At 37.9% G+C, this 115,343-nt stretch carries 97 protein-coding genes and 27 pseudogenes (1 of these 124 cut by a window edge); 59 read left to right on the top strand and 65 right to left on the bottom strand.

What is annotated here, in order from left to right:
* The first annotated feature begins 523 nt into the window (after positions 1 to 523).
* The 5 genes from AAZO_RS17440 (at position 524) to AAZO_RS17420 (ending at position 5,298) form a co-directional block, all read left to right on the top strand.
* Positions 524 to 1,024: a DUF2231 domain-containing protein gene (locus AAZO_RS17440; RefSeq protein ID WP_013192240.1), complete on the top strand. Its 501-nt coding sequence runs from the start codon at positions 524 to 526 to the stop codon at positions 1,022 to 1,024.
* Positions 1,021 to 1,635, top strand: a complete 615-nt coding sequence (locus AAZO_RS17435; RefSeq protein ID WP_013192239.1) for a DUF2231 domain-containing protein — start codon at positions 1,021 to 1,023, stop codon at positions 1,633 to 1,635. Before AAZO_RS17440 ends, AAZO_RS17435 begins: the two co-directional genes overlap by 4 nt.
* Before the next feature lie 85 nt (positions 1,636 to 1,720).
* A complete protein-coding gene (locus tag AAZO_RS17430; RefSeq protein ID WP_013192238.1) occupies positions 1,721 to 2,647 on the top strand; it encodes a cytochrome c oxidase subunit II in 927 nt (308 codons plus the stop codon).
* A gap of 189 nt (positions 2,648 to 2,836) precedes the next feature.
* The gene (gene ctaD / locus AAZO_RS17425) at positions 2,837 to 4,504 is read left to right on the top strand and encodes a cytochrome c oxidase subunit I (RefSeq protein ID WP_013192237.1); all 1,668 of its coding nucleotides are present in this window, start codon (positions 2,837 to 2,839) and stop codon (positions 4,502 to 4,504) included.
* A 191-nt stretch (positions 4,505 to 4,695) separates the two neighbouring features.
* Positions 4,696 to 5,298: a cytochrome c oxidase subunit 3 gene (locus AAZO_RS17420; protein ID WP_013192236.1), complete on the top strand. Its 603-nt coding sequence runs from the start codon at positions 4,696 to 4,698 to the stop codon at positions 5,296 to 5,298.
* A gap of 112 nt (positions 5,299 to 5,410) precedes the next feature.
* Here AAZO_RS17420 and AAZO_RS34130 read toward each other — a convergent pair whose 3' ends face one another.
* Both AAZO_RS34130 and AAZO_RS17410 read right to left on the bottom strand, forming a co-directional pair.
* On the bottom strand, positions 5,411 to 5,539 hold the full coding sequence (locus tag AAZO_RS34130; RefSeq protein ID WP_228371270.1) for a chemotaxis protein CheB: 129 nt from the start codon (positions 5,537 to 5,539) through the stop codon (positions 5,411 to 5,413).
* A gap of 1,452 nt (positions 5,540 to 6,991) precedes the next feature.
* Positions 6,992 to 7,477 carry an allophycocyanin subunit alpha-B gene (locus AAZO_RS17410; RefSeq protein WP_013192234.1) on the bottom strand — a complete coding sequence of 162 codons (486 nt, stop codon included), beginning with the start codon at positions 7,475 to 7,477 and terminating at the stop codon, positions 6,992 to 6,994.
* Between the two features lie 183 nt (positions 7,478 to 7,660).
* Between AAZO_RS17410 and rlmD the strand changes: the two genes are divergently transcribed.
* Positions 7,661 to 9,028 (top strand): 23S rRNA (uracil(1939)-C(5))-methyltransferase RlmD, encoded by a 1,368-nt coding sequence (rlmD, locus tag AAZO_RS17405; RefSeq protein WP_013192233.1) that lies wholly within the window; start codon positions 7,661 to 7,663, stop codon positions 9,026 to 9,028.
* 427 nt (positions 9,029 to 9,455) lie between these two features.
* The gene (locus AAZO_RS17400) at positions 9,456 to 9,905 is read left to right on the top strand and encodes an ATP-binding protein (protein ID WP_013192232.1); all 450 of its coding nucleotides are present in this window, start codon (positions 9,456 to 9,458) and stop codon (positions 9,903 to 9,905) included.
* A 33-nt stretch (positions 9,906 to 9,938) separates the two neighbouring features.
* On the opposite strand, the gene AAZO_RS17395 is transcribed toward AAZO_RS17400, so the two are convergent.
* Entirely contained in the window at positions 9,939 to 10,199 is a 261-nt protein-coding gene (locus tag AAZO_RS17395) for a DUF6439 family protein (protein ID WP_013192231.1), read from the bottom strand.
* A gap of 303 nt (positions 10,200 to 10,502) precedes the next feature.
* Between AAZO_RS17395 and AAZO_RS39095 the strand changes: the two genes are divergently transcribed.
* The 7 genes from AAZO_RS39095 (at position 10,503) to recN (ending at position 16,213) form a co-directional block, all read left to right on the top strand.
* On the top strand, positions 10,503 to 10,856 hold the full coding sequence (locus AAZO_RS39095) for a hypothetical protein (RefSeq protein WP_228371269.1): 354 nt from the start codon (positions 10,503 to 10,505) through the stop codon (positions 10,854 to 10,856).
* A 317-nt stretch (positions 10,857 to 11,173) separates the two neighbouring features.
* The gene (locus AAZO_RS39090) at positions 11,174 to 11,629 is read left to right on the top strand and encodes a hypothetical protein (RefSeq protein ID WP_228371267.1); all 456 of its coding nucleotides are present in this window, start codon (positions 11,174 to 11,176) and stop codon (positions 11,627 to 11,629) included.
* A gap of 87 nt (positions 11,630 to 11,716) precedes the next feature.
* Positions 11,717 to 12,061, top strand: coding sequence for a sll0565 family protein (locus AAZO_RS17385; protein WP_013192230.1), 345 nt, complete (start codon positions 11,717 to 11,719; stop codon positions 12,059 to 12,061).
* 109 nt (positions 12,062 to 12,170) lie between these two features.
* The gene (asnS, locus tag AAZO_RS17380) at positions 12,171 to 13,562 is read left to right on the top strand and encodes an asparagine--tRNA ligase (RefSeq protein ID WP_013192229.1); all 1,392 of its coding nucleotides are present in this window, start codon (positions 12,171 to 12,173) and stop codon (positions 13,560 to 13,562) included.
* Between the two features lie 300 nt (positions 13,563 to 13,862).
* On the top strand, positions 13,863 to 14,063 hold the full coding sequence (locus AAZO_RS39085; protein ID WP_041641343.1) for a hypothetical protein: 201 nt from the start codon (positions 13,863 to 13,865) through the stop codon (positions 14,061 to 14,063).
* A gap of 3 nt (positions 14,064 to 14,066) precedes the next feature.
* Complete coding sequence (locus AAZO_RS39080; protein ID WP_228371266.1) at positions 14,067 to 14,423, top strand: alkaline phosphatase family protein; 357 nt, start codon at positions 14,067 to 14,069, stop codon at positions 14,421 to 14,423.
* A gap of 62 nt (positions 14,424 to 14,485) precedes the next feature.
* On the top strand, positions 14,486 to 16,213 hold the full coding sequence (gene recN, locus AAZO_RS17365) for a DNA repair protein RecN (protein ID WP_013192228.1): 1,728 nt from the start codon (positions 14,486 to 14,488) through the stop codon (positions 16,211 to 16,213).
* Positions 16,214 to 17,047: 834 nt separating this feature from the next.
* Here the strand turns inward: recN and AAZO_RS17360 are convergent.
* The 6 genes and pseudogenes from AAZO_RS17360 to AAZO_RS31135 all read right to left on the bottom strand — a co-directional run bounded on the left by AAZO_RS17360 (position 17,048) and on the right by AAZO_RS31135 (position 21,386).
* Positions 17,048 to 18,403: an aminotransferase class V-fold PLP-dependent enzyme gene (locus tag AAZO_RS17360; protein WP_013192227.1), complete on the bottom strand. Its 1,356-nt coding sequence runs from the start codon at positions 18,401 to 18,403 to the stop codon at positions 17,048 to 17,050.
* A 138-nt stretch (positions 18,404 to 18,541) separates the two neighbouring features.
* Entirely contained in the window at positions 18,542 to 19,426 is an 885-nt protein-coding gene (locus tag AAZO_RS17355) for an ATP adenylyltransferase family protein (RefSeq protein ID WP_013192226.1), read from the bottom strand.
* 22 nt (positions 19,427 to 19,448) lie between these two features.
* The gene (locus AAZO_RS42740; RefSeq protein WP_338026921.1) at positions 19,449 to 19,844 is read right to left on the bottom strand and encodes a hypothetical protein; all 396 of its coding nucleotides are present in this window, start codon (positions 19,842 to 19,844) and stop codon (positions 19,449 to 19,451) included.
* 60 nt (positions 19,845 to 19,904) lie between these two features.
* Entirely contained in the window at positions 19,905 to 20,225 is a 321-nt protein-coding gene (locus tag AAZO_RS42735; RefSeq protein WP_338026920.1) for a hypothetical protein, read from the bottom strand.
* Between the two features lie 108 nt (positions 20,226 to 20,333).
* Positions 20,334 to 20,570 (bottom strand): annotated as a pseudogene (locus AAZO_RS34115) (WYL domain-containing protein); the annotation flags it as partial.
* Between the two features lie 76 nt (positions 20,571 to 20,646).
* Positions 20,647 to 21,386, bottom strand: a protein-coding gene (locus tag AAZO_RS31135; protein ID WP_085940216.1) for an IS5 family transposase whose coding sequence is annotated in 2 segments (ribosomal slippage) — positions 20,647 to 21,035 and positions 21,035 to 21,386 — 741 coding nt in all. Because the reading frame shifts where the segments join, the coding sequence is not laid out codon by codon here.
* 863 nt (positions 21,387 to 22,249) lie between these two features.
* Between AAZO_RS31135 and AAZO_RS31130 the strand changes: the two are divergent.
* From AAZO_RS31130 to AAZO_RS34110, 6 genes and pseudogenes are all read left to right on the top strand, one after another.
* Positions 22,250 to 22,381: pseudogene (locus AAZO_RS31130) on the top strand (DUF433 domain-containing protein); the annotation flags it as partial.
* A 161-nt stretch (positions 22,382 to 22,542) separates the two neighbouring features.
* Positions 22,543 to 23,646, top strand: a pseudogene (cas10d, locus tag AAZO_RS31125) (type I-D CRISPR-associated protein Cas10d/Csc3); the annotation flags it as partial.
* 75 nt (positions 23,647 to 23,721) lie between these two features.
* Positions 23,722 to 24,759 (top strand): annotated as a pseudogene (gene cas7d, locus AAZO_RS43975) (type I-D CRISPR-associated protein Cas7/Csc2).
* 68 nt (positions 24,760 to 24,827) lie between these two features.
* Positions 24,828 to 25,471: pseudogene (gene cas5d / locus AAZO_RS31120) on the top strand (type I-D CRISPR-associated protein Cas5/Csc1).
* Positions 25,472 to 25,691: 220 nt separating this feature from the next.
* Entirely contained in the window at positions 25,692 to 26,531 is an 840-nt protein-coding gene (cas6, locus tag AAZO_RS17315; protein ID WP_041641333.1) for a CRISPR-associated endoribonuclease Cas6, read from the top strand.
* Positions 26,532 to 26,726: 195 nt separating this feature from the next.
* Positions 26,727 to 26,988, top strand: a pseudogene (locus tag AAZO_RS34110) (four helix bundle protein).
* Positions 26,989 to 27,084: 96 nt separating this feature from the next.
* Here AAZO_RS34110 and AAZO_RS43970 read toward each other — a convergent pair.
* Positions 27,085 to 28,526: pseudogene (locus AAZO_RS43970) on the bottom strand (IS66 family transposase).
* 640 nt (positions 28,527 to 29,166) lie between these two features.
* Between AAZO_RS43970 and AAZO_RS17300 the strand changes: the two are divergent.
* The gene (locus AAZO_RS17300) at positions 29,167 to 29,418 is read left to right on the top strand and encodes a hypothetical protein (RefSeq protein ID WP_013192221.1); all 252 of its coding nucleotides are present in this window, start codon (positions 29,167 to 29,169) and stop codon (positions 29,416 to 29,418) included.
* A 323-nt stretch (positions 29,419 to 29,741) separates the two neighbouring features.
* Here the strand turns inward: AAZO_RS17300 and AAZO_RS43965 are convergent.
* Positions 29,742 to 30,990, bottom strand: a pseudogene (locus AAZO_RS43965) (sulfate ABC transporter substrate-binding protein).
* 334 nt (positions 30,991 to 31,324) lie between these two features.
* Here AAZO_RS43965 and AAZO_RS17290 point away from each other — a divergent pair.
* The 5 genes and pseudogenes from AAZO_RS17290 to AAZO_RS17270 all read left to right on the top strand — a co-directional run bounded on the left by AAZO_RS17290 (position 31,325) and on the right by AAZO_RS17270 (position 36,620).
* Positions 31,325 to 32,416 (top strand): sulfate ABC transporter substrate-binding protein, encoded by a 1,092-nt coding sequence (locus tag AAZO_RS17290; RefSeq protein ID WP_013192220.1) that lies wholly within the window; start codon positions 31,325 to 31,327, stop codon positions 32,414 to 32,416.
* A 153-nt stretch (positions 32,417 to 32,569) separates the two neighbouring features.
* Positions 32,570 to 33,439: a sulfate ABC transporter permease subunit CysT gene (cysT, locus tag AAZO_RS17285; protein ID WP_013192219.1), complete on the top strand. Its 870-nt coding sequence runs from the start codon at positions 32,570 to 32,572 to the stop codon at positions 33,437 to 33,439.
* Positions 33,426 to 34,265, top strand: a complete 840-nt coding sequence (gene cysW / locus AAZO_RS17280) for a sulfate ABC transporter permease subunit CysW (RefSeq protein WP_013192218.1) — start codon at positions 33,426 to 33,428, stop codon at positions 34,263 to 34,265. Before cysT ends, cysW begins: the two co-directional genes overlap by 14 nt.
* A 312-nt stretch (positions 34,266 to 34,577) precedes the next feature.
* Positions 34,578 to 34,844 (top strand): NIL domain-containing protein, encoded by a 267-nt coding sequence (locus AAZO_RS17275; RefSeq protein WP_013192217.1) that lies wholly within the window; start codon positions 34,578 to 34,580, stop codon positions 34,842 to 34,844.
* Positions 34,845 to 35,328: 484 nt separating this feature from the next.
* Positions 35,329 to 36,620 (top strand): annotated as a pseudogene (locus AAZO_RS17270) (IS701 family transposase).
* Here the strand turns inward: AAZO_RS17270 and AAZO_RS31100 are convergent.
* The 4 genes and pseudogenes from AAZO_RS31100 to purE form a co-directional block, all read right to left on the bottom strand.
* A pseudogene (locus tag AAZO_RS31100) lies at positions 36,616 to 36,939 on the bottom strand (ammonium transporter); the annotation flags it as partial. The pseudogenes AAZO_RS17270 and AAZO_RS31100 sit on opposite strands and share 5 nt — an antisense overlap.
* 234 nt (positions 36,940 to 37,173) lie before the next feature.
* A complete protein-coding gene (locus tag AAZO_RS43960; RefSeq protein ID WP_420807070.1) occupies positions 37,174 to 37,356 on the bottom strand; it encodes a hypothetical protein in 183 nt (60 codons plus the stop codon).
* Between the two features lie 25 nt (positions 37,357 to 37,381).
* Positions 37,382 to 38,032: an ammonium transporter gene (locus AAZO_RS17265; protein WP_420807027.1), complete on the bottom strand. Its 651-nt coding sequence runs from the start codon at positions 38,030 to 38,032 to the stop codon at positions 37,382 to 37,384.
* A gap of 830 nt (positions 38,033 to 38,862) precedes the next feature.
* Positions 38,863 to 39,381 (bottom strand): 5-(carboxyamino)imidazole ribonucleotide mutase, encoded by a 519-nt coding sequence (purE, locus tag AAZO_RS17260; RefSeq protein ID WP_013192216.1) that lies wholly within the window; start codon positions 39,379 to 39,381, stop codon positions 38,863 to 38,865.
* A gap of 826 nt (positions 39,382 to 40,207) precedes the next feature.
* Here purE and nagA point away from each other — a divergent pair.
* On the top strand, positions 40,208 to 41,380 hold the full coding sequence (gene nagA / locus AAZO_RS17255; protein WP_013192215.1) for an N-acetylglucosamine-6-phosphate deacetylase: 1,173 nt from the start codon (positions 40,208 to 40,210) through the stop codon (positions 41,378 to 41,380).
* Positions 41,381 to 41,652: 272 nt separating this feature from the next.
* Here nagA and bchH read toward each other — a convergent pair whose 3' ends face one another.
* Positions 41,653 to 45,381 (bottom strand): magnesium chelatase subunit H, encoded by a 3,729-nt coding sequence (gene bchH / locus AAZO_RS17250; RefSeq protein ID WP_013192214.1) that lies wholly within the window; start codon positions 45,379 to 45,381, stop codon positions 41,653 to 41,655.
* 213 nt (positions 45,382 to 45,594) lie between these two features.
* On the opposite strand from bchH, the gene AAZO_RS17245 reads away from it, so the two are divergent.
* The 5 genes and pseudogenes from AAZO_RS17245 (at position 45,595) to AAZO_RS17235 (ending at position 48,884) form a co-directional block, all read left to right on the top strand.
* Positions 45,595 to 46,536, top strand: a complete 942-nt coding sequence (locus AAZO_RS17245) for an N-acetylmuramoyl-L-alanine amidase (RefSeq protein WP_013192213.1) — start codon at positions 45,595 to 45,597, stop codon at positions 46,534 to 46,536.
* A 168-nt stretch (positions 46,537 to 46,704) separates the two neighbouring features.
* Complete coding sequence (locus AAZO_RS42715) at positions 46,705 to 46,929, top strand: hypothetical protein (RefSeq protein WP_013192212.1); 225 nt, start codon at positions 46,705 to 46,707, stop codon at positions 46,927 to 46,929.
* A 195-nt stretch (positions 46,930 to 47,124) separates the two neighbouring features.
* Positions 47,125 to 47,271 (top strand): hypothetical protein, encoded by a 147-nt coding sequence (locus tag AAZO_RS42710; RefSeq protein ID WP_338026916.1) that lies wholly within the window; start codon positions 47,125 to 47,127, stop codon positions 47,269 to 47,271.
* Between the two features lie 711 nt (positions 47,272 to 47,982).
* Positions 47,983 to 48,108 carry a hypothetical protein gene (locus AAZO_RS41590; protein ID WP_266885796.1) on the top strand — a complete coding sequence of 42 codons (126 nt, stop codon included), beginning with the start codon at positions 47,983 to 47,985 and terminating at the stop codon, positions 48,106 to 48,108.
* A 145-nt stretch (positions 48,109 to 48,253) separates the two neighbouring features.
* Positions 48,254 to 48,884 (top strand): annotated as a pseudogene (locus AAZO_RS17235) (hypothetical protein).
* A 504-nt stretch (positions 48,885 to 49,388) separates the two neighbouring features.
* Here the strand turns inward: AAZO_RS17235 and AAZO_RS17230 are convergent.
* Positions 49,389 to 50,381, bottom strand: a complete 993-nt coding sequence (locus tag AAZO_RS17230) for a CHAD domain-containing protein (RefSeq protein ID WP_013192209.1) — start codon at positions 50,379 to 50,381, stop codon at positions 49,389 to 49,391.
* A gap of 892 nt (positions 50,382 to 51,273) precedes the next feature.
* Positions 51,274 to 51,678 carry an NIL domain-containing protein gene (locus AAZO_RS17225; protein WP_013192208.1) on the bottom strand — a complete coding sequence of 135 codons (405 nt, stop codon included), beginning with the start codon at positions 51,676 to 51,678 and terminating at the stop codon, positions 51,274 to 51,276.
* Positions 51,679 to 51,743: 65 nt separating this feature from the next.
* Here AAZO_RS17225 and AAZO_RS17220 point away from each other — a divergent pair, with 65 nt between their 5' ends.
* Positions 51,744 to 52,334: a thioredoxin family protein gene (locus AAZO_RS17220; protein ID WP_013192207.1), complete on the top strand. Its 591-nt coding sequence runs from the start codon at positions 51,744 to 51,746 to the stop codon at positions 52,332 to 52,334.
* Between the two features lie 354 nt (positions 52,335 to 52,688).
* Here the strand turns inward: AAZO_RS17220 and AAZO_RS39070 are convergent, their stop codons facing one another.
* The 10 genes and pseudogenes from AAZO_RS39070 to AAZO_RS39045 all read right to left on the bottom strand — a co-directional run bounded on the left by AAZO_RS39070 (position 52,689) and on the right by AAZO_RS39045 (position 57,395).
* On the bottom strand, positions 52,689 to 52,922 hold the full coding sequence (locus AAZO_RS39070) for a hypothetical protein (RefSeq protein ID WP_228371265.1): 234 nt from the start codon (positions 52,920 to 52,922) through the stop codon (positions 52,689 to 52,691).
* A 14-nt stretch (positions 52,923 to 52,936) separates the two neighbouring features.
* The gene (locus AAZO_RS39065; protein WP_228371264.1) at positions 52,937 to 53,344 is read right to left on the bottom strand and encodes a transposase; all 408 of its coding nucleotides are present in this window, start codon (positions 53,342 to 53,344) and stop codon (positions 52,937 to 52,939) included.
* 47 nt (positions 53,345 to 53,391) lie between these two features.
* The gene (locus AAZO_RS39060) at positions 53,392 to 53,655 is read right to left on the bottom strand and encodes a helix-turn-helix domain-containing protein (RefSeq protein ID WP_081462687.1); all 264 of its coding nucleotides are present in this window, start codon (positions 53,653 to 53,655) and stop codon (positions 53,392 to 53,394) included.
* Between the two features lie 373 nt (positions 53,656 to 54,028).
* On the bottom strand, positions 54,029 to 54,151 hold the full coding sequence (locus AAZO_RS41585) for a hypothetical protein (protein WP_266885330.1): 123 nt from the start codon (positions 54,149 to 54,151) through the stop codon (positions 54,029 to 54,031).
* 9 nt (positions 54,152 to 54,160) lie between these two features.
* The gene (locus AAZO_RS17205) at positions 54,161 to 54,406 is read right to left on the bottom strand and encodes a hypothetical protein (RefSeq protein WP_041641328.1); all 246 of its coding nucleotides are present in this window, start codon (positions 54,404 to 54,406) and stop codon (positions 54,161 to 54,163) included.
* A 666-nt stretch (positions 54,407 to 55,072) separates the two neighbouring features.
* Positions 55,073 to 55,300 carry a DUF6737 family protein gene (locus AAZO_RS17200; protein WP_013192206.1) on the bottom strand — a complete coding sequence of 76 codons (228 nt, stop codon included), beginning with the start codon at positions 55,298 to 55,300 and terminating at the stop codon, positions 55,073 to 55,075.
* A 110-nt stretch (positions 55,301 to 55,410) separates the two neighbouring features.
* Positions 55,411 to 55,884, bottom strand: a complete 474-nt coding sequence (locus AAZO_RS17195) for a hypothetical protein (protein WP_013192205.1) — start codon at positions 55,882 to 55,884, stop codon at positions 55,411 to 55,413.
* A 728-nt stretch (positions 55,885 to 56,612) separates the two neighbouring features.
* A pseudogene (locus AAZO_RS39055) lies at positions 56,613 to 56,828 on the bottom strand (DNA cytosine methyltransferase); the annotation flags it as partial.
* Between the two features lie 12 nt (positions 56,829 to 56,840).
* Entirely contained in the window at positions 56,841 to 57,038 is a 198-nt protein-coding gene (locus tag AAZO_RS39050) for a hypothetical protein (RefSeq protein WP_228371263.1), read from the bottom strand.
* A 165-nt stretch (positions 57,039 to 57,203) separates the two neighbouring features.
* The gene (locus tag AAZO_RS39045; RefSeq protein WP_228371262.1) at positions 57,204 to 57,395 is read right to left on the bottom strand and encodes a DNA cytosine methyltransferase; all 192 of its coding nucleotides are present in this window, start codon (positions 57,393 to 57,395) and stop codon (positions 57,204 to 57,206) included.
* A gap of 232 nt (positions 57,396 to 57,627) precedes the next feature.
* Here AAZO_RS39045 and AAZO_RS43955 point away from each other — a divergent pair.
* Positions 57,628 to 58,674: pseudogene (locus AAZO_RS43955) on the top strand (IS1634 family transposase); the annotation flags it as partial.
* Between the two features lie 96 nt (positions 58,675 to 58,770).
* On the opposite strand, the pseudogene AAZO_RS31065 reads toward AAZO_RS43955, so the two are convergent.
* Positions 58,771 to 59,717: pseudogene (locus tag AAZO_RS31065) on the bottom strand (IS701 family transposase).
* A gap of 222 nt (positions 59,718 to 59,939) precedes the next feature.
* On the opposite strand from AAZO_RS31065, the pseudogene AAZO_RS43950 reads away from it, so the two are divergent.
* Positions 59,940 to 60,494: pseudogene (locus tag AAZO_RS43950) on the top strand (hypothetical protein); the annotation flags it as partial.
* Between the two features lie 209 nt (positions 60,495 to 60,703).
* Here AAZO_RS43950 and AAZO_RS17170 read toward each other — a convergent pair.
* Both AAZO_RS17170 and murG read right to left on the bottom strand, forming a co-directional pair.
* Positions 60,704 to 60,964, bottom strand: a complete 261-nt coding sequence (locus AAZO_RS17170; RefSeq protein WP_013192203.1) for a DNA cytosine methyltransferase — start codon at positions 60,962 to 60,964, stop codon at positions 60,704 to 60,706.
* Positions 60,965 to 61,010: 46 nt separating this feature from the next.
* Complete coding sequence (gene murG / locus AAZO_RS17165; RefSeq protein WP_013192202.1) at positions 61,011 to 62,084, bottom strand: undecaprenyldiphospho-muramoylpentapeptide beta-N-acetylglucosaminyltransferase; 1,074 nt, start codon at positions 62,082 to 62,084, stop codon at positions 61,011 to 61,013.
* A gap of 190 nt (positions 62,085 to 62,274) precedes the next feature.
* Here murG and AAZO_RS17160 point away from each other — a divergent pair, with 190 nt between their 5' ends.
* From AAZO_RS17160 to AAZO_RS17140, 5 genes and pseudogenes are all read left to right on the top strand, one after another.
* Positions 62,275 to 63,084, top strand: a complete 810-nt coding sequence (locus AAZO_RS17160) for a Cif family virulence factor (protein WP_013192201.1) — start codon at positions 62,275 to 62,277, stop codon at positions 63,082 to 63,084.
* Between the two features lie 186 nt (positions 63,085 to 63,270).
* Positions 63,271 to 64,041, top strand: coding sequence for an SDR family oxidoreductase (locus tag AAZO_RS17155; protein WP_013192200.1), 771 nt, complete (start codon positions 63,271 to 63,273; stop codon positions 64,039 to 64,041).
* 29 nt (positions 64,042 to 64,070) lie between these two features.
* Positions 64,071 to 64,787 (top strand): SDR family oxidoreductase, encoded by a 717-nt coding sequence (locus tag AAZO_RS17150; protein ID WP_013192199.1) that lies wholly within the window; start codon positions 64,071 to 64,073, stop codon positions 64,785 to 64,787.
* 575 nt (positions 64,788 to 65,362) lie between these two features.
* Positions 65,363 to 65,491 carry a hypothetical protein gene (locus AAZO_RS41575; RefSeq protein ID WP_013192197.1) on the top strand — a complete coding sequence of 43 codons (129 nt, stop codon included), beginning with the start codon at positions 65,363 to 65,365 and terminating at the stop codon, positions 65,489 to 65,491.
* A gap of 167 nt (positions 65,492 to 65,658) precedes the next feature.
* A pseudogene (locus AAZO_RS17140) lies at positions 65,659 to 66,247 on the top strand (MiaE family protein).
* Between the two features lie 32 nt (positions 66,248 to 66,279).
* On the opposite strand, the gene trpE reads toward AAZO_RS17140, so the two are convergent.
* The 3 genes from trpE to recJ all read right to left on the bottom strand — a co-directional run bounded on the left by trpE (position 66,280) and on the right by recJ (position 70,643).
* Entirely contained in the window at positions 66,280 to 67,791 is a 1,512-nt protein-coding gene (gene trpE, locus AAZO_RS17135; protein ID WP_013192196.1) for an anthranilate synthase component I, read from the bottom strand.
* A 163-nt stretch (positions 67,792 to 67,954) separates the two neighbouring features.
* The gene (locus AAZO_RS17130; protein WP_013192195.1) at positions 67,955 to 68,371 is read right to left on the bottom strand and encodes a photosystem I reaction center subunit II PsaD; all 417 of its coding nucleotides are present in this window, start codon (positions 68,369 to 68,371) and stop codon (positions 67,955 to 67,957) included.
* Positions 68,372 to 68,552: 181 nt separating this feature from the next.
* Positions 68,553 to 70,643, bottom strand: a complete 2,091-nt coding sequence (gene recJ / locus AAZO_RS17125; protein WP_013192194.1) for a single-stranded-DNA-specific exonuclease RecJ — start codon at positions 70,641 to 70,643, stop codon at positions 68,553 to 68,555.
* Between the two features lie 146 nt (positions 70,644 to 70,789).
* Here recJ and nfi point away from each other — a divergent pair, with 146 nt between their 5' ends.
* Positions 70,790 to 71,449 (top strand): deoxyribonuclease V, encoded by a 660-nt coding sequence (gene nfi, locus AAZO_RS17120; protein WP_013192193.1) that lies wholly within the window; start codon positions 70,790 to 70,792, stop codon positions 71,447 to 71,449.
* A gap of 266 nt (positions 71,450 to 71,715) precedes the next feature.
* Here nfi and AAZO_RS39030 read toward each other — a convergent pair.
* Both AAZO_RS39030 and AAZO_RS17110 read right to left on the bottom strand, forming a co-directional pair.
* Positions 71,716 to 72,149 (bottom strand): annotated as a pseudogene (locus AAZO_RS39030) (hypothetical protein).
* A gap of 51 nt (positions 72,150 to 72,200) precedes the next feature.
* Positions 72,201 to 72,914, bottom strand: coding sequence for a GDSL-type esterase/lipase family protein (locus AAZO_RS17110; RefSeq protein WP_013192192.1), 714 nt, complete (start codon positions 72,912 to 72,914; stop codon positions 72,201 to 72,203).
* A 710-nt stretch (positions 72,915 to 73,624) separates the two neighbouring features.
* Here AAZO_RS17110 and AAZO_RS17105 point away from each other — a divergent pair.
* The gene (locus AAZO_RS17105) at positions 73,625 to 74,917 is read left to right on the top strand and encodes a glycoside hydrolase family 10-like protein (RefSeq protein ID WP_013192189.1); all 1,293 of its coding nucleotides are present in this window, start codon (positions 73,625 to 73,627) and stop codon (positions 74,915 to 74,917) included.
* Between the two features lie 367 nt (positions 74,918 to 75,284).
* Here AAZO_RS17105 and AAZO_RS39025 read toward each other — a convergent pair whose 3' ends face one another.
* From AAZO_RS39025 to ald, 4 genes and pseudogenes are all read right to left on the bottom strand, one after another.
* The gene (locus AAZO_RS39025) at positions 75,285 to 75,482 is read right to left on the bottom strand and encodes a DNA cytosine methyltransferase (RefSeq protein ID WP_338027210.1); all 198 of its coding nucleotides are present in this window, start codon (positions 75,480 to 75,482) and stop codon (positions 75,285 to 75,287) included.
* 41 nt (positions 75,483 to 75,523) lie between these two features.
* Complete coding sequence (locus tag AAZO_RS39020) at positions 75,524 to 75,715, bottom strand: hypothetical protein (RefSeq protein ID WP_085940215.1); 192 nt, start codon at positions 75,713 to 75,715, stop codon at positions 75,524 to 75,526.
* Positions 75,716 to 76,061: 346 nt separating this feature from the next.
* A pseudogene (gene dcm, locus AAZO_RS41570) lies at positions 76,062 to 76,661 on the bottom strand (DNA (cytosine-5-)-methyltransferase).
* A gap of 138 nt (positions 76,662 to 76,799) precedes the next feature.
* A complete protein-coding gene (ald, locus tag AAZO_RS17095; RefSeq protein WP_013192188.1) occupies positions 76,800 to 77,891 on the bottom strand; it encodes an alanine dehydrogenase in 1,092 nt (363 codons plus the stop codon).
* Between the two features lie 365 nt (positions 77,892 to 78,256).
* On the opposite strand from ald, the gene AAZO_RS32870 reads away from it, so the two are divergent.
* From AAZO_RS32870 to AAZO_RS17070, 5 genes are all read left to right on the top strand, one after another.
* Positions 78,257 to 78,427 (top strand): chlorophyll a/b-binding protein, encoded by a 171-nt coding sequence (locus AAZO_RS32870; RefSeq protein ID WP_013192187.1) that lies wholly within the window; start codon positions 78,257 to 78,259, stop codon positions 78,425 to 78,427.
* Positions 78,428 to 78,739: 312 nt separating this feature from the next.
* Positions 78,740 to 79,033 carry a hypothetical protein gene (locus AAZO_RS17085; RefSeq protein ID WP_013192186.1) on the top strand — a complete coding sequence of 98 codons (294 nt, stop codon included), beginning with the start codon at positions 78,740 to 78,742 and terminating at the stop codon, positions 79,031 to 79,033.
* A gap of 96 nt (positions 79,034 to 79,129) precedes the next feature.
* Positions 79,130 to 80,134 carry a WD40 repeat domain-containing protein gene (locus AAZO_RS17080; RefSeq protein ID WP_013192185.1) on the top strand — a complete coding sequence of 335 codons (1,005 nt, stop codon included), beginning with the start codon at positions 79,130 to 79,132 and terminating at the stop codon, positions 80,132 to 80,134.
* A gap of 189 nt (positions 80,135 to 80,323) precedes the next feature.
* Positions 80,324 to 80,515 carry an SET domain-containing protein gene (locus AAZO_RS17075; RefSeq protein WP_013192184.1) on the top strand — a complete coding sequence of 64 codons (192 nt, stop codon included), beginning with the start codon at positions 80,324 to 80,326 and terminating at the stop codon, positions 80,513 to 80,515.
* Between the two features lie 7 nt (positions 80,516 to 80,522).
* Positions 80,523 to 80,831, top strand: coding sequence for an SET domain-containing protein-lysine N-methyltransferase (locus tag AAZO_RS17070; RefSeq protein WP_144031322.1), 309 nt, complete (start codon positions 80,523 to 80,525; stop codon positions 80,829 to 80,831).
* A gap of 687 nt (positions 80,832 to 81,518) precedes the next feature.
* Here AAZO_RS17070 and AAZO_RS31055 read toward each other — a convergent pair.
* Positions 81,519 to 81,707: pseudogene (locus tag AAZO_RS31055) on the bottom strand (cytochrome c oxidase subunit 3); the annotation flags it as partial.
* 68 nt (positions 81,708 to 81,775) lie between these two features.
* Here AAZO_RS31055 and AAZO_RS17065 point away from each other — a divergent pair.
* Positions 81,776 to 82,000 (top strand): right-handed parallel beta-helix repeat-containing protein, encoded by a 225-nt coding sequence (locus AAZO_RS17065; RefSeq protein ID WP_013192182.1) that lies wholly within the window; start codon positions 81,776 to 81,778, stop codon positions 81,998 to 82,000.
* A gap of 51 nt (positions 82,001 to 82,051) precedes the next feature.
* The gene (locus AAZO_RS17060) at positions 82,052 to 82,273 is read left to right on the top strand and encodes a hypothetical protein (protein ID WP_013192181.1); all 222 of its coding nucleotides are present in this window, start codon (positions 82,052 to 82,054) and stop codon (positions 82,271 to 82,273) included.
* Between the two features lie 402 nt (positions 82,274 to 82,675).
* On the opposite strand, the gene AAZO_RS17050 is transcribed toward AAZO_RS17060, so the two are convergent.
* The 3 genes from AAZO_RS17050 to AAZO_RS17040 all read right to left on the bottom strand — a co-directional run bounded on the left by AAZO_RS17050 (position 82,676) and on the right by AAZO_RS17040 (position 86,256).
* Positions 82,676 to 83,296, bottom strand: a complete 621-nt coding sequence (locus AAZO_RS17050; protein ID WP_013192180.1) for a cytochrome c oxidase subunit 3 — start codon at positions 83,294 to 83,296, stop codon at positions 82,676 to 82,678.
* A 137-nt stretch (positions 83,297 to 83,433) separates the two neighbouring features.
* Positions 83,434 to 85,128: a cytochrome c oxidase subunit I gene (gene ctaD, locus AAZO_RS17045; protein ID WP_013192179.1), complete on the bottom strand. Its 1,695-nt coding sequence runs from the start codon at positions 85,126 to 85,128 to the stop codon at positions 83,434 to 83,436.
* Positions 85,129 to 85,173: 45 nt separating this feature from the next.
* Positions 85,174 to 86,256, bottom strand: coding sequence for a cytochrome c oxidase subunit II (locus tag AAZO_RS17040; protein WP_013192178.1), 1,083 nt, complete (start codon positions 86,254 to 86,256; stop codon positions 85,174 to 85,176).
* A gap of 416 nt (positions 86,257 to 86,672) precedes the next feature.
* Here AAZO_RS17040 and AAZO_RS17035 point away from each other — a divergent pair, with 416 nt between their 5' ends.
* Positions 86,673 to 87,608, top strand: a complete 936-nt coding sequence (locus tag AAZO_RS17035; RefSeq protein WP_013192177.1) for a COX15/CtaA family protein — start codon at positions 86,673 to 86,675, stop codon at positions 87,606 to 87,608.
* Between the two features lie 82 nt (positions 87,609 to 87,690).
* On the top strand, positions 87,691 to 88,644 hold the full coding sequence (locus AAZO_RS17030) for a heme o synthase (RefSeq protein ID WP_013192176.1): 954 nt from the start codon (positions 87,691 to 87,693) through the stop codon (positions 88,642 to 88,644).
* A gap of 1,196 nt (positions 88,645 to 89,840) precedes the next feature.
* On the opposite strand, the pseudogene AAZO_RS39000 reads toward AAZO_RS17030, so the two are convergent.
* The 5 genes and pseudogenes from AAZO_RS39000 to AAZO_RS17005 all read right to left on the bottom strand — a co-directional run.
* A pseudogene (locus AAZO_RS39000) lies at positions 89,841 to 90,482 on the bottom strand (transposase family protein); the annotation flags it as partial.
* Between the two features lie 54 nt (positions 90,483 to 90,536).
* Positions 90,537 to 90,728, bottom strand: coding sequence for a C4-dicarboxylate ABC transporter (locus AAZO_RS38995; RefSeq protein ID WP_081462806.1), 192 nt, complete (start codon positions 90,726 to 90,728; stop codon positions 90,537 to 90,539).
* A 109-nt stretch (positions 90,729 to 90,837) separates the two neighbouring features.
* Positions 90,838 to 92,479 (bottom strand): annotated as a pseudogene (locus AAZO_RS43945) (IS1634 family transposase).
* Positions 92,480 to 92,739: 260 nt separating this feature from the next.
* Positions 92,740 to 93,358 (bottom strand): annotated as a pseudogene (locus AAZO_RS31040) (transposase); the annotation flags it as partial.
* On the bottom strand, positions 93,358 to 93,633 hold the full coding sequence (locus tag AAZO_RS17005; protein ID WP_041641269.1) for a hypothetical protein: 276 nt from the start codon (positions 93,631 to 93,633) through the stop codon (positions 93,358 to 93,360). The gene AAZO_RS17005 and the pseudogene AAZO_RS31040, both read right to left, overlap by 1 nt.
* Before the next feature lie 581 nt (positions 93,634 to 94,214).
* On the opposite strand from AAZO_RS17005, the gene der reads away from it, so the two are divergent.
* Positions 94,215 to 95,579, top strand: a complete 1,365-nt coding sequence (gene der, locus AAZO_RS17000) for a ribosome biogenesis GTPase Der (RefSeq protein WP_013192173.1) — start codon at positions 94,215 to 94,217, stop codon at positions 95,577 to 95,579.
* Between the two features lie 59 nt (positions 95,580 to 95,638).
* The gene (locus tag AAZO_RS16995; protein WP_013192172.1) at positions 95,639 to 96,568 is read left to right on the top strand and encodes an energy-coupling factor transporter transmembrane component T family protein; all 930 of its coding nucleotides are present in this window, start codon (positions 95,639 to 95,641) and stop codon (positions 96,566 to 96,568) included.
* 317 nt (positions 96,569 to 96,885) lie between these two features.
* On the opposite strand, the gene AAZO_RS16990 is transcribed toward AAZO_RS16995, so the two are convergent.
* The 12 genes and pseudogenes from AAZO_RS16990 to AAZO_RS16940 all read right to left on the bottom strand — a co-directional run bounded on the left by AAZO_RS16990 (position 96,886) and on the right by AAZO_RS16940 (position 105,978).
* Complete coding sequence (locus tag AAZO_RS16990) at positions 96,886 to 97,248, bottom strand: 2TM domain-containing protein (protein WP_013192170.1); 363 nt, start codon at positions 97,246 to 97,248, stop codon at positions 96,886 to 96,888.
* A gap of 433 nt (positions 97,249 to 97,681) precedes the next feature.
* Positions 97,682 to 97,960, bottom strand: coding sequence for a dual OB domain-containing protein (locus tag AAZO_RS16985; protein ID WP_013192169.1), 279 nt, complete (start codon positions 97,958 to 97,960; stop codon positions 97,682 to 97,684).
* 43 nt (positions 97,961 to 98,003) lie between these two features.
* Positions 98,004 to 98,213: a dual OB domain-containing protein gene (locus tag AAZO_RS16980; protein ID WP_013192168.1), complete on the bottom strand. Its 210-nt coding sequence runs from the start codon at positions 98,211 to 98,213 to the stop codon at positions 98,004 to 98,006.
* A 324-nt stretch (positions 98,214 to 98,537) separates the two neighbouring features.
* Positions 98,538 to 99,203, bottom strand: a pseudogene (locus AAZO_RS38970) (transposase); the annotation flags it as partial.
* A 10-nt stretch (positions 99,204 to 99,213) separates the two neighbouring features.
* Complete coding sequence (locus tag AAZO_RS16970; RefSeq protein WP_041641244.1) at positions 99,214 to 99,693, bottom strand: transposase; 480 nt, start codon at positions 99,691 to 99,693, stop codon at positions 99,214 to 99,216.
* 93 nt (positions 99,694 to 99,786) lie between these two features.
* Positions 99,787 to 100,017, bottom strand: coding sequence for a winged helix-turn-helix domain-containing protein (locus AAZO_RS43940; RefSeq protein ID WP_049790495.1), 231 nt, complete (start codon positions 100,015 to 100,017; stop codon positions 99,787 to 99,789).
* Between the two features lie 45 nt (positions 100,018 to 100,062).
* Entirely contained in the window at positions 100,063 to 100,290 is a 228-nt protein-coding gene (locus AAZO_RS34080) for a helix-turn-helix domain-containing protein (RefSeq protein WP_041640488.1), read from the bottom strand.
* Between the two features lie 147 nt (positions 100,291 to 100,437).
* A pseudogene (locus tag AAZO_RS16960) lies at positions 100,438 to 100,907 on the bottom strand (transposase); the annotation flags it as partial.
* A gap of 464 nt (positions 100,908 to 101,371) precedes the next feature.
* Positions 101,372 to 101,611 (bottom strand): DUF488 domain-containing protein, encoded by a 240-nt coding sequence (locus AAZO_RS38965; protein ID WP_228371258.1) that lies wholly within the window; start codon positions 101,609 to 101,611, stop codon positions 101,372 to 101,374.
* A 1,084-nt stretch (positions 101,612 to 102,695) separates the two neighbouring features.
* Positions 102,696 to 103,775 (bottom strand): fatty acid desaturase, encoded by a 1,080-nt coding sequence (locus tag AAZO_RS16950; RefSeq protein WP_013192167.1) that lies wholly within the window; start codon positions 103,773 to 103,775, stop codon positions 102,696 to 102,698.
* 69 nt (positions 103,776 to 103,844) lie between these two features.
* Complete coding sequence (locus tag AAZO_RS16945) at positions 103,845 to 104,903, bottom strand: fatty acid desaturase (protein ID WP_013192166.1); 1,059 nt, start codon at positions 104,901 to 104,903, stop codon at positions 103,845 to 103,847.
* Between the two features lie 256 nt (positions 104,904 to 105,159).
* Positions 105,160 to 105,978: an acyl-CoA desaturase gene (locus AAZO_RS16940; RefSeq protein WP_013192165.1), complete on the bottom strand. Its 819-nt coding sequence runs from the start codon at positions 105,976 to 105,978 to the stop codon at positions 105,160 to 105,162.
* A gap of 86 nt (positions 105,979 to 106,064) precedes the next feature.
* Between AAZO_RS16940 and AAZO_RS16935 the strand changes: the two genes are divergently transcribed.
* The gene (locus AAZO_RS16935) at positions 106,065 to 107,294 is read left to right on the top strand and encodes a methionine gamma-lyase family protein (RefSeq protein WP_013192164.1); all 1,230 of its coding nucleotides are present in this window, start codon (positions 106,065 to 106,067) and stop codon (positions 107,292 to 107,294) included.
* A gap of 19 nt (positions 107,295 to 107,313) precedes the next feature.
* On the opposite strand, the gene AAZO_RS16930 is transcribed toward AAZO_RS16935, so the two are convergent.
* Complete coding sequence (locus AAZO_RS16930; protein ID WP_013192163.1) at positions 107,314 to 108,513, bottom strand: Coenzyme F420 hydrogenase/dehydrogenase, beta subunit C-terminal domain; 1,200 nt, start codon at positions 108,511 to 108,513, stop codon at positions 107,314 to 107,316.
* A gap of 5 nt (positions 108,514 to 108,518) precedes the next feature.
* Here AAZO_RS16930 and AAZO_RS35565 point away from each other — a divergent pair, with 5 nt between their 5' ends.
* From AAZO_RS35565 to AAZO_RS16910, 4 genes and pseudogenes are all read left to right on the top strand, one after another.
* Entirely contained in the window at positions 108,519 to 108,656 is a 138-nt protein-coding gene (locus AAZO_RS35565) for a hypothetical protein (protein ID WP_187289509.1), read from the top strand.
* A gap of 355 nt (positions 108,657 to 109,011) precedes the next feature.
* Positions 109,012 to 109,805 (top strand): annotated as a pseudogene (locus tag AAZO_RS31020) (IS5 family transposase).
* A 520-nt stretch (positions 109,806 to 110,325) separates the two neighbouring features.
* Positions 110,326 to 110,928: pseudogene (locus AAZO_RS35560) on the top strand (carbohydrate porin); the annotation flags it as partial.
* Positions 110,929 to 111,379: 451 nt separating this feature from the next.
* Entirely contained in the window at positions 111,380 to 111,754 is a 375-nt protein-coding gene (locus AAZO_RS16910; RefSeq protein WP_013192161.1) for a hypothetical protein, read from the top strand.
* 49 nt (positions 111,755 to 111,803) lie between these two features.
* Here AAZO_RS16910 and AAZO_RS16905 read toward each other — a convergent pair whose 3' ends face one another.
* The 3 genes from AAZO_RS16905 to AAZO_RS16895 form a co-directional block, all read right to left on the bottom strand.
* Complete coding sequence (locus AAZO_RS16905) at positions 111,804 to 113,726, bottom strand: ABC-F family ATP-binding cassette domain-containing protein (protein ID WP_013192160.1); 1,923 nt, start codon at positions 113,724 to 113,726, stop codon at positions 111,804 to 111,806.
* Between the two features lie 53 nt (positions 113,727 to 113,779).
* Complete coding sequence (locus tag AAZO_RS16900; RefSeq protein WP_013192159.1) at positions 113,780 to 114,196, bottom strand: DUF1824 family protein; 417 nt, start codon at positions 114,194 to 114,196, stop codon at positions 113,780 to 113,782.
* Between the two features lie 106 nt (positions 114,197 to 114,302).
* Positions 114,303 to 115,127 (bottom strand): prohibitin family protein, encoded by an 825-nt coding sequence (locus tag AAZO_RS16895; protein ID WP_085940229.1) that lies wholly within the window; start codon positions 115,125 to 115,127, stop codon positions 114,303 to 114,305.
* A 127-nt stretch (positions 115,128 to 115,254) separates the two neighbouring features.
* On the opposite strand from AAZO_RS16895, the pseudogene AAZO_RS16890 reads away from it, so the two are divergent.
* Positions 115,255 to 115,343 (top strand): annotated as a pseudogene (locus tag AAZO_RS16890) (ABC transporter ATP-binding protein) (it continues 1,725 nt past the right edge of the window).

The following is a 115,343-nucleotide window of genomic DNA, read 5'->3' as shown; positions in this document are numbered from 1 at the left end:
ACCTTTTCCCAAGCCAAGTTAAAATTCCAAGGTGCAGAACAGGTGTGCAGTATTGATTTCCTTTCTTCCTGTCTACTGATTCTAAAAGTTAAACTTTTAGTTCTTTGACAATTTATAAAAATTTACGTCACCTAAAAAATAGGTTTAGTAAATCAAAGTCCCAACAGCAATTTAGTTTAGCTACATCGAGAATTGCTGTTGCAGAATGTTTTCATGAGCAGAGTAATTGACCTCAAATCATTCACTACAAATTGCCAGGAAATCACTTATAGCAGGAGTCAGGAGTCAAAAGTCAGGAGTAAAACTCTATTGCTGTCTAGGTTTCAATCTAGATTCTGTACCTCATTGATCTGCAATCTGCTGTATCTAGCAATATAACTTTCACACCAGATTGACTGGATAGCCTCATACAGATATTCTCCAAACTCTGGTTTAACCGTAATTGTTACTAGTGATAGTGATCGGTTATTTAGTAATTGTTCGAGTTTGTTTGACGAGTAGTAAACAAGTCCGGGAGAATTTTATGTTAGAGTCTTTAACGGCACTTAACGACCACAATTTACCGTATCCAGATCCACTGCATCCCATCGTAGTTCACTTCGTAGTTGCGATGATATTGTTTGCATTTTTCTGTGATTTAATTGGCTTCTTAACTGGAAAAACCCGCTTCTTTGAAGTAGGTTGGTGGAATTTATTTGTAGCCACAGTATCCATTTTCATTGCCATTATCTTCGGTCAATTTGAAGCTGGTTTGGCCAAGCCTTATAACCTGGTCAAATCAGTATTAAATTACCACACCTTAATTGGTTGGTCACTGTCAGGAATTCTTACTGCAATTACAGCTTGGCGCTATGTACTCCGCAGTCGTGACCCCCAAAGATTACCAATTCATTATTTAGCTGTGGCGCTACTTTTAACCATCATTGTTGGTTTTCAAGTATATCTTGGTGATGAATTGGTGTGGGTTTATGGAATACACACAGTACCAGTTGTGGAAGCCGTAAAGGATGGAATCTTACCATGAACTCAGAATTAATTGATCAAGTCAGCGCCCAAATGGGAGCAAATGGATTACCTTACACAATTCCTATTCATCCTAACTTAGTTCACCTGACTTTGGGATTATTCATCATTGGTATTATCTTTGATGTCGCTGGTGTACTTTTCCCATTAGAAAACTGGCTGTTTAAATATTTGGGTTTAGCTGTTGAACGCGCCCAATTATTTGAAGTTGGTTGGTACAACATGGTAGCTTCAGCCGTGATCACTTTTTTCACAGTTGCAGCTGGTTTTTATGAAATGTTGTTAGCAACTCCACCAGCAAACTTAAAAAGTTCTTGGGGTTTGCAAGCAATGGAAACCATGATGTGGCATGGTGTGGGCGGAGTTTTCCTATTAGCGTTGATAATTGGGATGACCTTTTGGAGAGGATGGCAACGTTATATTTCCTGCAAAGACTCAGATATACAAGTGCGCTGGAGTTATATACTTGCGGGCATTTCCATCATGTTTGTTATGTATTTACACGGCACATTAGGAGCGCAATTAGCAGGTGAATTTGGCGTTCATAACACAGCCGATAACTTATTGAGAATGGGACAAGACATAAATAAGGTATTGGGGACTGGGAATTAGGGAGTGGGGACTGGGATGAATACCCAATTACCAATCACTAATCACCAATTACCACTGACAATTGACAACTGACCAATGACTAATTATGAAGATCCGGCTGATTTTAAATCTTTTGACCTTGATGACGGGGGGGCTTGTCGTCACAATTACGAGTATTTTCATCGGTAAACAAGCTTATTCTTGGCTTCCCCCCCAAGCTGCGGCTGAATCGCATCTGATTGATGATTTGTTTAGCTTTTTGGTGACGTTGGGTGCTTTCATTTTTTTGGCTGTCACCAGTACAGTTTTGTATTCTATTACTTTCCACCGCGCTAAAAATTATGATATGAGTGATGGTCCACATATTGAAGGTAATGTCACCCTAGAAGTGGTGTGGACAGCTATCCCTGTCATGTTGGTGTTGTGGATTGCAGCTTACAGTTATCAAGTGTATGAGCAAATGGGGATTCAGGGACCATCTCACCTAGTCCATCTGCATAACCCTATGCAAATGCAAACTGGTTATGCACAAGAAGAAGAAACACCAGCTGAGACTGTAAGCGAACCCTTAGAAAAAATTGACGTACTGGCCAAACAATGGGCGTGGGTATTCCATTATCCTGAAAAGGGAATTACAAGTACAGAATTGCATTTACCGAGCGATCGCAGAGTCCGTTTAGCACTACAATCAGAAGACGTACTCCACGGGTTTTACATCCCCGCTTTCCGCCTCAAACAAGACATTGTTCCCGGTAGAACCATCAACTTTGAATTTACACCGATTCGCCCCGGTAAATATAGTCTTACCGACTCCCAATATAGTGGTACATACTTTGCAACCATGCAAGCCAACGTGATTGTAGAAACTCCAGAAGAGTATCACGAATGGTTAACAAAAGCTGCAAGCCACATACCCACCCCCGCCAAAAATCAAGCAGCCAGCGAATACGCCCAAACGAGCAACCAAAGGATAAAAACCGGTTGGGGAACCGTCAAACCTGCTGCACCTCCAGTAGTTAACTTTTCGGGTTAGAAGCTACGCACAAGTACGAAAAAAATGAACCACGAAGGCACGAAGAACACGAAGGAAAAAGGTTTTCAGAGATATTTTTTGTTGCTCTTGATGGTTAATTAATTCTTACTTTGCTTCTTTGCGCGAAACTTTCATTTTGTCTGAATCAGGATTTCCAGAATCATTTACAAATCTAAAATCTCAAATCCCATGACAAACATCCCTCTTGACATTACTGGTGAATCACATCATCACGAACCACCAAACGACTGGAAAACCTATTTCACATTCAGCACAGACCACAAAGTAATAGGTATTCAATACCTCGTTACCTCTTTTATCTTCTTCCTCATTGGTGGTATCTTCGCCATGATTTTGCGGAGCGAACTTATCACCCCCGAATCTGATTTAATCGACCGTACAGTTTATAATGGAATGTTCACAATGCACGGTACAGTTATGCTGTTCCTGTGGACATTTCCCTCACTAGTTGGTTTGGCAAACTATCTCGTACCCATCATGATTGGGGCGCGAGATATGGCATTTCCTCGCCTCAACGCCGTTGCCTTTTGGATGGTTCCCGTAGTGGGAATTCTCCTCATGTCCAGCTTTTTTGTACCTGGTGGACCCGCCCAAGCTGGTTGGTGGGCTTATCCCCCCGTAAGTTTACAAAACCCCACAGGTCACTTAATTAATGGACAAGTTCTCTGGTTATTAGCAGTAGCTACTTCCGGTGTTTCTTCTATTATGGGCGCGGTAAATTTTGTCACCACCATTGTAAAAATGCGTGCGCCGGGAATGAGATTTTTTAGAATGCCCTTATTTGTCTGGGCAGTTTTTAGCGCCCAAATCATTCAATTATTTGGACTTCCCGCTTTAACTGCTGGTGCGGTCATGTTGCTGTTTGACTTAACCGTTGGAACTGCCTTTTTTGACCCCAGCAAAGGTGGAAACCCGGTGATGTTTCAGCATTATTTCTGGTTTTATTCCCACCCTGCAGTTTATGTAATTATTCTCCCCGTCTTCGGGATTTTTTCAGAAATATTCCCCGTTTATTCTCGCAAGCCTTTATTTGGTTATAAGGTAGTTGCGATTTCTTCCATGTTAATTGCCGTAGTTAGTGCCATTGTTTGGGTACACCATATGTACGTTAGTGGTACCCCTGACTGGATGCGGTTAATTTTCATGTTCACAACCATGTTTGTTTCCATTCCTACAGGGATTAAAGTATTTGCTTGGGTAGCAACAATTTGGGGTGGAAAAATTAGATTAACCACACCAATGATGTTTGCTTTGGGTGGTTTAATCATGTTTATTTTTGCTGGTATCACAGGAATTATGCTTTCTTCTATACCAGTAGATATTCACGTTAATAACACCTATTTTGTAGTAGGTCATTTCCATTATGTTCTGTACGGAACAGTGACAATGGGAATGTATGCAGCCATCTATCATTGGTTCCCCAAAATGACAGGAAGGATGTTTAATGATGGTTGGGGACAAATTCATTTTTGGTTAGCATTCATTGGTACTAACTTAAACTTCTTACCCATGCACCCATTAGGTTTGCAAGGGATGTTACGGCGAGTTGCTTCTTACGTACCAGAATATACATTTTGGAATGTTCTCGCTAGTCTTGGTGCATTCTTATTAGGAATGTCCACCTTACCCTTCATATTCAATATTTTGGTTTCTTGGACGCAAGGTGAAAAAGCACCTGATAATCCTTGGAGAGCAATTGGTTTAGAATGGCTGATTTCTTCACCTCCTTCTGTTGAGAATTTTGAAGAAATTCCCATCATTATTAGTGAACCCTACGGTTACGGGAAATCAGAACCATTAACCGCTAACCTAGAAAACCATACAACATTAAACTAGCCAGAATAATACAGAGAAAAAGAAGGACACAGAAAACCTCTGCGTACCCTCTGCTTTTATAGCAGGTAACAGGTCACAAGTGACAGTGCTAAAAGTCTTTTAGTATCTAATTCTTAGGATTAGTTGATGTCCTAAATACCTGCTCTGTTTTTATAACCCTGCGTTTGAAACTCAAAAGGAGAATTTCACCAATGGATAGTTCTATTAACCGTGAGGAATTGCATCATGTTGCCCATGAACATGAACACGATGAAGAAGGTAGTAAAATGTTTGGTTTTATTATCTTTCTGTTATCAGAAAGCGTCATCTTTTTAAGTTTCTTCGCTGGCTATATTATCTACAAAACCACAACAGTTAACTGGCTACCTGCTGGTGTTGAGGGATTAGAAACTATAGCACCTACAATTAACACAATTATTCTGGTTTCTAGTAGCTTTGTAATTTACTTCGCTGAAAGATGCCTACAGCGCCAAAATTTACAAGGATTTCGCCTGTTTTTGTTGGCTACAATAGTGATGGGTAGCTACTTTTTATATGGTCAATCTGTGGAATGGAGTGAATTAAAATTTGGCTTTACTTCCGGTACTTTTGGCGGGATGTTTTACCTGTTAACTGGGTTTCACGGTTTGCACGTCTTGACCGGGATTTTGTTGCAATGCATGATTTTAATTCGTTCTTTCATTCCCGGTAATTACGATACAGGTCACTTTGGTGTTAATTCAACTTCCTTGTTCTGGCACTTTGTTGATGTTATCTGGATTATTTTATTTCTGCTTATCTACGTTTGGCAGTAGGCATTTTAGTACGCAGAAAGCAATATATTATGTAGGGGTTTAGCAATGAATGCTAAACCCTTATCCATGTATTTATATCATTATTTTAAAATCATCTATTTGGGGAAATAGCCTACTTATTTAAAGATTTTGTACAAGCTTGTGGGATCACCTCAACTGGTAAAATCTGGACCGCTGCACCTACTTCCACTGCGGCTTTGGGCATACCATAGACTACACAAGTCCTGCTACTCCCTTCCAAGTATGAAATTAGGGGTGTGGGATTCTACGTTACGCAGAAGCATTATCCCTCTACCCTAGTACTCATCGTTGTTACTTTTATTTGTGTTAGTAGGCATCCGTGTGTATTGGCTTTACCCACCTATTTCCAGATTTTTGAAAATCAAATCTGCTCTTGTTTCAAAGCTATCTCCATATTCCACTGGTAAATGGGTGATGACGTAAAATACTTTGCCTTTTTGTTCTCCCAAATAAATCTCACCAACAATACTTTTCCTTTGACCAAGAATAGGGAACTTTTGTGGTCCGATTCATAATACCCCATTTATTATACGAAATTAACTGTTTTTTACCATTAATAAATTTTCTTACTTTTTCTGTATTTATCAAATAATTTAAAAAAGCGATATCAATATAAGTATTTTCGTTTTTGTTACCTCCGAACTTCGGAATAAATCTAACTGATTATCCCTCACCTGAAGATCCTGATTCAGCAATAAAATCTGGATAAGGAAAATAAGTGGTTAGTAAATTTTCATGTTAATAAATTTGCAAACTTACACGAGTACTTTCTCCTTCAATAGAGATTGTGGTTGTTTTTTGAGACAGCCTATTTTTTGAGATTCATGATTAGCTGCTATCGGTGTATTTTCAGGTATAAGGGTATTTTTACATAAATCTAATCTTGCTTTCCTAGTTGATTTCTACAAGCAGTATTTAAACTTCAAACAAGTATGCTCGATATTACTTTTAAAAAATCAATAGACATTTGCTATTAGCCGTTTCAGTTATTACAAATAGGTTGACTTTTCTGTCGCTATTACTGTTACAGCTTTCATGAATACGCTGTGTATTTTGATCAATAAATCGCTGAAATCTATGCATTATTTGGGTAAAGAAAGGGTGATTAAAATCACTTTTCCTTATGATTCCAATCACAATTTCACATGATTAAGATCCTCCTCTAATAGTGAGCATCTTGGCATAATCACAGATAAGTGAACTCTAGCCGAGTCATTAATAGGGAACACACTAATGGCCGACAGCTTTATACCTGTCGGTTTTTTGTCGTCGGTAACAGAAAATAAGGTGTGGGGGAGATAGGTGAGATGAGGGAGATAAGGGAAATGGGCATAATAATCTATTCCTCCTGAATTCCTGATAGACTGCAAACGGGTGAAACTTCGACTTATGTCATACTGATAGCGCAGCGTGCTGTAAGCCATAGGTAATCTAGTGCAGCTTATCCCTTCGGGACACTGCATGAACGCGGAGCGTGCCGTAGGCATAGCGTGGAAGCCATACTCCTGAACTCCTGACTTCTTCTATCAAAATATCCCCACTACTTGTTAATAACCTGACAAGTATTTTGCCATAGCCACTACTAAGTGTGGGGAAGTTATAATCAAATGAGGAATGTTATCGGTATCGAGTGCTGATGTCCGATACTGCTAGAACCATTACAAACTGAGTATTATGACATTGCTTGAATGATGTAGTCAAAGTAAGGTGCAGCAGCAGCTGCATCTTCAGCACCCAATAAATCTAAGGCCGCTTGTTTAAGGGAATTAACAGCTTCTACCATTCCAGGGACAGGAACGCCCAGAGAGTTGTACATTTCCCGCACACCAATTAAACCGATTTTTTCAATTGGTTCTTTGTCACCAGCAAGTACACCGTAGGTGATGAGGCGTAAGTACCAGCCAAAGTCACGGATACATAAAGCACGTTGTTTTTCACCGTAAGCGTTGCCACCAGGGGCGATAAAGTCAGGGCGCTTTTGCCAAAGTTTTTTGGTTGCTTCCTGAACTATCTTTTTTTCGTTTTCGGAGAGGGTAGCAGCTATTCTGGTCAGCTGTACGCCTGTTTGCAAAAATTCTTTGATACTCTTGAGTTCGCCACTGCTGGGGTAACGCAGTTCATCATCGGCTTGGAGAATAACTTGGCTAATTACAGTCATGATTATGTAATCACTCGAAATAATATTATTTGCTAGTTTAACCAGTTCGCGGTACAGAAGTGAAGGGTGTGGGAAGATGGGGATTGAGGATTGGGGATTGGGGATTGGGCAATATTAAGGAAGTAATTGTAATAAATCTTCAATCACTAAATCCAAAATCCAAAGTCCAAAATCGAATGACTAATGACTAATACAGTTTGGCGGCAAGGTGAAATAATTGAAGTTGAAATTTCTGATTTAACTGACGCTGGTGATGGTGTGGGACGCTTTGAACAGCGTGTGGTTTTTGTTACAGATACAGTTCCGGGCGATCGCATTCTTGTGAGGCTACTCCATGTTAAGCCCAAGTATGCTCATGGTATACTCAAACAAATCCTCATCCCATCTCCACACCGCATTAGACCCAGTTGCATTGTTGCTGATAAATGTGGAGGTTGTCAGTGGCAACATATTGATGATGACTACCAACTTACAGCCAAGCAAAATCAAGTTATTCAAGCCTTGGAACGCATTGGACGTTTTGCTAATCCACCTGTAGATCCCGTGTTAGTCGCTGATTCATCTTTAGCTTATCGCAATAAAGTTACTTACCCCCTTGGTATATCTCCTACAGGTCAGGTACAAGCTGGTTATTACCAAAAAGGTAGCCACCAACTAATTAACTTAAATCAATGTCCAGTCCAAGACTCACGCTTAAATCCTTTATTGGCAGAGGTAAAGTTAGATATCCAAAAGCGCGGCTGGTCAATTTATGATGAAACTCGTCACCAAGGATCAATTCGCCATTTAGGTTTACGCATTGGTCGCCGTACAGGGGAAATGCTGCTGACTTTGGTGGTGAAAGATAAGAATTTACCAGGCATTGAAACCCAGGCACAGGAATGGTTACAGCGTTATCCCCACTTGATGGGAGTATGTCTAAATCGCAATAGTGATCGCACAAATGTTATATTTGGTAATGAAACAGTTTGTATTGCTGGAATTCCTCATCTGCGAGAAAAATTCGCGGACATTGAATTTCAAGTACGCCCAGAAACCTTTTTCCAGGTGTACACTGAGACTGCTGAAGCACTGTTACAGGTAATTCAGTCAGAACTCAATTTCCAAGGTAACGAAATTTTAGTTGATGCCTATTGTGGTATCGGCACTTTGACTTTACCCCTAGCAAAACAATCACACCAAGTTATTGGCTTAGAAGTGCAATCAGCAGCAGTGGAACAGGCCATTTTCAATGCTCAACATAATGGAATTAACAATGTTACATTCCAAGTAGGAGCAGTGGAAAAAAATCTCCCCAATTTGGGAATTATACCAGATATCGTATTGCTTGATCCACCACGTAAAGGATGTGAAGCTAATGTTATCAAATCTTTACTTAGTCTGAAACCTTCGCGGATTGTTTACGTCACTTGTAAAGTAGCCACCCTGTCCCGCGACCTGAAATTACTTTGTGAACATGGACTATATAAACTTACAAGAGTACAGCCCGCCGACTTTTTTCCCCAAACGGCTCACGTCGAATCAGCAGCATTTCTGGTGCGAGACCAATAACCTGAGAGTAATTAATTCTTCAGAAAAACTTAAATGGGAGATTTGTCGTCCAGTGGTTACCAATAATGCTAAAATCTAATTAAGTCAAAAATAAAAATTGTTTTTCTTTAAAAAAATTGAAGTTGCATAGGCTCTGAAAAAGATGAATTAAGTTGTCTAAATTACAAATCGGCAGCACAAATGAGTATTGGCATAGTCTTACCAAAAAGAGCAATTTTACTCATTGCTGGCTGCACCAGCAGCATTATTCCAGCCGATTTTTAACCAAGCAATAATAACTTATCTGTAGAGTCAATGCTCCGCAGCCTTTTCAAAATTTAGTTTTACAGACGCAAGTTTGAAAGCAGCATGATCACCTCGATTTTTATCAGGGTGACTGTCACACCAAACTGATGTCTAGCTAATTAAAAGCTACGGGGTTTCTCTTGTGATTAGCATTTCTCTCCGTCCAGTCGGACGTAATTGGGGTACTATTAGTTTTGCCTCAACTCTTTATCTTTGTCCCATATTAGATTTACTATTGGCAGATGTTCCCACAACATTACAAGCAGAACTGCGATTAGGGCTTCAAGAAGCCCTAGTAAACGCAGCTAAACATGGCAATAATCTTGATCCCAGTAAACTAGTAGTAGTTCGTTTTTCCTTGATAGATAATCAGTATTGGTGGATTATCTCAGACCAAGGTAGGGGCTTCACTCCATCCTGTGATTGCAACTGTGATCCCACAGAATATCTACCACCGGATGAATCAGAAAGCGGACGCGGAATGTCTCTTCTTCATCAAATCTTTGATCAGGTAGAGTGGAACCGCAAAGGAACAGAACTCAGACTTTGTAAACAACTAGAAACCCGTCGTTTATTATCTTTGCGACGGTGAACAAACTCATAAATCATAATTGACCCTACACCCTCAACTTTTTCCGTGAGTCGGACAAGGAGGGGCTGAAATTGACTTATCTAGCCATCCTACAGCCTGTTCTAACCTAGCTTGTGCCTCTTGGGGTTGATTTTGGAGGAGAAACACCATAGCAGCTGCTAATTGTTCACTAGCGCGCGCATTGCGGTTAGATTTGAGACGATGCCAATCATTAGGAGAGATACTTAGCCTTTCCATCAGGGCTTGCGCCAATTCTAGGGTACTGATTTCATTGAGTTGACTGGTTAGAGACATAAGACTAAGTGCTAAGCTAAAATTAAAAGTTATAAGAAAAAAGGCTGAAAACTCCGCAATCAAACCCTACAAAGCCAAAAAGTTTTTAGAGTTCGATATCTTGTAACCCGGGGATGAAAGCCAGTTGAGGCGTTTACTCCTCAGTCTCTTAATGCTAAAATACTAGCAGTTTATAGAAGAGGAAGGAAGTAATATTTTTGTACAGTTGTCAAAAAAATCTGATTAACCCTGGCAAAGAGCTAAAGGCAGTTTTAGAATTTATTTGTTCTGAATCTAATAAATTAACCAAGTCAGGTATTTACTATGGCAGACAAATATATTTTTAAAATAGGCAATCTCATTAACAAATTCGACTTGATTCACGAATACAAAAACAATCAGCATTATCACGTTTTCTATTCACAAGTTGTACAGCAAAGTTCAATTTCTGTAGCTGAGGCATTGAAATCTTTTAAGACTTTAGATAAAAAGTACAAGCGGGGTCAACTGACTTACAAACCTAGACTACCCAAGTACAGAAAAAGTGGTTTAGCTTTGGTAACATATCCAAAACAAGCATTGAAGCTAGTTGAAAACAGAATCCGAGTTCCACTTGGCAATACAGTTAAAAGATGGTTTAATATCTCAGATTTTTGCCTAAAAATGCCATCTAACTAATCTCAGCCTTGATGATATCAAAGAAGTGAGGATATTACCACGTAAGGGCTGTTTTTATGCTGAGTGCATTGGCAAAATATAAGCAAATACAACACCACTACTAGACAATGATAAATGTCTTGGGATTGATACAGAAATAAGCAATTGCTGAACTTGTATTTCTAATTTTGGCACATTCATTATTTATTGTTGATGGTAAACATCTAAGATCTGTTAACCAATGGTTCAATAAACTTGTCTCAAATATCAAAGAGAATCAATCTCGAGGTTTTTGAAGTAATCGACTAGTAGCTAGTACTGAACAACGGAATCGTCAGATGCGTGATGCCGTAAATAAAGCAGCTAGATTAGTAATTAACTACTGTCTTGAACAAGGTATTGGTATTATCGTGTTTGGCTGGAATAAAGGGCAAAGACAAGAAGTTAATTTAGGTTCAAAAACTAACCAAAACTTTGTTCAAATTCCTATAGCCAGACTCAAAAAACGTATTGCTAAACTGTGTGAACAATTTCGATTTGTAGATAAAGCTTCCTTTTTGGATCATGATTTTCTCCCTGAATACGGTGAAAAACCCCACAAGTGGAAAGAATCAGGAAAGGGCCTCAAGCGTGGCTTGTATCGTACTGCTAATAATTTCTACATCAATGCTGATGCAAATGGAGCAGCGAATATTCTGAAAAAGGTAAAGGTAACATTGGGGTTAAATCTTGATGGAGTTAGTAGCGGCGCATTCACTACGCCTTTAAGAGTTCGTTTTTGGGCTACTGAATAATCTCCGTAGCTACCCTTTGGGAACGCCAAGGGGGAACAGCCCGGAGAGTGTCAAGATTTAATCATCATAGCTAAAGATTCATCACCAATGACTAATTTAGAAGATAACCAGCAATCAGATTTTGAACAGGAACTGGAGGAACTAGAAACAGACCTCCGACTCTTGAAAGAAAGATATGCCCAAGTGCAACAAGACCAGCAGAAAAAGGCACAATGGCAACAAGAATTAAAAAATCCCCAACAAAATAAAAATCAGACACCAGAAGTTAAGGAGGAGTTAAAACGTATTCAAAAACAGTTACAAGTATTAGAACTCAACTTAGAAAGCCGGTTATTTTCGTGGAATAGCCTGAAAAGACCATTTTGGCAATTTGTCCGTTTTGGTGGTTTAGGCGTGATTATCGGTTGGCTATTAAGGTCTTGGATTAGTTAATTAGTCAGTTGTCGTTTATCAGTTGACTATCCCCAATCTCCCAGTAAAATTACTATTATTATATATAGTAACAAATATAAATTAACAAAATAAAAATTGATTGTCGAAAATGCTAAAATCTCGCATTGCTGAAATATTAAGAACTGGTCAACCTGATGAGTCTTTACTAATTCAAGGTTGGGTAAGAACAAAGCGTGAATTAAAAGGTTTTGCGTTTTTAGAAGTTAATGATGGTTCATCATTAGGTAATTTGCAAATTGTCATCAACCAAGATTTACCAAACTACGAAGGAATCTTAAAACAAATCAATACCGGTGCTTCAGTAGAAGTATCAGGTGTGCTGGTGGCTTCCCAAGGAAAAGGACAGCGCATAGAATTAAAAGCTGATGTTCTGAAAATATACGGAGATGCTGATCCCGAAACCTATCCCCTCCAAAAGAAACGTCATTCCTTTGAGTTTCTACGCACCATTGCACATCTTCGTTCCCGAACTAACTCCTTTGGTGCAGTATTCCGAGTGAGAAATGCTTGCGCGACTGCTATTCATCAATTTTTTCAAGAACGGGATTTTTTATGGGTACATACTCCCATTATTACCGCTAGTGATTGTGAAGGTGCAGGAGAGCTATTTAGCGTTACCAATTTGGATTTTAAAAAAATTCCCCGCACAGGAAATCAAGACATTGATTATAGTCAAGATTTCTTTAGTAAACCAGCTTATTTAACAGTAAGTGGACAATTAGAAGCAGAAATTATGGCGATGGCATTTACCAATGTCTACACCTTTGGTCCCACATTCCGGGCAGAAAATTCTAACACTTCTCGTCACTTAGCAGAATTTTGGATGGTTGAACCAGAAATGGCTTTTTGTGATTTAGAAGGTGATATGGATTTGGCGGAAGAGTTTCTGAAATATATTTTTAAATATGTATTAGAAACTTGTACACAAGACATGGAATTTTTTAATGAACGTATTGATAGAACAGTCTTAGAAACTGCTGATTACATTATTAGTAATCAATTTGAACGGTTAAGTTACACTGATGCAGTTAAATTTTTAGAAAAAGCTGATGTTAAATTTGACTATCCTGTCACTTGGGGTACTGATTTGCAATCAGAACATGAACGCTATTTAGCAGAACAACTGTTTAAAAAGCCTGTGGTTGTGACAGATTATCCCGCTGGAATCAAAGCTTTTTATATGCGATTGAGTGATGATGAGAAAACTGTCCGCGCTATGGATATTCTCGTTCCGAAAATAGGGGAAATTATTGGTGGTTCTCAACGGGAAGAAAGACTGGATGTGTTAGAAAAACGGGTTTTAGACCAAGGTATGAACCCAGAAGATCTGTGGTGGTATTTAGATTTGCGTCGTTATGGAACAGTTCCCCATGCTGGTTTTGGTTTGGGGTTTGAAAGATTGGTACAGTTTATGACGGGAATGGGGAATATTCGTGATGTGATTCCTTTCCCCCGTACACCACAAAGCGCAGAGTTTTAATCATTGCTGTAGGTAGTTAGTAGGGGTTTAGCTAAACTCCCACACCCCTGATAAATTAAAAGCGTTATAAGTTAAAAGCGATGCAAGACGCACTCATGGAATAGGGAAGAGCTTTTGGTAAATTTTACTTCTCGTTACATACTTCTCTTTGAGAAGCCGCTGCGCGTCTACGGTTTTTTTGTGCCTTCCTACTTATAGCATCTTGAAGGTTATTCTCTATAGCTGTGGATCTTTTATGAAGTATTGACAATAAACTGTGTAACTTAATGCAGTAGAGTTTAAAATCTTCATGTCCTAAAAATGTGCAAGGTTATAAGGATTCTAATACAGGCTTATCGCTGGATTATTTTATTAGTTTGTTTAATTGCTGTTTTTGCTGAGTTTCAGGTGTTTACTGGACAAACTCCGCCACACAATACAGTTATTTTTGTGACTGATGGTTTGCGTCCGATGACTGTTAATGCTACTGACACACCGACTTTACAGTCAATTCAAGAATAGGGTGTGAATTATGTTAACAGCCATTCTGTGTTTCCTACTTTTACCACAGCCAATGCTTCTGCTATTGCTACAGGTCATTATCTTGGTGATACAGGAAATTTTAGCAATACTATTACAGTTAAAGCCCCTGTTAAAAGCACCAAAAATAGTTTAGTTCCATTTCTAGAAAATGAAGCAGTTCTGAAAGAGGTTAACCAACAATTCGGTAACAACTTTCTGAACGAAGTTAGTCTTTTAGCTGTACCGAAAAAATCAGGTTTTAGCACTGCCGCTGTGGGTAAATTGGGACCAGCATTAATTCAAGATGTGACTCAGGAAAAAGGTGAACCAACTATAATTTTTGATGAGTCTATACATTAGCGACTGGATAAAGATAAAATCAGAAAGTATCCAGCATTTACCTTCACGGAGATTTTGGCCTGATGTTGCTGTGCCTCAGAATTGAGAATTTTGCCCTCATCGACCAACTAGAGTTAGACTTTGGCGCTGGGTTGAATGTACTAACAGGGGAAACCGGCGCGGGAAAGTCGATTATTTTGGATGCGATTGATGGGGTTTTAGGTGGGAAAGTCTCTAGTCGTGTGATTCGCACGGGGACTAGTCGCGCTTTAGTAGAAGGGACTTTTAGTATCAATCCTTTTCTGGCTGCTTGGTTGAGTGAACAGGAAATTGATTTAATTGATGATAATGCTGTAGTTATTAGTCGAGAAATTGCCGCAACTGCCAGTAATATCCGCAGTAGGTCGCGGGTAAATGGTGTGTTGGTAAATCGGCAAATAATGGGAAGTTTGCGCGATCGCTTGGTGGAAATTACTGCCCAAGGGCAAACTGTACAAGTGGGACAATCTGCCCAAGTTAGAGACTGGTTAGATGTATATGGTGGTGATTCTTTAATACAACAACGGCAAAAGGTAGCTGTTGCTTTTAGTGCATATCAACAAGCACACCAAACTTCAGAAAAACGTCGCACTTCGGAAAGAGAACGCTTACAACAATTCGATTTAATTACCTATCAAGTTCAAGAATTGAGTGCAGCGAATCTCAACTATCCGCAAGAAATAGAACAACTAACCCAGGAAATGCAACGCCTAAATCATGTTGTTGATTTACAACAAATGAGTTACAAAGTTTATCAAGCTTTGTACCAAAATGAAGATGAGACTCCTACTGCTGCTGATTTATTGGGAGATTGTGAAACAATATTAAATCATATTGTTGAGTTTGATTCCCGAATGGAATCTATGTTGGAATTGGTGCGAGATGCGGTAGCAGCAGTAATGGAAGTGGGAAGACAAATTAGCATTTACGGAGAAAGTTTAGAAGCTGATCCGCAGCGGTTAGAGGAAGTAGAAGAACGGATTCGGGAACTAAAACAAATTTGTCGCAAATATGGACCGACTCTTACGGAAGCGATCACTTATTTTGAACGCATCCAAATAGAGTTAGCAGAACTCAATAATAATGAACAATCAATTGAAACTTTAGAACAACAAGAACAGGTTTGTTTACAATATCTCAATCAAGTCAACCAACAATTGACCCAACTGCGTCGTAAAACTGCGGCTAATTTAGAATCTCATTTATTGACTGAACTTAAACCTTTAGGGATGGAAAAGGTAAAATTTCAAGTGAAAATTGCCCCTAGTTCCCCAACAGCAATGGGTGCAGATAAAATTACCTTTATGTTTAGCCCTAACCCTGGTGAACCAATACAACCTTTAACAGAAATTGCTTCTGGTGGGGAAATGAGCCGATTTTTACTAGCTTTAAAAGCTTGTTTTAATCAACATGACGGTGCGGAAACAATGGTATTTGATGAAATTGATGTGGGTGTGTCTGGAAGAATTGCCCAAGCTATTGCTGAGAAATTACACCAACTTAGTCAAAATCAACAAGTATTATGTGTGACTCATCAACCCTTAGTAGCAGCAATGGCAGATCGACATTTTCGGGTGGATAAACAAGTGATTAATAAAAATGGTAATGCTGAACAGCGGACAGTTGTGAGAGTTACCAGCTTGGATAATTTAAGTACCCGTCGGGAAGAATTAGCACAGTTAGCCGGTGGTAAATCTGCAAATCAAGCGATGGCATTTGCTGAATCTTTATTATTACAAGCAGCTAACCACCGTCGTCAAGAACAAAGTTAAATTCTCAAGCGATGGTAAATTTTGTATATTAGGCCTGTCAGGAAAATTAACTTGGTGTCAAAAAAATGGTAGAAGAGAATTTTGAGGGTGTACCAAAAGGAGAAATCCAATAAATTATATTCAAGAATATCCACATCGTACACAAAAAAAAAGAGAATGAACCTCAGAAGAAAAGGCAGGAAACAAAGAGTTTTCCACCAAGGGTATTGTTGTTGAACAGGTCATTAGACTTGTAAAAATATTCCGGGTACCTCAACAAAGATTTCCCCTGAATTCCCCAATTTCCTCACAAGTAATTCTTACTAACTATTTGTGGTTTAGTCACATTAGGAACTGGTTCATTAGTTTTGCCCATTTCATACATGTTATGGATATGAGGTCAGTTATAAATTAGTCATCAACATCTTCATGGATAGTTCCTATCAGTTACTATTCCCAACCCTGATTCTTTCCTTGGCTCTTTCCTCATCTTAACACTATGGAAAGCCAGACAAATACTCCTTTCTAAATTTTCGTTCCTCTCTTTTGCGTCAGTTTTAAAAAACGTAATTAAAACTGATAGCAAATAAATAGCCAGTGAATACTTGCTCAACAATTGCAAAGATATTTAACAAATATTCACTCTAACTTAAATGGTGCGTTGCGCTATACAATAACACACCCTACTAGCTGAATTGAAGTATGAAATTAGAAAATTCAAAATCTCAAACTTTGCGTCTTTGATCCTTTGTGCCTACCCTGCGGGATCTCCTGACGGAGATTGCGCCCAACATAATTCATACCGCCATTATGCAACGCGGTTTCTTTGGCATTTATTGATAATTTATTGATATTTTAAACCTCAACTAACACCGACAAATATTGATTAATTTCTTCTACATTATTATAGTGTGCTAATCCAATTCTCAATAAACCCCCAGATGTTTCTACCCCTAACTTTTCTGTGAGTTCAATAGCATAGAAATGACCATGCCAAGTAAAGATTCCTTTGGTTCCTAAAAACTTGGCTACATCTGCCGAGTTTTTGCCTTCAATTGTGATAGAAACTGTGGGAGTTCTCCATATAAATTGGCTAGGTTCAGTAATACCATAAACTGTGACACCAGGAATTTCTAACAACCCAGAAATCAGCTTTTTACTTAATTCTCTTTCATATTCTTGAATAGCTGACATTGCAGCTAACAAAGCCGCACGACGACTATGATAAGCAGAAGCTAACTCATGACTAGGTTGTTCAGGTGCAGTCACAAAACTGGGACAATGAAAAGTAGTTAAACCCTCTCTATCTGCTTGTATTAAAGAATCAAGTAATTCATTATCTAAAGTTGGGGAAACATGACAACCTAATTTTGCTAAATAATTAATTGTGGCTACTAACCCCGCTAAACCTTCATGGTTCAAAGTTCCGGTTTCCCATTTAAATGGAACTTCATTAGATCCAGGTTTGACTTTATAAGGAGTTAGACGAGTTAAATATTCTCTTTTTCCATATAAAATCCCAACGTGGGGAGCGAAGAATTTATAAGCGGAACAAACTAGAAAATCACAATCTAAATGATGCACATTCATAGGTGCATGGGGAGAATAATGAACAGCATCAACAAAAACCAAAGCACCAACAGCATGAGCTAATTTAACTATTTTAGCAATATCATTAATTGTTCCTACAGCATTAGAAGCATAAGTCACTGCTACTAATTTTGTGCGGGAATTAATCTTTGCTGCTAAATCATTTAAATCGAGGGTGCAGTCTGCAACATTGATGTCCACAACCTGAATATTCACACCCTTTTCTTCTAAAGCAGACCAAGGGGAAATATTAGCTGCATGATCAAGTTTGGTAACAATTATTTGATCACCTGGTTGCAGTTCTCGACCAATAGCACGACTGACACTAAAGGTTAGAGTGGTCATATTCGCACCGAATACCACTTCATCATTATCGCATCCTAAAAAATCTGCGCTCGCAGCCCTTGCAGAATTAATCACCGCATCAGTTCGCGCACTGGTAGCAAAATCCCCATGAGCATTAGCATTAGACCTGACTAAATAATTACTCATTCCATCCAATACCGCACCTGGTACTTGAGTTCCACCAGGTCCATCAAAAAAAATAGCTGGATGACCATTAATTGATTGCGTCAAAGCTGGAAATTGAGAGCGAATCCATTTTATATCCAGAGATTCCATAAATAAATTACCTCATTTTCTTAACTAACTATAGAGAGGAAAAAGAAATTTTTTAACCGCAGATGGACGGAGATAAATACAGATGATTGGTCTGGCATTTTCTCAATCAACTCCTCTGCGTTCCTCTGGATTTAAACTTTATTTCTTTGGTAAAGCAACATTTTTCAAAATATTCATTAGACCCATATCTTTAACTAGCTCCATTTGTTCAGTATTTCGCACCAGCAAAGCACCAGCGAACCCTAAAGAATTGACAGAAATTGACTCGAATTCCTCTTGATAACGTGGTACAATTAACATCCATTCTCGCGTAGCTAAAAGATTATATGCTCCAGATTGTTTATTATTATCAGTAGCCTCAATACCGACTATCTCCAGTAAAGCATAATATTTTGCTAACGTCACCTCTGCACTTTCATACCAGTTGAGAGTTGTGAAAGCGTGTAAAAAGGGAAGTCGAGGTATTATGGCAGTAGAATCTTTAAATTTAGCCTCTTTTAATAATGGTGTAATGGGAATCTCTGTCGCGGAGATAGGGACAATTTGTAAATGTTTATGTCGCTGACTAGCACCTGCAAGTTTACCGCCATTGTAGAAGACTAAACCATCAAAATCAGCTAAACAGGCCCACATTCCGGCAAAATCTTCTAAGGTAAGTAAGCTTTCTTGTTCTTCAAAAGCGCGAGTAATAATTAATAGGTGATAATCAACAACATTGAATTTATTTAAAATGCAGGCATGGGTATCAGAGATATCTGCTACAAATAAATCCTCTTCGTAAGGTAAGAATGGATTAAATTCTTTACCAGTTGCAGCGGTTTGTTGGTCTTGTTTTTCCTTAGCTGCTTTTTTGTGGTTGAGGTTGGATAATATTCTTACTAAGAATTTAACACCATCTTGTTCGACAAATTCAAGTTCTGTGGGTATAGATTTGAGCGCACCACATTTTAAAGCGTGTTCGGTAGTTTGTTTGATTTTTGTCCATAGTGTTCCTCGTTCAAGTAGTATTTTCCCGTGTGTCATCTGTTTCTATGATTTATGACTCTTAGTTACGCCAACGTTGAATAATTGCAATGTTCATCAGAACAATTGCCACAAGCAAGGCTACATTCCTTATTAAAGAATCATCCCAGTGTTTGAGAGCAATCGCAAATAAAGCCCAAACCGTTACACCTGCGTAAGGAATATCCCGGTATTTGATCACCATAACACTACTAAATGCTGCTGCGGCGAACAACATAATCACAGTGTATACCGTGTGAGTAATGCCCCAACCCTTCCAGTTATAAAAATACAGCGCACAGGCAACATTGACAATAGTCGCTACACTAATCCAACTCAGATATATACTCATAGGGGCATGAAGACAAAACTTCTTAATTCTACTCACGCGCTTGATACGAATTTCTAGCTGCTGGTGAATAATAATTAAGGGGATCAAAATTCCTCACATTGCTACTATTGAAAGTATAAAAAAAAATCTAGCTAGGAATAAATACACTCAGATAGATTGAGTAACTGAAGCAACTACCAACAGATATCTAGTACTACGTAAATCGACATCATCTCTTTGACTGGGAAGAAATTGGTAAATTGCTAAAGCAAATAATCCTAAGTAAATAAGTCCCCATACAGCAAATGCGTAGTTAGCGGGAATAATCAGGACATCTTTAAATAATGTGTTGGAAATTGCTCCTATATTGAGTCCGTTGAGTGGGAAAATATTGGATATTTTTTTAATAAAAAAAGCACCAACGATAGCACCTAATGTGGTAATCTGCCCAATAAAATCCTGATTATTGCCAGAAGATGATTGTTGCATGGGATAGTAGAATAAAATAAATTATTTTCTACTTCTAGCTTACATCTTATAGACTTGACAGGGATTTTTTCGGCTGACATAATACCATGATAAAACTACTTTGTGGTCTTATGGTTCTATCCAATCATGATTTTTACAAAGGGTAATGAGTTTTTCTTTGATGAGGAATGGCACATTTTCTGGTGAGACTACAATACAATCAGCGGAATATTGCATGATTTCCTGAATAAACCAAAATGTATTAGATACTTTCCTAATCACTCACTTGACTTTTGGTTTATCTGGTATCCATTCCACGATTTTATCCTCTGGTTTGGTTTGATATGCAAACACTAAGTTGTTAAGAGATGATTTATAAAGTAAAGGTTTAGGAGACAAGAGGAAGTAGCATAATTCTAGTCATAAGAGCATATATAGCCCCTTACCTCATTTGTGTTAAACGCTCATAATTCTTGCTTAGACGATGATATTGCTTAAACCACCCAAATGTTCTTTCTACTACCCAGGGTTGTGGTAAAACTTTAAATTCTTGCTCAGTAGGTCCTATGACTTCAACATGAGCTTGAATCATGAACCAAACTGCAAGTGCAAATTTATCACCGTCATAACCGGAATCAACCCATAAAACTTGGACTTTTTCCAATAATTCTGTGGGTTTCTCTAGCAGTTCCATTAGTGTATAGGCAGCAAGTATTAGTTCTGACACATTCGCTTGACTAACAACAAGTTTCAACATAAGTCCCAGGCTATCAACTAAAGTATGCCCCTTTCTTCCTTTCACCTTTTTACATCCGTCAAAACCATACACATCCCCTTTTTTTGGTCAGTTTTGACCGACTGACTGTCTACGGCGAGCGCGGTAGGTTGTGTTGATTTACCTAATTTCGAGCGAACTTGACCACCCAATGTATGGTTGAATTTTTCCCAAACCCCATGGCCCTGCCATTTCCTGTAATAGCTATATACCGTTGACCTTGGCGGGAAGTCACCTGGAAGCATATTCCATTGACATCCAGTTTTCAAATGATAATAGATGGCATTACATATTTCACCCATATCTGTTGTGGGTGGATGCCCTCCTTCTTTAGCTGGTGGAATCAATGGGGCCAGGATTTCCCACTCCATATCAGTTAAGTCTGTGGGGTAAGACTTTCGTTCCATTAGGAGCTATGTAAATACACTACATTTTATGTATCCTATCCTTCCAATATTCCTTTTCTACTCCCCTTTCCATTTACTTTATCAATAGCCTCTTAATAAATACATTTCCAATTCTATTTGGTCTAAGCTAGTACGCCAATAATCAGTAATTTACGTAACAGCCGCTTCGTTAATTCTGTCTAAACAACAACACCAGCTATGTTTAAGTTCTGGTATGTCAGAATTTCCTTCTGTTTCTTCTCACCAGCAATCAAGATATACGCTTTTCGTGAGGAGTGATTTTGGCATAGGGAACTGTAAAATTAAATACTCGTTCTGCTGCATCTTGGTATGCTAGTTGAAAAGGTTGTTGGCGCAATATATAGTGATCAACTTGTAACCTCCAAGATGGAATGGAAGAGAATTATTTAAAAATCCTTCACTTTACCTCCGTATTTATATGTATACTTCACTCCGTAAGAGTAACAACCCGGCGTATTACATGTGCAATTTCTCCAATTTCGGTTGATGAAGCAATACAACGACTTAAGGTACGAATACTGTAATATTCCCAGTCATGATTTTTACCGACTATTAACTCACGTTGAGAGATCGCTCAAAGTGAGTTTGGAGATATTGGGATCATCCCCCCACTTCATTATTCTAGTGCGATGACATCTAGTTCGGCTTTGTCTCGTTCTGACTGATACCGATAGTGTTATAGACTGACCTTTTCGACTCATTAAAAGTGTCCGTGTACTTTATATTTGTTTTCTCTTGCCAACTTTTATTTTCGGTGTCATTATGGATTTTAACAACGAGTTACGGACAGTTTTTAAATCAGTAACCGAATATAGAAAAGAGGTAAATAGGGAGCAGCAATAATGACTAGAAATAATTTACTTTCACGAATTTCCATTGATCCAAATATTTGTTTTGGTAAACCTTGCATTAAAGGTCATCGTATTTGGGTATCTCTAATTTTAGACTTCCTTGCAGGTGGAGAGACAATTGAAACAGACAACAGAATTTAATATTACACTCAAACCTATTTATTCACAAACAGTCCCCATACCTGATGGGGTGAAATTACTAGATGGTTAGTCTTTATCTTGGCATCAATTAGAGACTTTAAAAGCATTGCGCGATCCAAATACTGATGTCCTATTTAACACAGTCTATTTCTGATTCTGCATATAGGGTGACAAAACAAATGGAGTCTGCGGTGTTGTTTACACCCCAACTTTATACAAATAAACAAATGCTGAATGGTTCTAACGCTAAAGGCAATATTTCCAGTATTGCAATACTGGAAATGATGTTACGGCAAATTCTGATGAATCAGACTCAAGCTGTTGGTAAAAGGTTTGAGGATGCTAAATATTGTTACCTCTACTTTTATCCAACTTATTACTGCACACCAGAAACGAATAAGTTTCTACAATCAGCTATGCCAACATTGCTCAAACTAGGTTTAATGGCAGTATTCGCAATCATTTTATCAATGACGACTTGCAGGCTAATTTTGGGCGTAATCGTTACCAAAGTGTTGATACATTCTTGATTGATGAGGGCTTACAACGCAAGAAAGATTTACCTGAAAATAATGCAGAACACAGACAAGACCGTACATTTAAACTGTCTTATCCACAAGTTCAGCCTTTAACATTTTACTTTATGGCTTTACCACCAGGAGGCGATCCAACTGATACATAATCTTGGGTAATGCCTAGTTGGTTAGGATTTGCCTTCCGAATTTTTCTAGATGTGAAAACACTAGTTTCTGAGTCACCTAATTCCCCCTTTGAATGATGGAAATGAATTTGAAGAAAGTGTATTTCTTGATAGTGCGCCCCACGCTTTTCGGCTATTGGTGGGAAGAGATAAATTTAGACTAGATTATATTCTAGAAGGTTGGGAAGAAAATGGACAAAAAGATCCGGCACCACTCAATGTTCTAACTGCTGCTTATGCTATTCACCTTGCAGAAGTATTCCAGCTAATGAAGAGAGTTCACTCTTCTAGGGCAGAAGGACGCTGGATTATTAGTAACAGAGAAGAGGAATTACAAGAAATTTAAAATTTTGCTGAATACCTTATTGTTAAAGTTTCTCGTGAATCTTTTGCAGGAGACCGCGCACGTTTACAAGGTCGCCAAATCAACTATGTTTGCAATACTCGTGAATATCTTTACCGCCTAGGTAACTATGAAGAAAGTTCTCAAGGTAACAATGTTGTTGTTGATTTAGATGAAGAAGTTAATACATCTGAAGATGAATGATTTCTTGTAGCCGTTTTATGTGGCACAATTTCCATCTTATAAAAGTTAAGTTGACAAAATTTTCGGAGAGACATCATGACTTTTATTAAAACAGTTGATTCAAAACATTTTCAAGCCGTAATTGCCTACAAACCAATGGGAAGCTATATTCATTTTTTGACTTTGCGTGTAACTGAATCCTATCCTCTGTTTTAGACTGATAGAGATTCAAATAAATCACGGGTTCGGGCTGGTATTAAAAAGGATGATCCTGAAAGTCAAAAAACTATCATTCGTCTAAACAGTGTTCAAACGTAAATAGTCTAAGCCATAACGTTTAGTTGGTAGGTAATTACTGCGTAGATATCAATTGATGAAAGCTGAAGATTGTGAGTATGTATAATCTCAAATTTGCAATGGATAATTCTGACTGCATTATTTATGGTTTTTTAATTGGAGAGTCTGGTTCTGAAAAATCAAAAGTAGTCGTAGATTCAGCATTTTCTATCACCCATTTTGCTGAATCACATGAAACATTTACACTCAATGCACTTTTTGAAAATGGAACAATGACATCCAAGGGTGAAAAAGATACTAAAGTTTGTGAAATTACAAGTCTTAGTAAATCAACAATATCACATTAAACCTCAAATCTTTGTTCCTAGGATTGTTACCCTGAAAAACCCAACAGGAGCAAGCTTTTCGTATGTTTTTAATAAAATTCTACCAACTCGTCACTATGGCGCACAAACTACCTGTACAGGAAGGATAAGAAATGAGTTAATTGGAGTAATATTTGCTGATGGAGAAATCATTAGTAATTTAGGTTGGATTCAGACAATTCTCGATTATTTATATGGAAAATAATCAAACACTGAAATCGTCTGATCCGTTAAATGAAGATGAAGTGATTGAAGCCGAAGAAAATACCATTGCTACATTGATGCAAGAAGAATTTATTGTAGATGATGACCTTCCTGATAATAAATTTGCAGCTTTGCTAAATGAGGTAAAGGCTATCCTATCACAGGCAATGAGGATCAACTTAAACAGTTACTTGAAAAAGCGGATGATGAGGCTAAAGCCCATGGCAAGCTACACATAAAAGGTAAAGATAAGGCAACAGCTAAATAATAGCGATGACAATTATCTACCGTTGTTAATTACAACTACACCACAGCCTCTATTTTGCCACTCGTGAAATTGGCAGACTATACGAAACAGAGCCAATAATTCATAATTATGCCCTCTGTTACGCACTAAGTTTAGTTGATAGTCATGTCTATTCAACAACCGTTGCTAAAGAGGATTTATATCGCTATTTATACCCCGAATAAGTGCCAAAATATGAGCAATATTTAACTCCCTTAAACCACGAAGGAATCTATATAACTCCGGATCGTTCTCTTAAGCATTCAGCTATTCTCAATACATGGAAGTATGCAAATAATAACTACCATGTATAAATGGAGAGAACCCAAAAGAATCTTCCCAGTTTTGGCCGCTCAAAGGAAATTGCACCAGAAAGTAAATTCGAGTTTTTTCTAATTGCTTAAAAAGAAATCAAATTAACTAAATGGATTTGTTTTGGTAAGTGGATGAGTAAAGCAGAAATTAAGGTTAAGAAATTACCACAACCGAAAACTAAAACTGATTTATTCACCTGTACTCATCCTTTCAATCCCTTAGACTCATGTTTAGCAATCAAGTCATTAGTCATGATGTGGTAAATATGCCTCGAGTTAGTGTGATTCAAAATGTGCAAATGCGAGGGGAATATTACTTCTTAGATGATATCAAAGATGTAAAACTTCCCAAACAAATGCAATACCTTTTTCGGAGCTAATTACTTGCCAAAGCGTTTACGACTCTTCTTGATTTTAGGAGCGTGTAAAGGCATTAATTCAGCCATAATTACACCACGGTTTTGTAACCTTAACTTACGATTTCGCTCGCGTTGATAAGTGGCTATTTCTTCTACATGGGGATGGTCTGGATCTATTTATACTGTCAATCTCTCTTAATTTTCATTATTTATTTACAAAATGTGTCAGACTGGAAAAAATATGCCCCATAGTCTCATCCTTAACATTACTCCGCAATCTCCCATCTACCCCAATTTTCTCACCGGCAGACATTACCACGCCCTATTCCTTAATCTGGTTAGTTATGTTGATAGAAAATTAGGAGATTACCTACACGAATCAAATGCTAATAAAGCTTTTACGCTCTCACAATTGCAGGTAAAAAATAGGCATAAAACTCAATCTCACACTTTGCAATATGCGCATCAAGATGCTATTTCTGCAGGTACTTCTTGTTGGTGGAAAATATCTTTATTAGATGACAATTTATTTAGTCAACTTACACCCTTGTGGTTAAATATTAATCCTGAACAACCTTGGCATTTGGGTTCAGCTAATTTATATATTACCAGCAGTCAAGGTACTCCTCAATCTACTCGACCTTGGGCTAATACTTGTAGATATAACCAACTGTATGAACTAGCAAGTGAAACAGACCGCAATCTTAATTTCATCTTTTCTACACCTGTAGCTTTTCGTCAAGGTTTATTTGATAATGCTTTACCAACCAGGGAATCTGTATTTAATAGTCTTCTCAATCGGTGGAATAAATATAGTGGTATTGAATTAAATAATATTCCCCTTGAATCAATTTACCCTAGTGCTTTTAATATCAGAACTGAGGTTATTGGCAACTATAAAAATAAGTTTATTGGCTGTTTAGGCGAAATTAGCTATCGCATTCTTGGCAATGTAGAAACAATAGGGATTAAGCAAATTAACGCTTTAACTAATTTTGTGTTATATGCAGGAATAGGACGTAAAACAACAATGGGAATGGGAATGGTGAGAAGAAGGTCACAGGGAACAGGTGACAGGTGACAGGTGACACCGAAGAAGGTAAGAGAGAGTTAATAAGTTAGAGGTAAATCTAAATAAGGGAAGAGGAATTTTTTATGAAGATTGAATCACATCTAGATTTAATTGTGTGTGTGGCGAAAATCAATATATATGGTAGTTAGTATATATCAGTTAGCTTCTGCATTTCCGAATACAGAAAGAAGTGTATAGAAAGAAGTGTATGGTTTAACTTCACAAATTACCCCTTCTGCTGCATCTGTTCCAGCAAATATTGCAGAAGGCCATGCACAAGGAACAACTAACAACTTTTTTGTGTATAGCTAAAGGTTCATTAATGGAAACAGAAACTTTTTTAATGCTGGCAGTTAGGTTAAATTATCTAAATCCAGAACAAGCAAATCCTACAACATTATCTCAAATTACTGAAATTACTAAAATGCTCACTTCTCTCCGTTATCGAATCTTAAATACTCCATAAGTAATTCTCTTCCTACTGTTACCTCTTAACTGATACCTCTTCTGATTAACTATGATTGAGCAAAACAAAACTAACTTTCTTCGTAAGGATTCAGGTCTAAGGTAGAGGGATTAAAGAAGGTGTATGGAAAGCAGAGTGAACCATGGCTTTCATAGGTTGGTCAAAAAACTCAATTAGAGAAAGTGCTTGATGGCGACAAGTTTGTATAACCGTCAATAAATTGGCAGGATGTTGGAATAGCTCCAGAGAAAGAGAACCACCAGAGACTTTTCCCTGTGTCAGTGCTAAACCTAACCTTGGTTCAGCTAAATTATGATCAAGGTCTATTACCTAAGGAAGGTAAAAGTTTACCAGGTTCCCCTGGGGCTTGATCAATGAATGAATGGAAGATTCAACTTTTGGTTGAAACTAGGATGGGCAAGTCAAGAACTCATGAAGGTTTTGGGTTTGTGGGAATAAAGGGTAGTTTTTAAAACCTTCATCTATGAGGTCCATGAATTTTGTGCCAATTTCTTGGTGATTGAAGCCAGGAATCTTGATTAGTGTCTTGAAGTGACGGGGTAGGGTAGAGATGTGCCTGACATTTCTGTTGAGCTGTGACCGCATAACCGTTATAGGCAGTAAAGTCATCAGAACTGAGTACACCAGAGTAACTTGAACCCACAATGGATTCTAATTCGCCAGGAAAACGAGTATCAGACCCATGAAATAAAGGGAAGTCACTATTGGTAAAAATCCATAACCACATTGTTTCACCCCTTTGAGTACCCAGGGTGTTTCATCCCCAAGGATATGAGGCTGGGTTTGTTTTATCCACTGTTTGAGGCTATGAATACTTTGAGCCACTGGACCATCTATTCCTTCATTGGTACCTACTAATGTTCCCACTCCAATTTCTATTTGACCCAGTGCCCACAACAAGAAGTATTCTTTTTCATAGGGTCAATAGCCCTAGTTATTGATCCATCCCAAACAAGATTGTAGTGTGATTTCTATATGTTGTACCGATACTATCTCTGGTGACCAGTGTGCCCTTTGTGTTTCCCCACACACACTGCACATCCACGTATATCTTTCATATTCTACTATTTGGATTGGCCTGTCCACCAACTCCCCTAGTTGTTGTGTTTGGATTTTTATTGGTTCGCCAAACAATTGACCCTGAGCTCACCATCCACACACTTGCCGTCCCACTATCTCAAATCTATTCTATCTACTCCACTAAACACCTTTCTCGTTTTTCCCCTATGCCCTGGTTGTCCTCCTGGTTTCCGTTTTCGTGTCTGCTTCTCTTCTGGTTTCTCTTCTTGTTTGTTCTCGGTTTTTTTCAGGATGTCTCCCAAGGGTGGTTTGGATCATGTTATGGTCTCTAAATCTCTACTGACTTTGAGTTTCTCTATTTCCTTTTCCAGTTCTACTACTCTATTTGTTAGGTTCTCTATACTTTTCCCCTGGTCAATAATGATTTCTACCAGTTGCTCTGTTCCCAACTTCTTCAATATCTCTCTGTCTGGTTTTGGTGGCAGCTTCTTTTCCATAACTGGTATATTCTGCCTCACTTATCACACTTGTCAATACCCCAGCACCTGAATCCTTACAAAAATACCGTCAAATTTTGATGCGTTGTCAACGAGAATCTGATGTTGATTTATCTCCATATAATATATATCACTCGTATTGGACAAACAATTACACCTTACACAGCAAGAGTTTCAGCTATTTTTGCTCTTGACACGATTCCTGAAATGGACTATCATCAGAGCATCCGCCCAATCAAACCTTAAAAACTATATAATTTGAAATTTCAAATAATCCCTAATAGGGATTGAAACCATCTTGATACGCCATACTATTTCTCCTTTGATTAGTTGAAATTTCAAATAATCTCTATTAGGGATTAAAACTGAAGAATATAATTAATTTAAATTAGCTGGAAAGATATCAAATCCTCCTATTTACATTAGGTCTGAATAAGTCCTAAAAAGAGTTCAGTATTTTGTGTTTTTATGTTGTATTCGAAACTGTTAATTTTCATTAAGTTACCTTTTAATACAATCAAAAGGCAGAATAGAAATTCTGCCGTGTGGCACATGAATTACCAATAAAAGATATTTATTATCAATGAATTAAGAGGACAACCTCTTAATAAAACCAGTAACGTAAGTGAGGTAAATAATCATGTCAAATCAAATAATCATGTTTGATTTACTAGAAGAACTATCCATAGAGGCACAAGAATTATTAACTGGAGGAGAAAATACATCACCATCAAGTGGTCTTCCGGGTACAGGCAATCAGTCAAACCCACCTGGAACAAGCAATCAGCCAAACCTACCTTATAATACAGGACGTAAAGGAGCTACTGGGTATATAGTTCCTGACGACAACCCAAATAATTACTACACCTGGAGACTCGATAAGCCATTCTAAGCTTCACAAATAGCAAGTAAAGTAATAACAAACAAAGTCCCCCGTTTTTTGCGGGGGATTGCCTAAACAGATAGAACTATCGTACTATCATATTAATCTTTCTTTCATATTAATGATTCTTAATGTGCGATTACTCTAAGAGAACTGCACAAAAACAAATGCCCAATGTCATTCTGAACGTTCGCGGAGCATCTCTCAAAGAAATAGTGAATAATCTCCGAGATGCTTCTTTTCATTATGGCTTACGCCACGCTTCGCGAACGCTTCAGCATGACAAGACAGGAACATTTATTTTGTGGCTTACTCTTACCCTACAATTTCTTTTATCGTCTTCCTTGAATTTCGTCAAAAATAGCACCATCATCAAAAAACTTCTTCTGCACACCATCCCAACCCCCCAAACTACCAACAGTATAAAGTTGGGAAATCTTAGGAAACTTACTCTGCACCTCCTTCGCTACAGTCGAATTAACCGGTCGAAAACCGACCTTAGCAAACTCACGCTAGGCTTCAGGCGTAAACAGAAACTTCACAAAAGCTTCCGATACCTCACGAGTACCGCGTTTATCAACATTCTCATCAACCACAGCCACAGGAGCATCTATAGAAATATTAATTATATCTCTTGCAGAATTAATTTTATGTTATAAAAATGGGGAGTTGTGCTTGTTTTAGCCAAAAGTTAGAGTTACAGGATTATGTTTGAATTAGGGATCCCAAAGAACACCAAAAATACATAAAATCTAAAACTCTCAATAATACCACAGAAACAATTTTCCAAGAGGTCTATTGCTGGAACGTCATAAGACACACTGTTTTACCCTGTTGCGCCGCCAAAATCACCTCATTTTCATAACTTAGCAGCACATCATCTTGCCCTTTCTTGTAAAACACAACACTAGATTCTCTAGAATCCTTGGGTAAAACCGCTACATTTCTAAACACCTGACTCACAAAATTAATAGCCTAACTTTCATTACCACCATTTTTACCAACCGCACCCCACAAAGCTGAAAAATCCCACCTTGCACCACCAGAAGTTTTGGGATTAACGGTAACAATTTTTACAGCTCCCTTAATTAAATCACTCCAAGTTTTAATCTTCCTAGGATTACCAGAACGAGTTTCCAAAGCCACCACAGAAAGGGTAACAATAGAATTATTGGGAGCATCTTTTTCCCAACCTGGGTTAATTAGACCAGCTTTTTCAATCTTTTTTGTATCCAAAGCCAACGCTAAAGGCACCACATCTGCGGGCAAGCCATCAATAACAGTACGGGCTTGAGAACCAGAACCGCCATCACTCTCGCTAATCTCCACGTCCTGTCCTTTTTCCCGTTTCCATTTAGCTACAAACTGGGGAATGATTTTGCTATAAGCAACCTTAGTCACTGCATAAGAAACCAAAGTAATTTCTACTTTCTTACCCTTTTGACTAATTAATTGCGTCTTTTGGGCTGTAGTACCCACAGATATAGGTAATGAAGTATTTGCACTTAAACCAATTGCTAATAATAGGGATGAAGCAGCAGTAGGGAAGAATTTCGCTAATTTTCCAGCGTTGTATGTCATGCGAGGTTTTGGGCTGGTATTTAAATAATCTACAGTAAGTTGGTAGGAAATATATAACTTGCTTACAGAAACAGAGATTATACAGAAACAGAGATTATTGAGATACCATTGGGAAAAGCAAACTCAAAATACAGATTATCTACCGGTGAATGAGTGTATTAGCTTTTATGGGTTGAAAACTACATGAGATAAAAAACTTTTATGTAAATACCGTAATTGCAGGAATATTTTGATGTCAGAAAAAACGAATGTCCCCTCAACCTGCTACAATCCCCATATTCCCTATCGTGAATGTGAAGTTTACCCTCAATAGATATCAAAAGGAGAACAGATAATGACTTTGTGGCAACGTCCACGACTACGAATAAACTCGTTTAAAAGCTTTCTTTCCCTGTTCTTAGTCGGCACATTCTTGAGTGTGGCCTTAGCAGCTTGTGGAGGTGGAAACCAGAATAATACCAATACTGACAATTCCACAGCTACCAAAAAACAGGATGTAGAAATCACCCTAGTCTCCTTTGCTGTCACCAAAATAGCCCATGAAGCAATCATTCCCAAATTTGTGGAAAAATGGAAACAAGAACATGGGCAGAATGTCAATTTTAAACAAAGTTATGGTGGTTCAGGTTCACAAACTCGTGCCGTTATTGATGGTTTACAAGCTGATGTTGTGCATTTAGCTCTAGCCTTAGATACAGACAAAATCGCCAAAGCAGGCTTAATTCAGCCAGGATGGGAAAAAGAATTTCCTAATAATAGTATAGTTTCTAAATCTGTTGCTGCTTTGGTAACTCGCGAAGGCAACCCAAAAGGTATTAAAACCTGGGCCGATTTAGCTAATGATGGTGTTAAATTAATTACAGCTGATCCCAAAACATCAGGAATAGCACGATGGAATTTCCTCGCTTTGTGGAACTCAGTCATTAAAACTGGAGGTGATGAAGCCAAAGCTACAGATTTTGTCACTAAAGTTTATAGAAATGTGTCTATCTTAACGAAAGATGCCCGTGAAGCTACTGACGTATTTTTCAAACAAGGACAAGGTGACGCTTTAATCAACTATGAAAATGAAATAGTCCTTGCACAAGACAAAGGGTTGAAAGTAAATTACATTATTCCTGATGTGAATATATCTATTGATAACCCCATTGCCATAGTTGATAAAAACGTAGATAAACATCGTAACAGAGAAGTAGTTGAGGCATTTGTTAAATACCTATTTACACCAGAAGCACAACAAGAATTTGCTAAAGTAGGATTTTGTGGTGTAGATGAAACAATCGCTAAAAGTCAAGAATTTGTTGATAAGTATCCACCCGTCAAAACCTTGGGTACAGTTCAAGATTTAGGTGGTTGGGATGCTCTTCAGAAAAAATTCTTTGATGATGGGGCATTATTTGACCAAATTCAAGCTAAAAAGCGGTAAGAGAACTCCACAAAAAGAAATACCCAATGTCATTCTGTATCCCTTCCGGACACTGCATAACAAGACAGGCTCATTTATTTTGTGGCTTACTCTAATTAATCAGTGGTCAGTTGCTTCCGGTAGTTATTTTCCGAGATTTTTGAATTTTTAATTATGACTGTATCTTCTGCTGTAGACACTAAGAATAAACCTTCTATTTGGAAGGTAGTTATAAATAATCTCATTAATTTACCCTGGACTTGGCGAATTACAATTATCTACTTAACTTTCATGTTATTTATGCCCATAGTGGCCATGTTTCTAAAAGTGAGTACAGAACCACCAGCAAAGTTTTGGGAAATTGCCACCAACGAGTTAGCATTAGCAACTTATAACGTTACCTTTGTTACTTCACTATTTGCTGCGGCTGTTAATGGTGTATTTGGTACTTTAATAGCGTGGGTTTTAGTCCGCTACGATTTCCCCTTAAAACGGATTATTGATGCCACAGTCGATTTACCATTTGCGTTACCAACATCAGTTGCAGGTTTAACATTAGCAACAGTGTACAGCGATAATGGTTGGATAGGTTCTTTATTAGCACCTTTGGGAATTAGAGTATCATTTACCCGCTTAGGAGTTGGGGTAGCAATGATATTTATTTCCTTACCTTTCGTGGTGAGAACTGTACAACCTGTACTGCAAGAAATGGAACAAGAAATTGAAGAAGCCGCTTGGAGTTTGGGCGCTTCCCAATGCCAAACTTTTACCAAAGTGATTTTACCACCTTTATTCCCGACAATTTTAACAGGTGTAGCTTTGGGTTTTTCCCGTGCAGTGGGAGAGTATGGTTCAATAGTGATTATTGCTTCTAATACTCCATTTCAAGATTTAATTGCACCAGTATTAATTTTCCAAAGATTGGAACAATATGATTATTCAGGTGCAACAGTCATAGGAGTAGTTTTACTCAGTATTTCTCTGGTTTTGTTAATAGCAATTAATTTATTACAAGCTTGGGCTAGAAGATATGACAACAGATAAACCAAATAGTTCTAAAAAGCAGAGGTATGTTTCTGGAGTTTTAATTGGTATCGCCGTCGGTTATTTATTTCTGGTGCAATATATTCCCGCCATTAATGTGTTTTACCAAGCCTTTAAAATAGGAGTTGGTCCATTTTTGGATAACTTGACAAGAACGGACTTTGTTCATGCAGCGTGGTTAACGCTATTATTAGCTGTGATTGCCATACCTTTAAATACCGTATTTGGTTTATGTGCAGCTTGGGCGATCGCACGTCACAAATTCCCCGGTCGTGCTATAGTCCTCAGTATCATTGACCTACCCTTCTCTATCTCCCCAGTCGTCGCGGGTTTAATGATAGTTCTCCTATATGGTAGACAGGGATGGTTTGGTCTTTGGTTACAATCCCATGATATTCAAATTATCTTTGCATTTCCGGGTATGGTCTTAGTTACAGCTTTTGTCAGTATGCCCTTTGTGGCTAGAGAAGTCATCCCTATCTTAGAAGAATTTGGCAAGGACCAAGAAGAAGCAGCAAGAACCCTTGGTGCAAATGATTGGCAAATATTTTGGCGTGTTACTTTACCGAGTATCCGTTGGGGTTTACTCTACGGTTTAATCTTAACAAATGCCAGGGCAATGGGTGAATTTGGGGCAGTTTCTGTGGTCTCTGGTAACATTGCTAGTCGTACCCAAAGTTTACCCTTGTTTGTAGAAGATGCCTATAAGCAATATGAAACAGAAGCTGCTTTTTCTGCGGCAGTATTGTTAGCATTTCTAGCTGTTGTTACTTTAGTATTGAAGGAAATTTTAGAACGTAAAACCCACATTAAAGACGTTGAATAATTGGTGTTATTTTTCCGTTAAGAGATACAGCGAAAAGAAATCCTTAACCTTTACCAAAACCGATTTATAACTCACAGGTTATTAACTGAATATTATTGGAATAATTGGTAATTAGACCTCTTGCAAAATTGTTTCTGTGGTATGATAGAGAGCTTTAGATTTTATGTGTTTTTGGTGTTCTTTGGGCTCCCTAATTGAAAGATAACCGTGTAACTCTAACTTTTGGCTAAAACAAAGACAACCCCGGATTATACCATCAAATCAATTCTGCAAGAGGTCTATTGTAAATTCGTAATTAGTCAGGAGGTAGTTATGAGTAATGACAATAGCCTTACCCATCAACGAATTCGAGTCAGAATTACTAAAAATTATCATCAAGAACCTGTAATTTCTCGTCTTGTCTCAGAATATGGTTTGACTGTCAATATCAAAGCCGCATTTTTGGGACAAGATACCATCAGTGACGGTTGGTTTGACCTAGAATTGCAAGGCACAGAAGCACAAATTCAAAATGGATTGGCGTATTTTGAGCAATTGAAATTAGAAATCTGGGATGAAAGTAGAATAGGTAATTGGTGAGTTACAGCATGAGTCAGGAATCAGGAGTAAAACTCTCTTACTGTATAGGTTTCAATTTAGATTCTGTACTTCATTGATCTGTAATCTGCTGTAATTATTTTACTTACCAGTAAGGGTTTAGCAATTGCTAAACTCCTACTAAGAAATTAATCAATTTTGAGTTTTATCAAGTCAAACAAACCCAGTTATTCACCTTCAAAAGCGCCCATTCTAGGATTTTTAGAAATATTTTGTTGTTCTTCTACAAGTTCTTCAACTGCATAGACATCAGGGCAAAGAGTCGTGCCATGTTCTTAAGCATCAATACCGATTTGATTTTATCAGCTTCAGAATCAACATGCAATCTACCAATAGGCTTGAGTCCAGCAAACATTAAAAAGGCAAACGCTACGGTAAAAACTGTGATAGCGGGACTGAAACAAAAGTTAAGAGTAAAGAGGAGTATAATGGGATTTCGGTGTAGCTTTCACGTTAAAAGAAGCTGATGAAAGAAACCACTGCCGCAGCAATGGCACCATGGTTTGAAAGATGGTGTTAAAGGTTTGATGATGTATTTACTCATAAAGGGGAAAGAACAGAGTTTAGACATTATTTAGGGGGATGATTGGGTAAAAGTGAGAGAAAAAACCTATTTTAAATGGCAGAGAATGCCCTAGGGGTGAGCTACCAAAGATTACACCACGTTTTAAATGAAGCACCTTGGTCAAGTTCCCAAGTTAATGACCGTCGCTTAGAGATGATGAACAAGTGTAGTCAGAGGAGAATCACCAGAGGATTTAGCTTAATAATTGAGGATTATGACCATAGAAAAACGGGGAATTTTAGGGATGGAGTAGGAAGACAATATATTGGAGAAATTGGGACAAGGGATACTGGAATAGTAGTAGTAACAACACATACGTCTATAATGATGGCAGTAAAAGCTTACCATTACATATAGAGTTATATCACCACGGTAATTCTTTAGCCAAAGGGAAATAAGACCCTCTATTTGAGAACAAACCTGAGTTAGGAATTAAATTAATAGATCTGACCTTAAGCCGGGGTTATCAACCACGAATAGTAATTATAGATGCTGGATATGGCCACAATACATCTTTCTTATTAAAGATAGAAAATCGGAATTGAAAGTATTGAGGAGGATTAGGTAAAAATCCCAAAGTCCTTGCCAGTGACCAAGAGGATAGTCCACAAATAATTAGGTTAGATGAATTAGTACAAAGTTTACCCCAAGAGGCTTTTACAGAAATTCAACTGGAGTTAGATAAAACCAAAACATTATGGGTAGTAACTAAAGAAGTAGAAATATCAGCCTTAACTGGAAGGGGCAATATTGCTATCGTCATCAACGGTTCTACTTTCTCCCAAGCCACTGATATTGACTACTTTATGACCAATGTTTCTTCATCAATTGTCACACCCCAATGGATAGTTTATACATATTCTCAAAGCAATTGGGTAGAAGTTGTTTACAGGGAAGCCAAGGGATGGTTAGGACTCAACGAATATCAAGTTGGAGATAACAGCAGTTGACTGCGCCATTTTATTTTGGTTTTCTGTGCCTACACTTTTATTCTTTGCCATCAGTGGACTGGAGGATTAAGACCAAGGTGGGCTAAGAAACCTTTGAATACTTTTACTGCAGCTTTAGAAGCGTTGAGAACAGCCATATCTTTTCTATTTATTGATTGGTTCAACTGGAATCCGGACGTGTTTCCTTCTTATCAAGCCAGTTTGGGTTACATTTGGGCTTTATTTTTGTTTACGTCCCGATAGCAACTAAACCCAAAATTTGCACACCCAGCAAATTAAAGCCACCACCTAAAAAGAGTCCAGCTTTTTTGTTGAGAGTCAGTTCTGCTTGAGCAAATAAACCAACGGCTAAAGTACCCATGATGCCATTGATACCGTGAACCGCAAAGGGACTGACTGAGTCATCAATATGCAGTGATTGAATTACAATACCTAGAATTACTAAAATTCCACCGATTAAACCGATTAAAACCGCAGCTCAAGGCGCAACAAAGGTACAACCCGCTGTAATCCCTACAAGTCCAGCTAAGGAACCATTGAGACAATAAACTAAATCCCACTTAACCCAATACCTTAGCCAAAATAAAAGACTACAGAAATTTTGGCCAAGTCGGCAAAATTAAACACACATAAGCGTTTCGCCTAAAAGCTAGTTTGTAATCTCAAACCCTTATACTGCAGTTAATACGTTAAAAAACACTTCTAGGAAACCTGGAAGGAATTTTTAACACTGATTGTTTTTGCCAAGCCTCAAAGAAATGGGAGTTAATGGTTAAAGCATCATCAACTCACCCTCCTATTTTGGCGACGGTATTGATTTACCATAACGGAAATATTGGAAAAGCATTCCCACAAGAGCGCCAGCACCAGCACCAGCACCAAGGGTGGTATTGAGTGTGACTAAACCAATTAAGCCAGGATTAGCAGTACCCAAGGTTGAAGCAGGGTTGAACCCGTACCAGCCTAACCATAAAATCATGGTTACCAAGGTTGCTAAACCTAAGTTATAAGTTATGTGCCAGTGGTAGTGTTCCCCAATGAGTACGTCCAGGACGGGGACCAAGTAAATAAGTACCAACTATCGCTGTCCAACCACCAACGGTGTGAACTACAGCACTACCAGCAAAGTTATGGAAACTCATTTTGGCTAACCAGCCGTTAGCATTCCAAATCCAGTGGACAATCAGAGGATAGCTGAATGCACCCATCATGTCGCTGTAAATTAAGTCACCAACAAGGTCAGTTCTTCCCGCCATTGAAGCTGTAGTAATTTTACTGGCTGTAGCTGCAAAGGCAAATTGGAAGAAGAACAAGGTATAAGCATTGAGGTTAGAAGCTATACCTAGTACACCACGACTAGGGAAGACTCCATCAGTGGGTAACTGACTCAGGAAAAAGGTATCTGTGCCAATGAAACCACCCACACTTGTACCGAAAGCAATACCAAAACTGACCCCCCACCAAGCCAAGATTGTGACGGCAGGATCAACAAAGTTTTTTAATAGGGCATTTATTACTCCTCTTTGTCGCAGTAAACCTGCTTCTAACATAGAGAAACCGGTTTGCATGAAGAAGACTAAAAACCCTGTTAGTAGTACCCAAGTGGTATCAATAGAAATTTGTAATCTTTTTGTTGTGCTGTCTAAAGAGTGCACTGTTTGTTGGCGGGTCAGATGCTTCTACAACTGTAGGAGCAAAAATCGCAAATACCATTGAGCCTATAGCTAGTGCTAGTAGGCCGTATAATAAGGGTCGAATACGTGGATTCATTGCTTTTTTCCTTGCTAGAAAAGCCTTAATTTATTTTCTTTTACTTACCCAAATAAGTTAAATGAATTGGCGTAATTACACAATATTTTTATAAAGGTGAAGAATCATTTTTTTGATGTTTTAGTTTTTAGAGGTTTTATATCTCCGCTCAAACACATTTAGTTTTAATAGCATAAGAGTCAGTATTACTTATCCTAAAAAGGATGAGGAGTTTGTTTTTATTAGGAATTTCCTCTCATTAAGAATGATCATTAGTCAAGATGCAATTTAGGATCTGGCACAACCCAGTTAATTGAATAATGAATAATTCCGAACGAGAATATACAGGAATTAGTTAGATTAACCGCTGTTTGCATTTGGTGACATTCAGTAGTAAATAAATTTGATTGTCTATTTAAAAAAGTTAAATTTTCTCTATCGATCAGGAAATACATTTTTTTCTGGTGATCTACAATGATGCTTCCCAAGAAAAAAAGCAAATTGCACTTCATCCTTATGCAATATAAGCATTTGCAACTCGTGAAGGTCTACAAGGGTAGTTAAATTAATCAATATGGAAAAAGGTAATATTCGTAAACTATGTTATAGCAGGAGTCAGGAGTCAGGAGTCAGGAGTCAGTAGTAAAACTCTTTTGCTGTCTAGGTTTCGATTTAGATTCTGTACCTCATTGATCTGCAATCTGTTCTATATAGTTTGCTATTAGCTTGATAATAATTAAAACATCTGCTGTAAATATTTTTGATAGCCTAATTCTTCTAGTTTGCTTTGTTTGTCCATCACCATATCACATAAGCTTTGGCGGTATTGCTGGACTTTTTGCAGCAATTCTGGTTGGTGAGTAGCGAGAATCTGCACTGCTAAGAGTCCGGCATTTTTGGCGTTACCGATCGCTACCGTAGCTACTGGTATTCCCACAGGCATTTGGACAATGGAATACAGAGAATCCACACCTTGTAAATTACGAGTAGCTACGGGAACACCAATCACAGGTAATGGAGTTAAAGATGCTACCATACCAGGGAGATGGGCTGCACCACCAGCTCCAGCGATAATAACCTTAAGACCTCGTTGGTGTGCTCTTTGAGCATATTCCACCATGCGTTCTGGGATACGATGGGCAGAGACGATCGCCACTTCGCATTCAATCCCAAATTGTTCACAAACTGCGATCGCATCTTTCATTATGGGCAAATCAGAATCACTGCCCATGATAATACCAACTTGAAGGCTCATAGAATTTTAGATTTTGGATTTTAGATTTTAGATTAATTGGCCATGTTTACAGCAATGAGAGCAGAAAGCCCACTATTTAAACCCTGAAAGCCAAAAATATTTCAGGGTTTAACGTCCTTTAGGGGTGGGATGAATGTGACTGCGGCTAAAGCCGCAGTCACATTGTCAGTGTGTTTTCTTGTTGGCAAAATGGTAATTAATTAGGGTAACTGATGTTGCCTTGTGTCTATACTTTCCCGGCATATAAAAATTTGTGTAAAGCGATGGGCAATAGCTTGCAGCTACCAACTATACCATGATACTCTGGTTATTCAGAACTCAAATCGAAGCAATGTATGGTTGTCAACAAAATTGAATTAATCCTGATGACAATTTGAAGGCTATTTTTGAGTTTATTTGTTCAGAGTCCCACAAGTTAAGCAACTGTGGCATTTATTATGCAAGACAAATATAGTCTAAGACTAGAAAGATTATCGGTAAATATGATTTAGAGGTAGAGTATAAAGCGAATAAACATTACCAAGCTTTGTATTATCAAGGTGCACAGCAAATTCTCAGAAGTGTTTTTGAGTCTTTCAAATCGTCTCAAGAATTAACAAAATTATATTCTCAATGTCAAATAGAAAACAAACCAAAAGTACCCACCTATAGAAAAAAACTGGTTTGTCTTGAGTTAACTATCCCAAAGAAACCTTGAGAATATTAGATGGATTCATTAGAGTTCCCTTGGAGAGTAAGGTAAGTTGTTCTTCTGGAAGAATCCCACCCCTTTAAGGGGTAGGATAAGTCAAAATCGTTGAAGATTAAGCTGTTTCTGGCTAAGGTAATGACCAAAGCAACACCAAATCCGATCCTGTCAAACGTAGATATTATCAATGCAAGAGTACCCGGTTATCAAGATTTGCAGATGATTTGGGTCAATGAAAACGGGATCATTGAGCAAATTTTGCCCATGGGTATAGTCTGCAAAAGAGTTTCACCAGGAGATTTACAAATTTTAGATGTCGTGGGTGATTGGATTTCTCTAGGTGGCGTTGATTTGCAAATTAACGGGGGACTAGGTTTAGCATTTCCTGACCTGATGGTAAAAGATACCCCCATGTTAGATGAAATATCGCAATTTTTGTGGCGAGCAGGTGTAGATGCTTACTTACCCACCTTAGTGACAACCTCTGTAGAAAGTATCCAGCGAGCGATGGCCATCATCTCCAACTATACCCAAAACTCAGGCGCGAAAATTCTCGGAGTCCATCTCGAAGGCCCATTTTTGAACTACGGTAAACGTGGCGCACATCCAGCAGAATACCTACTACCGTTGACCATGAATGAAGTCAAGCGGGTTTTAGGTGATTACGCCTCAGTTGTCAAAATCATCACCTTAGCACCAGAATTAGATCCCACCGGTGAGATTATCACTTATTTACGTTCCTTGGGCATCACAGTTAGTTTAGGCCATTCCCAAGCCACAGCCGAACAAGCACAACTCGCCTTTGACGCAGGTGCAACAATGGTCACTCATGCCTTCAACGCCATGCCACCATTACATCACCGTGAACCAGGATTATTAGGTGCAGCCATGAACCATCCCGATGTGATGTGTAGTTTTATCGCTGATGGGCAGCACGTTGTGCCCATCATGTTAGAAATACTCCTCCGTGCTAGTAAAGGCTTATTTCTTGTCAGCGATGCCCTTGCACCTTTAGGATTACCAGATGGCGTGTATCCTTGGGATAATCGGCACATTGAAATTACTAACGGTACAGCCAGATTATTTGATGGCACGTTATCAGGAACAACTTTACCCCTATTAACAGGAGTACAAAACTTAGTGAAATGGGGAATTTGTGATATAGAAAAAGCCATTTTCCTGGCTACAGATGCACCCAGAGAAGCAATAAATGTACCAAAACTTAGTCCCAATCAACCTGCTAGTTTATTACGTTGGTATTGGGATGAAAATACACGAGAACTGTCTTGGAAACGGATAATTGCTAATTAGGTCTTGCTGATAGCGTAGCGTGGTGTTAAGCCATATAAACAGAAAACCTTTATAAATCAAGAGTTTCAGGGGTTGAAAAGGTGAATAAGGTGCGGTGAATAAGGTGCAAGGAATAAGCCTTGAAACCATCAAAACCCAATTTTCTGCGTCACTGGCAATAGCATAGCGTGGCGTAAGCCATAGCCAATCACTTTCCCAGATTCAAGACTATTCTTACCTCCTTCTAATTCTCCCTCCTGACTCCTGACTCCTAGCCCTTATGAATCCCCCAGCTAGAAGCCATGGGGAGTTGTCAATCCTTCTAATTCTTCATCACTCAACTCATATAACTGACGCAATTTTTCTAACTTATCTTTATGAGCTTGCCATAAACCACGTCCTGAAGCTTCCAACATTCTCCCCAAAATATTTCTAAACGCCTCAGGATTTGCTTTGCGTAATTTTTCTGCCATTTCTGGATCTAAAGCATAAGTATCTGCGGCTTGATCATAAACCCAATGATCTCGAAAATCAGCAGTACCACCCCAACCTATTAACGCTGTCATGCGTTGGGAAATTTCAAAAGCACCACCAGAACCTTGATTAGCCATTGCATTAGCCCATTTGGGGTTTAACAACTTAGTCCTGTATTCCATCCGCAATAAATCATCTAAATTCCTAGGTGTGGTATCTTTAGAAAAACTTTCCACAAAACTAGCTGTCACCTTTTTCCCGCTTTGCTGTTCTGCGGCTTTTTTCAATCCCCCAGTATTGGCATAATATTCCTGAATATCGGTTAAACCATATTCTACCGAATCTATTTCTTGAACAATGCGATCACTCGTTTTTAATAATGTTTGCAAAACTTCTGGTCTTGGTTGTCCCTTATCCTGTCTTCCATAACTAAAAACATTACGACTTTCCCAAATCTTCCCTAAATCATCCCCAGAATCCCAGTTACCATCCACAACTCTGTCATTCACCAAAGAACCAAAATCACCAGATGGGTTAGAAAAAAATCTCGCTGAAGAATTCTCCACCCCTTGCGCTTTTAAAACCAAAGCGTGTTTCCTAATAAAATTCATTTCCTCCGGTTCATCAGCACCAGCAGCACGTTGAAATAAATCATCCAATAACTCAATAATATTTACAAAACTATCACGGAAAATACCCGATAGATTTCCTAACACATCAATCCTAGGATGTCCAACTTGTTTCAGAGGTTTCAAATCATATCTTACTATTCTTCCCGTTCCCTCCTTCACAGGTTCAGCACCAACCAATTCCAAAAGAACACCAAGAGATTCACCCTTAGTTTTAATAGCATCCAAACCCCATAACAAAACCGCCACAGTTTCAGGATACTTCTTATTTTCCTCTAAATGCTGAGAAATAATTTTCTGAGCAACTTCCTTACCCCTGTCAAAAGCAGCAGGAGAAGGCATTCTATAAGGATCTAAAGCATGAATATTCCTCCCCGTTGGTAGCACACCCGCACCATCCCTTAACAAATCACCACCAGGTGCAGGAGGAATATATTCACCATTTAAACCCCGCAGAAGATTCGTCAACTCATCAGTAGATTGATTTAACAAACCTGTAATTACTCTTTCTCCCTCCTCTCTTTCTTCGCGTCTTTGTAGTTCATTCTCTTTACCAAAAAAAGCATCCAAATAACCAGCTAACTCCTCCTGATTTGGTGCTTCACCCAAAACGTGCAAACCAGAAGAAAAAAGCCGATTTTCTAACACCTGTAAATACTCATACAACTTCACTAAATAATGAGTAAAAGCATGACCACTAAACATTCTGACATTTTCCGGGGTAAAAGGAATACCCAACCTTTTTGCATCATCAAAAGGACAATCAACATCCAAACCAGTATCAACAATTTTCTTACAAATCCCTTCCTTCAGCACATAATTTCTTTCCGTATCTTCCCGATACTCAGAAATTAAATCACGTAAATTCACCAAGTCCTTATATAAACCAGCACGTCCATAGGGAGGAACATTGTGAGAAATTAACACCCCATAACCACGACGTTTAGCTAAAATTGATTCAGAAGGATTATTAGCAGCATAGATATAGAGATTCGGCAGATTTCCTAACAAAATATCCGACCAAGAATAACCCGTATTTCCTAAAGGGGAACCTGGCAACCATTCCACAGTTCCGTGCATTCCGAAATGAATTACAGCATCAGCTTGAAAATCATTTTGCAGCCATTTATAAAAAGCTGCATATTGGGGATGGGGAGTTAAATCTCGCTCAAATATTAACCGCATTGGATCACCTTGAATACCCAAAGGTGGTTGTACACCTATCCACACATTTCCTAACTGCACACCACCAATATTAAACTCATCACCATAAGTTTTAATGCCGCTACTAGTGAGAGATTTCCATTGTTTTTCAATCCAGGATGTTTGCAGATATCCTAACCATTTTTCTAAGGTTCGTGCATTGACTGTTGTGATATTTTTTATGTCATGTTCTAGGTGTTCAAGCACAGGATTAATTTCATCTGCTTCTTTAACTTGACGAATTAGATCTTCTCCATCCTCAGGAATTTCACCAACTTTATAACCTTCTCCCTTAAGTGCATGAAGTAATTTAATTAAACTGCGAGGAACATTTAATAATGCAGCAGTTCCTACCGCACCATAACCAGGAGGAAACCCATATAAAATAATAGCAATCTTCCGATTTTGTGGTGGTAGTTCTCGCAGTTCTACCCATTTCTTTACTCTATTAATTAAACGCTGTACTCTTTCAGGAACTAAATAAATATTTTCTCCGACTAAACCACCTAAAGGAATAGTATCAATTGCTCCATCTAATTCAGGAAGCGCATATAAAACTACACTTTGTAAACCACCAATTCCTTGACGAGTCCATGAATAAATATCTTGAATTAATAGAGGTGCAGCAACAATATAAGGTATATTTTTAGCTGTAAGAATGCGTTTAGCAACTTCTATTTGTCTACCTGCTTCCATTGAACCAGCAGGTCCACCAACTAGGGGAAAACCAATAGTAGAGATTAGGGCATTAACCTTTACTGCTTCGGCTGAAAGTGAAGGAGTTTCTATATTTCCTTGTTGTCTTTGTTGGCTTTCATATTCAGTCGTTATCCAGTCGCGTACCACAACATGACCTTCAACACCATTAATAAAAATGGGTAAAGGTATTAAACCTGCTGCTTCAAATTTTGTAATTAGTTGGGGAATATAGGTTTGTTTACTAATAACGTGCTTACGATAAAGTAAAATACCGACGATGGGGGACTGGTTACTGGGGACTGGGGACTGGGGATAAATACGTTCTGCCTCATGCCTTCCACTTCTCTTTTGATACCATTCTAAATATGCTTTTGGTGATGTAAAAAAACCTTGATATTCAGGATGTAGTAATCCCATATTTGGGGTTTCAATGGGTGCGGGTATATCACCAATTTTTAAATCTAAATATTTTTCTGCCAGTATCCAAAATAACGCGGCTACGTTTTCTTTTCCTCCTGCATTCCAGTAACCGTAAATAATTAACCAGTTGCGTAAATCTTGAACTCTTTGTACTGGTACAAGTTTTAATAACTTTGGTCCAATTTTTAAGAAACTTATATAACTAGCAAGTTTATCTTCTTCCTTACCGTTACTGAATTTGTCAAGGATAAATTTAATAGGCTTTGGCATTCCTTTGGGTTTATCACCGATGGAAAACGCTCCTATTTTCGTCAAACTCATTAATTCTAGTGCTGACTCAAAAATCAGCCGGATGGGTATATTGGCGATGTGTTCACGCAACCATAAAACTTGGTCATAATCAAAGATTAAGCTGCCGAAAAACACATCTGCACCTTGGAGTGCGGCTTGTACTTCGTTAGGGTTAGTGGTAATGTTGCGATCGCTAAACACGCGAATATCCAACTCTGGACAGGGAGAACTAGCTAAAAAAGCCGCTTTTCGGTACAACTCAGCATTAAATGATTCAAAGCCAGCAATCAAGACAATTCGTTTCATGGACTTCCGCTACAAAATAATTCTTTACTCTGATCTTAAACATTGTTGCGGTTTTATGGTGGAATATCTACCTATTGCTATAACCAAAAAGATCTGAAATGCCAATTCCCATAAATTGCAAATCAGCACTAATATACATACAATAGGGAACATCACCAGATAGGCAAAATCGGCATTTTTTCCCTATTTGGAAAGTAAGTTGAGGACACCAAGATGAAATTTGGCATTGATATGGGTCATAATTGCCCCCCAGACACCGGAGCAAAAGGCATTAAACTTGAAGATAACTTAACTGTAGAGGTAAGTACTAAAGTTATAGCTAAGTTAAGAAGTTTAGGCCATGAAGCAATATCCTGTAAGCCAGATAGAGCCGATTCAGTCAGTCAATCACTTGGTAGACGTTGTAATATAGCTAATAGGAACAAAGTTGATATTTTCGTTTCTATTCATTTTAATGCCTTTAATGGACAAGCTAATGGCACAGAAGTATTTGCCCAAACCGATGCTGGTAGAAAAATTGCCCAACCTGTATTAAATGAAATTCGTAAGTTAGGATTTTTTAGTCGCGGTGTCAAGAATGGCTCCCACTTATACGTCATTAAAAATACAAATATGCCTGCTATTCTCATAGAATGTTGCTTTATTGATTCAGCCAAAGATATGCAACTATATGATGGCGAAGCAATGGCTAGTGCAATAGTCACAGGATTAACAGGTAAAGTAGCATCTGCACCTGTAAACGCAGTTAAAGATGAAGAACAGAATACAGACACTAGTATTTTGAGATTGCAAAAAGCCTTAAATCAACTCAACATCACCGATAAAAATGGTAAGCCTTTGGATGAAGATAACTTTACAGGCCCAGCAACAACCTCCGCTGTTGAAAAATTTCAAAAAATGGCAGGGATCATCCCATCAGGAATGGCAAATAGCACAACATGGAATGCAATCAATCAAATCTTATCAAAACGATTAGTGCAAGGAAATCAAACCAGTGGACCAATAATTAGATACTTGCAATATCGTGTTGGTGCTGATCCAGATGGTATCTATGGGCTAAACACAGAAGCAGCAATTAAGAAATTTCAACAACAAAATGGTTTAACCGCTGATGGAATTGTTGGTGCTCCGACTTGGCAAAAATTAATAGGTTAGTTTGAGAATGGGATGCGGGGTTTAGGGAGACAAATCAAGTCACCATTCAACAACTTCTGCAGCCTACAGCCCTATTTCCTCAGGGAGTGCATAAACCAAAAAAGGTCAATCTATAAGTCAGTGAAGGGAAAAAATGCCAAGCTAATCTGACACTTTAGGAGTATGACCATGAAATTACGTCACTTTACCAACTCTTTCTTAAGAGCTACTGTCCTACTAACCACCACATTACCAGCCTTTGCAGGTCCATTTGAAATCAAGCCTGCGGGTGTTTTCTCTCCAGCAGTTGTTACCCCTGGAAAAGTTATAGGAAATGGAACACCCAGCACATCCACTCCTAGCAACCCAGTTGGTAAAAGTGAAATTCAAGGTTTAGGAGATCATCAATCTTAGGTTAATCCTAATACTCTTGCTAAAGACCCCCGTGCTTTATGTAGTGATGTTGGTTTAGATAATAACACTCCACTCGCAATAGTTCCAGCAAAATTGCCTTAGCAACCTCTACCAGCAATCGTTCTAGTTCTTCCAGCAGTCATAATGATGGTGGTGGTCGTGGTGTTAGTTTCTCAGGTATAGGAGTTAGTGGTAGTGGATCTAGTCAAGGTAGTAAAAATCAAAGTCAATCTCATGACGATCGCAACAACCGCACAGAAGAAAATAGTAGCATTTCTTCAACAGTGGCTCAAGGTAAAAATTGTGATACTTTCGTTAATTTTGCTGCTGCTAGAGATATGAACTATCAAGATAATCTTACCAAACGTTATGAAATTAAAACTGGTCGTCGGGGACAGCAGGTGAATCAACTACTAGAGGATAAATAAGGGAATTGATAATTATTAACTGGTGATGGGTGATTGGTAAAATTTCTCCTCCATCACCTTACTTATTTTGAGGAAAAATAAACAATGAAAAACTCAATAGGAGGGATAATATACCTCTTGCAAAATTGTTGCTGTGGTATGATAGAGAGTTTTAGATTTTATGTATTTTTGGTGTTCTTTGCGATTGCTAATTTAAATATAACCGTGTATAACTTTAAAATATAATTAAAATCACTATTGGCTAAAACAAAGACAACGCCTGTTTATAACATAAAATTAATTCTGCAAGAGGTCTAATAATTTCCCTCAGTACCATGTTATGTCTATCCATAAAATCTATTACAAACGCCCAAACACCATCTCGCTCAATTCCTGACTCGGAAATTCTCCCATATATGCTAGATAATCCCCAGAATAATTCATCAGTGCAAGTGCGTTGTGTATCTCATCAAACACAGGAAACAAACAGAACAAGATGCATCATCAGAGATAAGTAGGTGGGCGGAAAAATTTATAACTATGTCATGGCGAATGCAGCAAAGGGGAATCAGGCAATCCCAAGGGTTTCAAGTAGTTTACATTTTCTTACATAGTTATGTTTCTTTATATCTACTTAGTTAGTTTAGTGCAAACTGATACTAAGACCGTCACCATTGAAATTAAAGAAAATTGTCGCGGTGTCAGAATTATTACCCCAGAAACCCCAGAGTTCTTTCATCCCTCTCCTCTGATTTTCACGATCAATGGCTAATTCGTGAAGGTTCAGGTTGGAACTGGTTGCAAAATCATTAAACCTTAGTTGATTTCTGCCAGTGCATAAACTCAAAACCTCAGACCTATTGATTAAGTGAAGGGTTAAAACCTCAAAAATCAACTTACATCATAGGAAACCGATTATGAAAACTCAAATACTGTTAAGTCTAGTTTGTTCTGTATCTTTATTAGGTTCTCTCTCATTACCAGCTAAATCCCAAGAAGTTCTTACTCCACCCCCAACAGTCAGTCAAGAAATTACAATTCCCCAAGATACAGCAATTATTATCTCTTTTCCTGCACCTGTCACTGTGCATGTAGGACAAAAAAGATTATCCTCTCACAGTTCTTTTATCTAGTGCAATTAAAGATGCTCAAGGTAATGTAATCGCCCCAGAAAACACACCTGTGACTATTGTGTTAAAACCTGCGGAAGCAGGTGCTGAAATTGTAGCACAGTCCTTAGTTATTAATGGGAAAATTCTTACCATTAAAGCATCAAGTCACATTATTCCTGGTACTACTATTACCCAGAAGCGAGCTAATGATAAAGCAGTCGAAAATGGTTCTATTTGGGGAAAAACTGGTAGTAGTACCTTGGGCTTTTTAAATCAAGGTGCTCCTGATAGATTTGACCAAGGAGCAATGTTAGGACGTGCGGTAGGATTGGTTTCTGGTTTACGTTCTGCTGAAAATACCCGTGTTGTGCAGATTCCTCAGAGCAGTGTTTATGTCTTATCTTTGGATGCTCCTATTAGCTTATCTTTGAGCTAATTAAGTTGATAACAATAGCGAATTAGGGATTTTTACAGGCTCATAATTTCAAGCGATACCTATACGCAGACGAGCAGCTACGCTAAAGCACTGCAAATATCGCAAAAGCATCAATTTTAAAACTAACTTGTGCAATATTCTCAATATTAGATTTAATTAATTTTAATGTAGGATTCCAAGGTTCTAGATGTTGCTCTCTACCAGAATAAGTATAAGATTTTCTTCATCTCCATACCGTGCTATCAGTGTTGGTAAAGGCATTTGCTTGCAAAAAAATTGGATTGTTTCTTGTTTCCAGTTAACACTAGAAGATCAATCATAGAAAAGCTGATTCCTTTGTTTAGTTAGGATTTTGATCTGTTTTGAATTCTTAATTTCCCGAAGGATTTGACTACCTGGGTATACTATTATGTACCATTAATTTAACGTTAATTCAACGCTGCGTTAAGATGTTACGCAGAGTAGGGGTAAGTCGTAGGCATTCCTGAATCCCCCATTCTCTCTCTAAATATTAATACTATTAGAAATCTGCGTAGGTTGTAGCACCACCAAATGTAAATTATATCTAGTCTCTGCTTGCAGATAACGTCCTTGTAGTGGTTGCCATTCTTGCCATAATTGATAACGATTTGCGGCTAATAGGGTCGTTAAACCACGCAATTGAGTATCAAGTTCTGATTTGAAGATATTCTCTAACCACTCACGTAAAACCATATTATCTTGAATCATACCCAGTATTTCTTGGATACTTTTGACATCATTAATATGTGCGACAAAAGATTCACCATATAATTCAGTAAATAACTCCATTTGGTAGCGGAGACCTTTCGCTTGTTTCCGCAAACTATGCAGAGTTTTACCTTGTATTTTGAGATTTTCTTCTAATTGATTTGGTGTCCATTTTGTTTGCAATAATATTTCTGATTCAGCGATTTGAGTACTAATGAGCCATCCTGGATGTAAGCAAAACTGACTAACTTCTGGTGAGAGTAAATCTGGTAATACGTCCTGAATTGGTACGTAGGAAAAACTTTTATAACTGGGATTTTTTAACCAATCTTGACATTCATTTTTTAAACATTTGTAATATTCCTCTTTAAATGTTTTTTTAATATGAGAAACTGCAATTTCGCGTTGTTTATCCAATGCTGTAAAAGCTGTTTGTAGAGATGCTTGTTCTTTTTCTAGTAAATGTGGTTTGTAATTATTTTCTAGAATTTCCTTAAGTACATCTAAATCTCTGAGCCTACCTAATATCTTAGAAATTTTACCGATATTTTTATCACTGGCTGATTTTGGTAAATTTAAATATCTCTTAAATCTACTGACAGCAGTTCTTAAACGACGCATTCCTACCCGCATTTGGTGTAGTGCTTCTGGATCTTCATCTTTTTTAACCGATTTCTCCCACTTTACGGTTCTATTAAAGTTTTTTTCAATGGCTTGGTATCCACAGTCTCCTAGAGTGGTGAGTGTCGTTTTTGTAGCAGTTTTCATAATTAGTAAGAATTAACTATTTATCGGATCTTCGCATCATATCATGAGTAAGAAATTCAGCTTTGTGCTTTTAGAGTTTTTTAAAAAAAGATTGATCAAGAAATCCGGTTTTGTTTTTTAAATTACTTCTATAGGTAAACAAGAGGCTAGAACTTGTTTAAGTAAGTCATCGGGAAAAAAAGAAGTATGTAACAAAAAGTAAAATCAGCAAAATACTCTTCCCTGTTGCCTTTTGCCCTTCAGGTTCTCGAGTCGCATCCTGCGGGAAGGCAAAGCGCCTACATGGGGGAAAATACTCCACTTGCTTTATGGCGGGAAACCCTTCCACCGCAGTGGCTCCTCAAGACCGTGCTGGTTCACCTCTTGCCTTTTACCTGTCATAACGACCATTTTTAACGCCAACCTACTTATCAGTAAGTAAGTATTTATCTGTCAGCAATCAGCAGTCAGCTTTTTCAGGCTAACGCCAAAAATACCTGTTTGATAACAATACCGTCGCCAAAATAGGAGGGTGAGTTGATGATGCTTTAACCATTAACTCCCATTTCTTTGAGGCTTGGCAAAAACAATCAGTGTTAAAAATTCCTTCCAGGTTTCCTAGAAGTTTTTTTTAACGTATGAACTGCAGTATAAGGGTTTGAGATTCCAAACTAGCTTTTAAGCGAAACGCTTATGTGTGTTTAATTTTGCCGACTTGGCCAAAATTCTTGTAGCCTTTGATTTTGGCTAAGGTATTGTGATAATTAACCAATTTCTCACATATTCTGACTCCTGACCCCTGAATTCTTACATCAGTAATTAGGCGGACATGATATTATTTATTGCTGTTGATACTTGATATTTTTACAAAAGTATGGATTATTTCCTCAAGAGACAACCACAAAAATAGAAACTACAGATTAATGGAAATAGCCTGTACTGGACAGGTGGGAATACACTGTTCACAAACGATGCAACGCGATCGCGTGAAGGTGAGTTGATAGGTATCCTGCTTGAGAGAAAGGGCTTCAGTTGGACAAACTCCAGTACACAAGCCACAATCAACGCATAAATCTTGATCAATGAGAATTTCACCTAAATTATGGGAAACGCTGATATGTTGTGATCGCATCCATTCAATAGCTGCATCTAGCTGATCAATATCTCCCAATAGTTCCACCACCAGTTTACCAATTTGATTAGGAGCAACTTGGGCGCGAATAATATTAGCAGCGACATTGAAATCTTTTGCTAGTCGGTAAGTGACAGGCATTTGAATCGCACGTTTAGGGAAAGTGAGGGTAATTCTTTTTTTCATGGATAAAAAACTGGGTTTTGGTAAACTAGATATGAAAGTGCTTAATAAGTTTTAATAAATTAATTATGACCACAGATAGACCTGTGAATACTCCGACAAAGCCAGAATCCAACCTTGGGGGGCGTGTTAGAAACCTCTTAATTGTCATTGTAGCGATAGCTCTGAGTGTGGCGCTATTTTTAGGACTGCGAACCCAGACCAATTCAGTTTCTCTTACCCAACTAGATCAAGCATCCACACCCTTAGAACTAGCAGTCAGCAATAATAAGCCCAGTCTAGTAGAATTCTATGCCGATTGGTGTACCGTCTGCCAAAAAATGGCTCCCGATATAGCTCAACTCCAACAACAATATGCAGACAAGCTAAATTTTGTCATGTTGAACGTCGATAATAACAAATGGCTACCGGAAATGCTCAAATATCGAGTAGATGGCATTCCCCATTTTGTGTTTTTAGGCAAGCAAGGACAAGCAATAGCCGAATCCCTTGGTGATATACCGCGTTCCGTCATGGCCAGCAATTTAGAAGCCTTAGTAACAGCTTCTACCCTGCCTTATGCTAAAGCCAGCGGCCAGGCTTCCAAATTCTCAGCTCCAGTATCCACCAATGGAAATCAAGATAACCCTCGTAGTCATGGTAGCCAAGTGGTCAATTAATTTAATGATTGGTGATTAGTGATTGGTGATTCCATCCAAAATCCAACATCCAAAAGGGTATTACCCTAAGGATTCAGGTCTAAGGTAGAGGGATTAAAGAAGGTGTATGGAAAGCAGAGTGAACTATGGCTTTCATAGGTTGGTCAAAAAACTCAATTAGAGAAAGTGCTTGACGGCGACAAGTTGGTATAACCGTCAATAAATTGGCAGGATGTTCCAATAGCTCCAGAGAAAGAGAACCACCAGAGACTTTTCCTTGTGTCAGTGCTAAACCTAACCTTGGTTCAGCTAAATTATGATTAAGGTATATTGCCTAAGGAAGGTAAAAGTTTACCAGGTTCCCCTGGGGCTTTATCAATGAATGAATGGAAGATCCAACTTTTGGTTGAAACTAGTAGTCTGCCAGGGCAATTTTGCTAGGTTAAATGCTCGGATATAAACGCTGCATTTTTTACGTGCATCCTTGGTTCTAAAACCCCAATAAACACTGGGTTTTTGTTGATTACGCTGTGACTCCCAAGTAGCAATTTCAGAAGATAATATTTCTACATTAGGAATACGTCGTTCTAAGCACTGGCCAGATAACACTGATAATTCAATTTCTAATAGTGAAACTCTAATTTTTGAATAATGCGGCATGCTTCTTGTGGAGAGAAAACTTCATATAAAACACTTGGAGTATGAATGTTTAGGTTATCAACAAGTAAAGGTATCACATCAGCTTGGGGGTAATAAACATCTACTAAATCTTTTAATTGTTTAGCAAAATCAGCTTTTGTCCGACTTTGTGTAACTTCAATATGCCTCCACCCGGCTATTGGTTCAAAAAAGCCAAATAAATTTACAACACCATTGCGTTTATACTCACAATCATAACCTTCAGGCTGATGTGGTTCTGGTGGCAAAGGAAGTCTTACTTCTTCTACTAATTGATATGGGCGTTCATCTAGGCAGAGTGTAGGTTTTTTCGGATCATATGGCTCATTGTACAAATCCAAAACATCTTCCATTCTGAACACATACTCTGGGTTAACTTCGGGAATACACTACTGTTCTTTTAACCACGGTTTAATTTCATTTTTTTTAGAGTTTGGCGTATTATTTCGTCTGAAATGGAATCTATGATACCAACCTTCACTAAATGCTCCGCTAATAATTGCATTGTCCAACGCACTCTTCCTTCTGGCGGATTAGAACAAGCAGTCGCAATCAAAAATGCTTCTTGTTTTTCATCTAATTTTTTGGGTTTTGATGGATTTTCCCCATCCTTTAAAGCAAAGTCTAATCCAGCAATCACAAACTTTTCTCTTGTCCTTTCCACCTTGGCAACATGAACTCGAACTGCGGCAGCGCCGTTTCCTTTTCTCCCTCAGATACCATTCAAAGAATGTTTGCACGGTTTATACTTCTTGCTTTGTGCTTTCCTTTTTTGAGGATTGCTTGCAGTTGTAAAACTTCCTCTTCGCTTAAATCTACAACATACTTTTTCGCCATGGTTAACCCCTTTTTTGACTAGTTTATCAATTAGAGGGGCTTACCCAGCAACATTGCCTTGGTTGACTACTAGGATGGCCAAGTCAAGAATTCATGAAGGTTTTAGGTTTGTTGGAATAAAGGGTAGTTTTTAAAACCTTCATCTATGAGGTCGATGAATTTTGTGCCAATTTCTTGGTGATTGAAGCCAGGAATCTTGATTAGTGTCTTGAAGTGACGGGGTAGGGTAGATGTGCCTGACATTTCTGTTGAGCTGTGACCGCATAATCGTTATAGGCAGTAAAGTCATCAGAACTGAGTACACCAGAGTAACTTGAACCCACAATGGATTCTCACTCGCCAGGATAAGGAGTATCAGGCCCATAAAATAAAGGGAAGTCACTATTGGCAACAATCCATAACCATTGTTTCACCCCTTTGACTACCCAGGGTGTTTCATCCCCAAGGATATGAGGCTGGGTTTGTTTTATCCAATGTTTGAGGCTATGAATACTTTGAGCCACTGCACTATCTATTCCTTCATTAGTACCTACTAATGTTCCCACTCCAATTTCTATTTGACCCAGTTCCCACAACACTTCTTATTGTGGGAACTGGGTCAATGGCCCTAGTTATTGATCCATCCCAAAAGTGCTTGTAGTGTGATTCCTATATCTTGTCTCGGTACTATCTCTGGTGACCAGAGTGCCCTTTATGTTTCCCCACACACAGTGCAAATCTACGTATATCTTTCATATCCTACTATTTGGATTGGCCTGTCCACCAAGTCCCCTACTTGTTGTGTTTAGATTTTTATTGGTCCGCCAAACAATTCCCCCTGACCTCACCATCCACACACTTGCCGTCCCACTATGTCAAATCTATCTACTCCACCAAACACCTTTCTCCTTTTTCCCCTATGCCCTGGTTATCCTCCTGGTTTCCGTTTTCGTGTCTGATTCTCTTCTTGTTTCTCTTCTTGTTTGTGCTCGGTTTTTTTTGAGGATATCTCCCGACGGTGGTTTGGATAATGTTATAGTCTCTAAATTTCTACTGACTTTGAGTTTCTCTATTTCCTTTTCCAGTTCTACTACTCTATTTGTTAGGTTTTCTCTACTTTTTCCCTCGTCAATGTTGCTCTATTGCCAACTGCTTCAATATCTCTCTGTCTAGTTGTGGTCCCAGCTTCTTTTCCATAACTGCTATATTCTGCCTCTCGTATCACACTTGTCAATACCCCACCACCTGAATCCTTACAAAATTACCTAACTTTCATCTTCCAAAACACCACTGCGAATCATCAATTGTGGCCAAATTAACAGATAAAATCCTATCCAAATTAGTACAGGTATAGCAACAAGAATTGTCAACCAGATAATTTTAAATATTAACCAGCTACCACTTATCAAAATCACCCCTGTGAGCATTATTGACCAAGGTTGACACCACCAAGGTTTATAACTCCAGGGGCTTATGAGCTTTTGTTCAGACATTGTTTGTACTTAAAAAAGGTTTTTATCAAAAAAAAGACAAAATGCAAGGAGCTAAAAAAAGCAGAAAATGACTATTAGTAGGAATTTAATCCACTACAACCTGATGAAATTTAGCGTCCATCAGGATTCCATTCTTCCAAGGTTATATATTGATTCAGCACTAAATCTAAAGGCTCGATTACACCGCTAGAACTAGATACACGAAACCAATAAACGGGACTAGTAGTTTTGTCTGGGTGCTTTTCAAACACGCTCACTCTATAAAAAGGTGCATCAGGTGTGGGAGAATTATCGACATCTGCTGCAACTTGTATACTTCCCCTAGAAAGTCTTTCAATTTCTCGTGCTTTGCGCTGTACTTGTGGCAGATTCCACACCAGATTGAAGGCTTTGTTTTCGTCTATGGCTTTGGTAGCTTTATCTGTTTTAGCCGAAGCTGGTAAATAAGCTAATTGCTTATGACTATGGATTTCCTGGCTATGGCTAATGTTTTCAATGCTTGAATATCCTCCTAGCACTCCTAGAAGAAATGACGCAATTAGAGGGTAATAATTAAATTCTTTCCTAGTGTTACCCCTAAACATAATGATGCACCTCCGTGACTATATAGTTTTGATCTCTGCATAAATATACAACTAGGGGTTAGACCCCCTATGTCTAGTCTTGACAAGAGTGTCGGTGTTATTGTACTTAGCTGGGTTAGATTTGGCGAACATTCTTTTAACCTGCTTGAGCCACAAAATAGGATAGACAATAGCGATCCCCACCTCATACCATCCTATAGCTGAACTGAGATTTTTGGGTAGGTGTCTGAGTCCTCATAGCCATGATCCCCATTCACAGGCATTTCCCAAATAGCGATGAATAAGCAGTATGTAAATTTCTAATTATTGTGGTTTTGATAATAAATTGTTCTACTGAATTAGGTTGAAATTTTAACTTTAACAACCTAAGAAAAACTCCCAAAGTCTGGTAGATGCTTAGCAACGATAAACCCTTATAAAATCAAAGTGAAAGCAATTTAAAAAGCCTAATTTCCTGACTTGAGTTTAATTTTCATTAACTAAGCGAAGTTCAAGTTTGTATAATATTCTTTTATTGAATACAGTCTACTCAAAAATACGCGGTTATGTATTATGACGGTGAATATGGTCTTAAAACTCCTCACCATCGAAATGGATAATATCCTCAGGTGCATCAGCAATTCAAACCTCCATTTTTCAGGCAATATCTGCTGTAAATTTACGAAAGGTATCTAGATTTCTGGTTTATTTGATTTAGAAATGTATGTTAGCATTTTCTAGATAATTAACTATGATGGCAGCCATAATTGTATGGAAACTTGGTATTTTTCTATGTCATTTACTGAAAATCGAAAATCAGATTTTAAATAATCTCTTACACTTCGAACCAACTGAACAGCAAATAATGGTGGAACTGCATTACGTACTTGATTAAAACAAGTCGTTTCTGTCCCCACAAGTTCAAACCAGTCAGGAAAGCTTTGTAACCTAGCAGCTTCTTTTTGTAATAAGCATCTTCATCTACCATCAGGAAGTTTAATTCTGTGCATATCACCTGTTACACCAGCTAAGTTTCTACAGGTTAAAGTTCTTAGTCGTTTATCTAAATGTAGATCACGAGGACCTTTGCAAAAAGAAGCTTTTTCATACTTGAGTACATATTGATCCATGTTAGATGTGAAAAATTTAGATTCTGGAGGAGAGTGAAAAGCCATTTATTCTAAAGCTTCTCCTGCACTAATTTCAGTTTTCTGAATATTAGGAAATTCGAATTTTCCTTTATGTCCTACTACTATAAGACGTTCCTGACTTTGAGGAACACCAAAATTAACAGCATTTCATAACTTCCAGTCTATGATGTAATCTAAATTTTGTAGGGATTAGATAGTTTCATCCAAGTACCATTTATTTGTATAAAGTATACCCCGAACATTTTCAAACAGCCAAATATCTAGACAAAGTTTCTGAACTGCATCAATGAAAATTGGAAAGCCATCCCTTGTATCTCCTAAGCCTTTTTGGTTTCCAACTACAGTAAGAAGTTGACAAGGAGGATCACCTATAATCAACATTTCGCACTTTATTTTGTAGTACAAATACCAATGTAAAAGAATTACAGACAGCTACGTAGTAAACACATAGTTGAAATAGTAAAAAAATAGAGATCACAATACAAGTTGCCAACAAATTGCAACTCGTAAGTATTGATAATAAATTCAGAATAGATGAATGTAAATGAGCCTGAATTAAATGAAAATACCCAAGAATATCAATTACTAAAAATAATAGTTTGAGAGGAATAAATTGGATCATTTGGTAATAATATATGAGAGAGCAATTCTAGAAGAAATCAATAAGATATTCTGAATAGATAGTAGAGAGAAAGTGAATATAGGAGAAATAGTCAAAGCAATCATTATGGACTAGGTTTTCTATGGAGACCATTATATTTATTTCCTCAACTTTTTGAGGAAAAAGCCATAGAACATTGATTAGGAGCGGGAATTAAAGGTGAAGATTTAAATGATGATAGAATAGGCAGAGTAATGGATAAGCTATACAAATATGGATTAACTAAATAATTACTAGTAATTGTCTTAGAAGTAGTAAAAAAATATGGAGTAGCAACAAAATATTCCCATTTAGCTTCAACCTCATTGCATTTGCATGGAGAGTATAATAATTGCCTGAATAATTTAGGACAAGAATTAGGAATGAACCGAGAAAATCCCATTAACATCACACAAGGATATTCTCGTGACCATTGTCCAGACTTAAAACAATGTATATTAGATTTAATAGTAAGTAGTGACGGACATATACCCGTATTTTTTAGAGGAGCATCAGGAAATGAATCAGATAAAGCAGTATTTGCTCAAATCTTAGTGGAGTATGATAAACAAATAGATTTTGAAAGTATAATGGTAACTGATAGTGCATTATATAGCGAAAGTGATTTAAAATTAATGTCGAACATGAAATGGATAAGTCGAGTACCTTTATCCATTAAAAAAGCCAAAAACTTGGTCAAGGCATTTACCAGTATAGAACTCAAACCAAGTGAAATCAAAGGATATAGCTATCAAGAAGAAAAATTATCTTATGGGGGAATAGAGAAAAGATGGCTATTAGTAGAAAGTGCAGACAGAAAAAAGCAGACTTAAAGAAATTAAGCCAAAGCATTCAAGAGGAGTTTCTAAACATCAGTAAAGTAAACAAGTCGGTAGATTAGTCAAAGAAGAATTTGAACAGACATCCTTAGCGGAATTAAAGATTAAAGAACTGGCAGCAAAATTAAAATATCATAAAATATCGGACTTAGAAATTACCGAGAGGTTAAATAAAGGACAAACATTTTACTGTATCAATTAAGAGGTAAACTAACAGGAGTTACGCAACTGGCACAAATAGGGGGCGGGATGTAGCCCTGGCATGCAACAATTGAACTCAAACCAAGCACATAGGAAGACTTGGGTGTTTTAGTTGCTGAGTTAAATAATTAGAAAGCAATCTATGCTTGATCTGATAAACAGTTTGACCAGTTTGATAGGCTAAATTCTTTAATCTAATCCAAACCAACATTGCACAAGCAATATGATTTCTTTGAAGCCTAGCTTTACGACATTGACAAGATTTAATGCCACTTATTTGTTTAATCTCTCGGTTAAACTCCTCGATTTTCCAACGAATTTTACACACCTCTTGTACAACATTCGTAGAACTTTGAGATAAATCGTTAGTAGCGACATAATCCGTTCTGTTGGTAGAAACAGCAACCCGGAATAGTTTCACTTTTTTCTGAGCGGGAAACCCTTTAATTTTCATAATTTTACCACATTCTAACTCTTCAGTACTCCATTCTTCTAATAATTCAATAGGTTTATCTTTTTCTTTGGCAAATGTATCATCAACTAACCGATTTTTTTTTTAGGGCAATCATAAATTCTGTCTAAATTATCAATATACAGCATGAAACTGTTTACTGCATACTATGTGTCCATCAAAACCGTATCAAAGGGGAAAAGCTGATTATCTTTCACATGGTCTATCTTGGTTTTACCATCCACATCAGCATTAAAAATACGGTAATCTATTCCCCAAAATCTTTGAACTTTAGGATTCACATATACACAACTGACTACACCAATTCCTTGGAGTATGCCATGTTCATTACCACTATATTGTCTCCTCACAATCTCTATTTCTTCAGAATATCTTTTGTCTAAAACAATATCATCAAATATGATGTACCCATTACCATCAGGTTCTACTACCTCTTTCACCTTATACCATAGTAAACGAGATGTTAACTTTTCGGTTGTTAAATAATAGTTAATTGCATCATGGCTAATACTTTCTAAATACTCTGCTAAATTAGTAATTGTATAATTAATTTGACTAGTTCATAAGTATTGGCAGTAATCAAGTTTAGTAAATATCATTACCGTCAGGAACATTTATCTAATATAACCTCCTACCTATTTTCTCATGAATATTTCAATAATGTTTCCTGTTGCAGCTACTTATTATGGGTTGATAAAGCTTTTGGTATCCGATTTATTTAATACCGATATACTATATTCACCCATCGCCTGTGCCAGTTCCCTAAGTCCTGACTAATAGAAAATCAGGAGTTAATCACCTAACATGATAACTGTTGTGGTAGATTTATTCTAGCAACGAATATTTTAGAGACAAGGGAATTAGAAACCATAGAAATATTGAGAATATATAGAGAAGACAAATCAACAGAAAGAGGATTTAGATTTATCAAAGACCCGTTATTTTTCGCCCATAGTCTTTTTGTGAAGAATCCAGAAAGACTAGAGACAATGATGATGTTAATGGCATTGTGTCTTTTGGTTCATAATCTGGGACAAAGACAATTAAGAATCTCGTTAAAGACGCAAAAAGCTACAGTTAAAAACTAACTGAATAAACCTACAGAATCCCCTACTTTAGGTTGGATATTTCAGAGCCAGTGCGTTGGGCTAGTTCCCCGACTTCTTAGGGAAGCTCCTCGGAAAGAGGCAGCAACTGGTGTATGTTTTCAAGGGATGCTTTTTCTGATTACACAAGGAGTTCATAGGATTCTGAACTTGACAGAGGAAGGTTGTCGAATTTTCCAATTCCTACCTACAGCTTGTCAAAAGTATTATTTATTTTCTTAGTTTTCAAATCTCTAATTCACTATTGCATAGTCTTGTATTTTCATAAGTGATTGAAAAATCAAAATTCAACATTGTTGTCTAACTAGCTTTTTTTACACAATAAGAAAGCTGGAACTTTGACGTGCATAATTTATTTATATTTTCATGGCTACTGGATTTTTAAAAACTATAGTTCTGAATTCCCTATAAATGTAGTTTATTTATGCTACTTATTTAAGTGCGGAATATGGGATTACAGTTGCTGATGGTAATTCTCTTTCAGGTGTGAGAAATACTTGAGTACAGTTTCCCTTTAGGCTTTTTTTATATGTTGCACAGGAATCAGTATCCATTTCAAAGCCATGAGTTTCAAAACCTTGTGCTTCAAATCCCAAGGATAAGCCACCACAACCAGCAAATAAATATACCACTAATGGACTACGAGATAACGCAGGTTTAAGTAAATTTCTGAGATAATCGGAGTAGCTCATCCTGGGTTCAATTTCTAGAGTTTCTTATTTAGATTTCATCCACTTTTTACCTACCGATCACTTCTCGCACTAAAGCTGCTAATTGATCAGCACTATCGGGAACTCCGATCGCTTTGGCATTTTCTCCCATCTTGGCCAATTGTGCTGGTGACTGCAATAAATCTAAAACCCGCTGTTGCAATATCTCCAGTGTCAACTCCGACTGTTTAAAAGTTAAAGCTGCACCAACCTCAGTAAAAACCGCAGCATTGTAAGATTGATGATCTTCCGCTGCAAAAGGATAAGGTATTAAAATTGCTGGTGTACCACACACCGCTAATTCTGTTAAACTCCCAGCACCAGAACGACTGATAGCTAAATTTGCACGGCGCAACAAAGCCGCCATGTTATCGTAAAAAGGTAAAACTATATACTGGGGATGTTGTAAACTTTCCGCTTCTGGATCGTTATCACCTGTTAGATGGACTACATAAGCACCAGCATCAAACCAAGCTTGAGCCGACTGACGCACCAATTTATTGACAGCTACAGCACCCTGACTACCACCAAACACGACAATTAGGGGAACACCGTTAGGAATTAGCAAGTCTAGGGCATTATCAACTGCTGGATGGAGGAATTGAGAACGGACAGGAGTACCCACACAGACAGTTTTAGCACCAGGTAAATATTTAGAAGCGATTGCAAATCCCACAGCTACTGCACTACACCAAGGCCCAAAGAAGCGGGTAACTTTACCAGGTAAAGCGTTAGATTCATGAAAAACAATCGGTAAACCTAAAGAACGTGCTGCTATGACTGTAGGCCCAGCAATATAACCACCAGTGGTAAATATTCCTTGGAAATTCCCCTGTTTGAGAATACGTCTCACTGCTAAAATCGAAGCTATGAGTTTAAACAAGATTGGTACCGACGAAAGACTCAGACCTTGCTGAAAACCTTCAATAGCAATGGTATTCAGAGGATATTGCTCAGGAACGAGTTGAGTTTCTAGTCTATTGGGAACACCAAGCCATTCAATTTTATATTCTTGTAATTTTTCTGCTAATGCGATCGCTGGGAACAAATGTCCACCAGTCCCACTAGCGGCTATGAGTAATTTTATGGGTACTTTTGTCATTCAAGCTATACCATTTAGCGCCTAGCTTATCTTAAAGTTGAGATTCTTTTTTGGGTAACTGGGTTTTCAATTGATTGATTGATTGCCCTATCCACTAAAATCAAGTTATCACAGAATAGTGGACTTCATCCTCACTTACTTAATAAACAAATTCCTGACCTTTGGGGAGCAAATCAGTAAAATCTTACTAATGACTAACATTATTCCTTTATTAATGAAACACAACAAAACATTTCCTCTAGGTATTTCCCTGGTTTCGTTCCTACTGACACTCGGCTTCAGTAGTAATGAGCAATTTGCTCAAGCTGCTACACCAGAAAATGCACCCGCAACACTGAAAAACCTGCTGACTCAAATTGATATAGCTTCTAATCGGGGTGATGTTAACAGTGTTATGCAATTTTACAGTCCTAATTTCACTCATGGCGATGGCTTAAACCGCCAAACTATGGAACAAGCATTGACATCTTTCTGGAAGCGTTATCCCCAATTACGCTACAGCACACGCCTACAATCTTGGAAATCCGAAGGCAATACTATCATTGCCGAAACTGTCACCACAATTACAGGTTTACCTTCTGGTAACAGCAATAATTTGGCTCTCAAGGCTACAATTACTTCCCGTCAACGTCTTGCTGGTACAAAAATTGTGTGTCAAGAAATTTTATCAGAACGCACTCAACTTACTTCTGGTAACAAAGCACCCCAACTAGTAATTAAATTACCTCAACAGGTTAAAGTTGGTCAGCGATATAGCTTTGATGCTATTGTCCAACAACCATTGGGTAATGATTTCCTGTTGGGGAGTGCATTGGAAGAAACCATTCAATCCACCAAATATCTTAATCCTACACCTGTAAATTTAGAATTACTCACTGCTGGTGGATTGTTTAAAACCGGACGCGCACCATCTACACCTGGTCATCAATGGATTTCTGCTGTTATTCTTCGTAATGATGGCATGATAATGATTACTCAGCGTTTAGTGGTGAAAAAATAATAAATTAGTCAGTAGTCATTAGTCTTTGTAAATCAACAAATGACAATTGACATCTGACATGTAATATGATGTTAGTTTAAATACCAATCATCTGTATTGGGGGTAGTAATTGGTATTGATGATTGAGAAGCGTAATAATCAAATAAACTAAGTATTATTAGTAATAATGCAAATGTGATATAATTTATGATATCTGTAAACAACCAAATCGTATTAATCACCGGTGCAAGTAGCGGAATTGGTGCGTCTTGCGCTAAAGTCTTTGCTCAAGCTGGTGCAAAACTGATTTTAGCAGCCCGACGGTGCGATCGCTTGCAAGAATTTACCAAGACCTTAAATTTACCAGATGACAAAATCCATTTATTGCAACTTGATGTGTGCGATCACACGGCCGTCGAATCTGCTATTTCTAATTTACCCCCCGATTGGTCAAAAATCGACATCTTAATCAACAACGCTGGTTTAAGTCGCGGTTTAAATAAACTATATGAAGGCGACTTCCAAGACTGGGAGGAAATGATTGATACTAATATCAAAGGTTTACTCTACCTTACACGTTACGTAGTTCCCAGTATGGTAAAACGAAATCGAGGTCATATCATTAATATCGGTTCTATTGCGGGACATCAAACTTACCCCGGTGGTAACGTTTACTGTGGTACAAAGGCCGCAGTCAAAGCTATTTCTGAAGGCTTAAAACAAGACTTGTTAGGTACTCGTGTGCGTGTGAGTTCCGTTGACCCTGGAATGGTAGAAACAGAATTTAGTGAAGTACGATTTCATGGGGATACAGAACGAGCTAAAAAGGTTTATGAAGGTCTTACTCCCCTTACCCCTAATGATGTTGCTGATGTCGTATTTTTCTGTACCACTAGACCTACTCACGTTAATATTAACGAAGTCATACTCATGCCAGTTGATCAAGCTAGTGCAACTTTAGTAAATAGAAAGTTGTAAATAACCTCTCTATTCAGGAGAATATTACCATGAATAGCACCAGAAAGTTAGCTGTTGTTACTGGTGCAAATCGGGGTTTAGGATTTGAAGTATCTCGGCAATTAGCTAACAATGGATATCATGTAATTCTCACCAGTCGAGATAAAGCCAAAGCCCAAAAGGCAGCGGAAACATTACAAAATGAAGGATTGAGTATCACATTTCATCTTTTAGATGTTACCAGTGATGAAAGTTGCCAAAAACTAGCATGTTTCATTCAAAAAGAATTTGGTAAACTCGATGTTTTAATCAATAATGCAGGTATCTTTCTAGATTTGAGATATCAAGGGAATAGAATTTTTGATACTCAAATAGAAATATTGCAAGAAACAATGGAAACCAATGTTTATGGTGTGTTTCGAGTTACTAAGGCTTTATTTCCCTTGATGAAAGCTCAAAAGTATGGACGAATTGTTAATGTTTCTTCTGGGATGGGACAATTAACACATATGGAAGGTGGATATACTGGATATCGTCTTTCCAAAACTGCGTTAAATGCTCTCACTCGAATTTTAGTAAATGAATTGCAAATCAATAATATTTTGGTTAATTCCGTTTGTCCTGGATGGGTAAAAACTGATATCGGAGGTTCAGCAGCACCCCGTACCCCAGAAGAAGGAGTTGATACTCTTGTCTGGTTAGCAACTCTTGCAGATGGAAGTCCTACGGGTAACTTTTTCCGACATCGTCAACCCATAGCTTGGTAATTGGTAAGTATCTCAAGTTTGAGAAATATAATACCCAGATATCTGAAGAATCTCAAAAATTAGCTTCTTACACTTCTCATATTTCTGAAAATAACTCTAGAAGAGATTAGAAGTCTGAGATTTTATAGTGTAGATAATCTTCGCGTCTATTCGTAGACTAGGGAGCATCCCAAATGTGTAGGTTTATTTTTATCTGATTTTATAACTTATCCAAGGTATGAAATAAATGAAGCCCGTATCGCTAACGCGTAGCGTCCCGTACGGATAGACAGATTACCAAGGTAAGAGAGCTTCAAAGGGTTATTGAACTAGCGTAACACATAAATTCGTAAATCATGTTTCCGAACACAAAAACAGGAATAAGCGCAGGTTCTACATTAGTGGATATAGCTCCTTCAGATAGACCAAAAGTGAAAGCAGAATGTTTACGGTTATTAGTGACCTTAAAATTAAATCCTGCTAAAATGCAGTTAATCTCAGGTTTTATTGATACTTATCTGAAGCTTAATTAGTCAGAAGAATAGATATTTCAAAGCACATTAAGTTAATTTAAATAATAAGAATAGGAGAAAGTTATGCAAATCGTTACCAGTTGGATGGAACAGGGTACTGAGCAGGGTATTGATCAAGGAATTCAACTAGAGAAACATTTAATTGTTCGTTTAATCAAGCGTAAATTAGGTAAACTTGACCCTAAATTTTAAGCTCAAGTGAGATAATTAGGAATTGAAAGTATTGAAGTTTTAGGAGAAACTTTATTAGATTTTTCAACGGAATAAGATTTGCAAAATTGGCTCAATGAGTTTACCATTTAAGTCGTTAACAATTAAAATCAAGCAGTTGAATTCTTTAATATGGAGTGGTTCTTCCTGTGGTGAGTTCACCTTTACCAACTATTAATGCTCTCAAACAACCTACCAGTGATGCTTGGGTAGAGCAAGCGCGCACAAATTTAGATATTATTTTACTCCATCACTCCCACTCTGAACGCAAGGCGGCTGGTGTATCGTTAAATTTCATGTTTCGTTATCCCTCTAATGCTAAAATGCTGAGTGAGGGAGTTAACAGTGCTCGCACGGGAAGAACTAGAACACTTTGAACTAGTTAATCAATGGTTGGAACGTCACAACATTCCCTTTCCACCCCTATCAGCGCCTCCCTACGGTGCAGGTTTAAAAGTACAAGTTAGAAGAAAAGAACCAGATCAATTTTTAGATAATTTACTCGTAACGGGTTTAATTGAAGCACGCAGTCATGAACGTTTAGGATTATTAGCTGCGAACTGTCCAGAAGCAGAATTAGCTAAATTATATCGTGGTTTAATGGCATCACAAGCGTGACATTTTGGAACATATTGGATTTTAGCTGATACCTATTTTGACCGAGAAAAGGTGATGGAACGATTGGATGAATTAGCGATTGTGGACAGTGAAATATTAGCAACCTTACACAATCGCTAATTCATAGTTAGAATTCGTGGGAGTAACTGAATTTACCGCAAACATCGAATTGCTTCTAATAAACCTCTGGCTTTATTGAGAGTTTCTTCGTATTCCTTTTCTGGTTCAGAATCAGCGACTAAACCTGCACCAGCTTGGACAGTAACAGTTTGATTATGTAAAACCATAGTTCTGATAGCGAGCGCACTATTTAATTGTCCCTCAAAGTCATAATATCCATAGACACCAGAATATACACCTCTGCGGGTTAGTTCTAATTCATTGATAATTTCCATAGCGCGAATTTTTGGCGCACCGCTAACTGTACCCGCAGGAAAACAAGCTTTTAATAAATCCCATGCCGTTTTATTTTTCGCTAATTTCCCTACCACATTACTGACAATGTGCATAACATGAGAATAGCGTTCAATTATCATTAATTCGTCAACTTTAACAGTGCCATTTTTACATACTCGTCCTAAATCATTGCGTCCTAAATCAACTAACATGATATGTTCTGCAACTTCTTTAGGGTCTTGAAGTAAATCTGCTGCAAAAGCCTCATCTTCCTGGGTGGTTTTACCTCTGGGTCTAGTTCCCGCAATCGGTCGGACAGTGGCGATTATTCCCCCTTCTTCATCTCGTTCTGCTTTCACCATAACTTCAGGACTAGAACCGATAATTTGCCAGTCTTGGAAGTTAAAATACGCCATGTAAGGTGAAGGGTTAATTTGGCGTAGGGAACGATATAAAGCGAAGGGATTTTCTGTATATTCTGTGGATAGACGTTGAGAAATCACGACTTGGAAAATATCACCTGCTTTGATATATTCTTTAGCTTTTTCCACACTAGCACAAAAATCGGGACGGGTAAAATTGCTGATATATTCTTCCATTCCCGCTTTGGGTTTATTTTGGGGAGATGTCCAAGGAAGTTGGGTATTTTGTGGTGATAAAGGTAAAGATAACTTACTCACCATTTGTTGGATGTGATCGCTCGCTTTTTGATATGCTGCTGCTAAATTATCAGTATTCCTTAAATCAGCGTAGGCGATCGCCCAGATTTTTCGCTTCACCTGGTCAAAAATTAACAGTTGGTCTACTTGCATCCATAACCCATCAGGGATATTACGCTCATCTTGAGGATGAATTGGTACACACGGTTCAATCCAGTTAATCAATTCATAACCCCAAAACCCGAACAGTCCGCCGATTCCTGAAGGTAACTGTGGTAATTTTACTGGGTGATAAGGTGCTAAACAATCCGCTAAAACAGTAAAAGGATCACCTGTAAAAACTTCCTGGGAACCATCGCGGTGTGTTTGAGTAGTTTTATCTCCCCGCGCTTCCAAAATCCACAGCGGATCACAACCAAGTAAACTATAACGTCCTACCTTTTCTCCACCTTCCACCGACTCCAGCAAAAAGCTATAAGGTTGACCTGCACAAACCTTGTACCAAGCAGAAACAGGGGTATCTAAATCAGCGACCCATTCTTGATATACAGGGACAAAATTACCTTGTTTTGCTAGTTCTGTAAATTGCTGGAAATCGGGGAATATCATAAATAAGAAGTTCAGAATACAGGAGTTCAGGAGTTCAGAATACAGCCGTTTAGAATTTAGGATTATATATATATTTTGATTTTGATGCGAAATAACTATAATTTACGAGTAATCGGTAATGGGTAAAAGTTTATTTTCTTACCCATTACCAATCAGCTAAACACTATGCATCGTGAGTAGCTTTACCACTGAATTTAAGTTGTGCAGGACTGGGGTTTTGTCCAATTCTGCGGGGTACGTGGCGAACTTTATCACGACCAGCATTTACCTTCTCAGGGAAGACTCCATCAGTAGGGTGGATGAAAGAGGTTTCACCACTGGGGAGAATCCGGTAAATTTTGTAGTCTGTGATTTTGAATTTGCGGAGTTGAGCGCCTAAAGCGATACTATACTCCTTGCGAGCTAAGTAAAGCAAGTTTTCGCCCTTGAGCATTCTAGCAGCACCACCGGTGGGCATTTCAAACACTTGCTCTTTGGGGCTAGTCCAAGTGATAGCATACTTTTCTTCTACTTCTGCTTTTTTAAGTAGACCGCCAGTGCTACCACCAAATAGGGGGGTTTGTCCAGTAAGAGTTGCCATAAGGTTAAATAAGGTTAAGGTTCTCTCTCAACGTTTTTAGGGCATACTAACACCGTAACCTAACTTATATTGCGATCACGTTATAGACTGTAACAGTTTTTAGTGATTTGATCATGTTATGTTTGTTTTAACAGTTATCATGTCTGTTAAGAAAAGGAATGGGGAATAAAGATAGCAACTATCACCTATCACCTATCACCTGCTTCAGCACTAACAAAGCCTGAAGTGCAGCTTTAACAATTCCATCATATTGGGGTAGAGATAGGTCAACCTTTTTAGCATCTTCTCGATTTATACCTAACAGACCCAGTTTATTTTCTGGCTGTATTACTAATACTTTACCTTCAGTATTTTTGATTCTTAACTCTGAACCAGCACTATTTTGATAAATTCCACAGGTGTATTGACGCTCATTATATTCAAAGTTGGTACGTTTAGATAGGGTTGGTGTAATAAATAATTGTTCCACCTGTTGAGGCAGTCTGACTCCGATTAATTCCATTTCAATGGAGATGTTACCACCAAAGTTATTTTCTCTCAGTTTATAAGCGATATCAACTCGCGGTGGTAGGGGGAAATAGTCGCGCCAACGCCAGGCGATCGCTTTGATTTTATACTGTTGATTGTCGATAGTTTGGGCTAAAGTCAATTTAATGTGACCTTTACCAACGATTTGCTGTTCAATGACTTGTGCATTAGCAGTCCAAAACACCGGATCAGGATTGTCGATACCGCAAGGATGGAGAACATTTAATTGTTGATATAACTCCTGATTAATTTGGTTGAGATTTGCTTGAGCATCAATTTTCAGCAGTGGTTTGAGGTGTTGGAGTTGTAAACACTGATTTGCAAACTCAGATAAACGCGAGCGCAACGCCAGTAAATTATCTGCTGGTAAAGAAAACCCACCCGCTGCTTTATGTCCTCCGTGTTTCCAGAGTAATTCATGAGAATATTCTAAAGCCTCGAAAACATTAAATTCAGGTATTCCCCTGGCAGAACCACGAATCATAGTTTCATCTTCATAAGTGCCAATGAATACAGGAACACCGTAACGTTCTACCAAGCGAGAAGCGACAATACCAATTACACCATGATGCCAATGATCTTTGACAACAACTAATACGCGGTCTTTTTGCAAAAAGTTTAAATACAAATCTTCAACCAGCGCGATCGCTTCCTGTTCGATTTGTTCGCACATTTGCTGACGTTGGATATTTATTTGTTCACACTGCATTGCTCTTTCTAGAGCTAATCCCATATCATCAGTAGTCAGCAATTCTATCACAGTCTGCGGGTTACCAATTCTCCCAATTGCATTAATGCGTGGACCCAAGCGAAACCCAATATCCTCTGCCTTTAAAGATTTTAGATGTTGGGAATCAGAATTATTTTGAGTTTTGAATTTTGAATTTTGAATTTTTTGACTTGCTTGCACTCCAGCCACTTGAATTAAAGCTTGTACCCCAGGTAAAGTAGATTTAGCTAAATGCTTTAATCCACGTTTCACCCAACGACGATTTACACCAATTAAAGGAGCTAAATCTGCAATCGTTCCCAATGTAAACAAAGCTAACATTGGCTGAACTAAACCTTTAAGTTCCCCCAATTGTTGGGCTGAACAGGCTGCTAAAATATAAGCTACACCCACACCAGCCACACCCCGATAAGGTGAAGACTCAGCTATTAACTTCGGGTTAAGGATTGCATTAGCTGGCGGTAATTTTTGGGGAATGTCGTGATGGTCAGTGATAATTACCTTTAGACCGAGTTCTCTAGCTCTAGCGATTGGTTCAAAAGCAGAGATACCATTATCAACAGTGAGAATTAATCCTACCCCTTCACCGTGGAATTCTTCAACAATGCGTTTATTAATTCCATAACCTTCATGCATCCGGCTAGGGATAGCATAGTCTACATCCGCACCCAAAGCGCGGAGAGTCCTCAATAATAATGCGGTACTAGTCATACCATCTGCATCATAATCTCCACAGATCGCAATCTTCTCTTGATGAGTGATCGCATTCGCCAATAATTCTACACTGACTGCTAAATCTGGGAATTCTTCCAAAGGAGAAGGTAAACTTAAACTCTCTGGGTCTATAAATCTTTGTACTGCTTCTGGTGTTTCCATACCCCGATTAATCAACAACTGACTGATAATAGGGGATAAATTAGTTAAAATTGCCAAATTTTCAGCTAATTCGGGATTATGTAGCGCGATTTGCCAGCGTTGATTAGGTAAGCTTTTGTTAGCTTGGTCATTGGTCATTGGTGATTTTCTCTCCTGTTCCCTCTTTCCTGTTTCCTGTCACCTGCTATACTTGAGACTTGAAAATATTTATAGATTCAAAGATTAAAATAAAAACTTGACAGCACCGATTTCGGAACAGCAAAGTTTTCATCACACATTAAATCATGAAGATTGATCAATCTCATACTTGGCCATCAACAGTTGAAGAAGCCAGAACTATTCAAGAAACCCTGCGTAATCTAGTTATTACCACAGATAAACTAAACACACCCATTCAGCACGTTGCTGGTGTGGATGTGGGTTTTTATCATAAAATGAGCCGTGCAGCAGTAGCAGTGCTGAGTTTTCCTGATTTGCAAATAGTGGAAACTAGCCTAGCATATCGTCCTACATCATTTCCTTATATACCTGGATTTCTTTCATTTCGAGAAATACCCGCTATTCTTGATGCCTTAGAAAAGATTAAAACTATACCTGATATAATATTGTGTGATGGTCAGGGAACTGCTCACCGACGCCGATTAGGCATAGCTTGTCATTTAGGAGTATTAATAGATATACCCATCATAGGGGTAGCGAAATCCTTACTAATTGGCAAGCATGAAGAATTACCAGAAGCTAAAGGTAGTTGGCAACCATTAATACATCAGAATGAAACCGTTGGCGCAGTTTTACGAACTCGTAGCGGAGTTAAACCTTTATATATCTCCAGCGGCCATCGTATCAGCTTACCAACAGCAATTGACTATGTATTATGCTGCACCCCTAAATATCGGTTGCCAGAAACTACCCGCATTGCTGATAAATTAGCATCTGACAGATAAAGCATAGATTTGGCAGATCATTTTTATTTAAAGTTAATTGTCAAAACTTGTTAAATATAAACCAATCATATTAGAAATCCCACCCAAAGGAGTTGAATTAATTATTAATTATAGATAGGGCTTGCTGAAAAATTTGTTCGTGACGATTAGGAGTCAGGAGTCAGGAGTCAGAAGTTAAGAGTCAGAAGTCAAACTCTCTTGCTATCTAGGTTTCAATTTAGATTCTCTACCTCTTTGATTTGCAATTGGTGTAACTGATAACTGATTCACAGCCACTGTGCTCCCCGAAATCGCAAGCGAGGAAATTTAATTATCATTAAACCTTGAGAAGTAATAAACACTGACAAGCAAACTACAGAATAATGCAATATAAATAAGGCTAGTGATAATCGTTCTTTGGGCATAGGTAAAGGTAACAAACCAAGTATTTTACGCCACAAAACACAACTACCATTTCCCAAATCCCTGCAAAAAGTTGATAAGCTGCTGGCCAGTCTCTATCCTAACATTATTTTTGTAGATAGTTATAAATGACATCCCAACCTAAACCAAAGATAGCAATGTATGAAATTATCCAAAAATAAAGTGGGTTGGAAGTTTTGCCAATTAACCCAATGGCAAAGGGTATGGACACGAAAAACCCAACAGTTAAAAGTAGTAATAATCGAGTTTACCAACGACCAAATAAAGTGGGAGTCATAAAAATTCAAAATTCAAAATTCAAGATGAATTACACCCCTACACCCTTTCTTCAGAGTTGGTAATCTAGCTGGCAATGGTATTTAGATAATTCTGGCCAGTTGAGGACGGCTTCTAGCAAGTCTTGATAACCCAGAGTATTGGGATGAAGTCCATCTGCTGTGATGCGTTGATTTCTCCAGCTTGGACTATGTTGCATCCATTGGTCAAATATATCTAAATAAGGTATTTGCCGTTGTGTACAAGCTAGGCGTGCAGCTTCTTTGTAACGGTATTGATCCTCATGGTTGTAGTATAAACAATCAAGGAAGGGCATTTTTGTTTCATCTACGGGAACCATGCCTACAAACAGCACGGGACAGAGTTGTTGTGCTTGATCTAATAATGCGGCTATATCTGTTTCAAATTGGGGGAAATCTGTATAATTTTTACCCTTTTGACTACTTAAGCGTAGTGAGTCGTTAACGCCAACAGAGAGGATAATCAGGTCAGGGACTTGGTTGCGTATTTCTCCGCGATGACGAAATTCTATTTCTAGCCTTTGGGAAATTTGTTGTGTGCGATCACCCCTTACACCTAAATTATAAAGTACATGACCAACACTATCTGGCAACATCCACCATCGTCGCAGTTGTTCCACCCAACCGCCTTTTTCTGGATCACCGTATCCATAGACTAAGCTATCTCCCAAGGCTACAGCCTTTAAAGGCTGGCATAGTTTTGGCGCTACAGACAGCATTGAGGAGGAAGGCTTCAAGGTTTGCATTTTAAACAGCAGTATAGTTGATCTTTTTACAAGATTAAACACATTGTTACACTATAGTATGGTATCCTTTTTATCTTTTCTTGTTTAATTATTGAAAATAGTGGTGTATGGGGTAGAGAAACCCCATACATAATCACATAAGTATATCACTTGTTTTAATACCAAAAATAAAGATATTATTAAATATGTCTGAAAATATCAAATTACCTTCGCTATTCGGAAATTTTACCGTTAATTTGGGGATGAAAATGATTTGTGCTTTAACAAAATTCAGTATGCGCATGGGCTCAACAATTCGGGGCGGACTAGAAGATCACAAAGGCTTTTGCGCCATTTGAGGGTTGTCTCTGAACGGTTTACCCCCTAATGATTGAGCGGTTACAAAATTCATATCTCTCAATACTGAACATAACAGAAAAATTGGCTTAAAAAACAAAAAGATGAGCTTAAAAAATTTACCGCAAATTTATTTCAGCAATCATTCTTTGAATGTAAAATCCGCCAGATTTATCCGTGGAGTCAATGCAAAATCCTCTGAGAGGGTAGGGTGACATAGCCTGAACCAGAAAAATTGTTAACCTAGGCACAAGATTAGTGCCTAGGTTAACAATTTTAAATTTACTCATTATCTGGGAGCTTCCTCAGAGCAAGGTGCAGTTTGCTGCATTGAATAAATAACTACCAAATCACTTTTAATGTATTTAAACAAGATGAATAGTAGATTCCGTGACAAGATTAGATGGCTGGATCAATTTTTACAACATACATGCTCCCAAGAGGAGAAATTAAATTTATTGTCTTTAGGTTGGCAACGTGAGCAAACAATAAATTGGCATCATAAATTACTTAAAAATCTGTTTCCGCTTTTGTTTTTAATTTCCTTAGTCACAGTTTTGTTGACAAATAGTTTAACTCCTGTAACTGCTCAAATGGCTCGCCAAGAAATTCGTGGTGTGTGGATAACTAATAATGATCTTAATATCCTCAAAGATCGTGCCAAAGTTCAAGATGCTGTCACCCAACTAAGAAAGCTCAACTTCAATACTATCTATCCCGTAGTTTGGAATTCTGGCTATGTGATGTATCCTAGCAACGTAGCCAAACGTTTAGATATTCAACCTTTTGTTTTTCGCGGTTCAGACGGACATGATATTCTCGCAGACTTAATTAATCAAGCCCATCATCAAAATCTACTTGTTGTGCCTTGGTTTGAATTTGGTTTTATGGCACCTCCAACTTCAGAACTAGCATTAAATAAACCAGAATGGTTCACACAAAAACGAAATGGTACCACAACTTCTATTAGTGCTGCTGGTGAAGTTTCATGGTTAAATCCCTTCCATCCCCAAGTACAACAGTTTATCACTGATTTGTTGGTAGAACTGGCTAGCAATTATGATATTGATGGAATTCAGTTTGATGATCATACAAGTTTACCCCATGAATTTGGCTACGATAAATACACAGTTACCTTATATCGTCAAGAAACTAAAAAGAATCCACCAACAGATCCAAAAGACCCAGAGTGGGTAAGTTGGAGGGCAGATAGAATCACAGATTTCATGGTCAGGTTGAATCAAAGAATCAAACAAATTAAACCGAAAGGTATTTTTTCAGTTTCACCAAATTACTACGATTTTGCTTACAAATTTCAATTACAAGATTGGCTACAGTGGGTGCGAGCCAACATAGTTGATGAGTTAGTTGTGCAAGTTTATCGAGATAATTTGGAAAGTTTTACTACCAAAATTTCTCGTCCAGAAATACAAGAAGTACAAGAAATAATTCCAACTGGAGTGGGAATCATGGCAGGATTAAGAACTAAGCCTGTGCCAATGCAACAAATTAAATCGCAAGTAAGAGCGGCACAAAAGCGGGGATTAGGTGTGGTTTTCTTTTATTATGAAAGTCTTTGGAATAAGGCTCCAGAACCATTAGCTGAGCGTTTCTCTGGATTTCAAAGTCTGTTTCCATATCCTGCATTACGATTAGCACCTGATTAAACTAGGAATTGGTCACAAACGAAGGCTACATAGGCAAAATTTACCTACATGGATTTATTTGAAAACCTTGATTTTATTTAGTTCATGTAAGTAGATTTTATTTGTGTTAGCTAAAGTTAACGTAAGTAAAGTTATAGAAATGCTTTCTTTAAATTAATTTAAAACAAGTTTAGAAATCTTGGTATGAACATCAAAAAAGTAAGTTATCGAATTCTCCCTTAGATGTTACCAAAGATATATGTGTATAAAATCAATTTTGGAATTTTCGTTCTGGCAAGGACAATATATTTGATCAATTGAAAGAAATTTTTATTAAGATAGGATAGTATATGCAGCAGAATCCCATGATATGTTTTATCAAACAAATTTAGAGATGAATAATCCTAAGTAATTCTTTCGCTACATAGTAAACCACAGGTACAGTAACTGCATTACCAAATTGTTTTTTAGGTATTTCATCTTTTTGATGAGATTCAAAACTGTCAGGAAATCCTTGTAATTTACAAGCGTGTTTTGCAGTAATGGGTATATATTTTTTAGGTTGATAAATTTTCTTGAAGAACAGCTTTTTATATTCTTCTGGATGACTACAATGAAGAGATACAGTTATATTACGACTGCGATATGGTCTTTAGCACTAGTAGCAGTTAAAGTTGGGAAGATATCAGCAGTAGGTAATATAGTCCTATTAATATTATTAATACCCGTCATATTTTTTGAAGTAACAAATTCATAAATTAAACGTAATATTCCTTTTTCAATAACTTGATTTAATTTATTGACCTCTATATCAGTCATTTTATATTTAAAATTAGTAAAAGATAAAGGATTACCATCCTTATCTACATATTTTTTACTTATTCTATATTTGAGAAGAGTTAGGCAATTGTTTTTTCTCTATCACTAGTTTTAATAATTTCCCAAGAATAAATGGTTGTATGTCCATTGCTTAAATCTGAAAAAATGCAAAAATCATTAGCTTTTTGAGATCGAGTTCTTGAAGGTAGTATTACACCTTTAAATAAAGTATATGGATCTAACTTAAATTTTTTTTCAATAAGTTTGACATTTTTCAGTTCACATAAAATATCTAAAACTTTAGGATGAATATTTAAAGGATTAAAGGATTAGGGAAATTGTATTCTTAGCATCTCTCTATATCGGTTCTAATTCCAACAATGAAAACTCTGTCTCTATTTTGAGGTAAACCGAAATCGTAAGCATTCAAGACTTTCCACTTAACACAATTTCCTATATGCTCCAATTTTTGTAAAATTCAATCTAAATTATCTCGATTCTTAGGACTTGTTTAACCGCTAATATTTTCAGAAATAAATGAAATGCCTTAGGTCCACTTTTATTAACTAACCGGATAACATCAAACCATAATTAGTTTTCCTCTAGGATCTTCAAAACCCATTAAGCAACCCGCAACTGACCAAGGTTGACATGGTACACCACCTACTATTAGATCAACATGAGGTGGAAGTCCACGAATTTTGGTGATATCTCCTAACTCAATCTCATCTTTGTTGAAGTGACTGATAAAATTTTGCTGATAAACTTTAATAGCTTGTTTATCTATTTCAGAATAGCCCAAGCATTGACCACCTAGTGTTTCTAAAGCAATTCTAAATCTACCAATACCTGCAAATAAATCGACAAACTGGAATTCATTGGGAGAGGTTACTAATTGTACAGGTAGTTCTATTTGTTTTGGTGTTTGTGAATCAACAGCTTTCATATTTGTTAGCCCATACTACCAATTAATTCTGAGGATAGGATTTTTTAGTATAACACCACTGATGATAAAAACTCAGCCTATGTTAGTAAGCTGAGTCAAAGTGTCCTTGATTTCAAACTAAAGTAATTAGGGTTGATTTTAATTTACCAAATCAGGAAATACTCCTTGCACCGCAGGATGTACTAAACGATGATTTTGGACGTTCAAACCTTTAGCTAATGCTGGGTTAACATCTAAAGCTTTAATTCCCAAATTTGCCAACTGGACAACATAAGGTAATGTGCTGTTATTTAATGCCTGAGTTGATGTCCAAGGTACAGCTCCAGGCATATTGGGAACGCCATAGTGTACTACGCCTTCCTCAATATATACTGGGTTAGTATGAGATGTGGGGTGTAATGTTTCAACACAACCACCTTGATCAACTGCTACATCTACAAGTACCGAACCAGGATGCATTTGTTTAACTAATTGACGAGATACTAAGATTGGTGCTTTTCGTCCAGGTATTAACACTGCACCAATGAGTAAGTCCGCTTCTTTAACGACGGTTTCAATGTGGGCAGAATTGCTGTAGAGTAATTCTACTCTCGAACCAAACAAGGTTTCTAAATAGGATAGACGTTCAACATTTACATCTAAAATCTGCACTGTTGCACGCATACCCAGCGCAATTTTAGCAGCTTCTGTACCAACTACACCACCGCCTAGAATCACAACTTTACCAGGTTTAACTCCAGGTACTCCACCTAAAAGTACACCCCTACCCCCCTGTTGACGTTCCAGAAATCTCGCTCCAAACTGCACTGCTAACCGACCTGCAATAATGCTCATGGGAGTGAGCAAAGGTAGTCTGTTTGCTCCTGGCTGTTCTACGGTTTCGTAGGCGATCGCATTAGTGCCACAATCTATTAATTGTTCTGTCAATTTGCGATCGGCAGCTAAATGCAAATAAGTAAATAACAACTGTCCTTTTTGCAGAAATTTATACTCAGTTATCAATGGTTCTTTTACCTTTACAACCATCTCCTGATTCCAGATAGATTCAGGTGTATTAACTATTTTCGCGCCAGCTTTACGGTATTCCTCATCCGTAAATCCCGCATTATTACCTGCATTAGTTTCTACAGAAACACCATGACCGATTTCTGTTAATACCCGCACACTAGAAGGACTCAAACCAACGCGAAATTCTTGATCTTTAGTTTCTTTAGGAACGCCTATTTGCATTTATTTATAGCCTCTAATAGTTTTTGATTGACTCTAAATTGCCAGTATTTATGTCATCACGTCCGTATTCATGAATTCAAAATGAAGAAAATTAGAATTTAAGGTGTAGGGTGTAAAGGAACAGAGGACAAGAATGTATTATCTCTTGCCTTTTGCCTTTTGTCTCCAATTACCAATTACCATTCACTTGACTAATCTCCCAGTCTTCTTACAATAGATAAAGAATAATTAAAAATTGTAAACCAAGGGTTTGCATTGCTCTCTCCCAGAGGCTGCTATTAGACTGTTTAAGCCTAACCCCTGTAATGAGTTGAAAAATCTCCGTAAATATTCTTTTGCCGTTCAGAAGAGAGGAATAGTTGATCATGTCACAACAACAACCCACCGTAACCCCCAAATTAGAAGAACCCAAGTTTGGTTTTAATGAATATGCCGAACGTTTGAATGGTAGAGCTGCTATGATTGGCTTTATATTGATGGTAGTGATAGAATATGCCACCAATCAAGGTGTACTGGCATGGCTGGGTTTGAAGTAGTTCCATCTGCAAGCTGGTTTTCAGTTGTAAGCTAGTAATTAGAAGAGTTGAAACCAGCTGGAGTATCCAACTGGTTTCAGTATTATTCAGCAAATAGTGAACCGTCTGTGGCTATTAGATATATTGCAGATTGTCTATGTTATTCTAGGCAGGAAATTACCACATACCAGAGGGTGAATTACCATATCTCTGTTTTTACTCCGAACAATTATAATCTGAGATACCTTAATAGCCCCAGATCAGAAAGGTATATTACGGTTGCCTACTTGAGTAAATTCATATAAAAATTTAATTGGAACTAAGTAAGCTGTGATGAACGCTGTATTACCTCGTTTTTTGAAGTCAGCCTACCGGAAAGAACCTATCATCAGTGCATTGGTGACAATAGGTGTGGTAGATGCGCTAATTGGTGGTTTAGATGATAGCTGGTCATTATTTACTTTTGGTTTGGGAATGGCAGGAATAGCACTGTGCTTGAAGGTATGGAAGATGCAGCAGCAACCCCCTTTACGAGACGATCCTGTAGTCCAACATTATTTACCTTCTCAGTCTTCTAGTCCTCCTTTACCAACAATGAGGGTATCCAAGAAAAGACCACGCCAGTAGATAGTCCTGAATTTCTGACGTTTTCAGAAGTGACGAAAAACTCTCAAGAGTGAGGGAAGAAGGGTAAGTAATAATATTATTCGCTCTTGTCTGAGCTTGGCATTTCTAAGAGTTGTAGCTTTTTTAGTCCCTATTGGACAAGATTTTTATACTCACCCCGCTCATGCTGCTATTGAAATCAACACAAATTCTCTAAACACGAAACGTTTTGTGAATCCTCGACTAATTCACACTTTACGAGGACATACTTCAACCCTTAAATGTCTCAATTTCAGCCCCAATAGCAAATTTTTGGTTAGTGGTGGGTCAGAAAACGAAGGCATGATTCGCTTCTGGAATCCCCAAACTGGCAAAAAGCTGGGTACGATTAACAGAGCGCATCAAGCATCTGTAGACTCTATTTTGATTTCTCCAGATGGTAAAACCCTCACAAGTTGCGGTAGTGACTACAAAATTAACCTTTGGAATCTCAAAACTTTGGAGTTTAGTCGTTCCTTTGTGGGATATAATAGTTCTGTGTTGTCTTTAGCTGTTTCCTCTGATAGTAAAGTTCTCATCAGTGGTGCTTTAGACGGGATTCGTTTGTGGGATTTAAAACAACAGCGCCCTCTAGCTACATTGGTACGCTTTGATCATCTCATTTATACCTTGGCGATGAGTCCTGATGGTCAGACTTTAGCTAGTAGTAATAATAAAGGTGTTGTGAAACTTTGGAATTTGCAGACTGGTAAGTTAATCCGCCAGTTAAACGCACATTATCAAGTTGTGACTGGGTTAGCTTTTACACCTGATGGGGTAACTTTGGTGAGCTCTAGCCGGGATAAAACTATTAAAATTTGGAATTTTAGCAATGGTCAAGCGGTCAAAACTCTGACAGGACATCAAGATTGGGTGAATGCGCTCGCTATCAATCTGCATGACAAAACCCTTGCTAGTGCGGGTAAAGATGGAATTAAATTGTGGGATTTGACTACAGAAAACTTAAAAAATACACTCTCTGCTCATAAGGATTGGGTGAGTGCGATCGCTTTTACTCCAGATGGGAAAATCCTGGCTAGTGGTGGTTTTGATCAAAAAATCAATATTTGGCAGACGCAGTAAATAATGATTCCAGCTTAGAATAAATCACCTGAGCCATCACGTTTTGTCAACCATCTTTCCGATGGATTTAGATTTTAAAATTGATATCAAAATTTCTATTGAAATACTCAATGGCATTTAATATCGTCTTGTTATGATGCTAAAATTCTAAGTAATTGTGAAACCTTGATGAAATTTTTATAACCCCAAGTGAAAATTAAAAGTTTTAACAGTACTTTGCTCAGTATTTATATTGATAGATGCGATTTTGGAATAGGAGTTTTCGCTGCTCGTAACATGAGTAAAGGTGAAGTTATTCTCACTTTCACAGGTAAGGTCATTTCCTTGAGAGAAGCATTAGCCAAAGGAGAAAGAAGCCAATCCTTTGCAAATCGACACTAATACATAGATCGATATACAAGAACCAGGAGTTATTGTCAATCATCATTGCAATCCTAATGCTGGGATTATGAATACAAAAACATTAATAGTATTGACTGATATTTATCAAGGTGAGGAAATTTTATATGATTACTCTACTACTATGAGTGAGAACTCATGGACAATCGTGTCTGGATGTTCTGCTAGGAATTGTAGAAAAATTCTTAAGGCTTTTCATTACCTACTAGATAGCTTCAAGGAACAATATTTAAAACTAGGTATAGTGCAAAATTTCATTGTCCGTGAACACAACTTAAATAGGGAAGTTTGCTTGTAATAAAAATAGTGGAGGGTTGATAGGTGAGAGTTAATAGGGAATATAGGAATTATATCTACATTGAGTTTTTGAGTTGGAAGTAGGGATTTAGCATTGCTAAATCACCAATTTCTTTCAATAAACATTTCAGCAGAAAAGAAGACTATTTAAGAAAATGCTGACAGCAGAACTAGAGATGTAATAGCTAATAGAATTCCCACAATTTTGTAAGGATTTAGGTATTACTGAAAAAAAGTCACACCTACCAATGCTAGTAATACAACCGTAGAAACCGAATAAACAACACCAATTATTGCTAACTTTAGGTGTTTCATGGTATAAACCCAACCAAAAGCTGTAGAAGCTAAGATCACTACACCAAAAATAAACTAACGGGTTTGCAACGCGCTTTCATTGTTGCTGGCAATTTTGAGAAAGTAGTCACCAAGTACACCAAGTGAACTTAATGTGATTGCAATCAATATTGCTATATAGGCTTGATTCATAATCAGGTTTGTACTTAAAGATAATGGTATATTTTACATATACGCAATTCTATTTTAACTTTAAATTGCACACTTCTACAGCAAGCTTTTTTGCCTACTCCATCAGGAGCATATTCTCTGGAAGCAAGAAAACTCATAAAAAAACCCCTGGGTGGGGGACTGTCAGTTATTCGAGTGGAGTGAACAACTAAGTAATAAATACTTACAGTAAATAAAGTAATCCGAACAAAATGATCCAAATTACGTCTATGAAGTGCCAGTACAGTTGAGCGGCTTAAATACCGAAATGCTTTTTGTTGCTGTAATGACCAACAGTACGCGCTCAGCAAAACACTGCCAAAATAGCCAAAACGCCGATAGTGACCTGCAAACCGTGAAAACCAGTTAGCACCTAAAATGCACTATTTTATAGGTTATGTTAAAATATATACAAGCATTTATTAAGCTGAGTATATAAGAATGGAGGGAAAAACAGCCAATCCTGCTATTCGTCACTGTATGATTCATGATGGCAAAACCCAAGGCATATATATAGATGATAATGCTAAAGCAATAGTAGAAGATTGTGAGATTGTTGCTAATACTTATCCTGGTGTTACCATTAAAAATGGTAGTAATCCAACTATCCGACGCTGTAAAATTCATGATGGGAAATCTAACAGCCTTTGGAGCACAGATAAATGATAGCCTTTGTTATTAAATTACAATGAATTTAAACTAATTATTCCAAAAAATATGAAACTGCAACTAGTCAATATAACTTATGAAATTGAAGTTGAACCAGGAGAAAAATTAATTCTACCTGAATCTATTAGAGAAAGTATAGGAGCGGGAAATTGGATAATTACTATCCAATCAAAACTAGATTCTTCGCCAGTTACTCGCAGTCATGACGCATTTTTAAAAGGCTATACTCCAGAAGATGAAGGACTCTATGACGACTATACAACCGGGTGAATTCTGGGTCGTATTACTTTTACAAATACTATAAGTTCTAGAAAACGCCCAATCCTTATACTTTGGTGAGACGGAAATGATATTTATTGTAGCCGCAGTAATCACATCTGCACAACCACGTACATAGCGAGATGTATTTTAAATGATTGGTAAATTGCTGGTCTGCGCGTTCCCTCAACTGTAAGGTTATCTAGACTTGATTGCCTAGAAAAGTCTTTGTTAATAGCGACAGTTGGACAAATTTCTGAACCAGATGCAAAAGTATTAAAAACTATATGGGATGCCTTTATTAAACCTCAATTTAAGTTTTCAAATTTAGTTTGAAGTAATTGCAATAAAAAACCCCCCTGGGTGGGGGAGTGTCAGTTATTCGCGTGGAGTGAACAACTAAGTAATAAATACTTACAGTAAATAAAGTAATCCGAACAAAATGATCCAAATTACATCTACGAAGTGCCAGTAAAGTTCAGTGGCTTGAATACCGAAGTGCTTTTGGTTGCTATAGTGACCAGGAGTACCCGATCGCCACAACACCGCCAAAATGGCTAAAACGCCGATAGTGACGTGCAAACCGTGAAAACCAGTTAAAACGTAAAATGTGCTAGCGAACAAATTGGTAGTCAAACCAAATTCGAGATGGGTATATTCATAAACCTGACCCACCAAAAAAACTGCACCCATAGCCGCTGTAATAGCTAACCAGCTACGCATTCCCTTTTCATCATTCTTTTTGATCGCAGTATCAGCATTGTGCATGACAAAGCTGCTGGCAATCAGGTTAACGGTATTTACACCAGGTAGCAACAGTTCTAACTTCGGTGTTCCAGCAGGAGGCCACACAGGTAAGGTAGAACGGAAAGCTAAATAAGCGCCGAACATACCCAGAAAAATCATTCCTTCCGCAATCAGAAAGACAACCAAACCAAACAAACGATGGTCTGGATGTGCTTCATGATGGTCAACTGTTGCAGCGTGGTGATGATTCGCTTCTATTTTCGCTGGGTCAATTATTTGACTTTGCATGAATTTTTAAATTGGTAATTGGTAATTGGTAATTGGGCATTGGGCATTGGGCATTGGGCATTGGGCATTGGGAAGTATAGTAAAAATATTTATCTTTCTGTTGCGTCTTGCCTCTTGCCTTTTGTCTTCCTCTTCATTTACACATTGGACTCAATTGTGGGATAGGGTTCGTCTAGTTTGATACTTAATACTTTATTAACATCAACAATTTTTTCACTTACGCCGTAGTCATAAGGTCCTGTGGTTAAAACAGGGAGTTTTTCAAAATTCTCAATGGCTGGTGGTGAAGTAGTCATCCATTCTAGGGTAAGACCGCGCCAAGGATTATTAGCTGCTTTAGGTCCATATAACCAACTCCATACGGCATTGATAATAAAGGGTAATGTGGAAATAGCTAGGATATAAGACCCGTAGGTACAGATTTCATTCAAAGAAGTGAATTTGGAGTCATATTGGGCAATACGGCGATTCATACCCATCATTCCCAGCTTGTGCATGGGTAAAAAAGTCATATTCAGACCAACAATGGTCAAAACTGCGTGAACCTTACCCCAAAATTCGTTTATCATTCGTCCCGTCATTTTCGGGAACCAATGATAAATGGCTGCAAAAATTCCTAGTACGCTACCGCCAAAGAGAACGTAGTGTAGGTGCGCAACGACAAAATAGGTATCGTGAACGTGAATATCAAAAGGTACTGATGCCAACATCACACCACTGATACCGCCAATCACAAATGTTCCCAAAAAACCCATTGCAAAAATCATGGGACTATTGAGGCTGATTTTGCCACCCCAGATAGTTGCTAACCACCCGAAAATTTTGATTCCGGTAGGAACAGCGATGATCATTGTTGTGATCATGAAAAACATCCGCAACCAACCAGGGATGCCGCTGGTAAACATGTGGTGCGCCCAGACGATTAACCCTAAAAAGCTGATAGCAAGGGAAGAATAGGCGATCGCTTTATAACCAAAAATGGGCTTACGGGCATGAACTGGAAGAATTTCTGAAATTGCCCCAAAGAAAGGCAAGATCATGATGTAAACTGCTGGATGGGAGTAGAACCAAAACATATGTTGGTAAACCACCGGATCACCACCACCAGTCGGATTGAAAAATGTTGTCCCTGCGAGTAAGTCAAAAGCCAGCAAAATCAGCGCTCCGGACAGAACTGGTGTAGATACCAGCACTAATGCTGAAGTTGCCAACATTGCCCAACAGAACAAGGGCATTTGATGGACTCCCATGCCGGGGACACGCATTTTGAGGATCGTGACGAGAAAGTTAATCGCCCCCAAAATCGAAGAAGTTCCCAACAACAGGACACTGGTAATCCAAATTGCCTCACCTACTTGACCTGTTACCAAACTTAAGGGAGGGTAGGAAGTCCAACCTGCATCCGGTGCATCACCCACAGCCAAACTTAGGGTCAGCAACACACCCGCAGGGGGAATCATCCAAAAAGCCACCGCATTTAAGCGAGGAAAAGCCATATCCCTAGCCCCAATCATCAGGGGGATGAGATAGTTCGCAAAACCTGCCCCTGCTGGAACAATCCACAGGAAAATCATGATTGTGGCGTGGAGTGTAAACAGGCTGTTATAAACTTCTGGGGTGACAAAATCTATATCTGGTGTACGGAGTTCTGTCCGCACCAAGTCAGCCATCACGCCCCCAATACAGTAGAAAATAAATGATGTGACTAGGTATTGAATACCAATTACTTTATGGTCGGTGCTGAATGTAAAAAATTCCCACCACTTTCTATCCCCTGGTTCTTCTCGGAGGGTGGGAATATGAGCGGTTTCTTGTAATTGTGCTTGAGTCATAGTCAATTAGTTATTGGTCATTAGTCATTAGTCATTAGCCGTTGACTAATGGTGGACTTGATGCAGCATTTCTGGATGAATGCCCATATCTTTGCTGTAAGGGGCGAGAAATTTGTCTACTGACATATTATTTGCTGGGTTAATGGACACAGCTTGATTTAGGGTATCTTTACTAGCAACTAGCTGTTCTTGCATCCAACTATCAAAAGCTGGTTGGGACTCTACCACCACTTGGGTTCTCATTGCACCGTGGTAGGGGCCACACAACTCAGCACAAATTAAGGAATAATCACCGGGAGTTTTGGGTGTGAAGCGAATCTCGGTTTGTCTACCGGGGATCACATCTTGTTTCAGGCGGAATTCTGGAATCCAAAAGGCATGGATGACATCGTTAGCTGTCATGTTCATTTGTACTTCGCGCCCTATGGGTACGTGGAGTTCACCTGTAGTGACACCTGTATCTGGATAGGTGAAAATCCAAGCGTACTGGAGTGCAGAGACGTTAACGACTAATTGCGATGCTTGTCCCTCTTTTTCCCGACTTGCGCCCAAAGTGGGAGCAACACTACCAACACCGGAACCATTGTGCATTTGGGGAGTGTCAGGATTGGGGACGGCTGCAGTGGAAGGGTCTTGCATAGCCTCGTCTGATTTTTCCTGGTTCAGATTTGGTTCTGTGCTACCTGGTGTATCACTTAAGGTAACAGCTATAGCAGTTCCTGGCATGGAGATTGATTCTTGCATGATCGCTGCTTCGTGGGCTGTATGGGGATTGAAGCCGCCGATTTCGTTGTATACATCAAAGCTATATACAGAAATGCCGATGACGATAATTGCTGGGATCGCTGTCCAGAGGATTTCTAGAGGTACATTACCTTCAATTGGTGGACCGTCTTCGTTGTCACCTGCACGCCGACGATATTTGAAGATGGAGTAAACTAATACACCTTCAACTATTAAAAATATACTCGTAGAAACGGTCATCATCGCATTAAATAGACCATCTATCAATACGGCTTCATCTGATGCGGCCGTGGGTAACAGACCGTGATTTTGACCGTACCAAAGGCTGGCTAGGGTGAGGACGATGCCAATGAGTAACGTCCAGATCGAACTTGGAATTTTCACGGCTTACTTAATGGAATTGATTACGTTATTTCAAACTAACTCACTTACTAAGGTAGTGCAGGCTACGGAATATAGATTATAAATATCTGAAATTTTTATTAATTTTTTTGACTAGGTTACTAATCTTGAGTAAAGGTATTCATATTGATGTTGTCAACAATAAATGATAATTAACACCAAAACTTAAGGAAAATGTTGGCAATTATTTAGGAAAATCTAAATAATTGCCAACATTTAATTATTCACATCTTAAAAAATACCTAAATCTTACAGCTAAAAGTGGCTAGAGTGATTCAAAGTATAGGGGAAAGGCAATTTTTAAACCTTAGCTCATAGGTTAGGGTGGAAATAGGTCTGGACTGATCAAATAGTAAATTTTAAGAATATCTACCTCAAGCGGGCAGAAGGTATCGTTGATGAACGAATTTGTCCTACAACAGCAAAATGAAGCGGCAACCCAACACAATAGCCCCAAGGAAGTAATTCGTCGCTTGGTGTGGAAGATTTGCATAGCCACCTTAATTTTGATGGCCATAGGCAGTGCCACCCGCGTGATGAATGCTGGACTTGCTTGCCCAGACTGGCCTTTGTGCTATGGAGAATTGGTGCCGGCTAAAGAAATGAATCTCCAGGTGTTCTTGGAGTGGTTTCACAGAATGGATGCGGCTTTGATTGGTTTTAGCGTGATCGCTCTTTTGGGTTTATCCTGGTGGCATCGTCGTGTTCTACCCAACTGGCTGCCTTGGGCTTCTGCATTTGCGCTGTTCTTAATCGTTTTCCAAGGTGTTTTGGGAGGGCTTACCGTTACCGAATTGCTGCGGTTTGATATTGTTACCGCCCATTTGGGAACGGCGCTATTATTTTTTACTACCCTCCTAGTCATCGGTACAGCACTTAGCCCGTATCAGGGAACTGGAACGGTTGGTAAGCTGCCTTGGGTGGGTTTAGCTGCCTCTATTTTCGTTTACTTACAAAGTCTACTAGGTGCTGTGCTAGGTTCTCGCTGGGCGCTACACCAATGTTTTATTGGGGATCAACTCTGTGGAGTGATGTACAGCCATATCTTTGGTTTAGTGCCACCGTCGGTAGCAACGTTAGCAGTTGTATTAATTTCCTGGCGTACACCAGCACTGCACCCAGCCTTGCGAAAATTGGCAAATCTGGCGGGTGGGTTGTTAATTTTACAACTAGTTTTAGGAGTTGCCACCTTCCGGCTACATTTACAAGTCGAACCTCTCACTGTTTCTCATCAAGCCATTGGTGCAACTTTGTTAGGTAGTTTGGTTGTGTTCACAGTTTTAGCAGTACGGGACTGGTTTGCTAATCGAGAAATCAAAATTGCGAATGGGTAATTGGTGATTCTTCCCCAGTCCCCAGTCCCTAATCCCCAATCCCCTCAGTTATTGACAAATTAAGGAAAGAGAGAGAGCCAACATGATTGAGACTAATGTCTCTCGTCGCCACCACGATACATTTCTACAAGTAATTCAGAGTTACTACCAGCTAACCAAACCCCGAATTATTCCTTTGCTGTTGATTACGACTGCGGGGAGTATGTGGATAGCTGCTAAGGGGCAGGTTGATCCCTGGTTGTTGATTGTGACTTTGATTGGTGGTACTTTGGCTGCTGCCAGCGCCCAAACGATTAACTGTATCTATGACCGTGATATAGATCATGACATGGAACGGACGCGCCATCGTCCTATGCCTTCTGGTAGGGTTCAGCCCCGTGATGCTCTGATTTTTGCGATCGCACTGGCTGTTGCTTCTTTTACCCTCCTGACGGTATTCGCCAATTTACTGGCAGCGGTTTTAGCATTTTCTGGCATCGTTTTTTATGTTTTAGTCTATACACATTGGCTAAAACGCCATAGCACTCAAAATATTGTTATTGGTGGTGCTGCTGGAGCAATACCCGCTTTGGTGGGTTGGGCAGCGGTTACTGATACTTTAAGCTGGGCTGCTTGGCTGATTTTTGCGATCGTTTTTTTGTGGACTCCTCCTCATTTCTGGGCTTTGGCTTTGATGATTCGTGATGATTATGCCAAGGTGGGTATACCTATGTTACCTGTGGTTGCTGGTGATCAGGCAACGGTACGCCAGATTTGGTACTACACTATGCTAACAGTGATTACAACAGTTTTGCTGTTTTATCCTTTACACGCTAGTGGTGTTGTCTATGCAGTTATCGCTTTAAGTTTGGGTGGATTTTTCATCCACAAAGCTTGGCGTTTGTTGCAAAGTCCAGAGGATCGAACTGTGGCTAGGGAGTTGTTTCTTTATTCCATTTCCTACATGATGCTTTTGTGTCTGGGGATGGTGATTGATAGTCTTCCTTTTACTCGCAGTCTGGTGACGGGTGTGGTTAGTTATTTGCATTTGCTTTAGGTAAGTGTTAAGAGCGATCGCATTTTCATTTTTTTGGAGAGCGATCGCTTTTTTTTACAGCCATTTTCAGTCAGATAGATGAACACATCTAGATTTGGCTTGGCGCAAAGACGCAAAGGAGCAAAGAGCAATTGTTATTTAAGCCGAGTCAAAGAGATTAGAGAATTTTGGAAAATTACCTTTAAAAAAATTACCATCATGTCTTTCATGTCTTTGTAGCGACTTTATGAAATTTTAGGACATTTAATTTGTATAATGTCCTACTAATTTACCTTTGTAGCCAGCCTTTTAGGGAGCAAGGCGATTTTGTGAGGTGGGGCAAAAAGTATGCTTTTAGCTACGCCAACCACAGACATGGCTAAAATATTTTTCTGGAATTAAAGTAAAATAAATCACATCAAACAAATAAAATTCCAAGACAGAGTATCTTCTCAAAATATCCTAAGAAGACTTGCATTCAATAATTCGTGGCTGGTGGGAATAAACTGCTTAGGTGAGTAATCAAATAAGCAGGTATTGACTACCATAGAAAATTCTGTTAAATGGGAGTTGTAGGTATAAAATATTAGACAGTTTGAAGATGGATAAAAGAGGTAAAAATGGAATTACAGAAATTATGCCAACTTCCAGCTATCCATTGACAAGGAAGATGTAACAAATATAACATAAGTCTCCCATTTTCTTTTAACCAAAATTCACTGTTTTCTTTCATTCTGAAATTGACAACTTGTATGTATACAAGATTTTAATTGTACGGTAAATGGTTTTTATCGATATTTTAATCGTACGGTAAATGATTTTTATCGATGCCTATTTTAGGTTTAGTAATCGCCTTGCTCCGGCCTTTTAAAAATCCTTATAAATGGGAAACTGATAAAATTTTCTTTTGTTTTGTATAGATAAGCTGAGAAATTTCCTGTTTAAAACTATCCTCTACATGTCCTTTTTCTCCTGCATATTTTCTTATTACACCAAATAATCCTTTCCTATTTTCTCATCTTTTATTATCATCTTTCGATCTGTTATTATGGCTATAATCTGTGAAAATAAAATCAATACTTCTAGCCTGAAAATATGTACCTCCAAGTTCTTTACTAAATGCCATATCTTTCTCCTAGATTTGTGATTATTTATTTCATCAATAAAATTTAATAATCCAATTAATAATAACTCTCCAGAACTCATGAAAAACTGAGCTAACGGGACTTAAACAAAAATAAAGCCCAAATGTAGCCCAAACTGGCTTGATAAGAAGTAAACACGTCCGGATTCCAGTTAAACCAATCAATAAATAGAAAAGATATGGCTGTTCTCAACGCTTCTAAAGCTTCAGTAAAAGTATTCAAAGGTTTCTTAGCCCACCTTGGTCTTAATCCTCCAGTCCACTGATGGCCAAGAATAAAAGTGTAGGCACAGAAAACCAAAATAAAATGGCGCAGTCAACTGCTGTTATCTCCAACTTGATATTCTTTGAGTCCTCACCATCCCTTGGCTTCCCTGTAAACAACTTCTACCCAATTTCTTTAAGAATATGTATCAACTATCCATTGGGGTGTGACAGTTGATGAAGAAACATTGGTCATAAAGTAGTCCATATCAGTGGCTTCAGAGAAAGTAGAACCGTTGATGACGATAGCAATATTGCCCTTTCCAGTTAAGGCTGATATTTCTACTTCTTTAGTTACTACCCATAATGTTTTGGTTTTATCTAACTCCAGTTGAATTTCTGTAAAAGCCTCTTGGGGTAAACTTTGTGCTAATTCATCTAACCTAATTATTTGTGGACTATCCTCTTGGTCACTGGCAAGGACTTTGGGATTTTTAGCTAATCCTCCTAACTACTTTAAATTCCGATTTTCTATCTTTAAACCCACATTCCGCACCCTAAACTGTCACAGAGAGAAATTACGGAGAGAAAAAATCCAAGGCAGCATAAAAATAAACATATGCAGTGATAAAAGGCATTGGAGAAACAGTAAAGCACCAAAAATAGCATCAAAAGCTATTCTCAATAAGGAGCAATAAGAAAGAACACCGCCCAGAGGAGTCAACAGATCAATGAAGATATTCAAGAGATAAATCATAACTTAGACTCATAGATTGAAGTAAAAAAAGAAATTCTAGTAAAATAGAGCTATAAATCAAAGACATGAGGTTATTTGCTGATAGAAATTAAATTAATAGAGAGAAAAACTAGGTAAGTAATTGATAGTAGGGAAAACAATGATATGGTAAAAAATTCACAATGAAATCTCTCTCTTGAGTCCAGTGACAGATGTGTTTTTCTTGGTTAAGAGTAACTAAATAAATAGACTGAAAGCATTGAAAAGTCCAGCGTAAAGTGGGGCAGTCAGTTGGTTTGCCAAATTGATTTTTTACTGTTGATTTAGACTCTCTCGAAGGGGTTCTAATTTGTCGTTGCCCTAAAGTATAAACCAGCAGAGATAAACCCATAATCATTCCCAGGGACTCTATTCTCTCTGGACTTTTTAGGAAAATACTGTCTGCAAAAAATAATTGGTATTTGAGAAAAGCAAACCCTCTCTCGCAAGACTGTTGAGCTTTATATTCACTCAAGATGGAGTCATGGGTAAGTTCATTGGAATCCAAAAGGTTTGTAGCAATAATAAAAGGCCCTGCCCTCAGAAATTCTGTATTAATTTTACTTTCATTCTGGGAGAATGTAGCTGATATTTCAGAGGATATCTCTCCTAAACTATCTTTTTTCTTAGATTTGATTTGAGTAACTTTACTCTGGTTAATTTGGTGATATTTGAATTGTTTGAATAGTTTAGATAACCCCTTGATAGCATCAGCTTCACAAGCAAATTTTTCTGGTGATAACTTTTTCAAATCTTGCACAGCTTTTGATTGTGCCTTGGTAACTTTTTGTGAGAGTTTACCCAGGTCTGGTTCTCTTCTTTCTTGACTCTGTTTAAACTACTAACCATCTTTGTTCTATTCCTGCATAATTTACTGTTTTTGAAGCTAGTTTATATCCGGGTAAGTTACTATCAACAAATCCTAGTTCTGGCAATGTTGATATTAATGATCGTGCTGATTCTACGCTTAATGGCAGTGGACATAACCAGCTTAAATCTGACATCATTTTCAGATTTGATTCTGTATATAAGGCCAAGTCTGCTACTATGAGACTGTTAACTTTTAGTTAACTTTTAATTGTTTTTGGTACTCTACTGCTATTTTACCAAAGCATGATGAATCTGCTTGGTTTCCCGATGCTAGTTTTAAAAATATATATTGGTATGTCTCCATCTCATGAAGATATCATTTCTATGATGAACTGTTTTAACTCCGGTCTATGGTCACCAGAATAACCGTAGGTGATGGTTATTTCTTTTGGTGATTTTACTGGTAATTCTTCTATTTCTTGATTATTTACTACTTTTTGACTCTCAAATATTACTTCTGGTAAGCTGGTATTATATTGCCCATGTATGTGCATTTATGATGAGTCTAGATGCCCTGCTCATAGGGATACTCCAAATTTTTGGGCTGCTTTTAAGGCGACAATAAAAAATATTCTATCCAATCCTTTTATAAATAGTTTATCTATGACTCTCCCCAGTTTATCGTCCTTGAGATATTCTGGTGTTACTCCTGCTCCTATTAGATGGTCACAGGCGATTGTTTCAAAATCTTGGGGAAACATATATACGGGTTTCTATACAAATCCTAACCCGTTGATCATCATGGGTTTTACTACATGACCCGGACTTACTTTCTCTCCAATTTCAAGGACTATTTCTACGACTCCTATGGCGTCTATTATTCCTGCTACTATGACTAAATGGTCTAGGTTTTGAATTTCCATTTTTTGAAGCTTTGATTTCACAACAGAATTATCTACAACTCCTGTTGTGATTCAATCATTTCTTCTTCTGTTCTAATTTAATTTTTAAATCATTAAATTTTCTCTTCTTTTATCTTCTTTACAAAACTTTATTCTCTCACTCTATTGCCATTTTAATTATACTTATTCTTATTAAGCCTTTTCTTCCTTGCAGGAGCTTTAGTTCTGGTGTACTACTATCTGTGACCGTTAGTGTACAGTTAGGGTGCGGAAGGTGCGTTTAATAAGAAAGATGTATTGTGGCGATATCCCGTATCTATAATCACTATTCCCGGTTGATAACCACGGCTTAAGGTCAGATGTATTAATTTAATTCCTAACTCAGGTTTATTCTCAAATAGAGGGTCTTGTTTCCCTTTGGGTCAAGAATCACCGTGGTTATATAACTCTATATCTAATGGTAAGCTTTTACTGCCATCATATAGATTAGATGTGTTGTTACTACTACTATTCCAGTATCCCTTTTCCCAATTTCTCCAATATATTTTCTTCCTACGCCATCCCTAAAATTCCCCCTTTTTCTATGGCCATAATCATCAATTATTAAGCTAAATCCTCTGGTGATTCTTCTCTGACTACACTTGTTCATAGTCTCTAACCGACGCTCATTGACTTGGGAACTGGACCAAGGTGCTTCAGTGAAAAGGTGGTGTCATCGGTGGTAGTTCACCCCTAGGGCATTCTCTGCCATTTGAAATAGGTTTTTTCTCTCACTTTCACCCAATCATCCCCCTAAATCATGTCTAAACTCTCTTCTTTCCCCTTGATGAGTAAATACATCATCAAATGATAGAATCTTTCAAACCATGGCGCCATTGCTGGGGCACTGGTTTCTTTCATCAGCTTCTTTGAACGTGAAAGCTACACCGAAATCCCATTATACTTCTTTTTACTATTAACTTTTGTTTCAGTCGCGCTAACCAATGTCCTTCCCTTTCAATCAAGTAGGGTTGTCCTTCAAAGCGATATATTTCTTGATCCAGTTTTTTTTGTTTTGATTTTTTTAAGCCAGAATAGAAATTTTCATCATCTCTCAGTATTTTTCCTAAATTATTTATAATAAAACTGTTTGCTTTACGTAATTCAGATTCTTTTATAGAAGAATCTCTATTCAATATCAATGTGTTAACATCTGACAATCTTGAACCAAATATAAAACTAGCCTCAAAAAATCCATTAAAAATGATCCCTTCGTCTTTTCGATGAGAGAATGTCCATCTTATTGGATTTTTAAGGTAGGTATTTTCTTTCCCGTTAAATTTGAATTTAATCTCACTATTTTCATCACCAATAAATTTAAATAATCTCCTTAACGTATTCCTAGATAATAGCTGGGCTAAAGCTTAGAAAATGGTACTTTTACCAACTCCATTTTCCCCTCTAATCGTATAGACACTCTTTTTAAAAGGAAGTTCTATAGCAAGCAAACTACCTAATGTTTCTGAGATTTTTAATTTGAAGCTCTATCATGGAACGCCAAATAAATATTTATTTAACTACATAGTTTGGGTAGTTTAACGTAAACAGTAAGTTTGATGGAAAACATAACTTAGAATTCAAAACTCAAGAATTTAACTATTTATCATAGCAAAATAAAATATGGTATGATAAATACTTATCTAAAAACCGTGCTGGGTGAAGAACGTAGAGGTAAAACTCAGCACATCTACACACTCAGCACAAAGAATTCTGGTTTATGGCACTGCCAATTGTTGCAATTATTGGTCGCCCCAATGTGGGCAAATCCACTTTAGTTAATCGTCTCGCCGGCGATCAAACGGCGATAGTCCATGATGAACCCGGTGTGACGCGCGATCGCACCTATCGTCCGGCATTTTGGGGAAACCGCGAATTTGTGGTAGTCGATACTGGCGGTTTAGTATTTAACGATGACACCGAATTTCTCCCTTTGATTCGTCAACAGGCATTAATGGCGCTTTCCGAAGCCTGTGCAGCTATTTTTGTAGTCGATGGACAAAGAGGCCCAATGCCAGCGGATCAAGAAATCGCCGATTGGTTACATCAGCAGCCTGTACCAATTTTATTGGCTGTCAACAAATGTGAATCACCAGATCAAGGCTTAATCCAAGCTAGTGGATTTTGGGAACTGGGTTTAGGTGAACCTTACCCGATTTCGGCAATTCATGGTAGCGGTACAGGGGAAATCCTGGATGAATTAATTACCCACGTCCCCAATGTGAAGGATTCACCCGAAGATAATGTGATTAAAGTCGCAATTATCGGTCGTCCCAATGTAGGCAAATCCAGCTTATTGAATGCTTTTGTTGGGGAAGAACGAGCTATCGTTAGCCCCATTTCCGGCACCACTCGTGATACCATTGATACAGAAATTGTTAGAAATGGGCAAACTTACCGCTTAATTGACACCGCCGGTATTCGCAAAAAGAAACATATAGAATACGGTACGGAATTCTTTAGCATTAACCGTGCTTTTAAAGCCATTCGGCGCGCTGATGTAGTGTTATTAGTATTAGACGCTGAAGATGGAGCGACAGAACAAGACCAAAAATTAGCAGGTCGCATTACTGAAGAAGGTCGCGCTTGCATTATCGTGGTTAACAAGTGGGATGCAGTAGAAAAAGACTCTTACACCATCTACGACTATGAAAAAGGTCTAGAAGCACGCTTACATTTTACCGAATGGGCAGATATAATTTTTGTCAGTGCGGTGACAGGACAGCGGGTAGAAAAGATTCTAGAATTGGTGAATAAAGCCGCTCAAGCGCACAAACGTCGTGTCACGACATCCGTAGTTAATGAAGTCCTCACAGACGCTGTTAGCTGGCATTCTCCACCAACATCACGGGGCGGTCGTCAAGGTAAGATATATTATGGTACACAAGTAAGTACCCAACCACCAACCTTTGCTTTATTTGTCAACGATGCACAACGGTTTAATGATAATTATCGCCGTTACATTGAAAGACAGTTCCGCAAACAATTAGGATTTGATGGTACACCGATTCGTTTATTTTGGCGGAGTAAGAAAGTGCGAGAAATGGAACTTGGTAGTCTCAACCGAGCAACTCGCGTAAAATAGTAGTCACTGGTCATTTGCTCATCACTCATGACCAATGACCAATGACAACTGACTAAAAAATGGACTTACTGCGATCGCTGCCTTTAGGATTATATTTAGAACAGCCACAAACTTGGTTACATAGACTAGATCCGCGCGTTAAATTAATTTGGTTATTGAGCTTTCTCACCAGCTATGTTGTTGCTAACAACTATTGGCGCGTTTTACTAGTCGTACTGCTAGTCATTGTTACCCTAATTGCTAGAATTCCACTGAGAGTATGGCGGCAACAAATGGGCTGGCTGTTAGTGCTATCATTTATGGTACTGGCACTTGGTGCGATTAGTCCTGACGGACTAGGTATAAATTATCAGTCCCGTCTACCGCCCAATCAACAAGTATCAACTCAATCAGCAATTCCTCAGAATACTAAAAGCAATTCAGAAACAGCAAGTAGCAAAAAACAATATAGATATGTGCTATTTCATAAAGGACCCGTGAAAGTAAATCGCCGTTCCTTAGATTTAGCAATTAGCCTGAGTACAATAGTATTTACTTTAATTTACAGCACTAACTTATATCTGTTGACAACTGCACCAGAAGAAATAACTTCTGGAATGGAAAGCTTAATGCAACCCCTACGAAGGTTTAAAATACCAGTCACAGAAATCACCCTGAGTCTAACTTTATCTTTGCGGTTTATTCCCCTAGTCTTAGAAGAAATCCAAAACCTAATTCGTTCTGTCATGACTAGAGCAATTAATTGGAAAAAACTAGGATTAAAAGGAGGAGCTAAAGTTTGGTTAATTGTCATTGAAAGACTATTAGAAAACCTGCTTTTACGTGCCGAACAAATGGCAAATGCTATGATGGTAAGAGGTTTTACTAGTCCTAATGAACATCGAGTTAAATGGCAAGAATTAAAATTAGGAACAGGTGATTGGCTGGCTATAGTGATTTTAATTATATTTTGGAGTTTAAGAATAGCCTTGGGTACAGAAGTTTCCTAGAAAATGTTTTAAAACTCGTTGGTGATGTATCCCACAGTTTTGAATCCCCCTATCTATATACACACCACTTCTGTAAAGCCTTCTAAAGGGGGATTTGCATACAATTTAATCTGAGAGGATGTTTGAAAAGTTGGAAAAGGTATAATTTGTAATTCTGTATCCCTTCGGGACACTGCGTGAACGCGAAGCGTGCCGGAGGCTATAGAATCTAGGGTTTGAGCGATTAATATGAGAAGCTTCACTGCCCTATGTACCCTGCGGGAAGCAAGCTATAGCATGACTTTTCAAACACCCTCTGAGACTTGACAAACAACCTCTTAGATTTTATAAACCTTCATCCAATGTAGAAACAAACCTAATCCCCAACCCAATAGGGGAAAGATAGCCCAAAAATATCCAGGACTTGTGAACAGATTCAACAGAATCAAAAATCCATTGACTGCAATAAAAGTAATCAGATGTAATTTGAATTCTTGCTGTTTTTGATTATTAGATATCTGCTGTTTTTTAACTTCAACTTCTTCGGTTAACCATTCTTGTTCCGCAGCTTTTAAGGATTCGGAAGAAACACCTAATTCTGATGCTATTTCTATAATATTTTCCCGTGTAAATTCTCCCTCTTGCTTACGTTTAAAAGCAACTTCAAGAATCTGTTGCATTTCTTCTGAATTGTAAGTCATTATCAATACCTAAAATGGTTAAAAATCATTGTGAGATTTACTTTTGAAGCGGTAGCTACACAACCATGAAAAAATATATTGGCCTTTAGAAACACATTTTATAGCTGGATAAATAATTGCTGTAGTAGTTAAAAACACAAATTTAATAAGAGATTCAGATGTCCTACTTCTTAAATAAATCCGGTATCTGTTGTTAAAATTACTTTATTATATCCATCCTAAACCTTTAGTAATATCTGTAACAGTAATTACAGATACAACTAATTTATAACCAAATTATGATTCACATTGAAAGGAAGGTTGAAAAGGTTCACTTTAACTAGTTGTTGATCTAAATTAATCAGAATCAAAATTTGCTAAATCCAGTTTTTCTATGACCTCTTCACAGGAATAAATCCCCTCTTCTAAAATCTAAACAGTTAAGTTTATCTAGCTAAGCCGGATCAGTAATTTGTAAATCATAGAAATTACCACATAAGCAAAACAGACATCTAAATGTTCTTTTGTTTTTTGAATTGTATTTAATTTCCCATTGTAATACTTGTGAATTCATCATAGCTAATGAAGATTTAAGCAGTGAACTTTGCAAATCCTCATAACTTATGAATTGATCAGAATTACCTAATAATTGAGGTTCAGAAAAATATTTCTGAATTTCTGGTTTAATCAATTTTCTGACTTGTTCTAAGTAGCTTGTGCTAAAAGTTGCCATTTATAACTATAATGAATGAGCCAATTTTCTGGATGATGACATCTTACTTCAATCTAATAAAAGCAATTCTAATATTATCAAATAACTGTGGTTCACTACCATCTTGAGTACTGTAATGTTCTGGATATAATGTACCATTTCTTTTATTAGAATTTGGCCGCAACCACCCAGAACCACCAGTCTTTATACCAGCTATACAAATTCCACCATGCTTACTAGATTTAGCGATACAAGTAATATCAAAAATCTGCATTTTTCAGTCTTATTAGCATCCTGATTACCTAAGTAATACTAGAACATGACTATTTTATATATGAACAGTAATATTACGGCTGGCTTAAATAAACAAGTCAGAATATCCCATATAAATATAATTAGAGGTGATAAATTTTGATATTTTGATCAAGTTTACATTGCAAATATTCAGCTACTAATCATCGGTGACAATTGTGGGGTTTTAGTTCGCTACACAATAAACAGCTTTTATCTATAATATCTATAGATATGGGGACGTAAACAAAAATCAAGCCCAAATGTAGCCCAAACTGGCTTGATAAGAAGGAAACACGTCCGGATTTCAGTTGAACCAATCAATAAATAGAAAATATATGGCTGTTCTAAACCCTTCTAAAGCTTCAGTAAAAGTATTCAAAGGTTTCTTAGCCCACCTTGGTCTTAATCCTCCAGTCCACTGATGGCAAAGAATAAAAGTGTAGGTACAGCAAACCAAAATAAAATGGCGCAGTCAACTGCTTTTATCTCGAACTTGATATTCTTTGAGTCCTAACCATCCCTTGGCTTCCCTGTACACAACTTCTACCCAATTTCTTTGAGAATATGTATTAACTATCCGTTGGGGTGTGACAATTGATCAAGAAACATTGGTCATAAAGTACTCAATATCAGTGGCTTGAGAGAAAGTAGAAGCCTTGATGAAGATAGCAATATTCCCCTTTGCACTTAAGGGTGATATTTCTACTTCTTTAGTTACTACCCATAATCTTCTGGGTTTATCTAACTCCAGTTCAACTTCTGTAAAAGCATCTTGGGGTAAACTTTGTGCTAATTTATCTAACCTAATTACTGGTGGACTATCCTCTTGGTCACTGGCAAGGACTTTGGGATTTTTAGCTAATCCTCCTAACTACTTTAAATTCCGGTTTTCTATCTTTAATAAGAAAGATGTATTGTGGCCATATCCAGGATCTATAATTACTATTCCCGGTTGATAACCACGGCTTAATACCAATTCTCTATGAGGCTGCACAGAATAAAGTTTGATGAAACAGAGCTTCAAGGATGAAATCATAACTGGTCAAAGAGGAGATGACCTCAGAAGATAATTGAGCTAATTCATGTTGAACTCCTTGACGCAATTGGTCGAGATGTGAGAAACTTTCACCTTTGAACTGACGTTTAATAAACTGCCATAATCGCTCCATGGGGTTAAGTTGAGGAGAGTGAGATGGTTGAAAAATGGGAATAATATTTTTAGGGCAAGACAGTGCCAAAGCTTGGTGTGCAGAAGCTTGATCCATCTGCATTAATGCCATATCAGAACCTAATTCTTGAGATAGGACATCCAAGAATTTCTGAAAATTCTCACTGTTTAGATGAGGATATTCCTGACAAAAATGCCATCCAGAGGTGGGTTCAACAACTCCATAAAGCCAAAATGCTTTTCGTGGCCACTGCACCCTCACTACAGGTTTAACACCACGAGCCGTAATCACTCACTCGTCCAGTTTCGGTCTTCAAACCTAATCTGGTTTCGTCCTGGCACAGGTAACTCAGTCGTTTTCCCCCACCCAATAGTTTCTCTAAAGCTACCAAGGCAAGGGGGATGTTTTCTTAAAAAGGTTTATAGCTTGCTCATCTTGTGATGAGCTGATGGGTCGAGGTACTTTCAATTTTGCCCCTAGTTTGTAGGGCACTAAACTGTAAACTGTCTTGTATTTGACTTGGACGTGCCATTCTTGCTCTAGCCATTCCACAATTTGCCTATAACTGCTAAACCTTTGGGGGGATTCTAACTTTGATATTAGTTGTGATAGCATTTCACCTTGTATTAAAGGAGTTGCCCCAGGCGCAGTTTTTACCTCTCAAAGAGAAGATAGTCCTCCTTTTCCATACCTTTGTAACCATCCTGTTATTGTTGACCCATCTCTGCCCAATCTTCGGCTCACTTCTTGATGCTGGGTTACTTGTTCTGTTTTTATCCACCACAGCATTTGTAAACGTTCTTTGTCTAATGCTGTCCGCGCATTTTTCAGGCTTTTTGACAAATACTCAGCACTTTCTTGAACTTCTAGATTGAAAGGGCGTGCCATTGCTTCCTCATGAGTCTTTATCTTCCATGTTCTTTATTCTACAGTTCTATCTACACTCATTTAGACTTGGTATAAGGTCAGATGTATTAATTTAATTCATAACTCAGGTTTATTCTCAAATAGAGGGTCTTGTTTCCCTTTGGGTCAAGAATCACCGTGGTGATATAACTCTATATCTAATGGTAAGCTTTTACTGCCATCATATAGATGTGTTGTTACTACTACTATTCCAGTATCCCTTTTCCCAATTTCCCCAATATATTTTCTTCCTACTCCATCCCTAAAATTCCCCCTTTTTCTATGGACAGAATCATCAATTATTAAGCTAAATCCTCTGGTGATTCTCCTCTGACTACACTTGTTCATAATCTCTAACCGACCCTCATTGACTTGGGAACTGGACCAAGGTGCTTCAGTTAAAAAGTGGTGTAATCGTTGGTAGGTCACCCCTAGAGCATTCTCTACCATTTGAAATAGGTTTTTTCTCTCACTTTCACCCAATCATCCCCCTAAATCATGTCTAAAATCTCTTTTCTGCACTTGATGAGTAAATATATCATCAAATCACACCATCTTTCAAACCATGGTGCCATTGCTGGGGCAGTGGTTTCTTTCATCAGCTTCTTTGAACGTGAAAGCTACACGAAAATCCCATTATACTCCTTTTTACTCTTAACTGTTGTTTAAGTCCCGACATTTTCTTTTCAACTTGTCGTTGTGAAATCAAATAATTAAATTTTTCTGCGTAGCTATCCTACCTTATTTCTTTCTTTTTATAAGCATCCAGAATATGTTTAGTAGGTGCTAAATCAAGAATCTGGATATATTTAATACCCCCTTTCTGTAGAAAAAATTATAAATCTTGCTTCTTTGCAAATCCAGCCAGTTAGGAAACATTTTTAATCGAGTATCAATAACTCGCTTCACACCTGATTTGATAAATGTCTCGAAAAACTGTTCACCTTTTTAATAGTAAATAAGTTAACTTGTTCACTGATGATTATCTTCTGTTTTTGTATAAGCTACTCTTGCACTTCCTAACTGATAGATACGCTTTTTCTACTAAATCTTCACGGGAAAGTTATTTCCCCATAGTTTGTGTAGATTGCTTATCTAATAGAGAAAGTTGTTTAACATGACTTTTATTTTTGGTCGAAATTCTATATAAATTATGCTGTTTTAAGACTCTATTTGCTAAATCTTGATCCACTTCTAAATTGTCATTCTTACGAAAATGATAAACTTCTAAACCAGCACTTTCCAAATGTGGACAAATCAAAATTGCTCGATGACAAACTATAGGATCCTGTTCCGCACACATTAAACTAATTTGAAATTTTTCTGCCCCTTGAATTCAACGGATTTGAACCAATTCCAAAAGCCTCTGTTGCAGGATTCAAACCATATCTAGCCATTCCATCTACATACTACATAATATGTTCTATTAAAAGGACGAGCGCCTAAATTATCACCAAGGGGAACATAAGCAATATTTACGCTTTTGAGTGCTGCTTTTAAAGCCGATTAGTTAAACTGGGGCAATCTGCGACTATAGGGATGAGAATGCACATTAGCTAATGCTGTTACTTAATGTTGTTGTAAAAGTTAGATAAATTTTTCACTTAAATGATTGGAATGTCCAATAGTGAATGTTTTCATAATTTGTTATTATACAAAATAACGTATAAGTATTTTAACCGCCAAATGTAACCCATAAAGCAAAAGCTGATAATGCTAATTCTATAGATGTAGAAATGAATAACTTGGGGGGTAGCATGGGTTTAACTGAAATGAAAAACCCAAAAAAACACATACCACAACAGATAACTTTCAAGAAGCTGTTAATTTAGGTAAAAATGGAGCCCAACTAACTCGAATAGCGAAAACCAAAGCAGAGTGGTATCAAGTAGGTATAGAGTGGCAAAAAACTACTATAGAAATGCTGAAAAAAGTACCAACATCTAGTTCTGATTAGACCTATGACAGAATTAATTTTATGTTATAATTGACGGTTATCTTTGTTTTAGCTAAAGGTTAGAGTTACAGGGTTATATTTGAATTAGCGAGCCCAAAGAACACCAAAAATACATAAAATCTAAAACTCTCTATCATACCACATAAAGAATTTTGCAATAGGTCTATTATGCCGCACCACAATAAAAGATTCTTGATTATCAAAAATATTTAAACTACGCTAAGAAAATAGTTAATAGCAAATAGATCAACAACTAAAATAACCCTAATTCAATTTACATTAATTTTTCTCTAAGTGAAGGGATTTTTCACTATCTCTTTCAGAGACGCTCCGCGAACGTTCAGAATCACACTTTTAAACCATTTTTTAGTATATATCAAATAAAAAAAGCCCGCGCTTGCGGACTTTATTCATTTCAATAATTTACCGATTACTTCTTATTTTCCTGATAAGAAGTGTAATAAACCTTATCACCCGTATCTGGTACAAAATGGCAAACCTTAGCAGAATGCCATAAAGACTTCCAAATTGGTTCTTCAGACTTGTAGTAATAGTCACCCAAAATCGGTTTAATCGCCTCAGTTGCTTTCAATAAATTGTAATGAGGCATATTCAAAAAGATGTGATGGGCTACATGAGTACCGATATCATGATGGATATGGTTAAAAATCCCATAATCTCTATCAACGGTAGAAATTGCACCCTTCAAAAAAGTCCAATTATCACCACGATACCAAGGTAACTCTTGCTCAGTGTGATGCAAATAAGTCACTAAATCCAGCCAAATCACAAATACAATGTAAGGAGCAGCGTAGTATTTTAACAACCACATCCAACCCCATTGATAGGTGAGGAAACCTAGCAAACCTACCATGCAAATCCACAGGGTAGTGCTAGTGATAATATCCCATTTTTCTGAAGGCTTAAAAAGCGGAGTACTTGGTGAAAAATGTGAACCTTCTTTACCTGGAGTGCGCTGAAATAAATAAATAGGGTAAGCCAGTGGCAAAAAGAGATAATAGCGAACTACCTTTTGCAACAAAGGTAATTCTTGATATTTAGATTCACTTAAAGGATACCAACTTTCATCATTCTCCAAACTGCCAGTATTTTTGTGGTGAGTTCTGTGGCTAATTCTCCAACCATGATAAGGCACGAGAATAGGAATATGGGAAAGATGACCAACCAAATCATTTAGCCATTTATTATTAGAAAAAGATTGGTGTCCACAGTCATGACCAACTACAAATAAAGCCCAAAACATTGTTCCTTGCATGACCCAGAAAATTGGCCAGAAATACCAAGAGTCTAGATAATTTGCAACTGCATATAGCAAGGCAACTATGGCAACATCACGAAAAAAATAATACAGTGATTTAATCACACTGGGCTGAAAACATTCAGCCGGAATAGCAGCTTTTAAATCTTTAAGAGTAAAGGGAAGTTTACCTTCACCCTGAGATGAGTCAATACCAGAATTTTGGTTGAGTTGAAATATGTCTAATTGCACTGGATTTAATAATCTTGAATGGAAGTATTGGGAAAATATGGACAGGCAAGATGCCTGTCGTACAGGTTGTTATTTTTGAGCGTAATATTTGTCAAAAGTTATATAACCAATGTCAGTTTGATATAGTTGACATTCGTTAGTAATTTTTTTCATTAAGTCCCAAGAGAACTTACATTCATCATGAAGATAAGAAGCCCAATTTTCCTTGATACTGGCGTAAGCTAAACGCAAATTGTAAGAAGGAATGGAGGTAGAGATATGATGGGGAACGTGAACGTTAATATCGTGACAAAGGATTTCTACCCAACGAGGATAATCACAATGAATTGTTCCAAATAACTGTGCCATAGCCTCGTTCCATTTTTCAGCTGATCCAAAAGGAACGTCTGCGGTTGTGTGGTGAACAATGGTGAAGGTACTCATCCAGAAATGGTAAACCATCCAGGGGATAAACCAGAATTTAATAAAGCCCCAAACACCAGTGGTGATAATCAAACTTGGGAAAACAATAGCTGCAAATATTAATACTACAGCCACAGATAATTTAACACTAGCTTGGTCTTTTTTCTCGAATTTCCGGGCATCGAAATGCACAAGAGCCCAATGTCCAATAGAACCTACCCACCAGAGACGTTTCCGCATGAAAAGTTCAAATGCAGACTGTTTGGTTTTATCCCAATTTTCAAAAGTTTCTGGTCGGATGGGATGCCATGCGTTATCCTCATCTAGTTTATTTGTATGTTTATGGTGATGATTATGTTTAATTCTCCAGGTATGAAAAGGGTAAATTAAAAACATCATGGAAAAATGGCCAACTAAATCATTTACCCAACGACGCTTAGCAAATGAACGATGTCCGCAGTCATGACCTATGACAAAAAATCCTGTTAAAGCTGTGCCTGTAAAAATCCATGCTAACGGTAAAAGAAACCAGGGAGAAATTGCTAGGAAATAATAGCCTAATGCAGCCATAGCCAAACTGAGAACTACAGTAGTCCATGCTTTGCGGCTATTTTTCTGGAAGCATTCCTTGGGCAGACTTTTGATAATATGCTTTAGTTTGATTTGGTCTTTATCAAGGTCTGTGGAGACCAGAATTTCCTGGCTTTTGATGATTGATGTAGTCATGAATACCTGAAAAACAACAAAATGATCTACAAATTCACTCAAAAAATGAGTTTGCAGCAAAGTTTTGTAATATTAATTCCTGAGATTATAGCAACCTAATAGCAACTTAGGATAGATAAAAATTAAAAATTGAAAATTAAAAATTTTGTTTTTAATTGCTGTCATTAGCTAAATACTGTAGTTGCACATAAAAAGTCAATAGTTTTCCACCCAAAATTTGAACATAAAACTATTGACTTTGAAGATAAATTATGCGTTATGCTTTTCGCTCTGCCAGCTTGACATTTGTAGCGAGACCGAAGAGTTGTAGTAATTGAATAGTCATCCAAGTCATATCAATTTCCCACCATTCCAAACCATGACGGGCTGAGTATTGATAAGCATGGTGGTTATTATGCCAGCCTTCACCAAATACTAGTACAGCAACCCACCAGCAGTTAGTAGATCTGTCGCCAGAGTCATGACTTTGGTAACCGAACTTATGGGTAGCACTGTTCACTAACCATGTGCAGTGATAAACCCAAACGATGCGGACAAAAACGCCCCAAACCACGAAAGACCAACCACCCAAAAATAATAACACTGCACCCAGAACTAACTGGATTAAAATGAAATACTTTTGGAAAAACTGATAAACTGGGTCTCCTGCAATATCCTTTGTAAATCGGGGAATTTGGGAGTGCGCAGGAGAGTGGAAAATTAGCCAACCGATGTGACTCCACCAAAAACCCTTATTAGAATCATGCGGATCTTGTTCAGTATCAGAATGCAAATGATGAATACGATGTGTCCCTACCCACTCAATTGGTCCACCTTGACAGGCAAGAGTACCACAGAACACCAGAAAATACTCCAACCATTTAGGGGTTTGAAAACTTCGATGGGTAACGAGACGGTGAAAACCCAGAGTAATGCCTAAACCACCACTCACCCAGTAGAGGAATAATGCAACACCAACGGCTGTCCAGCTAAAGTTACCAGGAAAAAAGGCAAATAAAGCACCGATGTGCAGAGCGATGAAAAATAGGGTATTAACCCAGTTAATTTGAGGTTTAGTTGAGGTAGCAATTGTCATGCAGTAACCTTCATAGGAATTGTCTAGCCTAATCTGCGTGATTTACGAATCCGCATATTTAGATTATTTTTTTAAATGAGGAAACAATGAACAGCATAGAGCAGCTGCAAGAAGCAGAACAGGCGCTATTAGAGATTTTTTCTGGAATTGACGCACAGGTCAAGCATAATCTTCAAAGAGTGCTAACAGCATTTCGTAATCATCGAGTAGGGGCGCACCACTTTGCGAGTGTAAGCGGTTATGGACATGATGATTTAGGGAGAGAAACCTTAGATCAAGTTTTTGCCCAAGTAATGGGAGCAGAAGCTGCGTTGGTGCGAGTGCAGATTGTATCAGGAACTCATGCGATCACCTGTGCGCTTTATGGAGTGCTTCGGCCTGGGGATGAAATGTTAGCAGTGATTGGTTCTCCCTACGATACTTTGGAAGAGGTAATTGGCTTGCGTGGTCAAGGCCAAGGGTCTCTTATTGATTTTGGCATAAAATACCGCCAACTAGAACTAAACGAAGAAGGAAAAATAGATTGGCAAGCATTACAGCACGGAATTCAAGAAAATACCAAATTAGTATTAATTCAACGTTCCTGTGGATATTTATGGAGGCCAAGCCTCTCTATACAAGAGATTGAAAAAATCATTCACATAGTCAAACAGCAAAACCCCAACACTGTATGTTTCGTAGATAACTGTTATGGCGAATTTATTGATATTAAAGAACCTACTCATGTAGGTGCTGACTTAATGGCCGGGTCATTAATTAAAAATCCTGGCGGTACATTAGTTACAGCAGGGGGATATATAGCAGGAAGAGCAGACCTAGTAGAAGCTGCAGCTTGTAGACTAACAGCCCCCGGAATAGGTAGTGCTGGAGGAGCGACCTTCGACCAAAACCGCCTCTTATTCCAGGGATTATTTTTAGCACCGCAGATGGTTGGGGAAGCTATGAAAGGAACATACCTAACAGGATACGTATTTGACAAACTTGGATATCCAGTTAACCCCCCACCCTTAGCACCACGAGGAGATGTCATCCAAGCGATTAAACTGGGTTCAGCCAAAAAGCTGATCGCCTTTTGTAAAGCCATCCAACAGTCTTCACCCATCGGGTCTTATCTCGACCCTATACCCGACGATATGCCAGGCTATGAAAGCGAAGTAGTCATGGCTGGAGGCACATTTATTGAAGGCAGCACCTTGGAATTATCAGCTGATGGCCCATTACGTGAGCCTTATGTTGTGTATTGTCAAGGGGGTACACATTGGACTCATGTAGCAATCGCTTTACAGGCAGCTATTGAGGCTGTAGGAGAAGCTTAGGACGAGTTTCGCGCGGAACCTATTCTGGTAAATTATACTGTCCCACGATCCGCCTCGCAAACTCTGGTAAGTGGGCTTCCAGTTTCTCAGGATGATTCCGCTTTACATATAAGTAATTTCTAGCAAAGTGGGAATCTATGGAAAATCTCCCATATTCCAAACCCTTGGGTCCAATTTTATCTATGACTACTCCCATTAATTTCGCTACCCACATCGGTAAGGTAACGGCTTTATCATAGGCTTCTATACCTTGTTGTACAGCGGGTTTTCTATCTCCTTGGAACATAACAGGTTGAGTTTCAAGTTGGTCTTTCACAAGTTCTAACATTTCTTGTCCGGTATCATTTCTCACAAGTATCCATTGCCAGGGGAAGGGTGCGCCCATATAACCCACAACTATATCAGCGAGGGAGTTGACGTAATCAAAGCAACTCATACAGGATGGGGCGAAAATGTCTTTGAGGATGTTGGTTTTTAAGCCAAAGAAGGGTACTGTTTCTTCTGAACCGTCTTCGTGTTTGAAGTGTACCCGGAAGTCTTGCATGAATTCGTAACTGACGACTGTTGCAGGCGATCGGCTGGTGGTTTCTAGGAATTTCTGTAGTCCGGCACGGGTAACGTTATCTACACATGGTGTTCCTAGTACGTAGAGTTTTTCTAAACCCAGTTTTTTTTCTATGGCGCGTAATGCTTGGATTTGACAACCTACACCTATGACTAATAACCTCTTCATTCCTGATTCTTCTATCTGTTCTAATACGGATAGGTTGGGGGAAAGGGTCGGTTTATTTACTTTTGCTGCTAGTATTTCTTCGGTGGTTCGCGCTATGATGGGCATAGGTTGAAAGCGGTCTTCTTTGGTGTTTTGCACACATACCACGCCTTCAACTAAGCCACGGTTGAGCATTTCTATAGCTATGCTGCTAACTATTCCTGTCCATTGTGCGCCTTCTATCGGTTGTAGCTTGCGTGCGGACATCATTTCTTGATGAACACCGAAATAGAGTTCGTTTTCGTCTTCTAGGTTGCGGGGGCGGTTATGGGTAGTTGTTTCTAGTTGATCTATTTTTTGGGTGATGAAAGCACAAGCTTCTTTGACGTAGTGGATATAGTAGGTGTCGCATAGTCCGCATTCACTACATAGTTCTTTAGCGGGGCGTACGCTTCCGGGTTTAAGGGCTTTGGCTTTTTTGTGATTGCTGGACTCTATGGAGGTCATATATTTTGTTTGTTTTTATCCAATATCGCTTTTATTACGATACCGTTAGGGGTTGTGAAGTTGGTTGGCGTTTTAAGTTGGATAAGAGTTTTGTCTCACGCAAAGGCGCAGAGAGGGATGCAAAAGGGGGGAGTTTTGAGTGATGGATAGTTTGTTTGTTTTTATTTAATTTTTTATAAGTTTTGTTGTAACTTTATTCTGCAATTGAGTAATTATACTTCGCTAGGTATGAAAAGTCGTATGTTAGTTTTTTACCATGGCTCTAAATTCAAAAGTATAAAAACTTCCAAGTAAAAAGCGCGAAGAAGATCAAATTACATAAGTAGCAGCTGCTGGTGCTGTTGTTGGGCATGCTGCTTATGGTTTCAAGGAACTTTTTGACTAAGTTATAGATAGCCAAGATTAAGAGGCTATTGATAAAGTAAATGTAAAGGGGAGTAGAAAAGGAATATTGGAAGGATAGGATACATAAAATGTAGTGTATTTACATAGCTCCTAATGGAACGAAAGTCTTACCCCACAGACTTAACTGATATGGAGTGGGAAATCCTGGCCACATTGATTCCACCAGCCAAAGAAGGAGGGCATCCACCCACAACAGATATGGGTGAAATATGTAATGCCATCTATTATCATTTGAAAGCTGGATGTCAATGGAATATGCTTCCAGGTGACTTCCCGCCAAGGTCAACGGTATATAGCTATTACAGTAAATGGCAGGGCCAGGGGGTTTGGGAAAAATTCAACCATACATTGGGTGGTCAAGTTCGCTCGAAATTAGGTAAATCAACACAACCTACCGCGCTCGCTGCAGACAGTCAGTCGGTCAAAACTGACCAAAAAAAGGGGATGTGTATGGTTTTGACGGATGTAAAAAGGTAAAAGGGAGAAAGGGGCAGACTTTAGTTGATAGCCTTGGACTTGTGTTGAAACTTGTTGTTAGTAAAGCCAATGCCCCAGAACGAATACTTGCTGCCTATGCACTAATGGAACTGCTAGAGGAACCCACAGAATTATTGGAAAAAGTCCAAGTTTTATGGGTTGATTCCGGTTATGACGGTGATAAATTTGCACTTGCAGTTTGGTTCATGATTCAAGCTCATGTTGAAGTCATAGGACCTACTGAGTAAGAATTTAAAGTTTTACCACAACCCTGGGTAGTAGAAAGAACATTTGGGTGGTTTAAGCAATATCATCGTCTAAGCAAGGATTATGAGCGTTTAACACAAATGAGGGAGGGGGCTATATATGCTCTTATGACTAGGATTATGCTACTTCCTCTTGTCTCCTAAACATTTACCTTATAAATAATCTCTAACTGAATTTTCAAATTTTTATTAATAAACCTTCGGTTAATTTATCGAAGTTTTTTTCGGTTAAGAATATATATTATTATTATTTTATGCCTGAATAAATATGCTCGTTTAACTTCTATGAAGTTATCTAAAATTCACAAAAAAATTAATAAAAATAATGAGAATCATATCAGAACATATCGAAATTAGAACTAGCAGTGCAAATGTATTTACACAAATTAATTCTGTATCTGAACTGCGTGATGTAGAGCCTCAAAACTGGGCTTAGGAAGCGTTACAAAATTTAGCAAAAAAGTATCAATGCATAGAAGGTAACATGAACGGCTTTTATTTAGGTGATATAACTATTACTCGCTATTAATTTCCTATGGGGTTAAACACTTGTTTAAAAAACATAACCCCATTAATTAATTATGGAGGGAAAATTGAAGAAGATGATTTACATAAAATAAAACAATTACAAACTCAATTTTTTTCATAATTAACCGCATTAAGAACAAGATTAGATAGTCTTGAACAGCATGTCCTTCCCTTAGAAGAACAACAATTTTCTACAACCACAAAACTAAACGGTTCAGCTTGGATAAACTTAACTGGAGTATGTACAGGGGATAATGTCAAATTTGAAGCTTTACCAAATACCTCTTTAGATGCTCGTTTTGCAGGTAGGAGACATAGCACTACAGGAAAACCATTAATTAATACTATTAGTGATATTCAAGTGATTTTAAGTAGTTTAGTCTGGGTGACATTAAATTCCTCTTTTACTGGCAAAGATTTATTAACTGTACAATTAGCAGCAGGAAATGGCGCTTCACCCATTAATCAATTCATTTCTCCTGGTTTTCTTAATACCTATGGTAATGTTTATACAGATCAAACATCTGGAGATGTCCTAATTCAAGATTTATTCTACTCATTGCCTCTCACAGATGCAGTTAAATTAACATTAGGACCGACAGTAAACTGGTTTAATTATTTTGACTTTAACTTTGACTTTAACAATTCTACCTCTTACTTAAATGGAGCAAGTATTTATGCTTCTGTTGCCAGCACTCAAAGCGGTGTAAAATTAAACATCCAGCTTCCCAAAAGCTAAGTTCGATTCTATCAGTATTTTTCAATGGCTAGTTATAGATAATATTAATTGTTGCGATTATACAATAAAAATATTCTCAAGAAAAACTACATACACAGAAGGCTTAAGAAAGCTACATCAAGATCAGTTGAGGTATAAGATGATGGAATTGATTTTTTATGCAATATTCCTAGTTTCCACACACAAGCTAAGTCCTTGAATAAACTTGAAGTCATGAAAAAATAGAAACAAAGATACGGGTTATTTTTACCTAAAACAGACATAATCTATCAGAAAACTTCATGTATTTTTGTATCTAACTTACTAAAGAAAATATGTGGAAAATTAGAGAAGCATAAATATAAACTATATAAACATTCATAAGGGAGTGAACGGTTATGACCTGGGACTATCTTAAAAACTGACTTCACTTATGTCAGTTGATTGTTCTTGTGAATAAGGACGAAAAACCATGACTAAGCCACACCTATCTCCAGATGATTTACCTTCCTATAAAACTACTCAAATCAGTGAAATATTGCTCAGTCAACTGGAAGAAGTAACTAAAAAGCGCTTTTTCCTAGCTTGCCATAGCATGATACGCATTTATTTATCTAAATTTCACTGGTACTTTAAGGTTAATAGCGGTATTTTGATGTTAATTATGGTTTGTCATGATATCGAAAGTTATCAAAACATCATGACGACTGTTCCCTACTTATCCGAAACGTTAAAACGGTTTGCTAACAAAGCTAAAATCAGTATTAGTTCACCAGTTAATAACGGTGTCCCTTGGGTAATTAGCATAGATAAAGCTTGGAATGGAGATGATTTACCTAATACGTAAATAATTATCAACAATTAGCTGATTTAGCGGTATTGGAGCACACTGATTATTAAGAGTCCATTTCCGCTAATTCTAACCAGCGTTCTGTGGCTACATCAATTACTTGCTTTAGTAATTCCACCTGTCCATACAGTTTTTGTACTTGGCTGTAATTCCCAGGAGTAGCAGTTACTAATGCTTTTTCAACAGAGGCTTTTTCCTCTTCTAATTTAGCAATTTTACCTTCTAGCTGCTCAAATTCCCGCTTTTCCCAATTAGATAATCTCCGTCGTTTTTTAGCTTCTATTTCTGGAGATGTAACCTTTTCATAAGTGACAGTTTTACTCTTTTCTTTTGTATTCAGTATTTCTTGTTGTGCTTCTTCAGCCTTTTTGTAATCTAAATAAACTGAATAATTACCAGGATATTGTTTAATATAACCACCTTCTTCTAAAGCAAATATAGTATCTATGGTACGATCTAAAAAGTAGCGGTCATGGGACACTACAATTACACATCCGGTAAAATCCTCTAAATATTCTTCTAATATCGCCAATGTCTGTACATCTAAATCATTGGTTGGTTCATCTAATATTAAGACATTAGGCGCACTGATAAGTAGCCGTAAGAGAAATAAACGCCGTTTTTCTCCACCTGAAAGCTTACAGATTGGTGCATATTGCTGACTTCCTAGAAACAAAAATCTCTCTAACATTTGGGAAGCTGTAATTTTTGTTCCATCAGCTATTTGTAAAAATTCGCCTTCTTCTTTAATGTAGTCAATTACTCGTTGATTTTCATTTAAAGCGGTGAGTAAGTCTTCAGAATGTTGATCAAAATAACCAATGTGAATGGTACTACCAATTTCGACATTTCCAGAATCAGGCTGAATTTGTCTGGTGATAACCTTCATTAAGGTAGATTTACCCGCACCATTAGCACCAATAATTCCAATACGGTCTTCTGGACTAAATTCGTAGGTGAAGTTATTAATTAAAGTACTGCCATCATAGGCTTTACTAATGTTATTTAGTTCAATAACTTTTTTACCAATGCGACGGCTAACTGTGGAAATATCTACTTTACCCTGCGCTTGTTTAAGTTCAGTGTCACGCATGGCGTGAACACGGTCAGTTCTCGCTTTTTGTTTGGTACTTCTAGCTTTTGGTCCCCGTTTGAGCCATTCTAATTCTCTTCTTAATGCACCTTGATGCTTACGTTGACTACTGACCGCATATTCTTGGGCTAATGCTTTCTTTTCCAAGTAATAGGAATAGTTACCTGTATAGGTGTAAATATCACCTCTATCAATTTCGATAATTCTATTAGTAACTTTATCGAGAAAATAGCGGTCGTGGGTAATAACAAAAAGTGCGCCACGATAACGACTTAAATAACTTTGTAACCATTCCACAGACAACGCATCAAGATGGTTTGTTGGTTCGTCCATCAGTAATACATCTGGTTCTGCTAATAGGGCTGTTGCTAGTACAATGCGTTTGCGATAGCCTCCAGATAATGTTCCGACTTTCACATCAAAGTCAGCAATTCCTAATTTTGTTAAAATGATTTTGGCATTGGTTTCTAGTTCCCATGCACCTGTAGAGTCCATGCGCTGCATTACTACAGAAAGATGAGACATTAACTGACTATCTTCTGGATAATGAGCTAATTTATCAGAAAGTCCTTCATATTCTCGCACCAAAGCCATCTGCTCTCCACTGTCAGCAAAGACTTGTTCTAAAACTGTGCGATTTTCATCTACATCTGGCTGTTGGGGTAAGTAGATAATTTTAGAACCGGAGTTAACTAAAATTTGACCACTGTCAATTGTTTCTAACCCTGCTATTATTTTTAGTAATGTTGATTTCCCAGAACCGTTAGCACCAATTAAACCAACTTTATCGGTGACATCAAGGCTAAAACTGGCATCTTTTAGGATCTCTTTGATACCCAAGTCTTTTTTAACTGATTGTAGTGTAATAATACTCATAAATATTTACCCACTGTTCATTTATAATTTTAGTTATTCTCTCCTATTTCTTGTCAAACGAACAAATCAATAGGTAAATGTCCATACATTTCGTTAATTCCAGTTTCGTAATTAGATTGACACGAAACTAAAACTCCGCGATGATGACCATAATAAGAGTCGAGATAACACAGTCCATTTTTACCATTTAGTTTGATATAAACTGCTCCTTCAGGGGTTGGTAAATTGTCGGGAGCTTCATAATGAAAAGCACGAGAATAGGTTTTCATGGCCATAATTCCTTCTTCTGCTGTCTCTGCACAGATTCCCAAAATTTGGTAATCTGAAAGGCTGGCCATAAAAATTAATGCTTGACGAGTTAAAACTTTTTCTGATGGTTTGAGAATAGGAGCAATATCCAAACAGTTGAATTTGTTGAGAATTTTTTTGGCTTCTTGGACTGTGAGCTTGGGATCTTGAGGAGTAGGCATATATTTATTTATTATGCTTTTGGTATGGTTTACGGTGAGTAAGATGAGACTGGACTCACCTTACTAGTATTTTTAACTAAAATCAAGACTGGTTTTCCATCTTCCCTCAGTTGAAAATGAAGGGTATGCTACCTTGGGAATTTTCACCCATAACTAGTACATTTGGCATTTTTGCGCCGCCTGTTTTCCAAGCTTCAATTGCTTCTTCCTGTAGAACCAATTGTCCTCCTTGAGCTTTGAGGGTTTCTGCTAAGAGTCTTTCAGCTTCGGCTTTACCTTTAGCACGATTAATTTCTGCTTGGGCTTCTTGTTCGGCTTCTCTTGCTATATAGACGGCTCTTTGCGCTCGCTGTTCCGCAATTTGTTTTTCTTCAACTGCTCGCGCAAATTCTGGTGAGAAGGTGAGGTCAACTACGCTCGTATCTAATACGATTATCCCATATTTATCTAAGCGATCACCTAATGCTGTATCAAAGTCTTCTTTTAATTCACTTCGTTTGGTAATTACTTCTTCTACTGTCCTTCTTGCTGCTGCTATTTTAAATGCTTCCTGGGTCTGGGTCCCGATGATTTTTGATACAATATTTGCTAAACTACCTTTTTTTCTTCTGATTTCAACTACTTTCATCGGATCTATCCGAAAGTTGATTGTAAATCTCGCAGTTAAATTTTGCAAATCTTTTGTGGAACTTTCTGCGGGAATTTCAAACTTTTGTACTGTCAAATCATACACATCCGTTACGGTGATAAATGGTGGTTTTAAGTGAATACCTTCCAGCAATGCTGCATCTTTAGCTTTACCTAAAATACTGATTACCCCAGCTTGTCCAGGGTTGATAATTACAAAAGAATTTATCCCGAATAATACTACCAATGCTAATAAAATCCCGAAAATAGTAGTTGAGAAATGCCCTATGTGTTTAGTATTCAACTTTCGATGTCCTAGTAAATTACTATTGGTAATTCTTGAATCAAATAACACATAACATACAATAAAGAATGATCATTAATAACCTAAATTATGTGACAATATTATTTTACAGTCACTGTATACCGTTGTGACTACAGAATTAAAATCTTATCGGTTATTAAGAAGGCGTAGACATTCTACACATCCCCTGGAGCACCTATTTGACTATGGATATCA

The sequence above is a fragment of the 'Nostoc azollae' 0708 genome, from assembly GCF_000196515.1.
Classification (GTDB): Bacteria; Cyanobacteriota; Cyanobacteriia; order Cyanobacteriales; family Nostocaceae; genus Trichormus_B; species Trichormus_B azollae.
The sequence above is the reverse complement of the archived record's forward strand: the minus strand, read 5'-3'. Positions and strand labels throughout refer to the sequence as shown.

Bases quoted from the DNA above. Each gene is read 5' to 3' on its own strand.
- AAZO_RS17440 (WP_013192240.1), top strand. From the start codon at position 524: ATGTTAGAGTCTTTAACGGCACTTAACGACCACAATTTACCGTATCCA.
- AAZO_RS17435 (WP_013192239.1), top strand. From the start codon at position 1,021: ATGAACTCAGAATTAATTGATCAAGTCAGCGCCCAAATGGGAGCAAAT.
- AAZO_RS17430 (WP_013192238.1), top strand. From the start codon at position 1,721: ATGAAGATCCGGCTGATTTTAAATCTTTTGACCTTGATGACGGGGGGG.
- ctaD (WP_013192237.1), top strand. From the start codon at position 2,837: ATGACAAACATCCCTCTTGACATTACTGGTGAATCACATCATCACGAA.
- AAZO_RS17420 (WP_013192236.1), top strand. From the start codon at position 4,696: ATGGATAGTTCTATTAACCGTGAGGAATTGCATCATGTTGCCCATGAA.
- AAZO_RS17410 (WP_013192234.1), bottom strand. From the start codon at position 7,477: ATGACTGTAATTAGCCAAGTTATTCTCCAAGCCGATGATGAACTGCGT.
- rlmD (WP_013192233.1), top strand. From the start codon at position 7,661: ATGACTAATACAGTTTGGCGGCAAGGTGAAATAATTGAAGTTGAAATT.
- AAZO_RS17395 (WP_013192231.1), bottom strand. From the start codon at position 10,199: ATGTCTCTAACCAGTCAACTCAATGAAATCAGTACCCTAGAATTGGCG.
- AAZO_RS39095 (WP_228371269.1), top strand. From the start codon at position 10,503: ATGGCAGACAAATATATTTTTAAAATAGGCAATCTCATTAACAAATTC.
- AAZO_RS39090 (WP_228371267.1), top strand. From the start codon at position 11,174: ATGCGTGATGCCGTAAATAAAGCAGCTAGATTAGTAATTAACTACTGT.
- AAZO_RS17385 (WP_013192230.1), top strand. From the start codon at position 11,717: ATGACTAATTTAGAAGATAACCAGCAATCAGATTTTGAACAGGAACTG.
- asnS (WP_013192229.1), top strand. From the start codon at position 12,171: ATGCTAAAATCTCGCATTGCTGAAATATTAAGAACTGGTCAACCTGAT.
- AAZO_RS39085 (WP_041641343.1), top strand. From the start codon at position 13,863: ATGTGCAAGGTTATAAGGATTCTAATACAGGCTTATCGCTGGATTATT.
- recN (WP_013192228.1), top strand. From the start codon at position 14,486: ATGTTGCTGTGCCTCAGAATTGAGAATTTTGCCCTCATCGACCAACTA.
- AAZO_RS17360 (WP_013192227.1), bottom strand. From the start codon at position 18,403: ATGGAATCTCTGGATATAAAATGGATTCGCTCTCAATTTCCAGCTTTG.
- AAZO_RS17355 (WP_013192226.1), bottom strand. From the start codon at position 19,426: ATGACACACGGGAAAATACTACTTGAACGAGGAACACTATGGACAAAA.
- AAZO_RS42735 (WP_338026920.1), bottom strand. From the start codon at position 20,225: ATGCAACAATCATCTTCTGGCAATAATCAGGATTTTATTGGGCAGATT.
- cas6 (WP_041641333.1), top strand. From the start codon at position 25,692: ATGCCCCATAGTCTCATCCTTAACATTACTCCGCAATCTCCCATCTAC.
- AAZO_RS17300 (WP_013192221.1), top strand. From the start codon at position 29,167: ATGTCAAATCAAATAATCATGTTTGATTTACTAGAAGAACTATCCATA.
- AAZO_RS17290 (WP_013192220.1), top strand. From the start codon at position 31,325: ATGACTTTGTGGCAACGTCCACGACTACGAATAAACTCGTTTAAAAGC.
- cysT (WP_013192219.1), top strand. From the start codon at position 32,570: ATGACTGTATCTTCTGCTGTAGACACTAAGAATAAACCTTCTATTTGG.
- cysW (WP_013192218.1), top strand. From the start codon at position 33,426: ATGACAACAGATAAACCAAATAGTTCTAAAAAGCAGAGGTATGTTTCT.
- AAZO_RS17275 (WP_013192217.1), top strand. From the start codon at position 34,578: ATGAGTAATGACAATAGCCTTACCCATCAACGAATTCGAGTCAGAATT.
- AAZO_RS43960 (WP_420807070.1), bottom strand. From the start codon at position 37,356: ATGATTTTATGGTTAGGCTGGTACGGGTTCAACCCTGCTTCAACCTTG.
- purE (WP_013192216.1), bottom strand. From the start codon at position 39,381: ATGAGCCTTCAAGTTGGTATTATCATGGGCAGTGATTCTGATTTGCCC.
- nagA (WP_013192215.1), top strand. From the start codon at position 40,208: ATGACCAAAGCAACACCAAATCCGATCCTGTCAAACGTAGATATTATC.
- bchH (WP_013192214.1), bottom strand. From the start codon at position 45,381: ATGAAACGAATTGTCTTGATTGCTGGCTTTGAATCATTTAATGCTGAG.
- AAZO_RS17245 (WP_013192213.1), top strand. From the start codon at position 45,595: ATGAAATTTGGCATTGATATGGGTCATAATTGCCCCCCAGACACCGGA.
- AAZO_RS42715 (WP_013192212.1), top strand. From the start codon at position 46,705: ATGAAATTACGTCACTTTACCAACTCTTTCTTAAGAGCTACTGTCCTA.
- AAZO_RS17230 (WP_013192209.1), bottom strand. From the start codon at position 50,381: ATGAAAACTGCTACAAAAACGACACTCACCACTCTAGGAGACTGTGGA.
- AAZO_RS17225 (WP_013192208.1), bottom strand. From the start codon at position 51,678: ATGAAAAAAAGAATTACCCTCACTTTCCCTAAACGTGCGATTCAAATG.
- AAZO_RS17220 (WP_013192207.1), top strand. From the start codon at position 51,744: ATGACCACAGATAGACCTGTGAATACTCCGACAAAGCCAGAATCCAAC.
- AAZO_RS39065 (WP_228371264.1), bottom strand. From the start codon at position 53,344: ATGGAAGATGTTTTGGATTTGTACAATGAGCCATATGATCCGAAAAAA.
- AAZO_RS17200 (WP_013192206.1), bottom strand. From the start codon at position 55,300: ATGTCTGAACAAAAGCTCATAAGCCCCTGGAGTTATAAACCTTGGTGG.
- AAZO_RS17195 (WP_013192205.1), bottom strand. From the start codon at position 55,884: ATGTTTAGGGGTAACACTAGGAAAGAATTTAATTATTACCCTCTAATT.
- AAZO_RS39050 (WP_228371263.1), bottom strand. From the start codon at position 57,038: ATGGCTTTTCACTCTCCTCCAGAATCTAAATTTTTCACATCTAACATG.
- AAZO_RS39045 (WP_228371262.1), bottom strand. From the start codon at position 57,395: ATGTTGATTATAGGTGATCCTCCTTGTCAACTTCTTACTGTAGTTGGA.
- AAZO_RS17170 (WP_013192203.1), bottom strand. From the start codon at position 60,964: ATGAGCTACTCCGATTATCTCAGAAATTTACTTAAACCTGCGTTATCT.
- murG (WP_013192202.1), bottom strand. From the start codon at position 62,084: ATGACAAAAGTACCCATAAAATTACTCATAGCCGCTAGTGGGACTGGT.
- AAZO_RS17160 (WP_013192201.1), top strand. From the start codon at position 62,275: ATGACTAACATTATTCCTTTATTAATGAAACACAACAAAACATTTCCT.
- AAZO_RS17155 (WP_013192200.1), top strand. From the start codon at position 63,271: ATGATATCTGTAAACAACCAAATCGTATTAATCACCGGTGCAAGTAGC.
- AAZO_RS17150 (WP_013192199.1), top strand. From the start codon at position 64,071: ATGAATAGCACCAGAAAGTTAGCTGTTGTTACTGGTGCAAATCGGGGT.
- AAZO_RS41575 (WP_013192197.1), top strand. From the start codon at position 65,363: ATGCAAATCGTTACCAGTTGGATGGAACAGGGTACTGAGCAGGGTATT.
- trpE (WP_013192196.1), bottom strand. From the start codon at position 67,791: ATGATATTCCCCGATTTCCAGCAATTTACAGAACTAGCAAAACAAGGT.
- AAZO_RS17130 (WP_013192195.1), bottom strand. From the start codon at position 68,371: ATGGCAACTCTTACTGGACAAACCCCCCTATTTGGTGGTAGCACTGGC.
- recJ (WP_013192194.1), bottom strand. From the start codon at position 70,643: ATGACCAATGACCAAGCTAACAAAAGCTTACCTAATCAACGCTGGCAA.
- nfi (WP_013192193.1), top strand. From the start codon at position 70,790: ATGAAGATTGATCAATCTCATACTTGGCCATCAACAGTTGAAGAAGCC.
- AAZO_RS17110 (WP_013192192.1), bottom strand. From the start codon at position 72,914: ATGCAAACCTTGAAGCCTTCCTCCTCAATGCTGTCTGTAGCGCCAAAA.
- AAZO_RS17105 (WP_013192189.1), top strand. From the start codon at position 73,625: ATGAATAGTAGATTCCGTGACAAGATTAGATGGCTGGATCAATTTTTA.
- AAZO_RS39020 (WP_085940215.1), bottom strand. From the start codon at position 75,715: ATGACTGATATAGAGGTCAATAAATTAAATCAAGTTATTGAAAAAGGA.
- ald (WP_013192188.1), bottom strand. From the start codon at position 77,891: ATGCAAATAGGCGTTCCTAAAGAAACTAAAGATCAAGAATTTCGCGTT.
- AAZO_RS32870 (WP_013192187.1), top strand. From the start codon at position 78,257: ATGTCACAACAACAACCCACCGTAACCCCCAAATTAGAAGAACCCAAG.
- AAZO_RS17085 (WP_013192186.1), top strand. From the start codon at position 78,740: ATGAACGCTGTATTACCTCGTTTTTTGAAGTCAGCCTACCGGAAAGAA.
- AAZO_RS17065 (WP_013192182.1), top strand. From the start codon at position 81,776: ATGGAGGGAAAAACAGCCAATCCTGCTATTCGTCACTGTATGATTCAT.
- AAZO_RS17060 (WP_013192181.1), top strand. From the start codon at position 82,052: ATGAAACTGCAACTAGTCAATATAACTTATGAAATTGAAGTTGAACCA.
- AAZO_RS17050 (WP_013192180.1), bottom strand. From the start codon at position 83,296: ATGCAAAGTCAAATAATTGACCCAGCGAAAATAGAAGCGAATCATCAC.
- ctaD (WP_013192179.1), bottom strand. From the start codon at position 85,128: ATGACTCAAGCACAATTACAAGAAACCGCTCATATTCCCACCCTCCGA.
- AAZO_RS17035 (WP_013192177.1), top strand. From the start codon at position 86,673: ATGAACGAATTTGTCCTACAACAGCAAAATGAAGCGGCAACCCAACAC.
- AAZO_RS17030 (WP_013192176.1), top strand. From the start codon at position 87,691: ATGATTGAGACTAATGTCTCTCGTCGCCACCACGATACATTTCTACAA.
- AAZO_RS38995 (WP_081462806.1), bottom strand. From the start codon at position 90,728: ATGATTTATCTCTTGAATATCTTCATTGATCTGTTGACTCCTCTGGGC.
- der (WP_013192173.1), top strand. From the start codon at position 94,215: ATGGCACTGCCAATTGTTGCAATTATTGGTCGCCCCAATGTGGGCAAA.
- AAZO_RS16995 (WP_013192172.1), top strand. From the start codon at position 95,639: ATGGACTTACTGCGATCGCTGCCTTTAGGATTATATTTAGAACAGCCA.
- AAZO_RS16990 (WP_013192170.1), bottom strand. From the start codon at position 97,248: ATGACTTACAATTCAGAAGAAATGCAACAGATTCTTGAAGTTGCTTTT.
- AAZO_RS16985 (WP_013192169.1), bottom strand. From the start codon at position 97,960: ATGGCAACTTTTAGCACAAGCTACTTAGAACAAGTCAGAAAATTGATT.
- AAZO_RS16980 (WP_013192168.1), bottom strand. From the start codon at position 98,213: ATGCAGATTTTTGATATTACTTGTATCGCTAAATCTAGTAAGCATGGT.
- AAZO_RS43940 (WP_049790495.1), bottom strand. From the start codon at position 100,017: ATGCTATCACAACTAATATCAAAGTTAGAATCCCCCCAAAGGTTTAGC.
- AAZO_RS34080 (WP_041640488.1), bottom strand. From the start codon at position 100,290: ATGGCACGCCCTTTCAATCTAGAAGTTCAAGAAAGTGCTGAGTATTTG.
- AAZO_RS38965 (WP_228371258.1), bottom strand. From the start codon at position 101,611: ATGTGTGCGGAACAGGATCCTATAGTTTGTCATCGAGCAATTTTGATT.
- AAZO_RS16945 (WP_013192166.1), bottom strand. From the start codon at position 104,903: ATGACTACATCAATCATCAAAAGCCAGGAAATTCTGGTCTCCACAGAC.
- AAZO_RS16940 (WP_013192165.1), bottom strand. From the start codon at position 105,978: ATGACAATTGCTACCTCAACTAAACCTCAAATTAACTGGGTTAATACC.
- AAZO_RS16935 (WP_013192164.1), top strand. From the start codon at position 106,065: ATGAACAGCATAGAGCAGCTGCAAGAAGCAGAACAGGCGCTATTAGAG.
- AAZO_RS16930 (WP_013192163.1), bottom strand. From the start codon at position 108,513: ATGACCTCCATAGAGTCCAGCAATCACAAAAAAGCCAAAGCCCTTAAA.
- AAZO_RS16910 (WP_013192161.1), top strand. From the start codon at position 111,380: ATGACTAAGCCACACCTATCTCCAGATGATTTACCTTCCTATAAAACT.
- AAZO_RS16905 (WP_013192160.1), bottom strand. From the start codon at position 113,726: ATGAGTATTATTACACTACAATCAGTTAAAAAAGACTTGGGTATCAAA.
- AAZO_RS16900 (WP_013192159.1), bottom strand. From the start codon at position 114,196: ATGCCTACTCCTCAAGATCCCAAGCTCACAGTCCAAGAAGCCAAAAAA.